The organism is Undibacterium sp. 5I1 (assembly GCF_034314085.1).
Taxonomy (GTDB): Bacteria; Pseudomonadota; Gammaproteobacteria; order Burkholderiales; family Burkholderiaceae_D; genus Undibacterium.
Window position 1 is genome coordinate 4,613,549 of record NZ_JAVIWI010000001.1, and the last position, 95,489, is coordinate 4,709,037.

The 95,489-nt window shown below is 46.9% G+C and carries 75 protein-coding genes, 2 tRNA genes and 1 pseudogene (1 of these 78 cut by a window edge); 50 read left to right on the top strand and 28 right to left on the bottom strand.

Translation table 11 applies throughout. The annotated features are described in order from the left end of the window. The 16 genes from RGU72_RS20155 to RGU72_RS20230 form a co-directional block, all read left to right on the top strand. Positions 1 to 818 carry the 3' portion of a voltage-gated chloride channel family protein gene (locus RGU72_RS20155; RefSeq protein ID WP_322121702.1) on the top strand. 490 nt of this gene lie to the left of the window's left edge, so 818 of the gene's 1,308 nt are visible here — the last part of the coding sequence; the start codon falls outside the window, past its left edge; its stop codon occupies positions 816 to 818. 220 nt (positions 819 to 1,038) lie between these two features. Beyond that, a complete protein-coding gene (locus RGU72_RS20160) occupies positions 1,039 to 2,016 on the top strand; it encodes an ABC transporter substrate-binding protein (protein ID WP_322121447.1) in 978 nt (325 codons plus the stop codon). Positions 2,017 to 2,133: 117 nt separating this feature from the next. Further along, positions 2,134 to 2,949, top strand: coding sequence for an ABC transporter permease (locus RGU72_RS20165; protein WP_322121448.1), 816 nt, complete (start codon positions 2,134 to 2,136; stop codon positions 2,947 to 2,949). A 1-nt stretch (position 2,950) separates the two neighbouring features. Beyond that, positions 2,951 to 3,757 (top strand): ABC transporter ATP-binding protein, encoded by an 807-nt coding sequence (locus RGU72_RS20170; protein WP_322121449.1) that lies wholly within the window; start codon positions 2,951 to 2,953, stop codon positions 3,755 to 3,757. Between the two features lie 60 nt (positions 3,758 to 3,817). Continuing rightward, complete coding sequence (locus RGU72_RS20175; RefSeq protein WP_322121450.1) at positions 3,818 to 5,878, top strand: ATP-binding protein; 2,061 nt, start codon at positions 3,818 to 3,820, stop codon at positions 5,876 to 5,878. Positions 5,879 to 6,061: 183 nt separating this feature from the next. Next, the gene (locus RGU72_RS20180; RefSeq protein ID WP_322121703.1) at positions 6,062 to 7,465 is read left to right on the top strand and encodes a sigma-54 dependent transcriptional regulator; all 1,404 of its coding nucleotides are present in this window, start codon (positions 6,062 to 6,064) and stop codon (positions 7,463 to 7,465) included. Between the two features lie 117 nt (positions 7,466 to 7,582). Next, positions 7,583 to 7,912, top strand: coding sequence for an antibiotic biosynthesis monooxygenase (locus tag RGU72_RS20185; RefSeq protein ID WP_322121451.1), 330 nt, complete (start codon positions 7,583 to 7,585; stop codon positions 7,910 to 7,912). Between the two features lie 266 nt (positions 7,913 to 8,178). After that, entirely contained in the window at positions 8,179 to 8,988 is an 810-nt protein-coding gene (locus tag RGU72_RS20190; RefSeq protein WP_322121452.1) for a cytochrome C assembly family protein, read from the top strand. Further along, positions 8,985 to 9,245, top strand: coding sequence for a PP0621 family protein (locus RGU72_RS20195; RefSeq protein ID WP_322121453.1), 261 nt, complete (start codon positions 8,985 to 8,987; stop codon positions 9,243 to 9,245). The genes RGU72_RS20190 and RGU72_RS20195 overlap by 4 nt, the downstream gene beginning before the upstream one ends. 13 nt (positions 9,246 to 9,258) lie before the next feature. After that, positions 9,259 to 11,013: a two-component system sensor histidine kinase NtrB gene (locus RGU72_RS20200; RefSeq protein WP_322121454.1), complete on the top strand. Its 1,755-nt coding sequence runs from the start codon at positions 9,259 to 9,261 to the stop codon at positions 11,011 to 11,013. Between the two features lie 80 nt (positions 11,014 to 11,093). After that, a complete protein-coding gene (locus RGU72_RS20205) occupies positions 11,094 to 12,683 on the top strand; it encodes a sigma-54 dependent transcriptional regulator (protein ID WP_322121455.1) in 1,590 nt (529 codons plus the stop codon). Between the two features lie 16 nt (positions 12,684 to 12,699). Next, the gene (ampD, locus tag RGU72_RS20210) at positions 12,700 to 13,356 is read left to right on the top strand and encodes a 1,6-anhydro-N-acetylmuramyl-L-alanine amidase AmpD (RefSeq protein ID WP_322121456.1); all 657 of its coding nucleotides are present in this window, start codon (positions 12,700 to 12,702) and stop codon (positions 13,354 to 13,356) included. A gap of 455 nt (positions 13,357 to 13,811) precedes the next feature. Beyond that, the gene (locus RGU72_RS20215) at positions 13,812 to 16,733 is read left to right on the top strand and encodes a ribonucleoside-diphosphate reductase subunit alpha (protein WP_322121457.1); all 2,922 of its coding nucleotides are present in this window, start codon (positions 13,812 to 13,814) and stop codon (positions 16,731 to 16,733) included. A gap of 159 nt (positions 16,734 to 16,892) precedes the next feature. Next, on the top strand, positions 16,893 to 18,062 hold the full coding sequence (locus RGU72_RS20220) for a ribonucleotide-diphosphate reductase subunit beta (protein WP_322121458.1): 1,170 nt from the start codon (positions 16,893 to 16,895) through the stop codon (positions 18,060 to 18,062). 507 nt (positions 18,063 to 18,569) lie between these two features. Then, on the top strand, positions 18,570 to 19,316 hold the full coding sequence (locus RGU72_RS20225; protein WP_322121459.1) for a histone: 747 nt from the start codon (positions 18,570 to 18,572) through the stop codon (positions 19,314 to 19,316). Positions 19,317 to 19,400: 84 nt separating this feature from the next. Next, complete coding sequence (locus RGU72_RS20230) at positions 19,401 to 19,949, top strand: YggT family protein (RefSeq protein WP_322121460.1); 549 nt, start codon at positions 19,401 to 19,403, stop codon at positions 19,947 to 19,949. Positions 19,950 to 19,967: 18 nt separating this feature from the next. On the opposite strand, the gene RGU72_RS20235 is transcribed toward RGU72_RS20230, so the two are convergent. The 3 genes from RGU72_RS20235 to RGU72_RS20245 form a co-directional block, all read right to left on the bottom strand. Beyond that, positions 19,968 to 20,972: a LacI family DNA-binding transcriptional regulator gene (locus tag RGU72_RS20235; protein WP_322121461.1), complete on the bottom strand. Its 1,005-nt coding sequence runs from the start codon at positions 20,970 to 20,972 to the stop codon at positions 19,968 to 19,970. Between the two features lie 583 nt (positions 20,973 to 21,555). Continuing rightward, positions 21,556 to 22,245: a TetR/AcrR family transcriptional regulator gene (locus RGU72_RS20240; protein ID WP_322121462.1), complete on the bottom strand. Its 690-nt coding sequence runs from the start codon at positions 22,243 to 22,245 to the stop codon at positions 21,556 to 21,558. Continuing rightward, positions 22,226 to 23,716, bottom strand: a complete 1,491-nt coding sequence (locus RGU72_RS20245) for a PLP-dependent aminotransferase family protein (RefSeq protein WP_322121463.1) — start codon at positions 23,714 to 23,716, stop codon at positions 22,226 to 22,228. The genes RGU72_RS20240 and RGU72_RS20245 overlap by 20 nt, the downstream gene beginning before the upstream one ends. 203 nt (positions 23,717 to 23,919) lie before the next feature. On the opposite strand from RGU72_RS20245, the gene RGU72_RS20250 reads away from it, so the two are divergent. From RGU72_RS20250 to RGU72_RS20320, 15 genes are all read left to right on the top strand, one after another. Continuing rightward, positions 23,920 to 25,236, top strand: coding sequence for an aspartate aminotransferase family protein (locus RGU72_RS20250; protein WP_322121464.1), 1,317 nt, complete (start codon positions 23,920 to 23,922; stop codon positions 25,234 to 25,236). A gap of 72 nt (positions 25,237 to 25,308) precedes the next feature. Continuing rightward, on the top strand, positions 25,309 to 26,814 hold the full coding sequence (locus tag RGU72_RS20255; RefSeq protein WP_322121704.1) for a CoA-acylating methylmalonate-semialdehyde dehydrogenase: 1,506 nt from the start codon (positions 25,309 to 25,311) through the stop codon (positions 26,812 to 26,814). Between the two features lie 545 nt (positions 26,815 to 27,359). Further along, a complete protein-coding gene (locus RGU72_RS20260; protein ID WP_322121465.1) occupies positions 27,360 to 28,757 on the top strand; it encodes an NAD(P)-dependent oxidoreductase in 1,398 nt (465 codons plus the stop codon). After that, positions 28,757 to 30,040: an NAD-dependent dihydropyrimidine dehydrogenase subunit PreA gene (gene preA / locus RGU72_RS20265; RefSeq protein WP_322121466.1), complete on the top strand. Its 1,284-nt coding sequence runs from the start codon at positions 28,757 to 28,759 to the stop codon at positions 30,038 to 30,040. Before RGU72_RS20260 ends, preA begins: the two co-directional genes overlap by 1 nt. 187 nt (positions 30,041 to 30,227) lie before the next feature. Then, positions 30,228 to 31,712: an NCS1 family nucleobase:cation symporter-1 gene (locus RGU72_RS20270; RefSeq protein WP_322121467.1), complete on the top strand. Its 1,485-nt coding sequence runs from the start codon at positions 30,228 to 30,230 to the stop codon at positions 31,710 to 31,712. 13 nt (positions 31,713 to 31,725) lie between these two features. Next, positions 31,726 to 33,165: a dihydropyrimidinase gene (gene hydA / locus RGU72_RS20275; protein ID WP_322121468.1), complete on the top strand. Its 1,440-nt coding sequence runs from the start codon at positions 31,726 to 31,728 to the stop codon at positions 33,163 to 33,165. A 58-nt stretch (positions 33,166 to 33,223) separates the two neighbouring features. Next, a complete protein-coding gene (locus RGU72_RS20280) occupies positions 33,224 to 34,486 on the top strand; it encodes a Zn-dependent hydrolase (protein ID WP_322121469.1) in 1,263 nt (420 codons plus the stop codon). An 849-nt stretch (positions 34,487 to 35,335) separates the two neighbouring features. Beyond that, positions 35,336 to 38,149: a M16 family metallopeptidase gene (locus RGU72_RS20285; protein ID WP_322121470.1), complete on the top strand. Its 2,814-nt coding sequence runs from the start codon at positions 35,336 to 35,338 to the stop codon at positions 38,147 to 38,149. Positions 38,150 to 38,735: 586 nt separating this feature from the next. Further along, positions 38,736 to 40,007: an amidohydrolase family protein gene (locus tag RGU72_RS20290; RefSeq protein WP_322121471.1), complete on the top strand. Its 1,272-nt coding sequence runs from the start codon at positions 38,736 to 38,738 to the stop codon at positions 40,005 to 40,007. 327 nt (positions 40,008 to 40,334) lie between these two features. Beyond that, entirely contained in the window at positions 40,335 to 41,783 is a 1,449-nt protein-coding gene (locus RGU72_RS20295) for a DUF4139 domain-containing protein (RefSeq protein ID WP_322121472.1), read from the top strand. A gap of 665 nt (positions 41,784 to 42,448) precedes the next feature. Continuing rightward, entirely contained in the window at positions 42,449 to 42,883 is a 435-nt protein-coding gene (locus tag RGU72_RS20300) for a response regulator (RefSeq protein WP_322121473.1), read from the top strand. A gap of 130 nt (positions 42,884 to 43,013) precedes the next feature. Next, positions 43,014 to 45,032, top strand: coding sequence for a methyl-accepting chemotaxis protein (locus RGU72_RS20305; protein WP_322121474.1), 2,019 nt, complete (start codon positions 43,014 to 43,016; stop codon positions 45,030 to 45,032). A 499-nt stretch (positions 45,033 to 45,531) separates the two neighbouring features. Continuing rightward, a complete protein-coding gene (locus RGU72_RS20310; RefSeq protein ID WP_322121475.1) occupies positions 45,532 to 45,945 on the top strand; it encodes a hypothetical protein in 414 nt (137 codons plus the stop codon). Further along, entirely contained in the window at positions 45,942 to 46,133 is a 192-nt protein-coding gene (locus tag RGU72_RS20315; protein ID WP_322121476.1) for a helix-turn-helix transcriptional regulator, read from the top strand. The genes RGU72_RS20310 and RGU72_RS20315 overlap by 4 nt, the downstream gene beginning before the upstream one ends. Positions 46,134 to 46,231: 98 nt before the next feature. Continuing rightward, positions 46,232 to 46,420, top strand: coding sequence for a hypothetical protein (locus tag RGU72_RS20320; protein WP_322121477.1), 189 nt, complete (start codon positions 46,232 to 46,234; stop codon positions 46,418 to 46,420). A gap of 139 nt (positions 46,421 to 46,559) precedes the next feature. Here the strand turns inward: RGU72_RS20320 and RGU72_RS20325 are convergent, their stop codons facing one another. The 14 genes and pseudogenes from RGU72_RS20325 to urtA all read right to left on the bottom strand — a co-directional run bounded on the left by RGU72_RS20325 (position 46,560) and on the right by urtA (position 59,273). Further along, positions 46,560 to 47,000: a hypothetical protein gene (locus tag RGU72_RS20325; protein ID WP_322121478.1), complete on the bottom strand. Its 441-nt coding sequence runs from the start codon at positions 46,998 to 47,000 to the stop codon at positions 46,560 to 46,562. Positions 47,001 to 47,062: 62 nt separating this feature from the next. Beyond that, positions 47,063 to 47,326: a hypothetical protein gene (locus RGU72_RS20330; RefSeq protein ID WP_322121479.1), complete on the bottom strand. Its 264-nt coding sequence runs from the start codon at positions 47,324 to 47,326 to the stop codon at positions 47,063 to 47,065. Between the two features lie 86 nt (positions 47,327 to 47,412). Further along, positions 47,413 to 47,985 (bottom strand): annotated as a pseudogene (locus RGU72_RS20335) (rhomboid family intramembrane serine protease). Positions 47,986 to 47,996: 11 nt separating this feature from the next. Then, a complete protein-coding gene (locus RGU72_RS20340; RefSeq protein WP_322121480.1) occupies positions 47,997 to 48,350 on the bottom strand; it encodes a hypothetical protein in 354 nt (117 codons plus the stop codon). Positions 48,351 to 48,457: 107 nt separating this feature from the next. After that, positions 48,458 to 49,873: a hypothetical protein gene (locus RGU72_RS20345; protein WP_322121481.1), complete on the bottom strand. Its 1,416-nt coding sequence runs from the start codon at positions 49,871 to 49,873 to the stop codon at positions 48,458 to 48,460. 162 nt (positions 49,874 to 50,035) lie between these two features. Beyond that, positions 50,036 to 51,736: an urease subunit alpha gene (gene ureC / locus RGU72_RS20350; RefSeq protein WP_322121705.1), complete on the bottom strand. Its 1,701-nt coding sequence runs from the start codon at positions 51,734 to 51,736 to the stop codon at positions 50,036 to 50,038. Next, on the bottom strand, positions 51,730 to 52,035 hold the full coding sequence (locus RGU72_RS20355) for an urease subunit beta (protein ID WP_322121482.1): 306 nt from the start codon (positions 52,033 to 52,035) through the stop codon (positions 51,730 to 51,732). The genes ureC and RGU72_RS20355 overlap by 7 nt, the downstream gene beginning before the upstream one ends. Before the next feature lie 9 nt (positions 52,036 to 52,044). Next, a complete protein-coding gene (locus tag RGU72_RS20360) occupies positions 52,045 to 52,347 on the bottom strand; it encodes an urease subunit gamma (RefSeq protein ID WP_322121483.1) in 303 nt (100 codons plus the stop codon). 67 nt (positions 52,348 to 52,414) lie between these two features. After that, positions 52,415 to 53,308: an urease accessory protein UreD gene (locus RGU72_RS20365; protein WP_322121484.1), complete on the bottom strand. Its 894-nt coding sequence runs from the start codon at positions 53,306 to 53,308 to the stop codon at positions 52,415 to 52,417. A gap of 7 nt (positions 53,309 to 53,315) precedes the next feature. Next, positions 53,316 to 54,014, bottom strand: a complete 699-nt coding sequence (urtE, locus tag RGU72_RS20370; protein ID WP_322121485.1) for an urea ABC transporter ATP-binding subunit UrtE — start codon at positions 54,012 to 54,014, stop codon at positions 53,316 to 53,318. A 55-nt stretch (positions 54,015 to 54,069) separates the two neighbouring features. Beyond that, complete coding sequence (gene urtD / locus RGU72_RS20375; RefSeq protein WP_322121486.1) at positions 54,070 to 54,921, bottom strand: urea ABC transporter ATP-binding protein UrtD; 852 nt, start codon at positions 54,919 to 54,921, stop codon at positions 54,070 to 54,072. Continuing rightward, entirely contained in the window at positions 54,918 to 56,042 is a 1,125-nt protein-coding gene (urtC, locus tag RGU72_RS20380) for an urea ABC transporter permease subunit UrtC (protein WP_322121487.1), read from the bottom strand. Before urtC ends, urtD begins: the two co-directional genes overlap by 4 nt. Beyond that, on the bottom strand, positions 56,039 to 57,640 hold the full coding sequence (urtB, locus tag RGU72_RS20385; RefSeq protein ID WP_322121488.1) for an urea ABC transporter permease subunit UrtB: 1,602 nt from the start codon (positions 57,638 to 57,640) through the stop codon (positions 56,039 to 56,041). Before urtB ends, urtC begins: the two co-directional genes overlap by 4 nt. Positions 57,641 to 58,019: 379 nt before the next feature. Continuing rightward, positions 58,020 to 59,273 (bottom strand): urea ABC transporter substrate-binding protein, encoded by a 1,254-nt coding sequence (gene urtA, locus RGU72_RS20390; protein ID WP_322121489.1) that lies wholly within the window; start codon positions 59,271 to 59,273, stop codon positions 58,020 to 58,022. A gap of 562 nt (positions 59,274 to 59,835) precedes the next feature. On the opposite strand from urtA, the gene RGU72_RS20395 reads away from it, so the two are divergent. The 4 genes from RGU72_RS20395 to maiA all read left to right on the top strand — a co-directional run bounded on the left by RGU72_RS20395 (position 59,836) and on the right by maiA (position 63,994). Then, positions 59,836 to 61,104, top strand: coding sequence for a hypothetical protein (locus tag RGU72_RS20395; RefSeq protein ID WP_322121490.1), 1,269 nt, complete (start codon positions 59,836 to 59,838; stop codon positions 61,102 to 61,104). Then, entirely contained in the window at positions 61,101 to 62,447 is a 1,347-nt protein-coding gene (locus tag RGU72_RS20400) for a DUF349 domain-containing protein (protein ID WP_322121491.1), read from the top strand. Before RGU72_RS20395 ends, RGU72_RS20400 begins: the two co-directional genes overlap by 4 nt. A 47-nt stretch (positions 62,448 to 62,494) precedes the next feature. Then, a complete protein-coding gene (locus tag RGU72_RS20405; protein WP_322121492.1) occupies positions 62,495 to 63,196 on the top strand; it encodes a fumarylacetoacetate hydrolase family protein in 702 nt (233 codons plus the stop codon). Between the two features lie 114 nt (positions 63,197 to 63,310). Next, on the top strand, positions 63,311 to 63,994 hold the full coding sequence (maiA, locus tag RGU72_RS20410) for a maleylacetoacetate isomerase (protein ID WP_322121493.1): 684 nt from the start codon (positions 63,311 to 63,313) through the stop codon (positions 63,992 to 63,994). A gap of 111 nt (positions 63,995 to 64,105) precedes the next feature. Here maiA and RGU72_RS20415 read toward each other — a convergent pair whose 3' ends face one another. After that, on the bottom strand, positions 64,106 to 64,774 hold the full coding sequence (locus RGU72_RS20415) for a hypothetical protein (protein ID WP_322121494.1): 669 nt from the start codon (positions 64,772 to 64,774) through the stop codon (positions 64,106 to 64,108). Positions 64,775 to 65,260: 486 nt separating this feature from the next. Between RGU72_RS20415 and RGU72_RS20420 the strand changes: the two genes are divergently transcribed. Beyond that, complete coding sequence (locus RGU72_RS20420; protein ID WP_322121495.1) at positions 65,261 to 67,693, top strand: PAS domain-containing sensor histidine kinase; 2,433 nt, start codon at positions 65,261 to 65,263, stop codon at positions 67,691 to 67,693. A 374-nt stretch (positions 67,694 to 68,067) separates the two neighbouring features. Continuing rightward, entirely contained in the window at positions 68,068 to 69,903 is a 1,836-nt protein-coding gene (locus tag RGU72_RS20425; protein WP_322121496.1) for a DUF885 domain-containing protein, read from the top strand. A gap of 246 nt (positions 69,904 to 70,149) precedes the next feature. On the opposite strand, the gene RGU72_RS20430 is transcribed toward RGU72_RS20425, so the two are convergent. From RGU72_RS20430 to RGU72_RS20440, 3 genes are read right to left on the bottom strand one after another with little or no spacing between them, the layout of a single operon-like run. Beyond that, the gene (locus tag RGU72_RS20430) at positions 70,150 to 71,274 is read right to left on the bottom strand and encodes an acyltransferase (RefSeq protein ID WP_322121497.1); all 1,125 of its coding nucleotides are present in this window, start codon (positions 71,272 to 71,274) and stop codon (positions 70,150 to 70,152) included. Beyond that, the gene (rlmF, locus tag RGU72_RS20435; protein WP_322121498.1) at positions 71,271 to 72,335 is read right to left on the bottom strand and encodes a 23S rRNA (adenine(1618)-N(6))-methyltransferase RlmF; all 1,065 of its coding nucleotides are present in this window, start codon (positions 72,333 to 72,335) and stop codon (positions 71,271 to 71,273) included. The genes RGU72_RS20430 and rlmF overlap by 4 nt, the downstream gene beginning before the upstream one ends. A 51-nt stretch (positions 72,336 to 72,386) precedes the next feature. Beyond that, entirely contained in the window at positions 72,387 to 73,154 is a 768-nt protein-coding gene (locus tag RGU72_RS20440; RefSeq protein ID WP_322121499.1) for a transporter substrate-binding domain-containing protein, read from the bottom strand. A gap of 485 nt (positions 73,155 to 73,639) precedes the next feature. Between RGU72_RS20440 and RGU72_RS20445 the strand changes: the two genes are divergently transcribed. The 3 genes from RGU72_RS20445 to RGU72_RS20455 are packed head-to-tail and all read left to right on the top strand — an operon-like array spanning position 73,640 to position 75,495. Beyond that, on the top strand, positions 73,640 to 74,632 hold the full coding sequence (locus RGU72_RS20445; protein ID WP_322121500.1) for a ParA family protein: 993 nt from the start codon (positions 73,640 to 73,642) through the stop codon (positions 74,630 to 74,632). Beyond that, positions 74,629 to 74,907 carry a hypothetical protein gene (locus tag RGU72_RS20450; RefSeq protein WP_322121501.1) on the top strand — a complete coding sequence of 93 codons (279 nt, stop codon included), beginning with the start codon at positions 74,629 to 74,631 and terminating at the stop codon, positions 74,905 to 74,907. The genes RGU72_RS20445 and RGU72_RS20450 overlap by 4 nt, the downstream gene beginning before the upstream one ends. Positions 74,908 to 74,961: 54 nt before the next feature. Then, positions 74,962 to 75,495, top strand: a complete 534-nt coding sequence (locus tag RGU72_RS20455; protein WP_322121502.1) for an SIR2 family protein — start codon at positions 74,962 to 74,964, stop codon at positions 75,493 to 75,495. A 133-nt stretch (positions 75,496 to 75,628) separates the two neighbouring features. Here RGU72_RS20455 and RGU72_RS20460 read toward each other — a convergent pair. Continuing rightward, positions 75,629 to 75,719: transfer RNA gene (locus tag RGU72_RS20460), tRNA-Ser, on the bottom strand. Positions 75,720 to 75,938: 219 nt separating this feature from the next. Between RGU72_RS20460 and murJ the strand changes: the two genes are divergently transcribed. After that, positions 75,939 to 77,489, top strand: a complete 1,551-nt coding sequence (murJ, locus tag RGU72_RS20465; RefSeq protein WP_322121503.1) for a murein biosynthesis integral membrane protein MurJ — start codon at positions 75,939 to 75,941, stop codon at positions 77,487 to 77,489. Positions 77,490 to 77,710: 221 nt separating this feature from the next. Here the strand turns inward: murJ and RGU72_RS20470 are convergent, their stop codons facing one another. Then, entirely contained in the window at positions 77,711 to 79,603 is a 1,893-nt protein-coding gene (locus tag RGU72_RS20470; RefSeq protein WP_322121504.1) for an ATP-binding cassette domain-containing protein, read from the bottom strand. A gap of 243 nt (positions 79,604 to 79,846) precedes the next feature. Here RGU72_RS20470 and RGU72_RS20475 point away from each other — a divergent pair. After that, positions 79,847 to 79,921, top strand: a tRNA-Arg gene (locus tag RGU72_RS20475). Between the two features lie 495 nt (positions 79,922 to 80,416). Beyond that, complete coding sequence (locus RGU72_RS20480; RefSeq protein ID WP_322121505.1) at positions 80,417 to 81,592, top strand: acyl-CoA dehydrogenase; 1,176 nt, start codon at positions 80,417 to 80,419, stop codon at positions 81,590 to 81,592. 347 nt (positions 81,593 to 81,939) lie between these two features. On the opposite strand, the gene kynA is transcribed toward RGU72_RS20480, so the two are convergent. From kynA to kynB, 3 genes are all read right to left on the bottom strand, one after another. Beyond that, positions 81,940 to 82,737: a tryptophan 2,3-dioxygenase gene (kynA, locus tag RGU72_RS20485; RefSeq protein ID WP_322121706.1), complete on the bottom strand. Its 798-nt coding sequence runs from the start codon at positions 82,735 to 82,737 to the stop codon at positions 81,940 to 81,942. A 150-nt stretch (positions 82,738 to 82,887) separates the two neighbouring features. Then, the gene (gene kynU, locus RGU72_RS20490; RefSeq protein WP_322121506.1) at positions 82,888 to 84,144 is read right to left on the bottom strand and encodes a kynureninase; all 1,257 of its coding nucleotides are present in this window, start codon (positions 84,142 to 84,144) and stop codon (positions 82,888 to 82,890) included. Between the two features lie 72 nt (positions 84,145 to 84,216). Beyond that, entirely contained in the window at positions 84,217 to 84,876 is a 660-nt protein-coding gene (gene kynB / locus RGU72_RS20495; protein ID WP_322121507.1) for an arylformamidase, read from the bottom strand. Positions 84,877 to 85,024: 148 nt separating this feature from the next. Here kynB and RGU72_RS20500 point away from each other — a divergent pair, with 148 nt between their 5' ends. Continuing rightward, a complete protein-coding gene (locus RGU72_RS20500) occupies positions 85,025 to 85,504 on the top strand; it encodes an Lrp/AsnC family transcriptional regulator (RefSeq protein WP_322121508.1) in 480 nt (159 codons plus the stop codon). Positions 85,505 to 85,576: 72 nt separating this feature from the next. On the opposite strand, the gene RGU72_RS20505 is transcribed toward RGU72_RS20500, so the two are convergent. Continuing rightward, entirely contained in the window at positions 85,577 to 86,047 is a 471-nt protein-coding gene (locus RGU72_RS20505; protein ID WP_322121509.1) for a rhodanese-like domain-containing protein, read from the bottom strand. 665 nt (positions 86,048 to 86,712) lie between these two features. On the opposite strand from RGU72_RS20505, the gene glnA reads away from it, so the two are divergent. The 6 genes from glnA (at position 86,713) to RGU72_RS20535 (ending at position 93,596) form a co-directional block, all read left to right on the top strand. After that, positions 86,713 to 88,128, top strand: a complete 1,416-nt coding sequence (gene glnA, locus RGU72_RS20510; RefSeq protein WP_322121510.1) for a type I glutamate--ammonia ligase — start codon at positions 86,713 to 86,715, stop codon at positions 88,126 to 88,128. A 348-nt stretch (positions 88,129 to 88,476) separates the two neighbouring features. Further along, on the top strand, positions 88,477 to 88,965 hold the full coding sequence (locus RGU72_RS20515; RefSeq protein ID WP_322121511.1) for a DUF4124 domain-containing protein: 489 nt from the start codon (positions 88,477 to 88,479) through the stop codon (positions 88,963 to 88,965). A gap of 98 nt (positions 88,966 to 89,063) precedes the next feature. Further along, a complete protein-coding gene (glnL, locus tag RGU72_RS20520) occupies positions 89,064 to 90,125 on the top strand; it encodes a nitrogen regulation protein NR(II) (protein WP_416200141.1) in 1,062 nt (353 codons plus the stop codon). An 82-nt stretch (positions 90,126 to 90,207) separates the two neighbouring features. Then, positions 90,208 to 91,731, top strand: coding sequence for a nitrogen regulation protein NR(I) (gene ntrC / locus RGU72_RS20525; RefSeq protein ID WP_322121513.1), 1,524 nt, complete (start codon positions 90,208 to 90,210; stop codon positions 91,729 to 91,731). Between the two features lie 247 nt (positions 91,732 to 91,978). After that, the gene (locus RGU72_RS20530; protein WP_322121514.1) at positions 91,979 to 92,485 is read left to right on the top strand and encodes an arsinothricin resistance N-acetyltransferase ArsN1 family B; all 507 of its coding nucleotides are present in this window, start codon (positions 91,979 to 91,981) and stop codon (positions 92,483 to 92,485) included. A gap of 283 nt (positions 92,486 to 92,768) precedes the next feature. Further along, the gene (locus RGU72_RS20535; RefSeq protein ID WP_322121515.1) at positions 92,769 to 93,596 is read left to right on the top strand and encodes an HDOD domain-containing protein; all 828 of its coding nucleotides are present in this window, start codon (positions 92,769 to 92,771) and stop codon (positions 93,594 to 93,596) included. Positions 93,597 to 93,728: 132 nt separating this feature from the next. Here the strand turns inward: RGU72_RS20535 and RGU72_RS20540 are convergent, their stop codons facing one another. Next, positions 93,729 to 95,357, bottom strand: a complete 1,629-nt coding sequence (locus RGU72_RS20540; protein WP_322121516.1) for an NAD(P)/FAD-dependent oxidoreductase — start codon at positions 95,355 to 95,357, stop codon at positions 93,729 to 93,731. Between the last annotated feature and the right edge of the window lie 132 nt (positions 95,358 to 95,489).

Genomic DNA, 95,489 nt, shown 5'->3' on the forward strand with positions numbered 1-95,489 from the left:
TGCGTTACGACGCGATTTTGCCTTGTCTGGTGGCGGCTATCGTGGCTGACCAGGTAGGTTTGCTTTGGGGGCCAATTTTGGACATACACCATACGTATTATGCGATTCCTTTTATCCCCGCTATATCCGCCTGGGGATTGGTCGCGATGCTAATCGCAGGAATACTGTTTGGATTGGCCGGGAAAATATTTGCAGATGCAACCCATAGTCTAAGTGCCTTGATGAAGCGGCTGATTCACTACGCGCCGCTGCGACCTTTTATTGGTGGTGTAGTGATCGCTGCTGCGTTCTGGTTGTTGGGTAGCGATAGCCGGGTAGATCGTTATATAGGCTTGGGTATTCCCACTATCGTAGAGGCTTTTCAGCATCCTTTAGCGTCTTATGATTTTGCTGCCAAGATGCTATTTACCATTGTGTCGCTGGGAACTGGCTTTAAGGGTGGCGAGGTTACACCACTGTTTTATATCGGTGCTACGTTGGGAAATGCGCTTGCGCCACTACTGAATATGCCTTTCCCTTTATTGGCAGGCGTTGGTTTTGTCGCGGTATTTGCCGGTGCTGCGAATACGCCGATTGCTTCTACTTTAATGGCGATGGAGCTATTTGGTGCCGAGGTTGGCGTGTATGCGGGGATTGCCTGTGTGGTCAGTTATTTGTTCTCAGGACACACCGGCATTTATCGCTCGCAACGCGTGGGACAGGCAAAACATTTGCATGCTAACCTGGATGCAGCTGCGGGAGCGAGGCCGGTGAAACTTAGTGAGTTTCACAATCAGGCCAAGGATCTCGTCACAACATCAAAAAAGAATAAGCCCTGATAAGCTATCTCGCGTTTGTGTTCTAAATTGAATTCAATTTGTGTCTGTGCGAAAAACGGCAAACTTTTTCGTTTTAGCTCCAGATTATTCTGGTTCGTCAGAATAATCCGGGTAACTAGCCCGACCAAGATGATAAAAATCAATGACTTGCAAAATAATCGAAGCTGGCACAAAGTCTGCTATACCCGTTGTACAAATCAATAATAGTCAGGAGACCATCATGTTTAAAAAAGCTATCGTCACGTCCCTCGTTTTATCCATTTCTGCTGCATTCGCCGGCGCCGCTCAGGCAGAAGATGTTGTGCGATTGGGTAATCTCAAATTTGCTCATTACGGTGCAGTGTCTTATATCAAAGAGATCGCGCCAAAATGCGGTATCAAAGTCGATGAAAAAGTATTCCCCAAAGGCCTCGATGCGATGCAAGCAGTGATCGCTGGCGAACTGGATGTGGCCGCTGTGTCGTCTGAAGCTGTGATCTCTGCCAGAGCCAGCGGTGCACCTATCTATATCGTTGCTGGATTTGCCAAAGGTGGTGCACGTTTGGTGACACGTCCTGACTTGGGAATTAAAACCGTTAAAGAATTAAAAGGTAAAAAAGTCGGCGTTACCCGTGGTGGTATTCAGGATATTTTGCTGGCGGCAGAGTTGTCGCAAAATGGCTTAAGTTATTCTGATCAACCGGGCAAAGATGTGCAGATTATTTATCTTGGCTTTCCTGATTTGAATCAAGCTTTGCTTGGTAAAAATGTCGATGCCATCATGCAATCTGAACCATATTCGGCGCAAGCAATTAACAAAGGTTTTGGTGCAGAACTGATCAAACCTTACGACACACCAATTGGTGAGCCAGTACGCACGATGGTCATGACAGAAAAATTCTATAAAGAGAACCGCCCACTCGCAGAAAAATTTATGCGCTGTTTTGTAGAGGCGACTAAAACCTTTATCGATAACAAAGACCTGGCCGAAAAATATGTCCGCGAAACGATTTTCAAAGGACAAATCACAAAAGAAGATTTTGTCAACGCGATTGGCAATTCTCCTTATTCCTACGATGTCACGCCAGAGCATATCCAGATCACTACGGATCTGATGCAAAAATATGGCGTCGGCAAAATGGCAAAGCCACCCGTCGCCAAAGATTGGGTCAAGACCGATTTGCTCGACGCTGCAAAAAAATCGCTTAATATCAAATAGGCTGACATAGTTACGGCTAAGGTAACCGGAGTAATGCCCGTATCTCTTAGCCGTCAATGATCGTCTCCGATGGATGCTTGCCATTCATCGACAGCATTTTCTCTATAAGGAAGCAATATGAAGAAATGGCGTGAAATCGGCGCGGGCTTAGTGGTGCCTGCGGTCTTAATTTTGTTCTGGCATGTGGTCACGACGATGGGTTGGGTTAATCCACAAGTCCTGCCATCACCTTGGGCTGTGGTAAAAAAGTGGTGTGAGTATGCCTCACCTATGGAAGCCTTTGATCCGGCGACGATGTCGCGCCTGGGTTGGCTGGTATCGGGTGAATTGATACGCGATACGATTGGCAGTATGTACCGCGTGGTAGTCGGTTTTGTGGTCGGCGCTGGTTTGGCCTTGCCGTTAGGTTTGGCGATGGGTGCTAGTCAGCGCGCCTATGCCTGGATGAATCCCTTAATGCAAGTACTGCGACCTATCCCTCCGATTGCGTATATTCCTTTGTCGATTTTATGGTTTGGACTGGGTAATCCACCAGCGATATTTTTGATCGCGATCGGCGCATTTTTCCCTGTTTTGATGAATACGATTGCTGGCGTACGTCATGTTGACGGTATTTATATCCGTGCAGCGCGCAATCTGGGGGCGAGCCAAACAACCTTGTTCTTACGAGTCATGTTGCCTGCCGCTGTGCCGTATATTTTGTCGGGTGTGCGTATCGGCATCGGTACCGCTTTTATCGTTGTGATCGTGTCAGAAATGATCGCGGTTAATAATGGCCTGGGCTTTAGAATTTTAGAGGCGCGTGAGTATTTCTGGTCGGACAAAATTATTGCCGGCATGATCAGTATCGGTATGCTGGGCCTGGCAATTGACCTGGCGATGAACAAACTGAATAACCATTTGCTGCGCTGGCACCGTGGTCTGGAGAATTAATATGACAAGCCCAAATCCTGTACAGATCAAAGTCAATGCGGTGAATAAAATTTTCACCACTAGTGACCGTGAGGTGGTCGCCCTCAAAGATATTCAATTAGAGATTCCAGAGGGCCAATTTGTGTGTTTGCTGGGGCCATCGGGTTGCGGCAAATCGACTTTATTGAATGCGGTAGCGGGTTTCTCTTTGCCGACCAGCGGGACGATTACAGCGGAAGGGAAGTTAGTCACTGCGCCGGGGCCAGATCGTGGCATGGTATTCCAGGAGTACGCGCTTTTTCCTTGGATGACGGTAGAGAAAAACATCGCATTTGGACTAGAAATAAAAGGCGTCAGTAAGTCAGAAATCCAGAAAAAAGTCTCAGATTTATTAGCGATGCTGGGCTTAAGTGATTTTAAAAGCCGTTTCCCCAAAGACCTGTCTGGCGGTATGCGTCAGCGGGTAGCGATTGCCCGCGTACTGGCATTAGATTCGCCCATCATGTTGATGGATGAGCCATTCGGTGCGCTGGATGCCTTGACCCGCCGTAATTTGCAAGATGAGTTGTTACGCATCTGGTCTGAGCTAAAAAAGACGATTATTTTTGTCACGCATAGCATAGAAGAAGCGATTTATCTGGCGGATCGGATTGTCGTCATGACCTATCGTCCCGGTACGGTCAAACGCGACCTGATGGTGGAGTTACCACGTTTGCGTGATCCGTCTTCTGCCGAGTTCAATCTGCTTAAACGTGAGTTAGGCCAACTGGTGATGGAAGAGCAGCAACGCCATCACACGGATGAGCTGAAAATGGCGGTAGTCGATTAAACTTTTAAAGTTAATCTCTTAAAACTATATCGTCACATTTCATCAGGCGAACTCATCCCAATGCGACGTACATCTGACTCGCATCAACCAGCTACGCTGCTATCTGGCAGTGTAGTTGTCGCCTTTGCCTTATTAATATGTGCCGTGCTGTTTATCCTTGGTGCATATTGGTGGGCATCTGGCAAAGCACGGGAAGAAATCCGCTCCGCCGGAGACCGGCATTTGCAGATCATCTCCCTCGATCTGGAATCGGTGCTTGAGCGTTACGAAACCTTGCCGTACGCATTAGCGTATCTGCCTTTGGCCGCGCAAATCCTGGCGACGCCCGGCGATGCGCAGAAGCTGGCACAATTTCATGCAGCGCTGAAAGACATTCAACAGCAATCCAAGCTCGCAGCGATTTATCTGATGGATAAAAACGGTAACACCATTGCTGCTAGCAATTGGGATACGCCGCAAAGTTTTATGGGGCAGAATTTTAGTTTTCGTCCGTATTTTAAAGAGGCAATACAGGGCGGTACCGGACATTTTTATGCGATCGGCAATACCACCAGCGTCCCCGGATATTTTATCTCCCAACCGGTATTTGGAGATGGTAGTGGGGATGACAATGTGGGTGAAAGCACGGATAAAAACGCGGATGAAAATACCCATCAACTGGCCGGCAAAAAGCTGGACCGTATCCGCTCTGCTGTTCACAATCTCGATAGTTCGCCTAAACACACTCCCATTGGTGTCATCGCCGTCAAGATTAGTCTTACCGAATTTGAAAAAGCCTGGCGTAGCAGTGAAGAGCCGATTGCCTTGAGCGACCAGCATGGCGTGATTTTTTTAAGCAATCGTCCAGCTTGGCAATACCATAGTTTGCAAACGCTGAATGACGATGTGCAGAGATTGATTGCGCAGACCCTGCAATATGGCGGCAAGCCAATTGCCTCACTTGCCAGTTTGCCCAAGTCCGAGCGGGCTGATATTGGTCAGCTTGGTGAGTCTTCTCGTGATGAACTGAGTGACGTGAAAAGTAAGGTGCAAAGTAAGGTGCAAAGTAACTACGTCACTCGCCCTATAGGTCGTTTGTCCTGGCAATTGATGCTGTTTCCGTCGGAGTCTACCATCCGCCGTGCCGGTATTCAGGCCGCGCTGGTGGCTTTTCTTTTGCTGATTTTGCTCGCAACTGCGGCAGCGGTGTTTCATCAGCGGCGACGACGTCTGGATGAAAGACACCTAGCGCGGCAAGAGTTGCAGAGCGCTTTACAGCAAGCGGCCGATGATCTGGAGCAGCGCATCGCGCTACGCACGCAAGAACTGACCCATGCCAATGCGCAGTTGGCGACCAAGTACAGCAAGTTGCAAGATGCCGAAAATCTGCTGCGATCCACCCAAGACGAGATGGTACAAACCGGTAAGCTGGCGATGCTAGGGCAGATGGCCGCCGGCATGACGCATGAGCTGAATCAACCGCTGACGGCTATCCGCGCCTTCGCTGATAATGCAATGACCTTCCTGGCGCGTGGCAAAGTACCGCAGGCCAACGAGAATCTTCAACATATCAGCGATGCCAGTGCCAGAATGGGCGCGATTATCAGCCAGCTAAAAGGTTTCGCCAGAAAAAGTCCCGAGGCCGTTGCTGAGGTTGACCTTGCCGTGTCATTAAAAGCAGCGGCGCTATTAATGCAAAGTGAGTTTGAGCGACAAAACGTCGCTTTACTCTTATCGTCGCAAACCGGTTTGCTGGTATTGGGTGACGCAGTCAGAATCGAGCAAGTACTGATTAATCTGATGCGCAATGCCTTGGATTCTGTCGTGCAAAAAATGCAGCGGCAGCAGGAGATTGAATATAGTCAGCATGGGCCAACACAAGTCAGCGTCTTGCTGGAAGCTGATGAGCAGGACGCGATTATCCGTATTATTGATACTGGGACGGGTTTGCCAGAGCAGGTGATACAGCATTTGTTTGAGCCGTTTTTTACCACCAAAGCATCAGAGCAGGGCTTGGGTCTGGGGCTGGCGATTTCATCCTCGATAGTGCAGGCGATGAACGGGAGTCTTTGTGCTGAAAACCGCTTGCAAGGCGGGGCAGAATTTACGGTCAAAATCCCGCGCTGGATGGGGCGGGTCTAGACCTTCCCCAGAGCATAGATATAGATACATTAATAAAGATGTAAATTAATACTCCTACTATGTATATTTAAAGTGTCCAATAATAATATGGACAATCAGAATTATTTCCGTAAAAAATAGGGGAGTATATGGTTTTCCTCAAGGTTTTTAGTTTGGGAGTCAGGTGTGATAAACGTCGATAGCATGTTAAAAGCCATCTTGATTGAAGACGAGCAAGCGGTTCGTCTGGCAACTGCACAGACCTTGGAGTTGGGCGGGTTTCAAGTACATGCATGCGCTAGTGCCGAGGCGGCACAGATTTATTTGCAGCCAGAATTTAGCGGGATTGTTGTGACGGATGTGCGCTTGCCTGGTCAATCAGGTTTAGACGTACTGGCACAAGTGGCGGCACTGGATGCTGATTTGCCTGTGATTTTGATTACGGGTCACGGCGATGTCAGTATGGCGGTGGCGGCAATGCGCAATGGTGCGTATGACTTTATCGAAAAACCGTTTGCGGCTGATCGCTTATTAAACACCTGTTTGCGCGCGCAAGAGAAGCGCCGCCTGGTCATGGACAATCGCAAGCTCAAGCAACAAGTTGTTAGCCAGTCTGTGGTACCAGAGTTGATCGGGCAAACCGCCGCGATTGAGCAGGTGCGCAAATTTATCCGAACGATAGGCCCGACTCAGGCCGATGTATTGATCAACGGCGCGACGGGTACCGGCAAAGAAGTCGTCGCCCAGCAATTGCATCTGGCCAGCGGACGTACGGGCGAATTTGTCGCCATCAATTGCGGTGCATTGCCCGAGTCGATGTTTGAGAGTGAAATGTTCGGTCATGAGGCGGGTGCTTTCACCAGCGCCCAAAAGCGTCGCATCGGTAAGCTGGAATATGCTAACGGCGGCACTATTTTTCTGGATGAAATCGAAAGTATGCCGCTGGCTTTGCAGGTCAAACTCTTGCGTGTGCTACAAGAGCGCAAGCTGGAGCGACTGGGTGGTAATGCACAAATTACGTTGGATTGCCGCATCATCGCCGCCAGCAAATTAGATTTGTTGCAATTGAGCGCAGAATCTAAGTTCCGCGAAGATTTGTATTACCGCATCAGTGTCGTCAGTCTGGAGCTGCCACGTCTGAATGAACGCCGCGAGGATATTCCCTTACTGCTGGCGCATTTCCTAAAGTTGGCAGCGATCCGGTACCAGCAAGCTGCACCGCTGATTCCTACTGCGCAGATGCTGCAATGGCAGCAGCGCGACTGGCCCGGTAATGTGCGTGAGCTGCGCAACTTTGCGGATAAATTAGTGCTGGGAGTCGCTGATATAAACCTGATGCACGTCAATCAGGATAATCTGAACGCTAGCGATGCGCCATTGACCAAAATTTCTACTGCAAATTCGAACATAAATTTGAACGCGAATTTGAATATAAGTGATGCTCTGCCAAAACGCATAGAGGAGTTTGAGGCGACGCTGATCCAGCAAGCCTTGCAACAGCAAGACGGCAATGTCGCTTCGGCGGCGGAGCAGTTAGGGATTCCGAAAAAAACGCTGTATGACAAACTGAAAAAATATCAGTTGTCGTTTAAGCCTGCTGCTGATTGATATAGCTGTAATGCCCATCCATAGCGGTAAAAAATTACCTCACTCTAAATAAATATCCTACAATCCTCGCTCGCTAAGGTTCGACCCTTCCTATACTTTGTCCGCCAGAGGATTCAGATGTATTCAGCTACATTTATCTTTAATAAAAAGCAGTACGACGCAGAGTTTTATGCGCTGGATCAAGCGATTGCCGAAGTCGCCAAACAAACTACGGGCTATATAGGGGAAGAGGCTTGGGAGAATGTAGCGACCGGACAAATTTCTAATGTCTATTATTGGGAGACCATGGACGGCTTACATGCATTGATGCAGCATCCCAAACATCTGGAGGCAAAAGCCGCGCAAGCCAGCTGGCTGGACGGTTATCAAGTGGTTATTGCTCAAGTCTTGCGTGCTTATGGCGACGGATTAATTCCACATCCAACTGCTGGATTTGTGAATCATTAAGGTGGTGCTAAAACAGTGCTTCATTCATGACTGACTCAAAATGAAATTAGGCTAGGCTCCTTCAATGCTATTCCCGCCTGCGCAGAAGCCACGAACAAATAGTTTTGCAGCCTGCGCTCCGCCTTCCTTCAAGAGTTTTTAGAGGATATTATTGGACGGCTTGCAACAAGCTTACGGTCTAAACTCAATTCAGGTCTTGATCCGACTAGCAATTCTCATACTAAATCCCAAGCTAAATCTGAGCCTACATGGTGTAAACTTAAACCATGCAAACTTACCTCCCTTTTCTTGCCGCTGCACTATATATCGCTTGCAGCTTTATCCCCGGCCAGCGCCGCTTGCTGGATTCTATGACGACGATTGCTGGCTGGCTGGTGCATGCAGCGGCTTTGTATCTGACTATTTTTATGCCGAACGAGTTGCGGGTAGGGTTTGCCGTGATGTTGTCAGCCGCATTGTGGGTATCTGTATTTGTTTACTGGTTGGAGAGTCGTAATTTATCCTTAGATGGTTTGAAAGTATTGTTACTGCCTAATGCGGCAATCATGGCGATCTTGCCTGTGTTCTTCCCTGGTAGTTTGGTCGCAATGGCAGGCAAGCCTGCGATGTTTCCCTGGCATATTGCGATTGCCTTGCTGTCTTACAGTACATTAACGATCGCTGCTTTCCATGCCGTTGTAATGACTTTGCAAGATGCGCATCTGCACAAGCAAGCTAGCAAAGCGACACCGCCTTGGCTTAGCAAGGCGATAGAGCGCTTGCCTGCTTTGCTGATGATGGAAAAAATTCTGTTCCGGCTGGTGGCGATGGGATTTGTTTTATTGACCCTGACTGTTTTGTCCGGCATCGTATTTTCAGAGGAAATCTTGGGCGTGGCGTTCAAATGGGATCACAAAACCATTTTGTCGCTATTCTCCTGGATGTTATTTGGTATTTTGCTGATCGGTCGCCATTGGCGCGGTTGGCGTGGGAAAACGGTATTGAGTTTTACCCTAAGCGGTTTTTTAACCTTGTTACTTGCCTACGTCGGTAGCCGGTTTGTCTTAGAAGTGATATTGCACAGGAGCCTGTCATGAAGTTCTTAATGTGGCTGGTGCTTGCCGTGTTGGTGGTGTTGGCTTTGCGTAAAAAAAGTTCAACGATCTCATCGGCTCAGCAACAAGCACCTTTGGATGGTGGGTCAACTGGCTCAAGTCCTAATCCCAATCCGGCAAATCAACATGCCGAGACTATGGTTTGTTGTGAGCATTGCCAGGTGTATGTGCCCTCGTCCGAGGCAGTGTACCGGCAGCAGCAAGTGTTTTGTAGCGTCGCCCATGCAGACTTGCATTAGACCGCTGCATTAAATGTCCAGCTCCGCTAGCTCCTCCTCTTTACCTAGCGCCACTTTCTGGCGTTCCCTTCAGACCCTGAATGTGTCACGGGTGGTCGTTGCCATCGTGTTGTTTGGTTACATGAGCCTGAAGGGTGGTAAAGAAATATGGTTGACGGAGTACAACGTATTCACCCTGGCTTGTACCGCCTACCTGATCATCGCCATTTTCTTTGTCCTGATTAAAATTAATTATCAGCGACGGTTCATGCTGCAATTAGCTAGCCAGATAACGCTTGATATCATTGTTATTTCTATTATTTATCTGGCGTCTGGCGGTAATAAAAATGGCTTGACAATTCTGTATTTATTTCCCTTGGCGGGCGTCGGTATTCTGGCTCCCTTATTGTGGGGCTTGTTTTTTGCCGCCTTTGTTACTTTATTTTTATTAGTAGAAAGTATTTATCGGGTCTTACAGCAAGAAGATCCTGGCCTGACATCACAAGCGGGCTTGTATGGCGCCGCTTATTTTGCCGTGGTGTTTGTACTCAACCGCTTAGCAAAAAACCTGATCCAGCAAGAGGCTTTGGCAGTGCAGCGAGGCAAAGCACTGGCGATACAACAGGCGATTAATCGCCTGGTAATTGCGGATATGGGTGATGGTATTTTGGTTATCGATCAGGCGGAACATTTAGTTGAAATGAATCCAGCAGCAGAGCGCATATTGGGCGCACGTCTTATACAGCAAGCCAGCCGCGCCCGTTTGCGCGATATTCCGGCCTTGCGATCGATTGCCGAAGTTTTGTCCAGCAGAAATGACTCTACATTTAATGCCAAGACTATTCATACGGGCATTATGCCGTGGACGGTCGGCGAAGATATTTCCTTCATCTCTATCCGGCAAGTAAACGATGCCACCATTGATGCCAGTTCACCAGAAAACTTGAATCGGTCTGATTTAGTGACGCATTTAAAATTGCGCTTTGTAGATGTCGATAGTGCGGATATTGCGGGGTTTAGCCATGAGCAGGGTACTTACACGATTATCTTTATGCAGGATGTGTCGGATATCGAGAATCAGGCGCAGCAATTAAAGCTAGCGTCAATGGGACGTTTGACGGCGAGCATTGCGCATGAGGTCAGAAATCCTTTGTCGTCGATTTCTTATGCCGCCTCGTTGTTGGGTGAGGATATGTCTAACCCGGTACAAGCGCGGCGCCTGCTAAAAATTGTGGATGATAATGTCGGACGCTTGAACCAGTTGATCGAGGATATTCTTAAGTTATCACGCAAGGCGCAGGCAGATACGAAGCCGTTTTCTTTGTTACCTTTTATCACTGAGATTGTGCAAGACTTTGTGGAGACACGTGGCTTGGATCCACATTTGATTTATACGGACAGGTCAGTTACTTTTCATATTGTGTTTGATCCCGGCCATTTGCGAGAAATTGTGGTTAACCTGCTGTCGAATGCTGTTCGTTATGCCAGTGGCAAGCCAGGCAGCATACGGATTTATGCGCAAATGAGTGCGATCAACCGGCAAGAGTTGCATATTCAGGATGATGGCCCTGGTATCGGTGCTGAAGTGCGCTCACATTTATTTGAGCCTTTTTATACGACATCCAGTAAAGGTACCGGTTTAGGTTTGTATATGGCGCGTGAACTATGTTTGAATAATCATGCTTTGCTTGATTATGAATACCATACGGATGATCCTTACTCATTATTTGGTGAATCAAAAGGCCGTTTTGTGGTTAACTTCACTTTAATCGACTCTTATCCTTCTTAAGTTGCGATAACTAAGCAGGGTGAACTAAGTTGCAAGAACTAACTTGCATGCACTAAGGCGCATAAAAGATACGAGTAAATATGAATAATAAAGAGTTGAACTCTAAAGATTTGCCAGGCAGTCCACGCATTCTTGTTGTGGATGATGAGGCGCATCTGCGCGAGTTGCTGGAAATTACTCTGATCAAGATGGGATTGGACGTAGATAGCGCCGAGACACTCGCGGTAGCACGCAATTATTTATCCAAATCCAGTTATGCCTTAATTCTGACGGATATGCGCTTACCAGATGGTTCTGGTATGGAGTTAGTTCAGGACGTTAACAGTCATTATAAAAATACGCCGATTGCTGTCATTACCGCTTTTGGCAGTGCTGATAACGCGGTAGTTGCCCTTAAGGCAGGTGCGTTTGATTATGTGTCTAAGCCGGTGGCACTGGATCAGTTGCGTAAGCTGGTCAGATCAGCTTTACAATTGGGCGAAATCCGTACAGCACACGACATTCAAGATGGCAACGATAGCAAGCAAGCAGAGCGCATCCTACCCTCTGGTTTGATCGGACGTTCTGAGGCGCTACAGCATGTTCGCTCCCAAATCAGTAGACTGGCGCGCAGCATGGCACCAGTCATCATCACCGGAGAATCAGGTAGCGGTAAAGAGCTGGCAGCGCGTGAGATACATAATAATAGTGCGCGTGCGGACAAATCATTTATTGCAGTTAATTGTGGTGCCATCCCAGAGGCCTTGATGGAGGCGGAATTTTTCGGCTATCGCAAAGGCGCGTTCACTGGCGCTAGCGATGACCGTGATGGGTTTTTTCAGGCGGCGAGCGGCGGTACGCTGATGTTGGATGAGGTTGCTGATTTGCCGCTGGCGATGCAGGTCAAGCTGTTGCGTGCGATACAAGAGAGGCGAGTCCGCAAGGTCGGCGCTACTAACGAAGAGCCTGTCGATGTCCGTATTATTAGCGCGACTCACCAAAACCTCGCTAATTGCGTGACGGCAGGTAAATTTCGCCAAGATTTATATTACCGCCTGAATGTCATTGAGTTGCATTTGCCTCCGCTACGCGAGCGTTTAGAGGATGTGGCAGAATTGGCGCAAGGTATTTTGCGACGTCTTTCTACCCCAGAACTTTCTAATTCTGGCGCTGCTACCTTACTATCTGATGAGGCGCTGCAAGCTTTGGCCGCCTATGATTTTCCGGGTAATGTGCGCGAACTGGAGAATATTCTGGAGCGTGCGCTGGCATTTGCGAATGATGGCTGTATTGAAGTCAGTGATCTGGCTTTGCGTCCTGCGACAAAAGCATTGCCAGTACTTTCACCAGCAATGACGAGCCTGCCTGACACGCCTGAAACATCGACCCCTGCAGAGGTGCTAAACCCAAGCCATGCGATTGAAACTAGCTCTGCCGCTTTGTCTCGGGATCAGAATGCGCATCATGTAGAGCCTGTTGTTAGCGTCACGGACAGCGGAAAAAATATTTTCATCGAGCCTGATTTACCATGTTCTCTGCCTGATTATCTGGAGCGGATAGAGAAGGAAGTTATTCGCCGTGCGCTAGTTAAAACGCGCAATAACCGCACACAAGCGGCAGAATTGTTGGGAGTAAGTTTCCGGCAATTGCGTTACCAGATACAAAAACTGAAAATTCATGACCCGGAGTAAATCGGGTCATTTGGCTATGTCAAATCCATTAAAACCATCAAACTCAGCAAGTCAGACTAGCTCGGTTTCTTCAAGAGCCACCGACGCATTGGATGAAGATGGTTGGTACTCATTAGCAACGCGGCTGCCGTCTTCTAATTTTGATGCTCGCTCCGAGCATGCTGAAGTTTCGCTGCTGATAATTCACAACATCAGCTTGCCTGCCGGTCAATTTGGCGGCTCTGCAATTTCCGATTTATTCTTAAATCAGCTTGATTACTCAATGCATCCTAGTTTTGAGTCTCTGCGCGGCATACGCGTGTCTAGCCATTTTTTGATACGCCGTGACGGAAGCTTATTGCAGTTCGTCTCAACCTTGGCGCGTGCCTGGCACGCGGGTGTGTCGCAGTTCAATGGAGAATCTGGCTGTAACGATTTTTCTGTAGGTATAGAGCTTGAGGGGACTGATACTCAGGAGTTTGAAGCTGGGCAATATAAGACCTTGGCATCGCTCAGTTGCGCCCTGTGCCAAAAACTACCTATCCGTCACATCGTTGGACATCAAGATATTGCTCCCGGAAGGAAGACTGACCCCGGCCCCTATTTTGACTGGAAACAATATAAAAAATTATTGGATCAAGAATTTAGGTTAGTGCTTACTCACGCTGCACCAAGCTTTCCATTCATGCTTTGAGATTGTCAATCAACAAACCTAGCTGTCGTAAAAAAATAATTCTCTTTTTAACAAAAAAAGCGATTGCACATCTCCCTCTCTGGCACTAGAATTAGTGCAAATCAAATCTTCTGCACTACATCTAGTGGTTTGGTTTAAATAATGCTGCTGTTAATCCTGTTTCACTTGATCTTTTTTTTATCCCGGTTTTATTGTCATAAATGATTTATAAAACAGAGACTTGGATCAGATTTTGAATCCACGCTGAATTTATCTTGCTTGACTCAAATGGAGTAAAAACCTAATTCAAGACAGTAGGCAATTCCAGTAAATACAAACCAAACGCAGTAAATCAAACGTAGTTGAGCAACTTAGTTCGGTAACTTAGTTGAAAAAATAAGCATTGCGATCGATATCATCGGTCTCAAAACACGAAGTACGACGTAAACACAATTCACGCTGACCCCGGAGGCCAAATGCACTCTTCAATAGAAACATCAACACCAATCACATCTGATCTGTCGGCTTTGCAGTCGCATGCAGTTAACCATGCGCCAGTTTCGCAAGCTACCAGTTACAGTGACTACCGCATCATTCGCCGGAATGGTGCTGTGGTTGGTTTTGAGCCTTCCAAAATCGCAATCGCTGTGACCAAAGCCTTTTTGGCAGTTAACGGCGGCCAGGGTGCGGCGTCTGCCCGTATCCGTGAATTGGTAGAGCAATTAACTGCGAGTGTCGTGTCTGCTTTGGTACGCAGGCAGCCAACTGGCGGTACGTTTCATATTGAAGATATCCAGGATCAAGTTGAATTAGCACTGATGCGTTCTGGCGAACATGATGTGGCACGTGCCTATGTTTTGTATCGTGCCAAGCGTCAAGATGAGCGCCGCCAGCAATTAGAATCGCAACAGGCATCCAAGACCGATATCGCAGTACCGCAAATTCATGTGATCGTTGATGGTCAACCTACGGTGCTGGATATCGCACAAGTTCGTAACTTGATTACAGCTGCGTGCGTTGGTTTGGACAAGTTGGCCGATCCAGAAGCAATTCTGGCAGAAACCTTAAAGAATTTGTACGATGGCGTGCCAGTTGAAGAACTGCATAAATCGGCTATTTTGGCTGCCCGCGCTTTGATGGAAAAAGAGCCTGCCTATAGTCAGGTTACGGCACGCCTCTTGTTGCACACGGTACGTAAAGAGGTATTTGGTAAAGAAGTTGCGCAACAAGCAGCGGCGGCAGAATACGTTGACTATTTCCCTAAATTTATCAAAAAAGGTATTGAAGCAGAGCTGTTGGATGCAAAATTAGGTCAGTTCGATTTGAAAAAGCTTGCAAACGCGCTGGTTGCTGATCGTGATTTGCAATTTGGTTACATCGGTCTACAAACTTTGTATGACCGTTATTTTTTGCATGTACGTGGAACACGTATTGAGATGCCGCAAGCTTTTTACATGCGTGTTGCGATGGGTCTTGCTATTAGCGAGATTGATCGTGAAGCTCGTGCAATTGAGTTTTATAACTTATTGTCTAGCTTTGATTTTATGAGCTCGACTCCGACTTTGTTCAACTCAGGTACACAACGCTCACAACTGTCGTCTTGCTACCTGACGACAGTCGCGGATGATCTCGATGGTATTTACGAAGCGATCAAAGAAAACGCTCTGCTGGCGAAATATGCAGGTGGTCTGGGCAATGACTGGACGCCAGTCCGCTCACTCGGCGCACATATTAAAGGAACTAACGGTAAATCCCAAGGCGTCGTGCCTTTCCTGAAAGTCGTCAACGATACTGCCGTTGCGGTCAACCAAGGTGGTAAGCGTAAAGGTGCAGTCTGCGCTTACCTGGAAACCTGGCATATGGATATTGAGGAGTTTCTTGATCTGCGTAAAAACACTGGCGATGATCGTCGTCGTACGCATGACATGAATACCGCTAACTGGATTCCTGACTTGTTTATGAAGCGTGTCATGGAAAAAGGCGACTGGACTTTATTCTCGCCGTCCGATGTACCTGACTTGCATGAGAAGTTTGGCAAAGCTTTCGAGCAGGCTTACGTTGCTTATGAAGCTAAAGCGGCGAGCGGTGAGCTGGAACTATCCAAGAAAATCCCTGCGCTAGACTTGTGGCGCAAGATGTTATCCATGCTGTTTGAAACTGGTCATCCATGGATTACATTTAAAGACCCATGCAATATTCGCTCGCCACAACAACATGCGGGCGTAGTTCACTCATCTAATTTGTGCACCGAAATCACACTCAACACAAACGATAGCGAGATCGCAGTATGTAATTTAGGTTCGGTCAATATGCCAGCGCACATGAAGGACGGCAAACTCGATCACATCAAGTTACAAAAAACTATCCGCACAGCGATGCGCATGCTGGATAACGTGATCGACATCAACTATTATGCAGTCAAGAAAGCGCGTGACTCCAACTTACGTCATCGTCCGGTTGGCCTCGGCATTATGGGTTTTCAGGATTGCTTGCACATGATGCGCATACCTTATGCCTCAATGGATGCAGTGCAATTTGCTGATAACTCGATGGAAGCAGTTTGCTATTACGCTTATCTGGCATCGTCTGAGTTGGCAGAAGAGCGCGGCGCTTACAGCTCGTATCGTGGTTCTTTGTGGGATCGTGGCATTCTCCCGCAAGATTCTCTGAAGCTGTTAGCAGAAGAGCGCGGTGGTTATCTGGAGGTCGATTATTCTGAAACGATGGATTGGTCTGTTATCCGTAATCGTATTAAGCAGTTCGGTATGCGCAACTCCAACTGTGTAGCGATTGCGCCTACAGCGACGATTTCTAACATTATTGGTGTATCGGCTTGTATCGAACCGACTTATCAAAACTTGTATGTAAAATCGAATTTGTCTGGCGAGTTTACTGAGATTAATGAATCCTTGGTGCGTGATCTGAAAGCACGTGGTTTATGGGACGAAGTCATGATCGCTGATCTGAAATACTTCGACGGTAGCCTGGCAAAGATTGATCGTATCCCGCAAGACCTGCGTGAATTATATGCAACTGCATTTGAAGTTAGTCCATCTTGGTTGGTAGAAGCTGCGTCACGTCGCCAGAAATGGATAGATCAAGCGCAGTCACTGAATATCTACATGTCAGGTGCTTCAGGTAAAAAACTGGACGAGACTTATAAGTTAGCTTGGTTGCGTGGTCTGAAAACCACTTATTACCTGCGTACGATAGGTGCGACTCATACTGAAAAGTCCACAAGCAAAACCGGTGCACTGAATGCAGTTGCCGTTGATGGTAGTGGCGGATATTCTGCTGGCGCAGAAGTGCCTGTAGCTGCTGCATCAGAAGCCGATGGTGCTGCTTGCTACTTGCGTCCTGGCGATGCTGGTTTCGAAGAGTGCGAAGCTTGTCAGTAATTGCAGGAAGTGAATTAGCCGCTCATCAGTAAATAAGCGGGTAAATAACAGAACTACTGCAACTACAGCAAGTGATCAAGGATGAGGGGTAGAGCGATAGTGCTCGCTCCCTCTGAAAACGATAGAATTATTTAGTAAGTGAATTTAAGGAATATACCAATGCTTTCTTGGGATGAAGAAGTCGCTCCAGCAGCGCCGATGGCTCCAGCGACACCAGCGATGCCAACGATCAATACCCGTATGCCATTACCAGAGCTTGCTGCAATAGTTGCGCCGATAAAATCTGTTGAAGCTGCACCCGCAGAGGTTGCACGTCGCGTCAATGCTGCGGACAAGCGGATTATCAATGGTCAAACTGATGTCAATCAGCTCGTACCGTTTAAATATAAATGGGCATGGGATAAATATCTGGCTGGTTGTGCTAACCACTGGATGCCGCAAGAAATCAATATGCAGCGTGATATTGAACTTTGGAAAAGTCCAAATGGTTTGACAGAAGACGAACGTCGTTTAGTCAAACGTAATCTGGGTTTCTTTGTGACCGCTGATTCCCTGGCCGCGAATAATATTGTGCTGGGTACTTACCGCCACATCACCGCACCAGAATGCCGTCAGTATTTGTTACGTCAAGCCTTTGAAGAGGCGATTCATACTCATGCTTATCAGTATATCGTTGAGTCGTTGGGTTTGGACGAGGCAGAAATCTTCAATGCTTACAATGAAGTTGAGTCGATTCGTGATAAAGATCAGTTCCTGATCCCGTTCATCAACGCATTGACCGATCCGGAATTTAAGACCGGTACGATGGAGACAGATCAGACTTTGTTAAAGTCCTTAATCGTCTTTGCATGTCTGATGGAAGGTCTGTTTTTCTACGTCGGCTTTACACAAATTTTGGCGCTCGGTCGTCAAAATAAAATGATGGGCGCAGCAGAACAATATCAATATATTTTGCGTGATGAATCGATGCACTGCAATTTCGGAATTGATTTGATCAACACGATCAAGATGGAAAATCCGCATTTGTGGACAGCGACATTTCGTGATGAAATTAAATCGTTGTTTTTGCGTGCGGTGGAGTTGGAATATCGCTACGCAGAGGATACAATGCCGCGTGGAGTGCTTGGTTTGAATGCGCCGATGTTCAAAGGATATTTACGGTTCATCGCAAATCGCCGCGCACAACAAATTGGTCTTGATACTTTGTTTCCGCAGGAAGAGAATCCGTTTCCGTGGATGAGCGAAATGATAGACCTGAAAAAAGAACGCAACTTTTTTGAAACACGTGTGATTGAGTATCAAACTGGCGGAGCGCTCAACTGGGAATAACAGTTGAAAAACAGTGAAAATAATTTCCGCTAAAATTCAGATTAGTCTGGATGCCTTACTCAAATTCGCATGACGTGTAAAACGCGAGAGGCCTCACCAAACTGAATGGACAGTCATAGACCGAATCGATCTACTCTGTTTGTGCCGCGACACCACGAAAGTGTCGCGGCTTTTGGTTTTGGAAAAACTCCTGCAATACAAAATACCGACGCCGGCATTGATTAATGCGGGCGTTTTTTTTGGCTGTTTGTTTTGCTTGATTCTGATATTGGTATCTGCAACTGTGCTGGCAAGCGCTGGATTGTGATACCCGGGATACGGAATCGCCTTCAAAAGCCATATGGCTGAAGTGCTGCATCAATAGAGGAGATGCAGCAGTTCAGCCGGTGCCGCATTCATTAGCGCAAACAACAGTTTGTTTGTGCCCATGAATAATCCGCTCGCCTTATTGTTTTAATGAGCGGATTTAATTGATCAATTTTTTCCATCTCATGAAGGAGAAACAAAATGGCAACAGGACCAAAACCACCAGAGGCAAAGAAAGCCTCTGCAAAAAAAGCAGCAGCTAAGCCAGTGGTAAAAGCCGCAGCGAAACCTGCAGCAAAAGCAACAGCTAAGCCAGCAGCTAAAAAAGTTGTAGCTAAGCCAGCAGCAAAAGCAGCAGCTAAGCCAGTCGCCAAAAAAGCGGTAGCAAAGCCAGCAGCGAAAGCAGCAGCGAAGCCAGTCGCTAAAAAAGCGGTAGCAAAGCCAGCAGCGAAAGCAGCAGCGAAGCCAGTCGCTAAAAAAGCGGTAGCAAAGCCAGCAGCGAAAGCAGCAGCGAAGCCAGTCGCCAAAAAAGCGGTAGCAAAGCCAGCAGCGAAAGCAGCAGCGAAGCCAGTCGCTAAAAAAGCGGTAGCAAAGCCAGCAGCGAAAGCAGCAGCGAAGCCAGTCGCTAAAAAAGCGGTAGCAAAGCCAGCAGCAAAAGCAGCAGCGAAGCCAGTCGCTAAAAAAGCGGTAGCAAAGCCAGCAGCGAAAGCAGCAGCGAAGCCAGTCGCTAAAAAAGCGGTAGCAAAGCCAGCAGCAAAAGCAGCAGCGAAGCCAGCGGCAAAAGTTGCGGCCAAGCCAGCTGCTAAAGTTGTAGCTAAGCCTGCAGTAAAAAAAGCAGCGGCCAAGCCAGCAGCGAAAGCAGCAGCTAAGCCAGCAACGCCAGATGCTAAAACGGTCGTAAGCCCGACAGCAGCATGGCCATTCCCTACAGGCACACGTCCAGCGTAATCGGATCGCTTGTACGCCTGAATTTCAGGCACAATACCCACTGCGTGATATCCACCCAGTGGGTTTTTTTTAGGGGTTAGAACAGTGTTGTATGGAATAGTAAGTTTTGTCGTTGATACGATTGCTGGTTTGTTCGCAGGTTTTCTATTACTGCGGTTCTGGATGCAGGCACAGCGAGTCAGGCCGCCTATGGGGTTGGCACAATCCATTTTTCAACTGACAGATTGGCTGGTGCATCCGATTCGCCGCGTGATCCCAGGGTTTGCAGGTTACGACTGGGCTAGCGTGATTGCGACTTTTTTAGTCGCCTTGGTATCGGTATTAATCGATGTTCTGCCAGCGTTTCAGCTCTCTTTGCCAGCACTGGGTTTGCTGGCCTTGTTCAGAATGCTGCAATGGATATTGTATGGTTTGATGGCCTTACTGGTGCTGGAAGCGGTCTTTAGCTGGGTCAATCCCAACGCACCGTTTGCACCGTTTATTCGAGCGCTGAATACACCGATATTATCGCCCATACGAAAATTATTGCCCCCTTTGGGAGGCATTGATTTTTCACCCATGGTTGCGCTGATCTTGTTGCAGGTGCTGAATCGATTATTGAGCGAATTATTGCCAAGAATCTTATTGCTTTAATCCAAAGATATTTGCAACTCAAGCCGGCGCTTGTCCGGTTGACTGGCGCATGATTAGTTCTGTTTGCAGCATTTCTCTTCGGAATGGTAACTCTGCATTCAGAATCCGGTTGACTAACACCCGTGCTGTCAAAACACCGATTTCATATTTGGGCTGCGCGATGGTGGTCAATGGCGGTGTGCTAAACGAGGCCAGCGCAATATCATCATAACCAACCACCGATAATTCATCGGGAATACGCATTCCAGCTTGCTGCGCCGCACATAAGCCGCCAATCGCCATTAAATCATTACTGGCAAAAATCGCGGTGGGACGATTAGGCAGCGCCAGCAATTGCTGAAACGCGCTAAAGCCGCCCTGGCTGGTGAAGTCACTATGCGCAAGGTAATCGCTGTTGTAATCAACTCCCGCCTCTTTCAAGGCGCGCAGATAGCCCGATACCCGATCACCACTTGGCAACAAAGTCTTAGGGCCAGACACGCAGGCAATGCGGCGATGGCCCAGATCGAGCAAATATTTCGTTGCCAGATAACCGCCTTGCTCATGATCTGCTTCAATAAAGTCTGCGGCAACACCGGGTACTTCTCTATCGACTAATACTTTGGGGATGGCTTCATCTGCGAGTAATTGCGTCAGTTCCAGGTCAATGCCTGAAGAGACCAGAATCAATCCGTCTATTCGTTTTTCCATCAGCACGCGGGTGTAGGCGGCTTGCTTTTTCGGATCATCGTAAGAGTTGCACAGGATGATGTTGTAGCCCAGGCGAAAAGACTCGTCCTCTATGCCTTGGATGACCTCGGCGAAGTAGGGATTGGAATTGTTGGGGATCATCATTCCCAGGGTTTGCGTCTTATCGTTCTTAAGACTGCGTGCCACAGCACTGGGAATATAACGTAGCTCCTGGATTACCGAAAGCACGCGTTCGCGCGCATCTTCACTGACGACCCGGGTGTTGTTGATGACGTGAGAAACCGTAGTGGTGGAGACTCTGGCTTTCTCTGCGACCTGCTTCATTGTTGCCATAAAATTAGATCCTTTCTCTATATGAATTATGACGCATGAATTACAGAAAAGGGTACTTTTAAAAAAATGGCAATTTTATTTTAATCTAGGACTTAGGCAGAATTGTCCCAGCAAGGCTTAGCGACGACGATAGTAATTTTATACAGCTAGGAGCTACAACGCAGCTCGGGCGGTTTTGCGTTAGTCTTATAATCAACAATAAGTGCATTGCAGATGTGTTAGTGGAAGAGTGGAAATTTGATCTCATCACTACGCCAATATTGCCGATGTCGTTCGGCATGTGTTACTGGATCTGGTACGCAAATGATGGCAAGCAGCTTGATTTTTTACCTGAGCTAATTTGATTTAACTTAGTCTTGCAAGGATGATTAAAATATACTCCCCATAAAAATATTAGAAAATGCCGTATTGTCCAATCATTCTCTGGACAACTAATATATACAGTAAGGGAGTATATTTATGCGCCATAAGTTATCTGCACTTTGTACTCGTTGATTTCAGCTAAGAATTGCCATGCAAAATCGGACAGCAAAGACCAGGTTATGTGACGAGCATCGATAACACCTTCTCCAACTTTCTGGAATTATTTGGTCGCGGGAGTAATCGCCAACCCCGCCAGCACCATATCAACGATCAGTTTTTCTGCATCATCAAAATCCTTGCGACTGAGCTGCTTGCGATTCATGACCAGGTTCATTTGAGTCGCAAAGTCTGCATAGGATTGCGTCATGGCCCAGATGGCGAAGAGTAAATGGGTAGGATTGACCGCGGCAATTTTGCCTTGCGCTATCCACTTCTCAAAAATCTCTATGTCTTTACGCAGCAGCGGCACGACTTTTTTACGGATATCTGCGCCGTATATTTTTGCTCCGCCTATCACTTCCATGGCATACACGCGCGAACCCCAGGGCTGCTCGCGTGAAAATTGCAGCTTGGCGACGATGTAACTACGCAGCAATTCTTCTGGCTCGCGGCTATCATGGGCCAGGCTATTCATGCGCTCTAACCATACATTCAAAACATCATCCAGTACCCGCTGATACAACACAGGCTTGCTTGGAAAGTAGTACAGCAGATTTTGTTTGGAGAGGCCAACTTGTTCGGCAATGGTCGCAATTGAGGTGCCTTCGTAGCCGCACTCAGCGAATAGCCGTACGGCCTGTTCCAGGATTTCTGTTTCTAATTTGTCCCGGTTGATCAGGCGCCGGTTGACTTTAGTCGTGGCGGTTTTGGATTTTCCGGCGATAGATTTTTCAGTGTCCAAGAGTGTCATGGCAATTAGTTAGAAAAGTACTGAGTTGTTCGGATTGGGTATAAGCCACGTTGAAGCGAAACCAGATCGTATTGCACGCATCTAGCGTAAAAAATTCACCGGGCGACAACAGGATTCCCGCTTTGAGTGCCTGATCGGCAATCAGTTTGCCATTGAAGCTGAGTGTGGGTGTCGTCTCCCAGCCGGCACTAATAAACATCCCGCCGCGAGGTTTAGCCAACACCGTCATGCCGGCTTTTTGTAAGTTGCTAATGCTGCTTTCGCGTGCGGTATCCAGTTGGCTGATCAGCTTTTCCAGCATGCGCCGGTAGGGACGCGCAGTGATGGCGTGCAGCACAGCGCGCTCATTGATCTCTGATGTGGTCAAACCCGTCAACATCTTGACGCGGACCAATTCAGAAATGAGTGATGCCGAGGCTGCAATCGAGCCAACCCGCAAGGTCGGTGACAGTGTTTTAGAAAAACTACCAACGCGGATAACCCGCCGTAAGCCATCCATCGCTGCCAGAGAAGGATCGCTGCGCGCACTTAGGTCGCGGTATATATCATCTTCCACCACCCAAAAATCAAAACGCTCTGCCAGTCCCAGCAGACGATGCGCCTGCGCATGACTGAGAGAAGTCCCGAGGGGATTTTGTAGCACGGTATTGACGAACATCAGTTTGGGCTGATGGCGGGTCGCTTTCTCTTGCAGTACATCAAAATCCAAACCGTGTTCGCCACGCGGAACACCAACGGGGATGCATCCATGATGACGTATCAGTGACAATAAATTGCTATAGCCGGGATCTTCAACAAAGACGCAGTCACCCGGTTTGGTCAGGGTGCGCAAGATCAGATCAAAACCATGGGTCGCACCATGCGTCAGCACAATCTGATCGGGCTCGACGGCGAATAGTTCATCCGCCAGGGTGCTTGCCAGATGTTGTCGCAGGCTGGGAAATCCTAGAGGATTGCCATAGCCACGTAAGCGCGAAGCAGGAATACGCATCGCGTGACGAATTGCGTCCAGAATCGTCGATTCGCCATACCATTCTGGCGGCAGCCAGCCAGAACCGGCAGGTAGGGCATCCGACACACCGGTATATAAATCGGGACTGAGCGCGTCAATATTCAGTAGCAGTGGTGCTGGCAAGATTGACCGTGCTGCAGGGATTTCACTGCGCGCTACAAAATAACCAGAACCGCGACGCGACGACAATAGGCCCGTTGTCAGCAAACGATCATAGGATTCCACAACCGTAAAAGTGCTGATGCTATTGGATTTAGCAAATTGCCGGACAGAAGGCATTTTGGTCCCAACACGCAGCTCGCCGCTGTTCACCAACTGCGTAATCGACTCCACAATTTGATCCACCAAATTGCCGCGCCTGGTCCGGTCCAGAGTCAGGATGGGCCAGGCTGATGCACTACTGCGGATGGTACATGGCGTAGACAGGTTGTCTGACTTTGCCGATCCTGCATTTTCCATCTTTCGCCTCCATTTTGGTCTAATCAGTTACCAGCGCACTGCAATACGTCGTGATATCTGAACTTAACTGTAGTGCTACGTCAACCTGTACGGTTGCTGATTTTTGAGCAAGCTGTATCTGTCGGGATTCTCATCCTGCCGCCTACTATTGCACCATAGTTTTACCACATGGTAAATAGTTTTTCCAAATTCAGGAGTGTCTTATGTATGAATCCCGCCCTAATGATATGCATCCATTTTGGATGCCGTTCACAGCCAACCGCGATTTTAAAAGTAATCCTAGGTTGATGGTGTCAGCTAAAGGCATGCACTACCGTGATGTCGATGGCAATACGATACTAGATGGTACGGCGGGTTTGTGGTGCGTACCGTTGGGACATGCACAGCCTAAACTGGTCAAAGCGGTACAAAATATGGTCGCTCAACTCGATTTTGCACCGACCTTCCAGATGGGGCATCCCTCCGCATTTGAGCTGGCAGAGCGCTTGATGACTTATACCAATCATCGCTTTGGGCAGGTGTTTTATACCAATTCCGGTTCCGAGGCAGTGGACAGTGCCTTGAAGATGGCACTGGCTTATCACCGGGCTCGTGGCGATAGCACCCGCACCCGCTTGATCGGACGTGAGCGTGGTTATCACGGGGTCGGATTTGGCGGTATGTCGGTGGGCGGCATTGCGAATAACCGCAAAACTTTCGGCAGCCTGTTGCCTGGGGTAGATCACTTACCACACACCCACAATCTGGAAAAAAATGCCTTCACTCGCGGTGAACCTGAATATGGTGCGCACTTGGCAGATGAGTTGGAGCGCATTGTCGCTTTGCATGATGCCTCCACTATTGCCGCTGTGATTGTTGAGCCGCTTGCCGGTTCGACAGGTGTCTTGGTTCCACCCAAAGGCTATCTCAAACGCTTGCGCGAACTCTGTACCAAGCACGGCATTTTACTGATTTTTGATGAAGTGATTACCGGCTTTGGTCGTCTGACGACGCCGTTTGCATTTGATTATTTTGATGTCGAACCAGATCTGCTGACAGTCGCCAAGGGATTAACCAATGGCGTCGTACCGATGGGGGCGGTATTTTCTAAAAAATATATCTACGACACTATGATGCAAGGGCCGGATGGCATCGAGCTATTCCATGGCTATACCTATTCTGGCCATCCTCTGGCATGTGCTGCCGCACTAGCAACACTAGATATTTTTGAAGAGCAAAAAGTGCTGGAGCATGCCAGCAGCCTGACTGACTACTGGGCTGATGCAGTGCATTCCCTCAAAGGTTTGCCGCATGTGATTGACCTGCGCAATCTGGGTTTGATTGCTGGCATTGAGCTAGCGTCTATCCCTGGCAAGCCCGGCGCACGTGCTTTTAATGCTTTTAAGCGGGCATTTGCCGATGGCATTTTGATCCGCACCACCGGTGACATTATCGCTTTATCACCACCACTAGTATTAGAGAAATCCCATATCGATGAGTTGTTTGGCAAGCTTGCCGCTATTTTAAAAACCTTAGATTAATGAAGCGAGTGTCTGATTGTGAACCCATTATTGAGTCCTGAATTGCGTCCTGAATTGAATCCTGAATTAAGTATTGAAACCATTCCCCATTTCATCGCAGGTGCACGTGTGGATACTGATAGCGGTCGTTATGCCGATGTGTACAACCCGGCTTTGGGATTACCCATCGCGCGCGTGGCGATGGCATCTTCCGCCGATGTGGATAAAGCCGTTGCCGCAGCAGCGAAGGCTTTTCCCGCATGGGCAAATACACCACCGCTGACCCGTGCCCGCGTCTTGTTCCGTTTTTTACACTTGATGCAAGAAAATGCAGACCGCTTTGCCGGGATACTCACTCGTGAGCATGGCAAAACCTTTGCTGACGCGCAGGGCGAGGTGGCTCGCGGTATTGAAGTGGTCGAATTTGCCTGCGGCATTCCACATATGTTGAAGGGGGAATTCAGCGATCAGATTGCACGTGGGATCGATGCTTGTTCATTCCGTCAACCATTGGGTGTTGTAGCTGGAATTACGCCGTTTAATTTTCCGGCCATGGTGCCTATGTGGATGTTTCCTATCGCGCTAGCCTGCGGAAATACATTTGTTCTAAAACCCTCTGAGCGCGATCCTTCTGCATCCATTTTGCAGGCAGAACTATTGAAACAAGCCGGTTTGCCCGATGGCGTATTCAATGTTGTACAAGGCGACAAGCTGGCGGTAGATGCTTTGCTGGATCACCCGCAAGTGCAAGCGATTAGCTTCGTTGGATCGACTCTTATTGCGGAATATATTTATACGCGGGGTAGCGCTGAAGGCAAACGCGTACAGGCGTTGGGAGGCGCAAAAAATCATATGGTCGTCATGCCTGATGCAGATATAGACATGGCAGTCGATGCTCTAATCGGTGCCGCCTATGGCTCCGCGGGCGAGCGCTGCATGGCGATTTCTGTCGCGGTTGCGGTTGGTAATGCTGCCGACCAGTTGGTCGCTGCCCTAGCCGAGCGCACTCGAGCCTTAAAGATTAACGACGGTATGGCAGAGGGGGCGGAAATGGGGCCGGTCGTCAGTCTTGCCGCCAAGCAGCGGATAGAAAAACTGATCGGACAAGGTGTGGAGGAGGGTGCCACGCTAGTGGTGGATGGCCGTGGTTACCAAGTCAGCGGGCGTGAAAATGGCTTTTTCGTCGGCGGCACGCTGTTTGATCATGTGACTTCCACGATGACTATCTATCAGGAAGAAATTTTTGGGCCGGTTTTATGCGTTTTGCGGTTGCCAGATATAGCCAGTGCCATCGATCTGATTAATCGGCATGAGTATGGCAACGGTGTCGCCATTTTTACGCGTGATGGTGGCGTGGCGCGCGAGTTTGTGCGTCAAATTCAAGTAGGTATGGTTGGCGTGAATGTCCCTTTGCCGGTACCGATGGCTTTTCACAGTTTTGGCGGTTGGAAGCGCAGTCTTTTTGGCGATCATCATGTGTATGGCCCAGAAGGTGTGCGTTTTTATACACGCTCTAAAGCCGTTATGCAGCGCTGGCCGGATGCAAACAAAGGTATTGCGACTGCCGGTGCCGAATTTGCATTTCCGCAAATGAAGTGATCATCCTGCGGCGCAGCAATATCTTAGGTAACTGGAAGTTCAGTAGCAGACAAGTAGCTGGTAAGCAGCAAGGGGTTCATAGATGAGCGGTGCAGCAATAGTGCAAAAGAAGTGTGCTCAGTTGGTGCAAGAAAAAACGTTTATGTATCAAAATAAAGCAAAAAACCAGCAAAAAACTAGTAAGAATGAGGAAAAACGATAGAGTATTTGTTTTTACCAAGTGGTAAATATTGGCACGAGGTTTGCTAGTAATCTGATATAAATCGGGATACGTGAACAGATTTTGTATGTACCTTACTTGCACTTTGTCTAACACTGTAAAAAACATCATTGGCAAAACTGGACCATAACACTGCCTTGTATGTAGTTGCTTGATTCTAGAGTTTTGCTGCGATGGGTAACGTTCCTTGTTCGTCGTTACCAAAGAGTATGAGGAGCGGGTTGATGGATGCGACGATCTGCTCTTTTGCAGTAAAAATGGCGTGTGAAAACACCGAGTACAGACCTAAGTGAAAGCCTAGGTACAAACAATTAGGAATGCAATCATGATTGAAGTCTTAAGCAGGTTGACTAAGCTAGAACATCTTGGACATCCAAGTGCGAGCAAAGAAGAGTTAGCAGGCCGGTTCACCGATCTGGTGCCAGCACTAACAGCGCGCCAGGCACTGATAGAAAGCCAGCGTTGCTTGTATTGTTATGACGCCCCTTGTACGCGTATCTGCCCGTCAGACATTGATGTCGCTAGCTTTATCCGCAATATTGCTAATGAAAATATCAATGGCGCGGCAAAAACTATTTTGCAAGAGAATATCTTTGGTGGTAGCTGTTCGCGTGTTTGCCCTACCGAGATTTTGTGCGAGCAATCCTGTGTGCGTAATCATGATGCGGAAGGGCAGCCAGTCAAAATTGGTCTTTTACAACGTCATGCCATCGACAACATGCAGTTTGGCGAACATCCTTTTGAACGTGCAACCGCAACGGGACGCACGGTTGCTGTCGTGGGCGCCGGACCGGCGGGTCTGTCCTGTGCGCACAGACTAGCAATGTTGGGTAACGATGTTGTGGTGTTCGAGTCACGTGCCAAGGCCGGTGGTTTGAACGAATACGGTATTGCTAAATACAAGTTGCCAGAGGATTTTGCTCAGCGCGAAGTCGAATTTTTATTGGAAATCGGCGGTATCACGATTCAATACGGACAAACTCTGGGCGGTAATTTAAAGCTCTCTGATTTACGCCAACAATATGATGCTGTATTTTTAGCGCTAGGACTTGGTGCAAGCCGAGAGCTTGGTTTGACAGGCGAAGATGCCGCAGGCTTACTCTCCGCAGTGGACTATATCGCTGAACTCCGTCAAGTCGATGATTTGAGTAAATTGCCACTGGCCTCCCGTTGCCTGGTGATTGGAGCAGGTAATACCGCAATTGATATGGCGGTGCAGATGGCGCGGCTAGGTGCCGATGACGTGACCGTAGTTTATCGACGCGGTGCGGAGTCCATGTCCGCTACCGGACATGAGCAAGATATCGCCAAGGCACATCAAGTGCGTTTGAAGACATGGGCTCAGCCGCAACAAATCTTATTGGATGAAACGGGTCGCGTACGCGGTGTGCGGTTTGAAAAAACCCGTATGGATGGTGCTCGCCTGGTCGGTACAGGAGAAAGCTTTGATATCGCTGCCGATGCGATTTTTAAAGCGATTGGACAAGCATTAGATGCAGTATCGATCAATGATGCCCTGGCTGTGGAATTAGAAAAGCGAGGCGATAAAGTTCAGGTGGACGATCGCTTCCGCACCTCAGTTTCGGGCGTCTATGCAGGGGGTGATTGTGTCGCGCCGGGACAAGACTTGACGGTGCAGGCGGTACAGCACGGTAAGCTCGCCGCAGCTGCAATTCATCAAGACTTATTGTCCAACTCACTTTCTAAAAAAGAGGCTACATAATGGCCGATCTCAGCATTAATTTCGCCGGTATTAAATCTCCCAACCCATTTTGGCTCGCATCTGCGCCACCTACTGACAAAGCATATAACGTGATCCGTGCTTTTGAAGCAGGTTGGGGCGGAGTCGTCTGGAAAACTTTGGGTGAAGATCCGGCGCCAGTGAATGTCTCCTCACGTTATTCCGCCCACTTTGGTAAAAATCGCGAAGTCATTGGCTTCAATAATATTGAACTGATTACTGATCGTAGTCTGGACATCAACCTGCGTGAAATTACCCAAGTCAAAAAAGACTGGCCGGATCGCGCAATGATTGTTTCCATGATGTATCCATGCGAAGAGGCGATCTGGAAAGCAGTTTTGCCATTAGTCGAGGCGACTGGTGCCGATGCAATTGAACTCAATTTTGGCTGTCCACATGGCATGCCAGAACGCGGCATGGGCGCTGCCGTCGGTCAAGTACCGGAGTATGTCGAAATGGTCACGCGCTGGTGCAAGCAATATTGTTCTTTGCCTGTTATCGTCAAGCTCACCCCGAATATCACTGATGTCCGCATGCCTGCGCGCGCTGCACACAACGGTGGTGCCGATGCTGTGTCTTTGATCAATACGATCAATTCCATTACTTCAATTGATCTGGACAATATGGTGGCACGTCCGATTGTGGGTGGTAAAAGTACACACGGCGGTTACTGTGGATCAGCTGTCAAACCAATTGCACTCAATATGGTCGCAGAAATCGCACGTGATCCTGCTACTCAGGGTTTGCCGATTTCTGGTATCGGCGGCATCGGTAACTGGCGTGATGCGGCAGAATTTATAGCCCTCGGCGCTGGTTCTGTACAAGTCTGTACTGCCGCAATGCTGCATGGCTTTCGTATTGTTGAAGACATGAAAGATGGCCTGTCTCGCTGGATGGATGAAAAAGGTTATGCCACGATAGAAGATTTTCGCGGTAAAGCTGTTGCCAATACGACGGATTGGAAATATCTGAACATGAACTTCAAGAGCATTGCTCAGATCGACCAGGATAGTTGTATCCAATGCGGTCGCTGTTATATCGCTTGCGAAGACACTTCACATCAATCCATTTCACAACTGATTGCAGACAACGGACAGCGTAAATACGAAGTCATCAAAGACGAGTGTGTTGGCTGTAACTTATGTCAGATTACTTGCCCCGTTGAGAATTGCATTACGATGGTCGCGGAAGAGACAGGCAAACCCTATATGAACTGGATGCAGGACCCGCGCAATCCTAGAGCGGAGAATCTGGTCAAGGCATAAATCAAGCTGTTCTCACTTATTGATTTTAAATATAGCTCTTAGATGTAGCTCTTAGATACAGCTTTTTAATACAGCGTTTAAATACACAGGTCTTAACATATGGATTGCGCTCTTTAAAGGCGCAATCCTTTTGCATTAACAGGCATCCTCAAGATTTTAAGTAAGTCCAACTGAAGGAGAGGTAAACGTGAACAAGACCACCGCAAGCAGCGCACTCTGGAACGAAGATTTGGCACCGACGAGCGAGAGCCAGCGCACCTGGCGCTGGTATCACTTTGCCGCACTCTGGGTTGGCATGGTCATGTGCATACCCGCCTATACGTTGGCGGCTAGTTTGATTGAAGGTGGTATGTCTGCATCGCAAGCGGTGGTAACGGTTTTTCTTGCTAATGCCATTGTGCTGGTGCCTATGCTGCTGATCGGACATGCTGGTACCAAGTACGGTATTCCTTATGCGGTGCTGGCTCGTTCTTCGTTCGGTACCAAAGGTGCACGCTTGCCAGCATTGATGCGCGCGATTGTGGCATGTGGCTGGTACGGGATTCAAACCTGGTTTGGTGGCATGATGATTTACACCTTGGCAGGTGTCTTGCTCGGTCATCCGCTGGGTGGCGATAAGATCGCTGGCCTTGGTATTAATGCGGCGCAGTTCGCGTGCTTTTTAGCGTTTTGGGCGATCCAGTTCTGGTACATTTTTCACGGTATGGATTCGATTCGTAAATTAGAAACTTATACCGCGCCTTTGAAGATCGTCATTTGTTTTGTCCTGCTCGGTTGGGTATATAACAAAGCGGGTGGCTTTGGGCCGATTCTGGATCAACCTTCGCAATTTATTGAGGGAGGCAAAAAGGCCGGACAATTCTGGACTACGTTCTGGCCTTCGCTGACTGCGATGATAGGGTTTTGGGCGACGCTGGCATTGAATATTCCCGACTTCACCCGTTTTGCTAAAACTCAGCGCGATCAGCTTATCGGTCAAAGCGTGGGTTTGCCAGTGCCGATGGCATTGTTAGCTATGCTGGCGGTGATTGTGACTTCTGCCACAGTAGTTTTGTACGGTAAAGCGATTTGGGATCCGGTTGATCTTGCTAGTCGTATGACAGGTGTTGCGGTATTGATCGCTCTGTTGATTTTGTTGATTGATACTGTCAGCGTTAATTTAGCCGCCAATCTGGTTGGTCCCGCATATGATTTTTCAGCACTCAACCCTAAACTGATTTCTTATAAAACGGGTGGCTACATCACAGCGTTTATCGCGATTGCCATGATGCCATGGAAGATTTTAGAATCAACCCAAGGTTATATTTTTACCTGGTTGATCGGCTACTCGGCGTTGTTAGGACCAATCGCAGGTATATTAATAATCGACTATTACTTTATTCGTAAAACCAATCTGGATGTAGCTCAGCTCTATCAAGAAAACGGTAAATATTCTTACGGCAACGGCTGGAACATGGCAGCGATTGTCGCCTTTGTCATCGGTGTTGTGCCCAATATTCCCGGATTTTTAAATGCAGCATTTCCCACATCCTTCCCTGATGTTCCGGGCATATTGAAAACAATTTATACCTACGCTTGGTTTATCGGTCTGGTGTTATCAGGCTTAGTCTATTTAGTCATGATGCAGGGTAAATCGGATCAGGTAGTGGGTGTGCTGCAACCTACTAAATAATCAGGAGACAAATATGAGCATATTAATACGCGGCGGTACTGTCGTTAATGCAGACCGTGAATTCCGTGCTGACGTTCTGTGCCAGGATGGCAAAATCATTGCAGTAGGTGAGCATTTATCCGTTCCTGCGGATGCTGAAATTATTGACGCCAGCGGTCAATATGTCATGCCCGGTGGGATTGATCCACACACACATATGAACCTGCCTTTTATGGGCACAGTGACCGCAGACGATTTTTTTACCGGCACTGCCGCAGGTCTGGCCGGCGGAACCACTACCATTATTGATTTCGTTATTCCGGACTCTAAACAGCCTTTAATGGATGCCTATAAAACCTGGCGTGGCTGGGCAGAGAAGTCAGCCGGTGATTATAGTTTTCACGTCGCAGTAACCTGGTGGGACGATACCGTACATGCTGATATGGGCACACTGGTGCGCGACTATGGCGTGAATAGCTTCAAACATTTTATGGCCTATAAAAATGCCATCATGGCCGATGATGAAATTTTAGTAAAAAGCTTCTCACGTGCGCTGGAGCTGGGAGCTATGCCTACTGTGCATGCAGAAAATGGCGAGCTGGTTTTCTTACTCCAACAAGAGTTATTAAAAAAAGGCATTACCGGACCAGAGGCACATCCTTTATCACGTCCGCCGATGGTAGAAGGTGAGGCTGCCAACCGGGCGATTGCAATTGCCAATGTACTCAATACACCGGTTTATATCGTGCATGTCTCCTGTATAGAATCGTTGGAGGCAATTACCCGCGCCAGAAGTAAAGGCCAAAGGGTATTTGGTGAAGTGCTTGCCGGGCATCTGACGATAGACGACAGTGTATATCGCCATCCTGATTTTGATTTTGCGGCAGGTCATGTCATGAGTCCCCCATTCCGTTCAAAAGAGCATCAGGCTGCGTTATGGCAAGGCCTGCAAGGAGGCAATCTGCACACAACGGCAACCGATCATTGCACCTTTTGCGATACGCAAAAAGCTGCAGGAAAAAGCGACTTTACCAAAATCCCTAACGGTTGCGGCGGCGTTGAAGATCGTATGGCAGTGATCTGGGATGCCGGTGTCAACAGCGGTAAATTGACGCCATCAGAATTTGTCAAAGTGACTTCCACTAACGCCGCACAAATTTTTAATATCTATCCACGTAAAGGAGCGGTTGTGGTTGGCGCAGATGCCGATGTCGTGGTGTGGGACCCGCAAGGCACGCGTGCGATTTCCGCTAAAACCCAATTTGCTAAAGGTGGCTTCAACGTATTTGAGGGTCGCACCGTACGCGGTATTCCTAGCCATACCATCAGCGCAGGCAAGCTAGTATTTAAACAGGGTGAATTACGTGCGGTTCAGGGGGCAGGACAGCATATCGACAGACCCGCATTTTCTCCAATTTATGATGCATTAGGCCGTATGGCGAGTCAAACTGCTCCTAAAGCAATGCAGCGATGATGGTCATCATTTGCGTCTGGTAGCAGGTACATCAATAGATTAAAAAAAGGACAAAACAATGGGTGCAGATATCACTAGCGTAAGAATCAACGGCGACCGTCTATGGAAATCCTTAATGGAACTGGCGCAAATCGGCGCAACCCCTAAAGGTGGCGTCAAACGTCTGGCATTGACCGATCTTGATAAGCAAGGCCGCGATTTAGTGACAGGCTGGGCGAAGCAAGCTGGTATGTCGGTCACCATCGACAAAATCGGCAATGTCTTTATGCGCCGGGATGGCACTAATAATAGCTTGCCACCGATTGTATCCGGCAGTCATATCGATACCCAGCCAACCGGCGGTAAGTTTGATGGCAATTATGGCGTGCTAGCAGCGCTAGAAGTTGTACGCACGCTCAACGACAATAATATCAAGACCGAGGCACCGATTGAAGTTGCGTTCTGGACGAACGAAGAAGGTTCTCGCTTCGTTCCCGTGATGATGGGCTCAGGTGTTTTTTGTGGTGCATTTACTCTCGAGCATGCGTTTGCGGCAAAAGATGTAGATGGAAAAACGGTGAGGGATGAGCTGGAGCGCATCGGTTATCTCGGTACGCAAACTCCCGGTGATCATCCGATTGGCGCCTATTTCGAAACCCACATCGAACAAGGTCCTGTACTAGAGGATGCCGACAAAGTAATCGGCGTTGTACCAGCTGTCATGGGCTTATCCTGGTACGACTGCGTTGTCACAGGGATGGAAGCGCATGCGGGCCCAACCCCCATGCATCTGCGTAAGGATGCTCTGCAAATCGCAACAAAAATTATGCAAGAGGTAGTCAATATTGGTAACCGCTATCCGCCATATGGACGCGGCACTGTCGGTATGGTGCAAGTATTCCCGAACAGTCGTAACGTCATTCCAGGCGAGGTCAAATTCAGTATTGATTTACGCAATGTGAACGATGAATTGCTCAACACCATGCATCAGGAAATTCTGGCGTTTGTCGATAAAACGGCGAGTGACAGTGGTTTGAAAATCAGTATCGAACGCGTCTCCTACTACCCGCCTTGTCCTTTCCATCCGGATTGCGTTGATGCGGTGCGCAGCGCAACCGCCAAGCTGGGTTATTCCACCATGGACGTGGTATCCGGTGCGGGACATGATGCAATTTACACGGCTCGCCTGGCACCGTCTGGGATGATTTTTGTACCCTGTAAGGATGGGATTAGTCATAACGAAATTGAGGACGCTAAATCGGAGCATCTGGAGGCGGGTTGTAATGTGTTGTTGCTGGCGATGTTAGAGCGGGCAAAAATCGTAGCCGATGTGTCGACTTAAAAGTTCGGTAGGGCTAGTACATTACTAGTACGAGTTTTTACTTTCTTTCCCGCATTCGGAAGAGGATTGGGTCGAGGGTATCCGCATATCGAAATATCTGAGCCTAATATTGCTTTGTTGTTGACTTTGATCTTAAACCTCTTTGGACGCTGCAATTTGTATATGACAGAAAAATGGATAAGAAAGCTTCTTTATTTGAGGTGTAGCAGGGATTTCGAGATGTATGCATCTCGCCTGCGTAACGGCATCCGCTTGTAAGCGGATGTTCCTTAGCCAGTTTCGAAGTTTTCCCATTTTTTGTCATGCACAAATTGTGCTGAAGCGTAGCGTAAGCACCCGAAGGGCAAGTCTGCGGTTGCTTTTTTTCCCTTACATTTTCTTTGGCGAAGCAAAGAAACCTAAGTGGCTGCCGGGTCACTCCCGGCTAGTATCCACGGAGTTTAGGCAAGTCAATTCGGATACTTTTTCATTATTAGCGTTTGTTATTTTGATGTTGCAGGCCGGTGGTAGATCGGCGACTCCCCTCTTTCTTTGCTTCGCCAAAGAAAGAGGTCAAAGAAAGGCGACCGCGAAGTCACCGCACGTTCGGGGATCCCGTTTGTGCAGGATGAAAAATGGGAAATGTCCGAAACTCGCCTGCGGCTCAAACAACAGATACTTCTTTTTCCATTTTTTATCCCGCACAAACGGCAGTGCCAAAGCGGAATTCTAAAGTCAAAACCAAAACTAAAACTTACCTTATCACGCGCTGTTCCTTTATATTTAAAGATGCCATCAAATGTAAATAAATCATGTTTACATCGCTATCATTGTATTATTGCAATCCCTATTTATTACGAGTAAACCACAATGATCAAGTTGATGGGACGCACAGTCGCCAGTGTATTTTTTCTCACTCTCTCCTGGTCAGCACATGCCACGATTAATCTGACTGATCCAATTCCGGTAGGGCCACAAGTTAAAGTAGGCAAACTCCCTAATGGACTGACTTACTACATCCAAAAAAATGCTAAGCCTGAAAAACGAGTTGAATTACGTTTAGTCGTTAAAGCAGGTTCGATTCTGGAAGACGATGATCAACAAGGGCTCGCCCATTTTACCGAGCATATGGCATTTAACGGTTCACGCCATTTTAAAAAGCATGAATTGATTTCCTACTTGCAGTCTATTGGCGTGAAATTTGGCGCTGATCTGAATGCCTATACCAGCTTTGATGAAACCGTCTATATCCTGCAAATTCCAACCGATAAAAAAGAAAACTTAGAGACTGGATTCCAGGTCTTAGAGGATTGGGCGCAAGGCGTGCAGATGAATGACGCTGATATAGATAAAGAGCGCGATATTATCCTGGAAGAAGCGCGCTTAGGGAAAGGCGCTAACGACCGCATGAACAAGGTATTGTTGCCCGGGATTTTTAACGGATCAAAATATGCAGATCGCTTGCCCATCGGCAAAGAAGACATTATAAAAAACTTTAAGTACGATGCGGTCAAGCGATTTTATGCTGATTGGTATCGTCCTGATTTGATGGCGGTAGTTGTGGTCGGTGATATAGAGCCAGAGCAGGCAGAGAAAATGGTGCTAGCACATTTCGCACAACTGAAAAATCCTGCCAAAGAACGCCCGCGCGATTACGCCAAGATTCCGGATCGGGCAGAATCCAAAGCCTTGGTCATTACTGATAAAGAGGCGACTAGCAATATCGTGCTAATACGTTATCCAGTTCGCGTTGCTAGGCCTAACGTGATAATTTCTGATTATCGCCAGAGCATGATCAAAAGATTAGCAGCATCAATGCTCGGTCAACGTATGCAAGAATTGACTCAGCAAGCAACGCCGCCATTTTTAGGCGCGTCCAGCTCGATGGGGCAATTAGTCCATGGTTACGAATCATTCTCTTCTGTTGCCGCTCTTGGAAGTGGCGGAGTTGAGCCAGCGATCAATGCAGTAGTACAAGAAAATGAACGCGCTCGTCAATTTGGTTTCAGCGCTGATGAGTTAGATCGTGCCAAAAAAACGCAACTTCGTAATTTAGAAAATAGCTATAACGAGCGCGATAAATCTAATTCCGGCATGTATGCAGCAGAGTACATCCGTAATTTTTTAGATCAAGAAACTATCCCGGGAATCGTTAACGAATATGCCTACAATACAGAATTGATGCCAGGGATTACCCTGTCTGAGGTAAATATGTACGTCAGCAAATCCATACCAGCAGCAACCCAAAAACTGGTGGCCTATATGGGTTCCAGCAAAACAGATGTGCCGGCACCTTTAGAGTCGGCATTGCTGCAAATGGTGATCACAGCTGAGAAAATGCCTGTCGTTGCTAACGAGCAGAAAAAAGTCGCTTCAAATTTAATGGAGCGCCCACAAAAATCTGGCAGCATCATTTCTGAAAAATATAATAAGGAACTGGATTTAACCGAATTGACGCTGTCAAACGGTGTCAAAGTCGTTCTCAAATCGACTGATTTTAAAAATGATCAGGTATTGATCAGTACCACACGTTTTGGTGGGCAATCCCTATATGAGAATAAAGATAATTTCAATGCCCGCTATGCCAGTAGCATAGTCTCAAGCATGGGTCTAAAGACTTTTTCATCTACCGATATTCCAAAAATTTTAGCTGGAAAATCGGCTAACTTACAAACCAGTAGTGGTTTTTATACTGAGGGTTTTAGCGGTTCTGCAGGCAGCGCGGATGTTGAAACTTTATTTCAACTGCTATCTTTGCGAATGACTAGCCCACGCAAAGACGAAGAGCTATTTAAGTCGTATATTAAAAAAGGACAGGATGCGACAAAAAATACGATGGCAAGTCCTGAATCTATATTCAACGATGCGCTGATCACGACGCTGTATAACAATCACCCGCGCTCAGTTCGCTCCGCAAAGCCAGAAGATTTTAGTCAGATTGATCTGGATCGTAGCATGGCGATTTTTAACGACCGTTTTAGTAGCGCTAAAGGGCTGACTTTTATCATTGTAGGTAGTTTTGAGATCGATAAAATAAAACCGCTGATTACGGCTTATCTAGCAAATTTACCCACGTCCGAGATTGTCACTACTTACAAAGATTTAGGGATGCATATTGTTACTGGCGTAGTAAAAAAAGAAGTGCGAGTTGGTACAGAGCAGAACAGCAGAGTCGTCCTTAATTTCTCTGGCGCTGCTACTTATTCTAAAGAAGAAAATATGCGTTTTCACGCCATGCTCGATGTACTGAATCTTCGTATTACGGATATTTTGCGTGAGAAATTGACCTTGATCTACGGTGGAGGCATGGGTGGCTCTATCAATCGTATCCCTGATCAAAATTATCGTATCGGCGTCACTCTGCCATGCGGCCCAGAAAATGTGGATAAAGTGATCGCTGCTATGTTTGCGGAAATACAGCAAATAAAAACGGACGGACCATTATTGGCGGATCTGAATAAAGTAAAACAGAACTGGCTTAAAGAACGACAAATACAGATGCGTACGAATACTTATTGGCTTGGTAATCTACAAGACTCTATCTTGTATGGCACTGATATGGCAGAGATGTTAGGTTATGAGGCGCGCGTCAATGCAGTGACATTGGATGATATAAAACAAGCTGCTAACCGGTATTTTAATTTGAATAATTATGTACAGTTTGTGATGTATCCAGAGAAGTAATTTGTCTGCTATGTCACGCATAGAGATTGCTAGTCTTTGTCCTTTGCCGAACTCTAGTGAAAGATTGATTGCTGTTACTTTTGTCTTTGGCGAAGCAAAGAAAAGTAAGTGGCTGCCGGGTCACTCCCGGCTGGTATCCACGGAGCTTATACAAGTCAATTCGTCTATTATCAGGTCGTAATTTTTGTGACTGACATTTGGTATTTTGAGATTGCCGACCGGTGGTAGACCGGCGGCTACCCTCTTTCTTTGCTTCGCCAAAGAAAGAAGGCAAAGAAAGGCGACCGCGAAGTCACTGCCCCTTCGGGGTTCCCGTTTTTATCCGTCAAAAATGGGAAAAGTTCGAAACTCGCTTTGCTCAGACAACGAACCTTTCTTATCCATTTTTAACGGATAAAAACGGCAGTGCCACAGCGGAATTCCAACTTCAAAAGCTAGTTCAAAACCAACGTCAAAAACTACGCCTCGGCCAATTTATCTTGCTTCTCAAATTCCTGATTTGAATCCATAGTTTCCTCACAATGATCAAGCGCATCGGGCATAATAATCTCTATCTAACTCTCCACTCCAAACCGCAAGGACGCTCATGGATCTGATTATTCGTAACGCCAATTTACCTGATGGTCGTACCAATATCGATATAGCGATTGAGTCCGGTCGTATCGTCGCGATAGATCACAAGTTGCCAGCACGAGCGGTGCAAGAAATAGATGCCGGTGGCAATCTGGTATCGCCACCGTTTGTCGATGCGCACTTCCATATGGACGCAACGCTTAGCTATGGTCTGCCGCGAGTCAATCAGTCAGGTACTTTGCTAGAAGGGATTGCATTATGGGGCGAGCTGAAGCCGATGCTGACGCAAGATGCGTTAGTGCAAAGAGCGATGCAGTATTGTGATTGGGCGGTCGGGCGTGGCTTGCTGGCGATACGGTCGCATGTTGATATTTGCGATGACCGTTTGCTGGCAGTTGAGGCTTTACTGGAGGTCAAAAAGCGGGTCGCAGCTTATATCGATTTGCAATTGGTCGCTTTCCCGCAAGATGGCATATTGCGCAGCGCGACGGCGCTGACTAATTTAAAGCGGGCGATGGCGATGGGCGTTGATGTGGTCGGTGGTATTCCACATTTTGAACGCACCATGGCCGATGGTACGGAGTCCGTCAAAATCCTGTGCGAATACGCTGCTGACAACGGATATCGTGTGGACATGCATTGTGATGAATCCGACGATCCTTTGTCGCGCCATATCGAAACATTGGCCTATCACAGTCATCGGCTGGGTATGCAAGGCAGAGTGACTGGCTCCCACTTAACCTCGATGCATTCCATGGATAACTACTATGTCAGCAAGTTGCTGCCGTTGATACGCGAGGCCGGTGTCGCAGCGATTGCTAATCCGCTCATTAATATCACCCTGCAAGGTCGTCACGACGCGTATCCAAAAAGACGTGGCATGACGCGGGTGCCAGAAATGTTGGCTGCCGGGATTGATGTCGCATTTGGTCAGGATTGCGCGATGGACCCGTGGTATAGCCTGGGTTCTGGCGACATGTTAGAAGTCGCACACATGGGATTGCATGTAGCGCAGATGACCGGGCAAGAGGCAATGCGCGCGTGCTACCGCGCCGTCACAGAGACGCCAGCCACCATCTTGGGTTTAGAAGGCTACGGTATCCAAGTCGGATGTCATGCTGATCTCGTGATACTTGACGCCGCCAATACGATAGAAGCAATACGCCTGCGTGCCGCCAGATTAACCGTCATACGACGCGGCAAAGTCATCAGCCAGATGCCTGCTGCCAAAGCCAGTTTGCAACTTGACGGCCGGCCATCACAGATTAATTTCAGGTTGTCTTAAGACACCTGTTATTTTTTTCTAAATATATACTCCCTGTATGTATATATTAAGTGTCCATGTATTATTTGGTTAATAGGACATTTTTTAAATAAATTATGAGGAGTATATTAATTCTGTATATCTATGTGTGTGCCTGTCTCTGTCTCTGTATCTTTGTGTGAAGCCCTGTTTTAGCACACGAAAATCTTCCCGGTTAATGACAGCGTGACAGCGTGCAGATTTCAGCTTTGAACTTCACGGCCTTGCGCAAGTCATACTCATTGCATCACATTTGCCCTTGGCATACAGTGACTACCGTATTTCCTATTGATCAAAAAGAGGACTCCTATGCGACCACCACTCTCCGCGACACTGCTTCTGTTGACGCTAATTGGCAGCACCAACCTTAGCGCCAACGCACAGACAGAAGAACAGCGCAGCACGCTTAACGATCAGCAAGAAGTTGCCGTCACGATTTATAACAATAATCTGGCCTTAATTAAAGATCAGCGCAAAATTCAACTCAAGAGTGGTGTCTCTTCGCTCGCCTTCCGTGATGTCAGTGCCAATATGCGGCCAGAAACCGCTTTGCTGCGCAGCATTACCTCGCCAGGCAGCTTGTCGGTGCAAGAGCAGAATTTTGATTTTGATTTGCTGACGCCGCAAAAATTATTAGAGAAATATGTCGGACGTAATGTCACTGTGATCCGCACCAATACCGCGACCGGTGCCGAAACGACAGAGTCCGCTTTGGTTCTCTCCGCGAAAAATGGCGTCGTACTCAAAATTGGTGACCGGATAGAAACCGGTGTGCCGGGCCGTATTGTGTATAACGATGTGCCGTCTAATCTGCGCGACCGGCCAACTCTGGTCATGGCATTGGATAACAAAGGTGCGCAGCAACAAGCAGTAGAGTTAAGTTATCTTACGAGTGGACTGGCATGGAAAGCAGACTATGTGGTTGAACTCAATCCGGCGGAAGATAAGCTGGACATTTCTGGCTGGGTCACACTGACCAATACCAGCGGTGCCTCCTATCGCAACGCTAAATTGCAACTGGTCGCTGGCGATGTGCATCAGGTTCCAGATCAATCTCCTAGAGTACAAATTACTGGCAATGCAGTTGCTGCCGCGCCGTTGATGAGGAAGGCGATGGTAGAGGAATCTCTGTTTGAATATCATCTCTACACCTTAGACCACCCGACGACCATTGCCGAAAATCAAACCAAGCAAGTCGCTCTGTTATCCGGCAGTGCCGTGCCAGCGCGCAAAGAGTTGTTGCTGAGCGGCAGCGATTATTATTACCAAAGCAGTTACGGTGATATTGGTCAAAAAATCAAAGTCGCCGCTTTTGTCGAGTTTGATAATAAAGAGAGTTCGCATCTCGGCATGCCAATTCCTAAAGGCACGATTCGCGTCTACAAAAAAGACAGCTCAGGTAATACCCAGTTCATCGGCGAAGACAATATTGATCACACGCCGAAAAACGAAAAAGTCCGCATTAAATTGGGTGATTCCTTCGACGTCACTGCGGATAAAAAGCAGACTGACTTCAAGAAAATTTCTGGAACTGGTAAATACAATTCCAACTTCGAGAGTGCGTTTGAAATTGTATTGAAAAATGCCAAAAAAGAAGCAGTCGTTGTTACCGTTCAAGAGCCGATGCCGGGCGATTGGAAAATCATGAGCGAGAGTCATCCTCACTCCAAAGATGCTAGCAATACCGCAGTCTGGAAAATCAGTGTGCCGGCAGAAGGTAGCACCAAGTTGGTCTATCGTGCCCAGGTTCGCTATTAAGCCGTCACATCCGTGTTCGTCGTGCATTGGTTGCGTTGAAAGGCAAGATTGACGCTGTAGCCCGATGATGATTTCGGGCTGCAGCGACGAAGACCGTTCCGATCAAAAAAATATACTCTACGTGAGTATATTTTTTTGCCCAGAGAATAATTGGACGATCGCCCCTATTTTACTTAATTAAGGGGGGAGTATCGACATTTAGGGCGATTTGATTGCTCGTTCCTGTTCGCGTACTCATCCCACATCTCTCTTCCCGTCGTGGAAGATTTTCTACATTCCTAGAACCTATACAAAATTGTCATGGTAACGTGTAACAACGACGACATTACTTCAGTACGGCAATGTGCTGCAACGCAGTTGGCGCGATTGTCGTAAATCCGAATTCATTTAGCTCGCATCAATACGAATGAATTCGATACGTTCGCGTGCGACTTTGACGGCAGCATTTTTTTTGCTCCGTTATTCATCAATTGAGTGGTTGACAAAAGCCAGCTACAGATCAACACTGAATTGTCCAACCCTCTTCCAACATGTTTATTTCCAAGACCGAAAGGTGATGCTGTCATCTGAATTTTTTTGATTGCATTCTACCAACTGCGTTCATTCTGATCTGGCAACAACCAATAGATTTAAGCCAGTTTTTCATGGATTGCGATTGATTTTTCATGCGGTTTCATAGCGATCGTTTAACCATGATACGACCTCGTCCTTATCGTGCCGGTGACCCACTTAGCGTCCTTGTGGTGGACGATGATTATTTTATGCAGCGCATGGCGATCATGGTGCTCGATAGCTTGGGGCACTCTGGCGTCGTGGTTGATGACGGACAAAAAGCACTGAGCTGTCTGGCGAAGAGACAGTTTGATCTGGTGCTCATGGATGTCATGATGCCGGTGATGGATGGCTTGCAGGCACTCGCGGCGATCCGTGCAGCAGAACAACAGTTTGGCACCAGGCAAGCAATTATTATGGTGACAAGTCATGCAGAGCCTAGAGACAAGATTCGCCTGCAGAAAGCAGGGGCGGATGGCTATGTCAGCAAGCCTATAGATGTAGAGCAGTTGTGCTCAGAACTACAGCGGGTCATGCTAAAAATTTAAGCATATCTTTGACTATGTTTTGCAATCTTTTTTGGTAATGCCGCTTAATATTTTGCTCTAAGGAAATTTTTTCTAATCGTCGCGGTTCAAGTTACAGCGCCCAGAACTACATTAATAAACGGAGTCAACCATGACGAAAGTTGTAAGAGCCAGTCCCGAGATGCAGAAATTTCTCGCCGCACCAGACAGCGAACCAGTTTCCGGAAGTGCATTTGATGTACACGGATTCTGGACACTGGGTGTAGTGCTGATGCGCAATCTGCGATTTAAAGCGAAAGCGCTACTCATTTGTTTGATGTTTCTGGTGCCAATGATCGTACTGGGCTGGGTTTATTATTCCAGCACCATGGAGAGTATTCAGTTTTCCGCCAAAGAACGTCTGGGCGTGGAATACAACCGCGAGATATTTCCCGTCTTAGAGCTTGCTCAGCAGCTACGTCGCGACGCGACCAATGCCGCCATCTCCGGCACTGCGCCAACCACGATGGCCGACGTGAAAGACAAACTGCAAGCAGCACAAACCAAATTAGCGGAAGTTGAAAAACGGTTGGGTGGCGATCTGGATACAGCCAAGGCCTATGCTGACGTACAGACCGCATTTGCACAAGCCAATGCGGCGACGGCGACAGATGCTGTTTTTAAAGCCCATACGGCGCATGTGGATTCGCTGATTGCTTTGTTGAACTTAGTGACAGACAACTCCAATCTGACGCTCGATCCTGACATTGCCAGTTTCTACGTGATGGATGCGGCGTTTGCCCGAGTCCCCGATATTATTGAGTCCTCTGCAAAACTGCGAGGCCTGGGTCTGGCAGTCTTAAAAGTAGGCAGCATTACTCCCGCGCAGCAAAAGACCTTGAGTGAGCTGATTCCGATTGCAGAATTTCAATCGAATAATATGCGCACTGGGCTTGCCAAGGCGTTCGTTGCGGATAAAACTTTGTCTGATAAATTGAATGTTGCGCCGACCTTGGATGCCACTACCGCATTCTTCGCACTGGCGCGAAAAAGCGTGATCGATAGCCAGGACTATGCGCCTGAAGTGCAAGCCACGTATCTTGATGCTGCCAATAAGACCGTTCATGGGCAGTATGAGCTGGTGCAACGCCTGATGAATGAGCTGGACGGTTTGCTAGCGACGCGCGTATCAGGAATGAAGTCGACTCTTTACATAGTCTCTGCCATTTTATGCGTCGGTATCTTGCTCGCATTTTATTTCTTCTATACGTTTTATTTGGTCACCAGTGGGGGCTTACGCTTGATCAGTAAGCATCTGCAAGAAATGGCTGACGGTGATTTACGTCGCGCGCCAGCCAAACCTTGGGGTAAAGATGAACCGGCGCAAGTGATCGGCGATCTGCGTCATGCCTATGATTCTTTGCATGGACTAATTCGCACGGTTCGGCATTCTGCCCGCTCATTGCATGCCACCAGCGCCGAGATTGCCTCAGCAAGTTTTGATCTCTCGTCCAGAACAGAATCTGCTGCCGCGTCATTGGAGGAACAATCAGCGGCCATGGAAGAGATCGGTTCGACCGTTGATAACACAGCAGAACTGGCCAGCCTTGCTGCCAAATTTGCCGCCGATAATGCCAAGGTTGCAGAAGCTGGTGGTAAGGTGATCGCAACCGTAGTTACGACGATGCAAGAGATCTACACTTCGTCTTCCAAGATCAATGACATCATCGGCGTCATCAACGGCATCGCTTTTCAGACGAATATTCTGGCGCTGAACGCGGCGGTAGAAGCCGCCAGAGCAGGTGAGGCCGGACGTGGCTTTGCGGTCGTTGCCAGCGAGGTTCGCAATCTGGCACAGCGCAGCGCCGCCGCCGCGACCGAGATCAAAACATTGATCTCCAATAGCGTGGATCAAATTGCCAGCGGTACCAAAGTGGTTGAGCAAGCGGGCACCACAATGACCACGATGGTGACCAATGCCAAACAAATTAATGTCTATCTCAGCGATATTTCTTCTGCCTCCCGTGAGCAAGCTCTGGGCGTGACGCAGGTAGCGGCAGCGGTGCATGCCTTAGACGAGGATACGCAACAAAATGCAGCGCTGGTAGAGCAAACGACAGCCGCATCTGGCGCATTGACTCAACAGGCGGAGACATTGCAACATGAGATTGCTAATTTTAAGGTTGCTTAAGCCACATTGAAAATGATGCATAAAGAATGAAAAGCCAGGCAACGAATGCGTGCCTGGCTTTTTTCTTGGGGTTCATTCGAGGTATGCAAATAGGCTCAAGTGCAGCTCGGGACAGTACTGGGCAGACGCAGTGAGACCATTTGACTTTGATTTTTCTAAAAACACACATCGACAAAATATTTTGTAAAGCAAGCTTGACATCTGCTTTTTTGAGATCTAATATGTAAAACATGCTTTACATCAAAAAGAGATGTAAAAAAGTTAAGCAGCGGCAAATATGACCAATCGCTGCTTATTTTTTACCGGTGTATGTCAAGTTTCCTTGACTGGATAATCAAAGATGTAAGCAGGTATGAATCGGTAACAAAAGTAGTAAAAACGGAATTACAGTTTAGAGCAACATCGCAGTAAGAAATAAGGTCAGCAAGGTGAACATTCACCCTGCTTTTTTTAACGATATCTGTGTCAAGTAGGCTTTACATTAATCGGGGAGATCAATATGAACGAAGCAACATATTCAAAACGAGACAAGGAAATCGCAAAGAAATACCGCAAGGAATTAAGTCTGTCTTTCGTGCTGTACGTGATTGTTTTACTCGTTTCAATCACTTATGCAAAACCGATGGCGGACAGTCTGCTCCGCACTTTGATTGTCATGACGCCAGTGATTCCTGCGTTTGGGGCACTCTGGGCGATTGTACGTAATTTCAAGCGGATGGATGATTATGTTCGCGTCTGGTTGCTTGAAGTGGTGGCGATCTCCGGTGCAATCACAGCGTTCTTTAGCTTCAGTTACGGGTTCCTGGAGGGTATTGGTTTTCCAAAGTTGAGCGGATTTGTTACCTACGGCATTTTTATGGGGAGCTGGTGTCTGATTATTGGAATCCGCAAAATTCTGGAGCGTGAAAAATGAAAAACATCGTCAAAGAATTACGCACGCAGAGAGACTTGAGTCAGGCTGCACTAGCTGATTTATTGGACGTATCGAGACAGACAGTGAACGCCATCGAAACCGGACGCTACGATCCCAGCTTGCCACTGGCTTTTACGATCAGTAAATTATTTGGACAGCCGATTGAAAAAATTTTCTTCGTTGACTAAGTTTACGAAGGACTTCAAGCAGAGACAAATTCGATTGATTTAAATAGGTAGTCCGCGCCACACATAAGTAACAACTTATTTTTGATAGGAGAATTACCATGAACTTGCCATCATTTTGCAGAAATAAAGCATCTTATATAGCGATCATCGTCGCAATCGTGACGGCCATCTCGTCCAGTAATAGTAAAGCTGCTGAGGTACCAAGTGCCTCTATAAACAAGGCGACGCCGATGATGGCGACGGGCTTTCACCACCTTAGTATTCATTTGAATAGTTTCTCGACATGAATGAAAAAGGGGCGTCTGTATTGACGCCTCTTTTGGACACTACTCAGACTGTGGTAGAGCCGATTTATCAATCTAGGATCGCTTTTGGACGGTCCGTACAGTGGCATCTGTACGGATTGTTGTGAACGGGATTTAAAACTTAACAGCCCCAGGAATGCAAGCTCGCCGTGGGAGCACTTTTTCCCGGCTTTGCCGTTGAGGACAGTAAAATAATCTTCACGGAGCTATTAGATCCGTCAATTTCAATGATGAAATCGGGGAATCCGTCGCCATCCATATCGGTGATCCCAATGATGCGTGATGCCCAGCCATAATAGCCAAGCGCATATTCAAACTGCTTGCCGTCGTATTCAATAAAGTATGTCGCGCCTTCGCCATACGGCGCGCCGTTTTTTCCCTTTAGTCCATTTTGAACCCGCATGCCAAAAGCGACATCGTCGAGTTTTAAACGATATTGATAGTCAAGCTCCGGGTTAAGAGTATGACCGCCGTTTTTAAATACGTATAAAGGATGTTTGCCTTCTTTGATCGGCGAATCCGGTACACGCAGGTGCAAGATATCATCAGTTTCTTGCTCCACCAGATTTAGCGATGAGCTCGCCTCTGGCGCATTTTCTTCTGGAATCTGACTAATAATTTTTTTTAGCCATTCTGATTTTTATCATGCGGAGATTGCGATTCAACCAATAAGTCATTTTCTTTAATGACTAGGCTATACCACCGGTCTTTAGGCCATTTGGCAGGAGCCAGATGCTCAAATGGTTTTGGTACACCATAACTGCCCATCGCTTGACCCCACTCGCCAGATTTGAGTAGGACGCCGGGTTCTTTGTCCGCTGCCTGGCAGACCGATGTTAGTAGGATTGCCGCGAGCAAGGCCATCGAAGACGGAATGGTTTTCATCATGAGAGTACGTGTTAAATCGACGATCAGAAATTAACTCAAGCGGCACATCGTGGGATATGACGCATCATTGAAGCACTATCTCACTGCTATCGTTTATCTAAAAAACCCCAGACAACGCCAATAACTAATCCGCCAGTGTGTGCCCAGTTCGCAATCGGACCAAGTAATCCAATCCAGCAAAGGGCAAACCAGCCCAACATCATCACGATCGTTTGTTGCGTCAAAATAATCCCAAAGCGTGGGTTAGTCCGACCTTGCATTCAGATGTACCCAAATAAGCCATACAACACGCCCGACATCCCGCCAAAGAACGGTGATTGAGTCAGCAAGAACTGCACGAGATTCGACCCGATTCCCAGCACCACAAGAAAGAGCAGATAAAACCCGCTACTCCGTCGAGACTCGATCAATCTTCCCAGATCCCACATTGCTAACATATTAAATAGCAGATGCATCCAGCCAAAATGAATAAAGATCGGAGTGATCAGGCGCCAGACTTCACCCTGCAAGATACTATTAATACCATCACTGCCCGGGGCGGCGATCCATAGCGGAGACAACACCGCACGAGATGCACCCAGTCGCGACAGCAAAGCAACCAGCAGACTTATCGCGATCAACGTATTGGATACGTTGAGATATTTTCTTAATGCATACATAAAATTGTTTGTTACTCCTCGTCGTTAAATTCATCTGCCAGATTTTTCCAGCCATGACGCGCGGCAAATGCACAGAATTCTTCCGGCGCTTCCAGTGCGATCACAGTTCTTTCTTGCAGACCCAAATCGCCATGACCAAAATCAGGGCCGACATAACCTAGCTCACGCAACTTAGCCATGATCTGGCTGAGCAGCGCTTTATCGTTATAGAGACCGTTTTCTATCGGTGCAGCAAAGTCGATGTAGACATCGATGATGCCGTAGCCTTCATCAAAAATACGAATTGCTTTGATCTCGTGATTGGTGCCGCTGGAGTCCGTGGCTTTGAACGAACCACTTAAATGGATGTCTGTATCAGTTGTCATTTTGGGGATTGAATTTGATTTGATTGATGAGGGAAGTATCTGTTAAACAAGATTACGTTTAACAATTTTCTGTTCCATATTGCTTTTAATTTTTTGATATTAACTTATTAGCCATCGCAAACATAAAATTCATCGATATCGAGTAAGCGCCACTCACCAGCTATATTGCTAAAGTACATTCTAAACCCAGGTTCTGGCTTGTTGGTATCAGACATAATGACGTAATGCCAGGCCTCCCAAATGGCGAAATCAGGAATGCCATCTTGATCGATGTCGATGGTGTGTAGTGCACCGCGTGTAAATTGCTCATGCTTTTGTATTTTGCTTGCTACGTATTGCAAATCTTGTGCGGGCAGATTAGTAATTTTTACTTTGCCTGACGGAATAGGATCACGTGTGAAAAAATTTAGAATAGCTTCAGGTTGAAGGTGCTTTTCAGAGATACTCAGAATCGGGAAATTTTGTGTTTTATCTCCACTAAAACGAAAACCATCATTACAGTTCCCGCTCCAAAAAGACCGTTGTTCTATTGTGGCTATAGACACAAGTTTGCCATCGCTATAAATTGTATTTTTCCCGATTTTTTTTTGCAGAGCAATATCGACATTCCCGATATCCCACCAACCCGCTAGTTGTATACCGGCAGCTTCCGATTTCCTCCAAAACGGCACACCACGATATCGTAAAAAATAAGGAACTTGGAAGTGTGCGCTGAGCTCTTCTGCCTCGGCTTGAGGGCGCAATAGCTGCTTAGTATTTTTGAAATACGATGTTTTAATTTCTGGCAGATTTATTTGCTTTACCATTTTTAAAGCGCCAGGATAAAAGAGACGATTATTAATTGCAGAGGCGTATTTTAAAGTCTTATCCGACGCCGTGGCATCAGCATCTGCAAGCGCTTTTAACTCTTTCCACGAGCCGAGTTTATTCTTGTGTAATTTCTGCGGTTCGACAACTCCCTTTTCCATCACTTGTTTCATAGCTTCAAACTCAGGAATAGCAAAGCGACGTAATGACGGACGTTTTTCCCAAACAAAATTCTGATCTACATTTTCTAAAGACTTTTCTTTTTCACTAAGCATAGTATTGTTAAAAAACATTCCTGCGTTGCGTAATCGCAAAAAACTAGGCTGCAACCAAAACGCTTGCGTAGCTGAATAGCGCGGGTTTTCAATGAGTCGAGAAGCAGATGAGGGCACGTTCGTCAAATACAGCTCACCTATATCGTCAATCTGTAGCGCTTGGTCTCCCAGTAAATTGCATACGATAAAGCCATGTTGATCTTTCGCCCAGTGTATTGGGCAGAATTCATTGCCCCAGGTATTATGATTTTGTGTAACTTCCATTTGCACCAGCGTATTCGCCGGTAGATGGGAAATCACTGTCGTATCCGCACTAGAACCTGAGTGCACATTTACCCATGATCCATGTACCCATTTGGTTTGATAATCAATTTGGGCAAGGCAAGGTATAGCTATACCTAGGTATAAGCTTGAAAGAGTCAATAGCAAAAGTGATTTCATAACAATAAGAAATAGGTCGCACTAGTTGTATTACATCTTCTACAGCGGATGGCATAATCGTGTTTTTGAAATTTTATAGTTGTTAGGCTGGTAAGGCGCAGTCCAACCTAGGCTATCAAACGCTAAACCAAACTCAAATTAAAACTAAAACCAAAACCAAACCTAAAACAAGAAATACCGCTGCGCCATTGGCAAAATTTTTGCCGGTTCGCAGACCAACAATTCTCCATTGGCACGGACTTCATAAGTTTCTGAATCGACTTCCATTTTGGGTGTTAAGCCATTGTGGATCATGTCTTTTTTGCGGATATTGCGGGTGTTTTTAACCGGAATTAAGGTCTTGTTGAGCTTGAGTTGCTCTGCCAGACCTGCATCAAATCCTGCTTGTGACACAAAGGTGAAGGATTTTTTTAAGCCGCCACCAAACGCACCAAACATCATGCGGTAATGCACCGGTTGTGGTGTCGGGATAGACGCGTTGGGGTCACCCATCTGTGCTGCTGCGATCATGCCACCCTTGACGATCATCGATGGTTTGACGCCAAAGAAGGCGGGTTTCCAGAGTACGATATCGGCGATTTTTCCGACTTCCAGCGAACCAACTACATGCGCAATCCCGTGGGTGATGGCGGGATTGATCGTGTATTTGGCGATATAGCGCTTGGCGCGGAAGTTGTCATTGCGCTCGTTATCTTCTGGCAGAGAACCACGTTGCTGCTTCATCTTGTCGGCGGTTTGCCAGGTACGCATAATGACTTCGCCAACACGCCCCATGGCTTGCGAGTCGGATGACATCATAGAGATCGCGCCGATATCATGCAAAATGTCCTCAGCGGCAATGGTCTCGCGCCGGATGCGAGATTCGGCGAAGGCGATATCTTCTGCAATTGCAGGGTCGAGATGATGGCAGACCATCAGCATATCTAAATGTTCGTCCAGCGTGTTGACCGTGTAAGGACGCGTCGGGTTGGTGGAGGAGGGGAGCACGTTGCTTTCACCCACTGCTGCAATGATGTCGGGCGCGTGACCACCGCCTGCACCCTCTGTGTGAAAGGTGTGAATAGTCCGGTCTTTAAACGCCGCCAGCGTGTGTTCCAAAAAGCCACCTTCATTCAAAGTGTCGCTATGGATCGCTACTTGTACATCCATGCGGTCTGCCACGCTCAGACAGTTATCGATTGCCGCGGGCGTAGTTCCCCAGTCTTCATGTAACTTCAGACCGATTGCACCTGCCAGGATTTGTTCTTCCAGAGGCAAGGGGAGGCTGACATTACCTTTCCCCAAAAAACCGAGGTTCATCGGGAAGGCATCTGCTGCCATCAGCATCGAATGTAAATGCCACGGTCCTGGCGTACAGGTTGTAGCTGCGGTGCCGACTGCTGGGCCAGTACCGCCGCCCAGCATCGTGGTCACGCCGCTCATCAATGCTTCTTCAATTTGTTGCGGACAAATGAAATGGATATGCGAATCGATTCCGCCTGCGGTGACGATCATACCTTCGCCCGCAATGATTTCAGTCGCACCACCGATGGCCATATCAACACCAGACTGGATATCCGGATTGCCTGCTTTACCGATCTTGGCGATCAGGCCGTTTTTTAAACCGATGTCCGCTTTGACGATACCCCAGTGATCCAGAATCACTGCGTTGGTGATGACGGTGTCCATGACCTCTGCATGCGGGCGCTGCGATTGCCCCATGCCGTCGCGGATCACTTTGCCGCCGCCAAATTTGACTTCCTCACCATAGATGGCGAAGTCTTTTTCGATTTCAATAAACAGACCGGTATCTGCCAGGCGTATACGGTCGCCAGTCGTGGGGCCAAACATTTCTGCATAGGCTTGTCTGGAAATTTTCATAATGCCCCCATCACTTTACCGTTGAAGCCATACACCTTGCGGTCCCCCGCCAGCGCGACCAGTTCAACAGTGCGTTGCTGACCTGGTTCAAACCGGACTGCAGTACCTGCGGCAATGTTCAGTCGCATACCGTAAGCCGTCTGACGTTCAAACTGCAACGCTGGATTGGTTTCAAAAAAATGAAAATGGGAGCCGACCTGTATCGGCCTGTCACCGCTGTTCGAAACGACCAGCGTGGCAGTTGCCCGTCCGACGTTGAGTTCGATCTCGCCGGGTTCTATCAGCATTTCGCCTGGGTTCATGTCGGGCTCCTATGGAATTGGGTGATGCACGGTAACCAGTTTGGTACCGTCAGGGAAGGTCGCTTCTACCTGAATATCGGGGATCATCTCGGGGATGCCGTCCATGACGTCGGCTCGGGTCAGGATTTGCGTGCCATAAGACATCAGTTGCGCAACGGTTTTTCCATCGCGCGCACCTTCCATGATGGCGGCAGTGATCAGTGCAACAGCCTCTGGATAATTAAGTTTGAGGCCGCGTGCCTGGCGACGTTCTGCTAACAATGCAGCGGTAAAGATGAGCAGCTTATCTTTTTCGCGGGGAGTGAGATCCATGTATTTTCCTTTCGGTTGCTGCTTGAGTAGTTCGCGCTAATTTTTTAGCGAATTCTCTATTGATTTTTCATGTGTTCCAGATACGCGGCACGATGGCGTCTTCTTGCATCAGAGAAGGGCGTAAATGTTGCCAGACCATGGTCATCCATTGTTTGGCAGTTTCACTCGAATTGCCGAGGTAGCGTGCCACCAATAAAGATTTTAATTGTGACACGCCACATTGTGCACCTGCTTCGGTTTGTTGCAACCACTGGTGAGTTTGATCCCGCAATGCTTGCAATCCTGCCGCATGAAGAGGTACCGGGCTGGCTATCACTGTGGCGCAGACGGTGTTGCCTGCTAAGCCCATTCGGCTGGACATCGCTGCGCTACCGCCTCGTATGCTGCCTTGTTCATTCCAGATCAGTTTGCCTGCGCGTTCTATCCGAGTGTGTTGTTTTATTTTTCCGCTACGATAGCTTTCGCCCGATGCGGTGCGGCCAAAGCACAGGATGTCGCTACCGATATAGCAGGCGTCTTGCGCCAGTTGAATTGTCTGATGCAAATCGACTTGTGCGTCGTCAAAAAATATCGTCTCTTGTGGCAACCATTCTAGCTTGCTACCTGCCTCTGCCAACAAATGAATATGCTGCTGCGATGTGTAGCCGTTGCTGCGATACCATTTTGCCGCACCGGGTGTGGTAATGAGCGCGTGGCTGGCTGTCCCCAGTTTTGCCGTAATGCTTAGCTCATCGCCACCCACAACGCCGCCGGGCGGATGGATGATGATGGCGTGGCAAATTTTTTGGCCTTCGGGATACAGGGGCTTTTGTACTCGCAATGGACCGGTATGGTCGCGCTCGGTCAGTCGGGTAACGCCTTGATCATCACTAAAAGCAATTTGCAATTTGGCTTGCCAATGTTGCTTTTTAGCAGGGGCATGATCGTGAATAATGGAGGGAGATATGTCAGTAAGTATCATGCCTTTACTATACCGCTAAGTGCCGCTTGACATCATCCCCATCCATTAAATTTTTATCACCAGAGGCGACTACTTCGCCACGATTTAAAATCACAAAATGATCGGCCAGTTCGCGGGCAAAATCAAAATATTGCTCACATAATAAAATCCCGATATCGCCACGTTCGCGAAGCAGGCGGATGACGCGGCCGATGTCTTTGATGATGGAGGGTTGAATGCCTTCGGTCGGTTCGTCCAGAATGATCAATTTTGGTTCTGCTAGCAAGGCCCGCGCTATCGCTAACTGTTGTTGTTGGCCGCCCGATAAATCACCACCACGACGTTGCAGCATTTCTTTTAAAACGGGGAAAAGCTCGTAGACCTCACCTTTGATCATCGATGCTTTTTTACTCGATAGTGTTGCCATGCCCATCAATAAATTTTCTTCGACGGTGAGCCGGGCAAAGATTTCACGGCCTTGCGGCACGTAGGCGATGCCTAGTTTTGCCCTTTCGTGCGGAGATAATTTACTGATATTTTTGCCGTCCAGTTTTACGCTGCCTTGGGACAATGGAAGTACACCCATCAGACATTTTAATAGCGTCGTTTTACCAACCCCATTGCGTCCGAGTAGCGACAAACATTCCCCTTTTTTGACGCTGAGAGAAATGCCCCGCAAGGTATGGGATGAGCCATAGTGTTGATGTACTTGTTCGACTTGTAGCATGTCTGATTCCGGTATTAATACACTTGAAATTGAGCGGATATATAGGGCCTTAGACTTAACGTCCCAAGTACACTTCAATCACTTTTTCGTCCGCCTGTACTTGTTGCATGGTTCCCTGCGCCAGTACCGATCCCTCGTGCAGTACGGTGACTTTGCCTTGTTGTGCAATCTCAGTGACGAAGCCCATATCGTGTTCGACCACCATAATTGAATGCTTACCACGTAACTCGTTTAGCAGCTCCGCGGTGCGGGCTGTTTCAGCGTCAGACATCCCAGCGACGGGTTCATCGAGCAGAATCAATTGTGGCTCTTGAATCAATAGCATGCCGATTTCTAGCCATTGTTTTTGGCCGTGAGACAGCAGGCCTGCCAGTCTGTTTTCTTGTCCGTTCAGGCGTATCAATTGCAAGATGCTGTCAATCTTGTCGCGCTGCTCGCTATTTAATTTAGCGAATAGCGTGGTCTTGACCCGCTTGTCCATCTTCATCGCTAGTTCCAGATTGTCGAAGACGGTGTGTTGCTCAAAAACGGTGGGGCGCTGAAATTTACGACCGATACCCGCATGGGCGATTTCGACCTCAGTCATTTTGGTCAGATCCATCGTCTGACCAAAAAAAACTTTGCCTGATGTCGGTTTGGTTTTTCCTGTGATGATATCCATCATCGTAGTTTTTCCCGCGCCATTGGGGCCGATAATGCAGCGTAATTCACCGACTGAAATATCGAGATTGAGATTGTTGATTGCCTTAAAGCCGTCAAACGATACGGTGATATCTTCCAGATACAATATTGCACCATGGCTGGTATCAACCTGATTAGATTTAACACGTCCGAATGATGCGGCAGCGTCACCAGTTGCACCATCATAAGTTTGGCCTGGCTGCAGCACACTACTACGCTCGCTCATGCTGCCTCCTTATGATGATTCAATTTAGTGCGTACCTGTTTTGCTAAACCTAAGATTCCTTGTTGCATAAACAGAGTGACAAGAATAAAGATGAGTCCCAGTGCAAATAGCCATAGGTCGGGGAAGGCACCGGTGAACCAGCTCTTTAAGCCATTCACTGTGAAGGCGCCAATGATCGGTCCCAGCAACGTTCCCCGTCCTCCGACGGCGGCCCAGATCACCATTTCTATTGAATTGCCAGGAGACATTTCGGATGGATTGATGATGCCCACCTGCGGTACATATAAGGCCCCGGCAATGCCGCACAACACGGCTGATAAGGTCCAGACAAACAGTTTGAACCACAACGGGTTATAACCTATAAACATTAGACGGGATTCTGAATCTCTTACCGCCTGAAGCACACGACCCAATTTCGAGGTCACGATCCAGCGACATAACATCAGTGCCCCAAACAACGCGGCCAACGTAATCAGGTATAAAGCAGCCTTGGTACCTGGCGCAGTGACGTTAAAACCGAGAATGCGTTTGAAATCGGTGAAGCCATTGTTGCCACCAAACCCGGTGTTATTGCGGAAGAACAGCAGCATAAAAGCAAAGGTCATGGCTTGGGTAATGATGGAGAAATACACTCCCTTTATTCGTGACCGGAAAGCAAAAAAACCAAACACAAATGCCAACGTTCCCGGCACCAGAACCACCAATGCCATGCAATACCAAAAATTGTCGGTCATCGACCAGTACCACGGGTAGGTCTTCCAGTCTAGAAACACCATAAAGTCTGGCAAGTTACTTTGATAGACACCGTCACGACCAATCGCTCGCATCAGATACATGCCGTGCGCATATCCGCCCAATGCAAAAAAGACGCCGTGCCCCAGCGATAAAATACCGGTGTACCCCCAGACCAGATCCAGAGCCAACGCTGCCATTGCGTAGCACATGAACTTACCAACGAGAGTGATGGTAAAGCTCGAAATATGTAGAGGATGACTCGCAGGAAAACTTAAATTAAGTATTGGTAACAAGGCAGCGATGATGACGCATACGATGATGCCGACCCAGGCTGGACGTGAGAAGAAAGAGGGGGTGTGATAGCTCATTGTTGGGGCGCTGATCATTCGACACTCCTACCTTTCAGCGCGAATAAGCCTTGTGGCCGGCGTTGGATGAAAACAATGATGAATACGAGTATGACGATTTTTGCCATCACAGCTCCGGCAAAAGGTTCTAAAAACTTATTCACTTCGCCCAAGCCAATGGCCGCAATGACGGTACCTGCCAGTTGGCCAACGCCGCCAAGCACCACCACCATAAATGAATCTACGATATAGCTTTGGCCTAAGTCTGGGCCAACATTGCCCAATTGCGACAAGGCGACACCTCCGAGACCAGCAATGCCGGAGCCCAATCCAAAAGTCAGCATATCAATTTTGCCGGTTGCGACACCCACACAATCTGCCATACGTCGATTTTGGGTTACAGCCCTAACGAATAAACCCATTCTGGTTTTATTTAAAATCAGCCAGACCGCAAATACCAAAATGAAGGCGAAGGCAATGATGAATATCCGGTTGTAGGATAAGACCAGCGATCCTAATACCGTCACGCCGCCAGACATCCAGGACGGATTGGCGACTTCGACATTTTGTGCACCAAAAATGGTGCGTACTGTTTGCATCAGCATCAGACTAATGCCCCAGGTGCAGAGCAAAGTTTCTAATGGGCGACCGTATAACCAACGGATGACGGTACGCTCTAAAAATATCCCCACGGCACCTGCGACAATAAAAGCGGCAGGTAGTGCGATGATCAGATAGGCGTCTAGCGCACCAGGGATGAATTTGCGAAATAGCATTTGCACTACGTAAGTAGTATAAGCACCGATCATCAATAACTCGCCATGCGCCATATTGATGATTCCCATTAAACCAAAGGTAATCGCCAATCCCAGCGCTGTTAGCAGCAAGACGCTGCCTAACGATACGCCATAGAACAAATTGCCGATAAATTCGGTACGTGCCAGCCGGGAGTCAATGGCTTTGAGCGTTGCACGGACCTCTGTCCGGATGCTGGCGTCGGCTTCGATAAAGCTCCCATCGAGATTCTTATCCAGCATCTTTTGCAACAGCGGATTGAGTTTGGCATTGCTGCTGCCAACTAAGGAAGTGACAGCCGCTTTGCGCTGCGCTGCATCTGGGGATTGCAGATTAGCAGTGGCAATCACCAGTTGTAAAAGTGATTTCACCTCGGGGTCTGATTCTTTTGCATAGGCTTTGCTGATCAATGGTAGTTGCTCCAGACTGGCGTCGGTTTGCAAGGTGGTGGCAGCTGCCAGACGCACAGATTTGTCCGTGGAAAATAACTTTAGGGCTGAGAGAGCATTATCGATAGCGCCGCGCAAGCGATTGTTGATACTGATCACATCGCTACCGTCGGGCAACTTGCTAGATTTCTCGGTGGCGGGATTGTAGGCATTGTCGCCATCGACGATTAAAACTAAGCCATCGGTTGTGGTGTATAGCGATTCGCTTTTTAGCGCATTTAAGACTTTGCTGCTATCGTCATTTGCCAGTGCTGCTATCTCTGTGACTGCAGCGATGCGGGCGTCCGGATCGTCGCTAGTTAAGCCTTGTAAAAGTTTGGCGTCAATCGCAGCCTGCGCCGTGCAACTCATACAAAACAGGACAGTCAAAATACTGAATTTGAATATTTTCATAGGATATTTTGAGGTCGATTTTGCCTACTACAAAACTTCCAGAGACATATGATGTGATCTGAAGGTACAAAAGTGCAAAAGGGGATTTGTAGAAGTTACCAAAGAAGAATGTCCATTATTTGTGAGGCTCCCAGGCCAATTATGGTCTGGGAGCCCAATAATCATTGGACGTTGAAAAATTGGTAGCTTCTAAAAACCTTTTAATTAAGAACCCGACACAATAATTAAAAAAGACTTAAAACGATGCACGTCATTCATGCGTGCTTTTAGCAGGAATCCAGAGACGTACGTGAATCACAACACGTCTCTGAGTTCTGCCTAGCAGGAGCGACGGACAAGCAGATAGTTTTTTTGAAGCCCCGCTATCACTATCGCGCTATTACATTTTTTGCTTTGCCTCATTACCAGGGATGTACGGACTCCAAGGTTGTGCGCGAATGGTTTCTTTCGTTTTATAAACGACATTGAACTGACCATCCGCTTTGATTTCACCAATCATCACTGGCTTATGCAAGTGGTGATTGGTTGCATCCATGCTTAAGACAAAGCCGGACGGTGCTTTAAAGGTTTGTCCGCCCATGGCTGCAATTACTTTGTCGGTGTCGGTGGATTTGGCTTTTTCTACTGCTTGCTTCCACATATAGATACCGACATACGTTGCTTCCATCGGATCGTTGGTCACAGCGGTAGCTGCATTCGGTAATTTTTTGGCGACTGCGTAGTCTTTCCATTTTTTAATGAACTCGGTGTTGACCGGATTTTTTACCGACTCAAAATAATTCCAGGCTGCCAGATGGCCGACTAAGGGCTTGGTATCAACACCGCGTAGTTCTTCCTCGCCGACTGAGAAGGCGACGACTGGGACGTCAGTTGCTTTCAGACCTGCATTACCCAACTCTTTATAAAACGGTACGTTGGAGTCGCCATTGATCGTGGAGATGACGGCTGTTTTGCCACCGGCGGAGAATTTCTTGATATTGGCAACAATCGTCTGATAATCAGAGTGACCAAACGGAGTGTAGGCCTCATCGATGTCAGTATCCTTCACGCCCTTGCTGTGCAAAAAGGACCGCAGGATTTTGTTGGTAGTGCGTGGATAAACATAGTCAGTGCCTAGCAGAACAAAGCGCTTGGCTCCGCCGCCTTCTTTTGACATCAGATATTCCACCGCTGGTATCGCTTGTTGATTTGGAGCGGCACCAGTGTAAAACACGTTTTTCTCTAGTTCTTCACCCTCGTACTGCACAGGGTAGAACAGCAGGCTATTAAGTTCTTTAAATACCGGTAAGACCGATTTGCGGGATACCGATGTCCAGCAACCAAATACGACAGATACCTTATCCTGAGAAATCAGTTGTCGTGCTTTTTCCGCAAACAGTGGCCAGTTGGAAGCAGGATCGACAATCACCGGCTCCAGCTTTTTACCCATCACACCACCTTTAGCATTGATCTCGTCGATTGTCATTAATGCCACGTCTTTGAGGGAAGTCTCGGAAATTGCCATCGTGCCCGACAGCGAATGTAAAATTCCGACTTTAATCGTATCTGCTGCCAATGCCTGTGCCATCCAGGTTGATGCAGTCAAAGCCATAGCGCCGAGTGCGGTCGCTTTTAGTACGGTACGACGTGACATAATTTCTCCTTGGTGTTGAAGTAATAGACGTGTAGTAATGAGCGTAGTTGAGAGCCTGATGACTAATTTATTTGGGTATGTATAAGTGTGTGACTAATTCCTATTTGGTTGAGAGACAATCGCAGCAAAACATCATCGTACTGAGCCACGACATTGCAAATACTTGCTGCGATAATTACTTTGCCATTTTTATGTAGCAGTATCACGGTGACGGACTTCCTAAAAGTAGGAATTATTTGTACGCAATGAAAATAAATAGCAGTTTATGTGCCAGCTTGTGCGCTACGTTCACTACTAGCTACTCAACACCATATAGACCAAAAGCTTGGATTTGTTTGCTACAAATATGTGCAGAGAAATGGTTTAAATCCCTTCTTTCGTGCGTGGTGAGAATATCTACAACAACTGACAGATGTTGGTGCAAGCTTAATTGCTGAAAATACTGAATTGGCAGAGTGAGTGCTTCATCTAGCCTAACCCCAAGCCCCCCAGTCGAATCCAGCCGAATTCGGCCGAATCTTGCTATCATGCAGTTTTTGCCCACCTACCAATCCAAACACTCATGTTCGATTTCCTTTTTAAGCGCAAACCTAAAGCAACATCTTCCTCTGCCAATAGCAATTTAGCCGCCGCTAACGCTGCCAGCCTGGCGAGCGTTGCCAAAGCAGATCAACAGCAACAAATTGTCCAGGCGCGTGCCGCTACCTTGGCTAAGATAGAGAGCCTGGCAAGCAATCCCGGTGCAGAAGACGCAATCGTTAGCTTGTTATTAGCATGTGATTTTGCTGACGGTCGTTTTAAAGCGGCTAATTACGTACACAGCGCAGCCGCGCTGCAAAAAGTACTGAGCGCAATGCGCAATACAGATAAGCGTGTTGCCAAACTGATGCAGGCACGTTTGGATGTGCTGGCGCAAGCAGATCAGCAGCAACAGTTAGCTTTGCGCTGTATCAATCAAGCGCAGCAGTTGGGTTTGCAAGCTAGTTTGATTCCGCAGCAAATTGCTGATCTGGATAAGTTGGTGGCAGGCCTCAAACATTTTCCCGATGCTTTAAAAGCAGAATTTGATGCCCACTACACGATATTGCAAACACGCTTGCAGGCACAGACGACGCTGCAAAGACAGGTGCTGGATCTGGTACAGCATTTGACCATATCCCAAGGGATTGCTGACGACGCCCATGGCGCTCAGTTGGATGTATGGCAGCAAGCCTTTGATTTATGCTTGCAACAGCCAGAAGCTGTGGCTTTACCTAAAAATTTGCTGGCAGACTTCACGTATAAAATGCAGGCCGCACGTGAGCAATGGACGCAACTGCAAAAGCAAAAAGTAGCAGAGGCTAAAACCACCATATCAGCACCAGTGTCAGCACCTGTGGCTACGACGATTGAAGCAAGCACAGAATTTGTCGCTGCTGAAACTTCAGACAGCGTTGAGGTAGCGTCTGCTAATGCAATGCATACTGATCCAACATCGACCGAAAAACCTGGGCAAATTACGATGCCTTCATCAAAGACTAAACCTGTCAAGCTGGTGCAGGTCAGTACGGAGAAAATTTTGGCAGCAATCCAAGATATGGAGGCAGCCTTAGAGCAGGGTAGTGCATTGCTGGCGCAAAAATTGGAGCGTGAGGTGTTGCGAGGCGTTGATCTCAAACACACTGGCTTAAATTCAGAGCAAAAAGAGCGTTTATTCAAAGTCCAGAGCGAGCTTGGACGATTACTGTCATGGGCCAAATGGGGGGGCAGTATCTCCCGCGATGAATTGATCAAAGCGGCAGAAGAATTGCCATCAAAAGAATTGGAACCTGATGATCTGGCAAAAAAGTGAGCGGCTTACGTGAGCGCTGGAAGTCTTTAGAAGCTAGCACTGGCGGTGCGGCTAGAGAAATCTGGGATCGCTTTGATACCGCCTGCAATCTGGCCTATGCACCGGCTGCTGCTTATTTTCAGCAATTAGCAGAAGAGCGCAAAGTTAATTTGGAAAAGGCTGAACTGCAACTAAGCGAGTGGCGCATTACTGCTGATGCCTTATTGCAGACAATACAGACAGCACCAGATTGGAAAGTCATCTCGCAAACTGCGATGCAGATGAAGCAAACCTGGCAAACATTATCTGCGGTTGATCGCAAAAATAAAGCTCGGGTTGATGGACAATTTTATGCAATTTATCAGTCCTTATCACAGCCCTTGGAGCAGCAAAGAAAAGCGGAAATCGCATCGCGTGAGCAATTAATTGCGCAAGTCGCCGCCCTCGATCCGCAGCAGCGTGAATCGGTTGATCAGTTGCGTGCCTTACAAGTGCGCTGGCAAGAGCAGGCGCAAGCTTTGCCTTTGCGTCGTAAAGATGAGCAAGCATTATGGGAGAAATTCCGCGCAGCCTGCGATGGCTTGTTTGCGCAACGCAAAGCGGTGTCTGACAGTGCAGATGCGGAACGTAAGGCTAATCTACAAGCCAAACAAACTTTGTGTACGAGCTTAGAGCAAGCGCCGTCGGCAGACGCTTTGTCCGAATCAGCAATCAAACAATTATTGCAAGAGGCGGCAAATACCTGGCGCTCAATCGGGTATGTGCCGCGTGGTGAAGAGAATGAAATTGACCGCCGTTATGAGAACGCCGTCGCGCAACTAAAACGACTTTTACAGCAAGCACATGATGAAAAAAGTCAAGCTGGTAAAAAGCTGCTACAAGTGAAGCTTCGTTTGTGTCAGCAGCTAGAGGCAGCTTTTGTAGAGGATACGAGTAAGGCACAAACGCTGATGTCACAACTCTCGGCGGAATGGCAGCAATTATCATCTCAGGCAACACTGACAGCAAAGCCATCAACTAAGTTACCAGGTAAATTAGATTCAGAATTAGATAAGCGGTTTGCGGCGATTAGTCAGGCAGTACAACATAGTGACGCCTCCTATGCCAATCTGCTGCAAAAAAATGCGGACTCGGCAGCACAAAGTATTTTGCAATTAGAGATTTTAAATAGTATTGATAGCCCACCAGAACTGGCGAGAACACGCCTGCAAATTCAAGTAGATGTATTGCAAGCAGCGCTCAGGTCTGGCAATAACGCAGATGCTGCCAAAGAGCAGTTGCACCGTTTGTGTAGTTTGCCGGTACTGTTAGACCAAACCCAACGGCAGCGCCTGGATAAGCTGTTGATGCTTAACCTTACTTGAGATTACCTAATTTAAGATTGCCTGATTAATTATTAGTGAGAAAAATCATGTCTTATTTATTTCCACCTAAAGTTGTGAGCGTACCTGTCGCTAATTCTGAGCTGCTTTTTCCTGTTCATAGAATTTACTGTGTTGGCCGTAACTATGTTGAGCATGCCAAAGAAATGGGCTGGACTGGTCGCGAAGCACCATTCTTTTTTATGAAACCAGCCGATGCCGTGCTGCCAGTCGCCTATGGACAAACCGGCGAGATGCCTTATCCCGGCATGACCAATAATTTGCATTATGAAGTTGAGCTGGTGGTCGCTATTGGTAAAGGCGGTAAAAATATTACAGTCGAAGCCGCTGCCGGACATGTCTGGGGTTACGCCGTTGGTTTGGATATGACCAGACGCGATTTGCAAGCAGAATCCAAAGACCAAGGGCGCCCTTGGGATACCGCAAAAGGATTTGATTTCTCTGCACCAATCTCACCGTTGCATCCGATTGCCGACACTGGCTGGATTGAGCAGGGCAATATCCATCTGGATGTAAATGGCGTACAAAAGCAAGACAGCGATATCAAAAAACTCATCTGGAATGTCGCTGAAGTGATTTCGACACTGTCTACGTTTTATGAGTTGCAAGAGGGTGACTTGATCTACTCTGGCACACCTGAAGGCGTCGGTCCGGTCAAGATTGGAGATTTGATGGAGGCAAGTATTGAGGGTCTGGGCGACCTCAAAGTACGCATGGCTAAAGCTGATTAGGGTGAGTAAGCTGCCTAAGCGAACATCGATCTCAATATCAACCTTGATATTCAACCTTCATATCAACCTTAATATCAACCTTAATATCAAACTGATTATCCAATCCGATATCTCATGAAACTATATGGCTACTTTCGCAGTTCTGCATCTTATCGGGTGCGGATTGCATTGAATCTCAAGGGACTCGATTACCAATCGATACCTGTGCATTTGGTAAAAAACGGTGGTGAACAATTTTCTGAACAATTTCGTTCGCTGAATCCCGATGCCTTAGTACCCGCTTTTTTGCCAGATCAATCGACTGACGACAGCGGGGACACTGCATCCTCGCTGACAAACTCGCTTACACAGTCATTGGCGATCATAGAATATCTGGAAGAGGTTTATCCCGCGATTCCGCTATTACCAAAAGAGGCTATAGCCCGTGCCCATATACGTGCATTCGCGCTGGCAATCGCATGTGAAATCCACCCCGTAAATAATTTGCGGGTACTAAAATATTTGAGTGCAAACTTAGGCGTGAGCGATGAGCAAAAGACGGCTTGGTACAAACATTGGTGCGAGCCTGGATTGATGGTCTTAGAAAAAAAATTAGCAGGCGATCCGCGTACCGGGTTGTTCTGTTTTGGTGATACGCCAACGCTGGCAGATTGTTGTCTGATACCGCAGATTTTTAATGCACAGCGTTTCAATTGCGATCTTAGTCAAATGCCTACTTTGACAAAAATCAATCAGCATTGCCTCAGTATCCCCGCTTTTATCGATGCATCACCAGCGATGCAGCCAGACGCTGAATAGTTTTATTAAATAGCATGGCTGTCTGGGTTGGCTCGTTATTGGTCGGGAAATAAAAAAAGACTGCTGATTTACTCAGCAGTCTTTTTTTATTGAGGCCGTTATCTATACAGCTTAATTTGGCAGGTCTTGCTTGGGGAAGGCTACTCCCAAGGTATCTGTCAGAACCGAAATCAAAATAGAGCGGGTCAGTTTTGATTTGGTGGTATAGCCATCAATTGCCAATTCATGATTGACTACTTTTTCTGGCGCATAACCTGGTTGCCCGGTTCGCAGCACAATGCGCAGATTATCTCTTCCCAGCTCATTACGGATAACGCTCACCAGCTTCAGACCCGCATCCACGGTCTCCATTACGACATCAAGCAACACTAGCGCGATATCGCCGTGATCAACAATTACTTGTCTTGCTTCTCTTGCCGAATACGCGTGTAAAAATTCTAGCGGTCTACCATGTATTTGCACTCCGCTCAGCGCGAGCAAGGTTGTGTCATGCACGTTGCTGTCATCATCGGCGATTAGAATTTTCCAGGGAATCGCTCCCAATTTGGGGTCTTCGACGTCGCTATCTTCATCAAGGAAGTCTATCAAGTCATCATCGCTTTTGCTCACAGAGCAGCTAGATATCAAATCATCCAACAAGTAAGCGCCGACATCTGTTTTTTTTACTTCTTCTAATCCAATACCAGAGACCAGCCACTGATAAGGTATTGGCGTTTGCATGTGGGGTTGAACATGCATTTGAGCCAACAAGCCGGGCATCTTACTGTGTTGAGACTTCATCAGTTTTCTCCCTGTTGCTTGGGTTAAATTTTTTTCTTACTTCATCTTATGTGAAGCAATGACGATAATCAAGAGTAAGTACATTTTTTTTAAAATGACAACTAAATTTCGCGTTTAGCATCAAATTTTTAGCATTGATTCAACATTATCAATGGAGCTGCGAGGAGCGGCGATAGGGTAACGAACATGGTACTGACATAGCTGAGGTACTTAAACCAGCTGTGACGCAGGTGTAAAAATATGATTTATCTTATTAAAGCGTCAGTCGTGATAATTCAGCTGAAGATTGATCGATAGGATCCGAACATATGTTGTCGCCAGCGACTGTTGCATTGCGGTGCGACTTGCTTCTACCTCTTCACCCGTTTAGACTCAGTTAAGTTTGCTACTAGAAGGCGCCGTACTTGTTCGATCAATATCTGACTATCAATCTTAATTGATGGCATTCATTTTTTTCTGGTTAATATTTCTCTTCGCAGAATTTTTATGCCACTCTCTCTTTTAACAGTTACTAGCTTTCTATCAGTCAGTATCAGTGCATTGATGGTGCTGGTACTGATGTACTTGCAGCATATTGGAGTTTGTAAGCGTGCGACTCGTTTTTGGATGATTGCTTATGCATGTGTCGGCGTTAGATATTTTCTCGGACTGATTGCGGTATTTCAACCTGCTGTATTTAAGCTCTCTTTGTTTCAGGACTCTTTATTCCAGCCCACAGTAATTCAAACTTATATCAGCGCGACCGGTGTCGATTTTTTCTTTATCGGGTTCGCTAGTTTTTTCTGGATGGGCACCCGTCTGTTTATTGATCTGCCCATATTTAGTAAGCGGATTATCGTTTGTTCTGGCGTTGTTTCGATCTGGAGTATTGGTACCCAATTAGTTTTTCCTGAATTGATCTGGCCTGACTTTTTGACGCATTTGTATTGCGGTGGATTACTTTTTGCGTCCGCACTTAGTTTTTTGCGTATGCATCAGATTAGGTCTAATTTGGGTCACCTTATTCTCTTTTTGCTGATCTTGATAAGAGGTACTCTATTTATTGGTTTTCCTGTTTTTTCGATGGAAGATATTTTTATCTTTTGGGATCTTGCTGCGACCAGTTTGATCGATCTCAGTATTGGGATGATGTTGCTGATCGCCGCAATTGTCGATCAGCAAAAAAATACTGAAGCAGCCCTGCACGCGATGCAAATAGAAATGGATGTGCGCAAGCATGCAGAAAGTGTTTTGCAAGAACGCAAGGCGCTGTTTGAGAAAGTATTCCAACTGGTACCTGTGACCTTGACCGTGACTAGGATGAGAGATGGTTATTACATTGACGTCAATCGTAATTGGAAGTCGCTTTCCGGCTGGTCCAGAGATGAAGTCATCGGTGTAACGTCTGCCGATATCAATTTATGGGCAGAGATTGAGCAAAGGAATAAATTAGTAGAGCTGATTAATCGAGATGGTGAAGTAAGGAATATGCACATATCCTTTCGTCATCAGGATGGGCACATTTTTCAATGCCGCGTTTCTGGTGCTAAATTTGAATCTGAAAATGAAACCTATTTATTAATAGCCTCACAAAATATTGAGCAGGAACTCGCAACCGAACATGCACGAGCTGATGCCGAACGCTTATTACGTGAAAACGAACATAAATATTCGACGATTTTTCAGTTGTCACCAATCCCTCTTGGCTTGGTCGATGTTGAGGCTAAGACAGTGATTGAGGTGAATGATATCTGGCTCAAGCAGTTTGGGTTCCCGCGCGATTTGGTGATCGGACGCACTGCAGTTGAATTATCATTTTGGGATAAGCCTGAGCAACGTACTGTAATGATGCAGCTTTTGTTAAATGAGGGTCGGGTAGATAGTTTTGAGATGTTGCACCGGCGTTACGATGGTCGAGTGTTGACTTGCCTGTTATCTGCGCGCTTGTTTGATATGGCGGGTAATAAAGTCTTCATCTTTAGTTTACTGGACGTTACCAGACAGTATCAGGCAGAGCAAGAGATACGTGACATGACCGTGCAGTTAGAGGCCCGCGTCCGGTTGCGAACCTTGAAGCTTGAGCAAGCCAATATCGAATTGGCGGAAGCTATGGAATCATTACGATATGCGCAAGATGAATTGATACGCTCTGAGAAAATGGCCGCCCTGGGTTCTCTAGTTGCCGGTGTCGCGCATGAACTCAACACGCCTATCGGTAATAGCGTCACTGTCGCCAGCACCTTACAGGATAAAACTAAAGAACTATTGAATGAGGTAGTGGCAGGAAAATTGCGGCGCTCTGGTTTGGACGAGTATTTGCAAAGCGCAACCACGGGCACTGCACTGCTAATGAAAACCCTTGGTATCGCGCGCGAACTTATACGCAGCTTTAAGCAAGTCGCAGTTGATCAGGCGAGTAATCAGCGACGGTTATTTGATCTAAAAACTTCTTTGGATGAAGTCATCACAACCCTGGCACCGATGTTTAATAAGCAGGAGCTGAGTCTGCTGACTGAGTTTAGTCCGGGCATTGTTATGGATAGTTTTCCCGGACCACTAGGACAGATATTAACTAATTTTATGAGCAATGCGCTCAACCATGGCTTTGATGGAATAGATAAAGGTGAAATTAAGGGTGAAATACAGATTACCAGCCGGCTGGTAGACGATCAGCATGTTGAAATTGTTTTTGCTGATAACGGCGTTGGTATTCCGGAGCTAGATCAAAAGCGCGTTTTCGATCCGTTTTTTACCACTAAATTAGGGCAGGGCGGATCAGGACTTGGTATGCATATTGTGTACAACCTGGTGACAGGTGTCCTGGGTGGCTCTATCCACCTCGATAGCAAAGTCGGTGAAGGAACTAGCTTTACTATCTTGCTGCCATTGTCCGCACCAGCGATGTCCTCTGATGTAGAGCCGGAAGTGATTGATCTTTAAGTCACACATCTCGTACCTCTTTCACACATTTTTCAGGCAGCTTATTCGTCTATTTTATTTGCTTAGCTAATTCGGCTATATTCTGCTTATATTAATATACTCATGGTAAGTATATTTATTTGTCCAAGTAATTACTGGTCAATTCAGGTATTTTCCATAAAACGCGGGGGAGTATATGATATTTGATGATGCTAAATCTGGTGCAAGTTTAGAAAAAGACCTTACCTCAGAGGTGTAGATATCTGGGGATGTAAGAACACACAGACACACAGATGCTGAGTATGTTTTCTTCCCCTCTCTATTTTTCCGCAACCCTGTTTTATTTTGATATTGCCGGGCGCTAATTCTCGGTAGCACCTTTTTTGAGAGAAATAATGAACCGTTTTTCAGTTGCATTTTTTTATCTGGTATCGACTTCACTATTATCAGCGACATCACTACCATCGTTTGCCGCAGATCAGTTGACCACGCTCAACCTCAAGCCTCACTTCAAGCCTGACCTTAAGCCCGACTCTAAAATCGCACAGCAATTCAAAGCAATCTACACAAAAGAAGCTGCGTGGCGGCAGGCGCAGACTGGTGAGTTTGACGAAGATAACGATCGTGGTGTCAGTTCAGGTTTACCCAAGGTCGGTGCTGTGGTACAGCACGCAAAGTTGGTGTATTGGTCGGATGTTATACGCCAGTTAGACAAGATCAATCCTCTAGCCTTATCGACGGAAGATCAGATCAATTACGCCGTATATCGCGCCCAGATCAAAGCCTTGCTGAATGACCAGATATTGATGGAATATCAAAAACCCTTGAACGCCGATTCTGCCTTTTGGTCCGACCTGACCTACGCCGCCAGAAAACCTTTATTCAGCTTGCTTGACTATCGTAATTACATCGCCCAGTTAAAAGATGTGCCCCGCTATTTTTCAGAAAATATTAGCAATATGCGGGCAGGATTGCAGCGTGGCTTTACGCCACCTAAAGTGACTTTGCTGGGACGCGATGCTTCGGTTGCGTCCGTGATCGACGCCAAGACGGTACAAGACACGGTGTTCTACACGCCGTTCAAGAACATGCCTGCGACACTTAGCGCGGATCAGCAAAATCAGCTACGTGCTGAAGGTATAAAGGTGATTCAGGATTTGGTGATTCCTGCCCATAAAGAGCTACTGGTTTTTTTGCAGACAGAATATTTCCCCAAAGCGCGTAATGAGCTGAGTGCCGAGAGCCTGCCAGATGGCAAGGCGTATTACCAAGCAAAGATACAAGAGTTCACCACACTGGATTTATCACCAGACCAGATACATCAAATCGGACTGACCGAGATGGCAAAAATTCGCCAGGAAATGTCAGCCGTCATTCAACAAACAGGATTTAAAGGTGACTTGCCTGCGTTCCTTACTTTTTTACGTACCGACCCTCAGTTTTATGCAAAGACGCCGCAAGACTTATTAATGCGCGCTGCCTATATCGCTAAAAAGTTTGACGGCAAAGCGGCTAATTTTTTCGGTTATTTGCCGCGTATGCGTTTTGCAATTACTCCCGTACCAGATGATCAGGCACCGTTTTATACATCGGGTCGTGGTGGCCCTGGCATTTATCTGGTGAATACCTACGACTTGCCGTCGCGGGCTTTGTATAGTTTGCCGGCGCTGACCTTGCATGAATCCGCTCCGGGCCACGCCTTCCAAATGCCGATCGCGATGGAGCAAAAGCATCGTCCAAAGTTTCGGCAAGGCTATATCTCAGCCTATGGCGAGGGCTGGGCTTTATATGCCGAGCGTTTAGGTACAGAGATGGGCATGTATGAAACTGCTTACGAAAGCTTTGGCATGCTCAGCTACCAAGCCTGGCGCGCCGCGCGTTTGGTGGTGGACACGGGTATCCATGCCAAAGCCTGGACTCGGGCGCAGGCACAAAGCTATTTGCATGAGAACACCGCCTTATCCGAACATGAAATAGAAACCGAAGTTGATCGTTATATCTCATGGCCAGCACAGGCGCTGTCATATTATTTGGGAGAGATGGCGATCTGGAAAGCTCGCCACAAAGCAGAGGCGGCCTTAAAAGATAAGTTTGATCTGCGTGCTTTTCACGACACGGTATTACAACTTGGCTCGGTGCCGTTGCCGGTATTGGAAGCACGGATTGATCGCTTTATTGCAGAAGGTGGGAAAAGTCCGTATGCCGTTAATGTGGATCATCCCGACGGCTAATAAAGCCAAGTTTAAAGCTGAAGTTTAAAGGTGATGTTTGCAGATGAGGCAGAATATACTCCCCATTAATTTTATTAAAAATAGCCGCCAGACCAGTAATTGTATGGACGATCTAAATATACTTAATAGGAGTATATATTTGTGCGAGTTGCGTTGTTAATGCTGAAGTTTAATAAATCGCTAGATGCTTGATCATGTTTGCGATCAGATTGATCGCTGAATCTAGTTCTGAATTAGCTTTCTAATCTAGTCTCTCGTCAGAAATTGCCCCAGCCATCGCCGCATCGCCTGGTCATACACTCGATCCGCGATCCGGGCAAAACAGACCAACACCAGTAACAACAGCACACCAGAGAATGGCGCAAAGTCGGCAAGATCATGTAGCCCCATTTTTTTACTAGCGATGGTGACTAAAATAAATATCGGCACATGCAAAACATATATCGCGTAACTGATTGCCCCGAGAAAAACGCAGATTTTTTTCAGACCAAGAGAGCGAGGTTCGGATCTGGCGGCGAGCACAACAATCAAGGGAAATAAAATGAGCACCGCACCCAAGTCATACCAGGGACGGATGGCGTCAGTCGGTGTCACGGACAGAGTCAGCAGCGTCAATAAAAGTAGTATGGATGATGGAAGTTTAAAGTCCGCCAATACACGCCTTGATGCATCGCGCAAAGGAGCATCGTTACCCTGCGCACCACCTTGCACACCGCCTTGTACACCACTCAGCCGCGCAATCAATAGACCCATACAAAATGAATACAGTACTCGGGGTATTCCGCCCACCGCATGGGTCCACTTGTAACCTACATCGAGGCTGCCAAAATGTACCGTGCAAGCTAGCAAAGCGATGGCAGAAATGGCGATCGTTAATAGCAAGATGCTCGTGTTCAAAAAACGGTGCAAGACCGCATACAAAGCATTGGCGATAAGTTCAAAAAATAGCGACCAGGATGGCGCATTGATCGCATATAACTGGGGTGTAAAAGGTGAGGGCAGCAGCAATATCGCCAACCCCGAGTTAATCACTAAATCGCTGGTACTCCACTGTGCGGCATTCTTCCCTGCCAACACACTAGCCGCGAACGACACAATTCCCAGCACAGTGGCTAACGCGTACAAAGGGTAAAGCCGGATCAGTCGCAATCGCATAAACCCGCCGGCGGATAAACCATCGGCCAGCCGTTGCGAATAGGCTTTAGCGATGACAAAACCGCTTAAGACAAAAAATAAATCTACCGCCAGATAGCTCTCAGGGAAGTACACCTGACCAAAATAATCCGCAGTATGAAATAACACAATCAGCAAGGCGGCAACACCGCGTATGCCATCAAGCGTCTGGTATTTGTGGAGAGAAAAATCAGTCACGCTTTTGACCAACGTAATTTGCGCCAGGCCGTCTGTTGGCTAGTGTTAAGAAAAGTCCATGCAACAAAGCGACTTTGTTTTTGCCCCTGAACCATCGCGATGGTTTTACTGTCATGTACGCCAGCTTGTTTTAGTGCTGCATAAATACCCGGCAGGTTGGCTGATTTGGACACCAAACTACTAAACCAAAAGCAGCGCGTTGGTATCTGAGCGCTTTCTTTAATCATACGCTGTATGAATACCAGTTCTCCACCTGGGCACCAGAGCTCGGCATCGTGCCCACCAAAATTGAGTAATGGCGATGTTGTAGATGCTAGCGAGTTTGCTATGTTTACTGAGGTTATAGTGGGCGTACTTGCAGCTTCTTTACCAAGATTTTCCCATTTACGTTGCGTCCCGGCGCTAGCTTCTTTGACGGAGCTATGAAAAGGTGGGTTACATAAGCTCAGATCAAACCAATCATCATTGCTAACGACGCCTTTAAAAATCGTATTGGCCGAGGTTTGCAAGCGCAATTGTATTGTTGATTTCATCGCAGGATTTGCCTCTAAAATCGTCTGCGCATTGGTGATTGATTCCGAGTTGATATCAGTACCGACAAAATGCCAGCCATATTCCTTATTGCCGATCAGCGGATAAATACAGCTAGCGCCCACACCAATATCTAACACTTGTACCGCTGACCCTTTTGGTATTTTTCCAGCGTTGCCAGATGCCAGCAGATCGGCAAGATAATGCAGATAATCCGCGCGCCCTGGTATAGGTGGACATAAATTATGTGCCGGAATATCCCAGCCCTGAATACCGTAATAATCCTTAAGCAACGCTCGGTTGAGGGCTTTTACTGCGACAGGATTAGTAAAGTCTATGGTGGTTTGTTGATGTGTTTGCTGTTGCGGTTGTTGCGGTGTTTTTTGATGCGCGTTGGTGCTCACCAGCATTGCCAGCTCAGCATCCAATGGCGTCAATCTGGCAAAGTCATAGTGACCTTGATGTCGATTCCGTGGGTGCAAGTGATGGCTGCTATTGGCCGTGCCTGATGGTGGCGTAATTTTTATCATTGTAGGAGGAGTTTTTTAACCGGAATTTAATCCCAGTTAAGATTTTTCTTATTAATGTTCTGGTCGGTAGCGTGCTAACAGCTTAGCAAATTCCCCGTTCTTCACAATCGCATCAATCGCTTTATTAAGCTCACTCAGTTTGACCCGACCGTTTTTAGAGACAGCACATTTTGTGTTGAACTGCTTAATGATTAAAGGGGGATTGAGCGTAACAGAAAGATCGCCCAGCCTGAGATGTTCATTTAAATTTGACATGGTCGTCGTCATATAATCAAAGCGACCAGCCATTAACTTGCGCAAAGATGAGTCAATCGACGGGGCATCATCACGTAAAAAATTTTTACCTAATTCATTTTCTAGTTCGGGGTAAGTAAAGCCTAATACCGTACCTATACGCTTATTTTTTAAATCTTGGATAGAAGCAGGTTTAGGCACACTACTGACAGATATGACGATGTCCGCCACGGGAATAAATGACTGACTCCAATCAAAATCACCCGGCATCCAAGGCGGAATAAAGCCGCAAAGAATATCACCACTACCTGATTTTAACGCAGGAGAAAATCGCTTACGAGGCAGATCAAGAACTATGAGAGTACGCCCCATTTGCTCTGCCAATAGCTTCCCAAGATCGGTCTGAAAGCGTCCGACAAATGCACCATCGGCTGTTTTTTTGGTGATCTCTTCTTTTTCAATGACCACCAACTCGCCACCAAAGGCAGGCGCGGCAAATTTAGCAAAGAGAAGGAACAGGGTGAGCAGTGATATTCGGGAAAGAGCCATTTGATATCCGGAGTGACAATTGATCGTCTTACTCAAAATAGTTTAACTATGTCCCGATTACTATGTCACATCGCAATGCGCGACGCAACTTTGGATTTGCGTTGGAAGACCGACTTTTACCCGGGTGCTGGGCTTAATCAAAGTAATCGAACTATTTACGGAACATGATTTATGCTCCTAAATGTGCCAATGACGCAAAAACTTTGGAGCATACTGCAACTCTTTTATTTCATATTGACAGCAAAATTACTGGGAGTGTCTGTAGGCAAAAATCAGAATTTGTTGAACCACTGGAATAAAAATATGATTGTTGAGATTTTTATTGCGGTTTAAGAAATATGTATTGGTAAGCTCATAGCTGAGATTTGCCAAAAAGGATCTACTGGCGAAATCAAAATCATTGCTATAATTTCATGAAATATATTTATCTCAATTCTTTTTTTCGCGATTTCTACTGAGTTTTTCGTAGGTGATTCTGAAAATAGAAACCAAATCAATCAGAACGTTTTTGAAGGATCGTCATGAAAAGTATTGGATTTTTTAATAACAAAGGTGGAGTTGGTAAAACTACTTTGATATGTAATTTGGCGGCATCATTGTCAAAGGTAAAAAATCAGAAGGTATTAATTATTGATGCAGATCCACAATGTAATGCTTCGGCGTATTTGCTTAATGATGATGAATTGGAGGGGATTTTATTAGACGATACCCACTATAGTTTAGATTCGTTTTATGAACCCGTCCGTCGTGGGCAAGGATATCCAACAGAACTGCCTACAATTGTTAGAAGTACTAGATTCTGCGTTGATTTAATCGTTGGCGATCCTAAGTTGTCAATTCGTGAGGATTTATTAGCTACCGATTGGGCGTCAACAAAAAATGGAGATCCTAGAGGATTTCAAACTACATACGCGATCAAAGAATTAATTAGTCGCTTGGGAAACTATGATCTCGTGCTTGTTGATATGGGACCATCTTTAGGTGCATTGAACAGGTCAGTATTGTTAGCCGTAGACTATTTCGTCATGCCGCTTTCAGTTGATATTTTTAGTCTGATGGCAGTAGAAAATATAATTAAATCATTTCAAAATTGGATGACTGGTTTAAACGATGCAATTGAACGGCATCAAAAGCAAGAAGGTTGTGCATTTCAAATTCAAAATCATGATGTCAGTTGGAGTTTAAAATTTTTAGGATTTGTAATGCAGCAATATCAGGCGAAAAGCAAAGGTGGAACTCGCCAACCCGTCATGGCATTCGAGCGAATAATCGAAAAGCAGACAAAAGAAATTAATAATCTTTGCTTATTTTTCAATGTGAATCCAGAAATGGTTGATTTAGGTGTGATACCAACATTAAGTAGTGTAGTCCCGTTATCGCAACAAGCGCATGCACCGATTTTTGATCTTGGATCTAAAGACGGAATTGTTGGTTCTCAATATTCACGGGTTACAGAGGCAGGTGAATTTTTTCATAGTATTTCCCAAAAATTCTATGAAAGAATTTCTCAATGATTCATTGGCCAATTGAATTAGTGCAAGCAATAGGTAGAAGACGTTGCGTAATAGTCATTGGTGCAGGTGTTTCGAGAAATTCACAAAACATAGCTGGAAAAAGACCCGCAACGTGGGAGCAATTTTTAAAAGGATGCTCTCAAACTCTTGACAATACAGAGCATATCGATGAATTAATCAATAGGAAAGACTTCCTAACGGCTTGTGAACTAATCAAAAAAAGGCTTAAGCCAGACCAATTTATTGACCTAGTGCAAAAAGAATATCAAGGTTAAGGATACGGCCACGCAGCTATCCATGAACATATATTCAATTTAGACGCGTCAATAGTGGCGAGTCCAAATTTTGACAATATTTATGATACTTATGCCTCAAACACATCCAAGAGCACAATCATAATAAAAGATCACACTAGTCAGGACATTGCGAATTATTTGTTGGGGGGCGACGTACGATTGCTTCTTAAAACCCATGGATCTGCGAACACTCCCCAGGAGATAATTTTTACAAGAAATGATTATGCGAAAGCTCGTACAAAATACGTACTTTTTTATGAAATTCTTAAATCATTAGTGTTAACACATACTTTTTTGTTTGTTGGCTGTGGTACTGACGATCCAGATATACGTCTTTTGTTTGAAGATGTTCAGTTTGCTCATGGGCGCATGCCATTCCATTACATGACTTTACCGAGAGACGAAGTTCATCCCGCCGTGCTAGAAGTTGCGTCGGAATCTATGCGGTTAAAATTTATGGAATACTCCTCAGATAATGGTCATGAGGAATTAACAAATTCTCTCAAGGATTTAGTCAAATTGGTTGAAGACTTCAGAGGTCAAAAGGCAACTGACCTAAGGTGGTAGGTAAGCTGTTGATCACTCAATTTACTCTAAAAGTAAAATTTAGTGCGGACTGTGGAAATTGAATTGAATAGCACATTCAGTTTGAACGGCAAAAAATAAGGCTCTCACGAGGAGAGCCTTATTTTATCTATGCTGGCGGAGAAACGGGGATTCGAACCCCGGGTAGGCTATGAACCTACGCACGCTTTCCAGGCGTGTGACTTAAACCACTCATCCATCTCTCCGGATTTCGCATTGTTGCTCATTTGCGAAGCTCGCAATTATAGCAGATAAAGTTTTGGCAGCAAATGTTTTGTTCTGGCGCCCTCTGTCATAGGGAGGCAACTTTAGCTGGCGTGCTCCACGCTTGTTTTTTTATGATTATTGTCAGATTCCGATTGCTAAATTATTTCTATGCCAAGTAGATGCGCCTCTTGCTGAGGCTACCGTTATAATGCCGCTCCATGAACTTACTCAAAACGCTCGCCACTATTAGTGGCATAACCATGCTATCGCGGATCACTGGCTTGCTTCGTGAGGTACTGATTAATAGTGCTTTTGGTGCAGATGCTTTGACTGACGCTTACAACGCTGCGTTTCGTATTCCTAATTTTTTCAGGCGCTTATTTGCTGAGGGTGCGTTCTCGCAAGCCTTTGTGCCAATTCTGGCCGAATATAAGAATCAAAAAGGGGATGAGGCGACTAAAGAGTTGGTGGATGATGTCGCTACTGTCTTGACGTGGGCATTGCTTTTGACTTGCATCATTGGCGTGGTCGGAGCGCCAGTTTTAGTCTATTTGTTTGCCTCGGGATTTGCTGACAATCCTGTTAAATTTAATGTCACGGTGATGATGACGCGCATCATGTTCCCTTACATTGGGTTTATGTCCTTAGTGGCATTAGCGAGCGGGATTTTAAATACGTGGCGCGAATTTAAAATCCCAGCTTTTACTCCAGTGCTATTGAACGTCTCATCGATTCTAGGTTCATTGTATCTGGCACCTTTATTAGCGCAGCCGATTTATGCTTTAGCAATTGCGGTATTTGTCGGCGGTGTAATGCAACTGGCGATACAAGTACCGTCCCTGGTGCGGATCGGGATGTTGCCACGTTTTCATTTAAATCCTTTGTTTGGTTTGCGCGACCCTGGTGTGCGTCGTATCTTGCGGCAAATGGGACCGGCCGTATTGGCGGTTTCTGTCTCTCAGATCAGTGTATTGATTAATTCGACCTGGGCATCGCATTTGCGGGATGGCAGCATGTCTTGGTTGGCATCGGCGGATCGGTTGATGGAGTTTCCGACTGCTTTACTTGGCGTTGCACTAGGTACGGTTTTATTGCCTAGTTTGTCGAAGGCGAATTTTGATGCGGATACACATGAATATTCTTCTTTGCTAGATTGGGGTTTGCGCCTGACCTGTTTGCTGGCGATGCCTGCCGCAGTTGCGTTGGCGACGTTACCGGTTCCCCTCACAGCGACTTTGTTTAACCATGGCAAATTTGGTGCCGAAGCCGTGCATATGACCGCGCAGGCGGTAGCGGCATATGGCATAGGATTGACGGGATTGATCGTGGTTAAAATTTTGGCGCCGGGATTTTATGCGAAACAAAATATTCGCACGCCGATGAAAATTGCGGTGATCGTGATGATTTCTACCCAGCTGATGAACTTGCTATTTGTGCCCTACATACAGCACGCTGGCTTGGCGTTATCAATAGGCTTGGGTGCCTGGATGAATGCGACCTTGTTGTATATGGGCTTGCGGCGTCGGGGTATTTATGTGCCAGAAAAAGGATGGCTACTTTTTTTGGTGAAATTACTCGTGGCACTGGTGTTAATGGGTATCGTTGCAGTTTTGTCCGCAAATCAGTTTGACTGGATTGCTTTGCGTAGCAACGGGTGGATCCGTTTTGCTATTTTGCTGGGTATTATTTTGACCTGCATGGTGACGTACTTTGCTTCTTTGTTTGTAATGGGATTTCGCCTGAAAGATTTTCGTAAAAGCGAGCGCTGAAGCATAAACATGTGCATGTGTTAGCAGATGTATTGACGCATGTATTAGCGTATATCAAAGCGCATGTAAAAACGTCGCTCCAGTTTTTTCTGGAACGACGTTAGGTGAGACTGGTTAAGCGAGAATTGTTAAGTGACATTTACTAAGTGACCGCTAGTAAGTAATATCTACCAAGCGGTAGTCACTAATTGATCTGATGTAATTCAGATCAATCCAGCGGATTAGCTACCCAATCTATCCCACTTATCAATTGCGACTAGCAAGATTTCATCAATCTCGGCAAAACGATCGTTCAGCTTTTTGACTTCATCTGACGAATTATTTTTGTAGAAATCGCTATCAGCCAAAGTTTCAGTAATCGCTTCTTGTTCTGCTTCAAGCTTGGCGATGTAGGCTGGCAATTCATCTAATTCTTTTTGCTCTTTGTAGCTGAGTTTCTTTTTGGCTGCCAGTGCTACTTTCGGTTCTACTTTAACTTCTGATGGCGATGCATTCTTCACTTTTTTTGTGACGGGGACGCTATTGCGATAACGCTCCCAATCACTGTAACCACCAATAAATTCGCCCCATTGTCCATCGCCTTCTGCCACGATGACTTGTGTGACGACATTGTCCAAAAAGGTTCTATCATGGCTGACCAAGAAGACCGTACCATCGTAGTCTTCCAGCAGTTCTTCCAGTAATTCTAAGGTATCAATATCCAGATCATTGGTTGGCTCATCCAACACCAAAACGTTGGCTGGTTTGGCAAACAAACGGGCTAGCAGCAGGCGATTACGTTCACCACCAGACAATGACTTCACCGGAGAACGAGCGCGTTCTGGGGCGAACAAAAAGTCGCCCAAGTAAGACATCACGTGTTTGCGCTGGCCATTGATTTCGACAAAATCACTACCCGGAGAAATAGTCTCTGCCAAGCTCATTTCATCATCTAACTGAGCACGCATTTGATCAAAATAGGCGATTTGTAATTTGCTACCTTGTTTGATGGTGCCGCTGTCCGGCTCATCTTGCCCGAGAATTAATTTCAGCAGGCTTGTTTTACCCGCACCATTTGGACCAATCAAACCAATCTTATCGCCGCGCATGATGATGCTGGAGAAATCGGTAACGATGACTTTTTCGCCAAATGATTTGCAGACGTTTTCCAGTTCCGCGACGATCTTGCCTGAACGTTCGCCAGTAGTGACATCCAGTTTGACCTGACCTTGCTGATCCCGGCGCACGCTACGTTGCGCACGCAGATTTTCCAAACGTTTGACACGACCCTCGTCACGTACGCGGCGCGCTTTGACGCCTTTACGTATCCAGACTTCTTCTTGTGCTAAAAATTTGTCGAACTTGGCATTCTCAACTTCCTCATTTTCCAACTGTTCTTCTTTGCGCGTTTGATACGTCGTGAAGTTGCCGGGGTAAGAGGTAATTTTGCCGCGGTCTAACTCAATAATTCGTGTCGTGACATTATCCAGGAAGCTACGGTCATGGGTAATAAACAGCACGCTACCTTTGAAGTCGCGCAATAAAGCTTCTAACCATTGAATAGACGAGAAATCCAAATGGTTAGTCGGTTCATCCAGAAGCAACACATCGGGCGCACTGACCAAGGCACATGCTAGCGCGACACGTTTTTTCATCCCGCCAGAGAGCGTACTCATGATCGCATCTGCGCTCAGATTTAGCTTGTCTAAGGTAGTCTCAACCTTATTAGTCAGACTCCATGCATCTGCCGCATCCAGTTTGATCTGGATGTCATGCATACGCTCCATCAAAGCGTCATCATTGTCGCCACCAAACTGACCGGTCAGCTCTTCATATTCTTGCAAAAGCGCAGCCATCTCGCCCATACCGGATGCCACCGCATCAAAGACTCTGATGTCAGGCGAAAATTGTGGCTCTTGTTCGACATACGCGATCTTGATGCCTTGCTGCATGACGAGTAAGCCATCATCCAATTTGGACGTGCCCGCAATAATTTTGAGCAAAGAAGATTTGCCTGTACCGTTGCGACCGATCAGACCGACGCGTTCTGCGGTCTCAATAGAAAATTCTGCATGATCGAGCAGGGCGACGTGACCGAATGCCAATTGGGCATTGCTGAGAGAAATGACTGCCATAATTACCTGGTGAACAAAAAGATGAACTGATTAGAGCGTTTGCAGATGAGACAATTTTCTTAAATACGACCGAAATTGACGGTAATCTGCTGCAATTGGATGAATAAAGGCAGTATTGTACTTGAGTGCGTGACCTCATAGAGAAAGCGCACCTCTAAAAACAGCCGAATTGATTGTTCAGCCCCGCTCAGGTAAGATGCGGCTTCTTCCAAAGAGCAAGTAATACTCCAGCTCGATTAGCGTCTCTCCGTAGCACAATGGATAGTGCACATGCCTCCTAAGCGTGGGATACTGGTTCGATTCCAGTCGGAGGGACCAAAGCCATGCTGCATTATTCTCAAATCAAAAAATATCTGGTTGTAGTGGCGCAAACAATCACGCGTTGTCTATCATTCACCTATTTGCCATCCAAGCTCATTGGCATACTGTAATAAACTCAAATTCCGAGATATTATTTTTTATCTCAGAAATACAGTAAATAGTTTGGGATGATTGATTGCCGTCGCGTTGATGCATCGGCATAGAATTGGGCTCGGTGCTGACCTTGTCCTAATCGGGCAAGGCGCACCTGGCTGCCATCGGGCATATCGGTTGCACGTACAGCAGATATAGCTATCTTACGGCTGAAGTATTACGGCGTTATGACTAGGATCAAACTAGCTTCAAACTCAAAAGCCCGGCGTAATCACTATCGGATTAAACTTGTCGTAAGAAATTGGCAAAATAGAAATTTCTGCACGAAATAAATACAGGTATAACTAAAGTATTAAAATACTCGCCTGACATTTTTATATTAATTACAGAGAGAGACAAATGGCAAAAGCATCATTTCATTGGGACGATCCTTTATTGTTGTCATCGCAGTTGACTGATGACGAGCGCATGGTGCAAGAGGCTGCACGTGTGTATTGTCAGGAGAAGCTGGCACCTCGGGTATTGGATGCCTTCCGTAATGAGAAAACGGATCCGGCAATTTTTCGTGAAATGGGTGAACTGGGTTTGCTCGGTTCGACCATCCCTACAGAATACGGCGGTGCTGGTCTTAACTATGTTTGTTATGGTCTGGTGGCCCGCGAGGTAGAGCGGATTGACTCTGGTTATCGCTCAATGATGAGTGTGCAAAGCTCGCTGGTGATGGTGCCGATCAATGAATTTGGTAGTGAGGCGCAGAAGCAAAAATATCTGCCTAAGTTAGCTACCGGTGAATGGATTGGTTGTTTTGGTTTGACTGAACCTGATCACGGCTCTGACCCCGGCAGTATGGTAACGCGGGCGAAAACTGTCCCCGGCGGATACGCGCTGAGCGGTGCCAAAATGTGGATCAGCAATAGCCCGATCGCCGATGTATTTGTAGTGTGGGCGAAGACCGATGATGGTCGTATCCGCGGCTTTATTTTGGAAAAAGGCTGGAAGGGTTTATCCGCACCGGCGATCCACGGTAAGGTGGGTTTGCGTGCCTCGATTACCGGTGAAATCGTGATGGACAATGTATTTGTCCCTGAAGAAAATCTGATGCCGAATGTCGAGGGTTTAAAGGGCCCATTCACTTGCCTGAATTCTGCGCGCTATGGTATTGCCTGGGGTGCTTTGGGTGCGGCAGAATTTTGCTGGCACACCGCGCGTCAATACACGATGGATCGTATGCAATTTGGTCGTCCACTCGCTGCGAATCAATTGATTCAGAAAAAACTGGCTGACATGCAAACTGAAATCACGATGGCCTTGCAAGGTTGCTTACGTTTGGGACGTATGAAAGATGAGGGCATTGCTTCGGTGGAAATTACCTCGATCATGAAGCGTAATTCTTGCGGAAAATCATTAGATATCGCTCGTATGGCACGTGATATGTTGGGTGGCAACGGTATCTCGGATGAGTTTGGCGTGGCACGCCATCTGGTGAATCTGGAAGTGGTGAATACTTATGAAGGTACACACGATATTCATGCTTTGATTTTGGGTCGTGCCCAGACTGGTATTGCGGCGTTTTAAATTTCTTAGGTAGTTTTAGCGGAATGACGTTTGTGCTTAAATCTAGTTGAAGAAATCAGTAGTTGATATCAAAACCCGAGATCAAAACCCGAGATCAAAATCGAAAGCAGGTAACTAGCTTGTTGCCTGGTTTTTCTATTGTCTGTCCCGACAATTTTAGATGATGGATTGTTCTGAAACACCCCTTTATTTTTTCGTCAATTGTTGTCGTGAGTTTTTGGGTTAGGTGTGTGTAGCGCATATTCGGCAACTTTCGACTGGTTGGTCAAAAGGCAGAATGCTATCGCATCTGACCCTTTGACCTTTTATTCAATGTTGCTCTTCGTACTTGAATCCGTCGGGTGATTTTATAAGGCCGTGCGGAGCGCAAATAGTTCTGGGAACAACACGACATCCAACATTTTGCGCAGATAGCTGACGCCTGCTGTGCCGCCGGTGCCGACTTTGAAACCGATAATCCGCTCCACCGTAGTCACGTGGCGGAAGCGCCAGATGCGGAAAGCGGTTTCCATATCGACTAATTTTTCTGCTAGTTCGTATAGCACCCAATGTTGCTCTGGCTGCTGGTACACCTGTAACCAGGCGGTTTTGACGGACTCGTTTGGCTCGACATTAAGCGTCCAGTCTTGCGCTAAACGTGCTGCATCAATGGCAAATCCCTGGCGTGCCATGAGCATGATGGCTTCGTCATAGATCGAGGGCGCATGCAACGCATCGGACAAGCTGGTATGTGCTTCAGTATTGGTTTCATGCACGCTCAGTAGGCTAGCGTTTTTATTCCCGAGTAAAAATTCCAGCTCACGGTATTGATGTGACTGAAAGCCAGATGAGTTGCCCAGATACGGCCGGATGGCGGTGTATTCGCTTGGCGTCATGGTTGCAAGGACATCCCATGCATGCACCAGTTGGTCCATGATGCGGGCAACCCGCGAGAGCATTTTAAATGCCGGTGGTAAATCGCCAGCGCGCAATTGCGCGCGCACCGCGTGTAGTTCATGCAGCATTAGCTTGATCCAGAGTTCGCTGGTTTGATGCTGGATGATGAACAGCATTTCATTATGGTTGGGCGAGCGTGGATGTTGTGCAGACAGGATTTGATTCAGGCCTAGATAGTCGCCATAGCTCATGTCATTTTTAAAATCCATTTTGGCGCCATGCCAAGAGACGGGGCATTTGCCTTCAGTTGCGCTGGTCGTGCCGGGAGCTTGTTCTGTGCTGTCGTTATTGATATCGCTAGTCATAATGAGTGTTTTATTTAGTAATCGAGGAGGCGTTTTAGCTTGATATCGGATTGCTCAAGTTACTGCATGACGCTCTGCATTTAACTCATAAGCTTGCGATTCCAGAATATCGCGCAAGCCTTCAACTGCATCCCATACATCGACAAAACTGGTGTAGAGCGGGGTAAAACCAAAGCGCATGATGGCAGGCTCGCGATAATCACCAATAATGCCGCGGGCGATCAGCGCTTGCATTACCGCATAGCCGTGCGGATGGGTAAAACTGACATGGCTGCCGCGCCGCGCCTGATCGCGCGGCGTAACCAACTCCAAGGATTGATTGGCGCAACGTGATTCGACCAATTGAATAAACAGTTCGGTCAGCGCTAAGGATTTTGCACGGATCGCAGCCATCGAGGTTTTACTAAATACTGCCAGACCTGATTCCACCATCGCCAAAGAGACAATCGGCTGTGTGCCACACAGCGCTCTGCGGATACCCGGTGTGCCAACAAACGACGGTGCCATTTCAAATGGTGTTGTATGACCCCACCACCCAGACAGAGGATGAGAAAACGCTGCCTGGTGGCGCGCTGCCACCCAGATAAATGCCGGAGCACCTGGCCCGCCGTTTAAATATTTATAAGTACATCCCACGGCAAAATCCGCTTGTGCCTGATTTAATTCCACTTGCACCGCACCGGCTGAATGTGCCAGATCCCATAGCATTAGAGCTCCTTGTGCATGCGCGTGCGCAGTCACTGCGACCATGTCATGTAAATAGCCACTGCGGTAATTCGCATGAGTCAGCATCACGACCGCGGTAGTCTGGTCGATCGCCGCCGCCAATTGGTCTGGTGTGTCTACCAGTTTGATTTGATAACCACGATCCAGCCAGCGGGTAATGCCCTCCGCCATATAGATATCAGTCGGGAAGTTACTGCGTTCGGTGACGATGACTTTACGATCGGCTGTAACAGGATTGCTGGCCTGAAGATGCAAAGCCGCCGCCAGCGCTTTAAATAAATTGATCGAGGTCGAATCCGTCACCACCACTTCATCCGGCGCGGCGCCAATCAGTGGCGCCAGCATGTCGCCCAGACGAGATGGCAAATCAAACCAACCTGCTTTATTCCAACTCTTGATCAGATCATTACCCCATTCCTGACGGATCACTTCTTGCGCTCTGGTCAGCGACGCTTTTGGCATTGCGCCGAGTGAGTTACCGTCGAGATAAATCACGTCCTTGGGCAAATCAAATTCTTCGCGCAAAGTGGCAAGAGGATCTTGTACATCGAGGTCGAGGCAATGCTGGCGGTGTAGTGTGGTCATGGCGATTTAAAATGAGTATGGTTAAAAATTGAGCGAACGATGATTTTGACGAGAGCTTATTTTTGTAGCTATTTAAAGCGAACGAAGAATTGCACGAACTGGACTCGCATCCAGTCCCGCCAGTTTGAGTGGCAGAGCAATCAGCTCATAATCGCCCGCGCTGACCGCATCCAGCACGATGCCTTCTAAGATCGCCATCTGATGCTTTTTTACGGCCAAGTGGCAATCCATCGTTTTTGAATCCTGTGGATCGAGCGAGGGCGTATCAATCCCAATCAGACGCACGCCGTGGCTTGCCAACAGGTCTATAGTGGCAGGTGCAATATAAGGAAAATGATCATCCCATTCAGTCTGCGGTGCGGCAAAGTAAGTACGTAATAAAACCCGCGGCGGAGTACCCGCCAGTTGCGCCGCGATATGTTCAGGCTCTACTCGCTGACGGCCAATGCAATGGATGACGCGACAAGCACCGATATACGTCGTCAAATCAACTTGATCAATCGCTTTGCCAGCGGCATCGTAATGCGAAGGTGCATCGCAATGCGCACCCGTGTGAGTGGACATGCTGATCTTACTGACTTTGACCGGACAGCCGGCTTCAATTTGCCAAGTGGCCTCTGCCTTGTAAGCGGTGTCCCCTGGCCATACGGGCATACCGCTTTGCAGTGCAGGGGAGATATCCCAAATTTGTGGATTTTTTTGTTGCGGTTTTTGGTGATCAGAAGCTGACATCGATGTCTCCATCAGAGAAAAATATGCCAGTAAGTTTATTCCCAAATGAAAAAATTGTTCTTGCAAATTGAGGTGGTTAAACCCGCTTATGTAGAATAAACTGCGAAAAAATACTCAATTAATGATGGAATGTACGGAGATAGTCAAAATGCAGCTAGATGCAACGGATATTAAAATTTTGCACTACCTGCAAACCGACGGACGCATCAGCAATCAGGAGCTGGCTGACAAGGTGTTTTTATCGCCATCTTCTTGCCTGCGTCGGGTACGACTGCTGGAAGAAAGCGGCATCATCCAACATTACAGCGCCGTCCTCAATCCGACCGCGCTTGGTCTGGAGGTGGACGCCTTTGTGCAAGTCACCATGCGCCGCGATGTGGAGCAATGGCATGAAAATTTCACGCTTGCTTTACAAAGCTGGCCCGAAGTCGTCGGCTCTTACATCATCACGGGCGATGCTAATTATCTATTGCGGGTAAAAGCCCGTAATCTCAAACACTATTCCTCGTTTGTGCTGGAGCGACTGTATAAGACTACGGGCGTATTAGATATTCGCTCAAATATTGTGCTGCAAACTTTGAAGGACACCAGCGAGATTGCGGTTGATCTGCTGCAGTCAGAGAAGTAGCGAATTTGATGGCGCCATATGGTGATTTACAGATCGTGACCTACAGATTGTGATCGATCTAGGGCTAAATACTCAGGCACCCAACCAAGGCAAGCCTTTCTGGCACCAGCCGCCCAGCGTTTTGCGATGACCTTCGCTGTCTTTATCGCCTTCAAATCCTTCCAAGATATCAAAGCATGCGACGTAGCCGTTTTCAGTGGCGAGTTTTGCGGCATGGCGTGAGCGTACGCCGGACCTGCATAGGAAAAGGATAGTGGTATTTTTGTCTGCCGTTACCTTGGTTAATTCAGTCAAAAAGTCAGGATTGGGATTGCCGCCCGGATAGGTACTCCATTGCACGGTATGGTGTTGAGCATCGGGTAGTTTGACGCGACCAATCCAGTCTCTTTCTGCATTGGTGCGGACATCAACCAGTAAGACGTTGATATCGCTTGCTAACAGCGCAAAAGCCTCTTCCGGAGTGACCGCTCCTGCGTACGGCAGACTTTGTTCTTGTCCGCGTTGGCGGGCTGACGTGAGTAATGTAAGAGTTGTGCTTGTCATGATATTGAGCCTTGGTGTAAATCGTTCAACTTCAACAATGGATGTACTAAACCAGATTATGTACCGCTGGTTTGAGAACGAACGCTATGTTAACTGAGCAGAGTAATAAATTTTGATCATGCTTCATGCGGGTGCAATTTTAAGTATTTTTTATAAAAAAGCGTTAATTTGGTGCGCTTATGATTTTATGTTTTAATTTGGTGCAAAATTTGTTAGATGAATATGTCTTGTTTGATCATGTTGTCAGAAAATTTTTAGAAAAAACAAAGATTTAGCATCTTCAGTCACCGCAATTTCTTTCCCTAAATGGTGGCACGGATTCTGCTATTATCGATTGCGAGTTGCATTATTGACTTGGTGCAGAAGGTTTTTATCTGTTGTAGCGTGTTTTAGTGTGTTTAGGCTGCTGTCGTTTTTCTGGCGCGGCTTCTTATAGAATAACAACGCAATGATAGACGCAAAGAAGAATGCACCATTTCAAGGTGTCAGTTAAGAATTGGCTTAGTTGATTGATAGTTAATCGGTAGGAATTTAGCGGTAAGAATTTAGCGGTAGTAAGTTAGCCGAACTAAGTTAACCGTTATTCAGTCGATGGTTGGTCGATAGTTGGCAAGATAGCTCAGCATTTTCCGAATTTATTTTTAGCTTTATTTGAGGAGTTTCACATGGCAATGACAGCCGCAGAAGTCTTGAAAATGGCGAAAGACAACGAAGTTAAATTTGTTGATTTTCGCTTTGCAGATACAAGAGGCAAAGAACAGCACGTCACGGTTCCAGTTTCCCAGTTCAGTATGGATAAATTCGAATCCGGTCACGCGTTCGACGGTTCGTCAATCGCAGGCTGGAAAGGGATTGAAGCATCCGATATGTTGTTGATGCCGGACCCTGCTACTGCCAACATTGATCCGTTCATGGAAGAAACAACATTGTTTATGCAATGTGACGTGATCGAGCCGACAGATGGCAAAGGTTATGACCGTGATCCACGCTCCATCGCCAAGCGCGCTGAAGCCTATTTGAAATCCTCCGGTATTGGCGATGCCGCCTACTTTGGTCCAGAACCAGAATTTTTCATCTTTGACAGCGTACGCTGGAAAATCGATATGTCCGGCTGCTTCGTGAAGATTGATTCCGAGGAAGCATCATGGACTACAGGCGAAAAACTCGAAGGTGGCAATACTGGCCATCGTCCGACAGTTAAAGGCGGTTACTTCCCAGTGCCACCAGTCGACAGCTTCCAGGACATGCGTTCTGAAATGTGCTTGATCCTGGAGTCTCTGGGCATTCCAGTTGAAGTGCATCACCACGAAGTTGCTGGCGCTGGTCAAAACGAAATTGGTACTAAATTCTCTACTCTGGTAGAGCGCGCTGACTGGACACAAAACCTGAAATACGTTGTATGGAACGTGGCGCACACCTACGGTAAGACAGCGACTTTCATGCCAAAACCTATCGTTGGCGATAACGGATCTGGTATGCACGTCCACCAATCCGTATGGAAAGAAGGTACCAACCTGTTTGCTGGTGACGGCTATGCTGGTTTGTCTGACTTTGCTCTGTACTACATCGGCGGCATTATCAAGCATGCACGCGCTTTGAATGCGATTACTAACCCAGGTACTAACTCCTACAAGCGTTTGGTTCCAGGTTACGAAGCACCTGTAAAACTGGCTTACTCTGCTAAAAACCGTTCTGCTTCTATCCGTATTCCTTACGTATCGAATCCAAAAGGTCGTCGTGTTGAAGCACGTTTCCCAGATCCACTGGCTAACCCATACCTGGCATTCTCTGCCTTGTTGATGGCTGGTTTGGACGGCGTTCAAAACAAGATACATCCAGGTGAAGCAGCATCTAAAGATCTGTACCATTTGCCACCAGAAGAAGACGCGTTGATCCCAACAGTCTGCCATTCATTGGAACAAGCATTAGAAGCGCTGGACAAAGACCGTGAGTTCTTAACACGCGGTGGCGTATTCAGCGACAGTATGATTGATGCTTACATTGAACTGAAAATGCAAGATGTACAGCGCATGCGTATGACCACGCATCCTGCTGAGTTTGATATGTACTACTCTTTGTAATCGGGTACATGCCAATTCAAGCTAATTAAAGCAATTAGCAACGAAGCCAAAAGCGGAGAAATTTCTCCGCTTTTTTTATGTCTTTTTAGCTTAAGTAGGACGAAATTTCTCTTACTTCAAAAATATACTCACTATGGGTATATTTTTATTGTCCATATAAAGTATGGACAATCGACTATAAATTAAGAAAATAAGAGGGAGTATTTAAAAAATACCTCTTTATCGATATGCTGATAACTTAAATGTCATGTTTATTAAGTAATTTATTGTAAGCATTTACAGATGGTAATTGTGCTGGGCGCTTGCTTGGAATACACTAAAGACGTTATTGACTGACCTATAGATAAAATGAATCGACTATTGAGTGGCCTAGCTTTACTGGCAGTTTTTTTTGCACCGTCCGCACATGCAGATGCGGATGTGTTTTTGTGCGTCGATGCTAATGGCAATAAAGAGTACAAAAACACTGGCGAAACTAAAGGTTGCAAGCGAGTTGAGTTGCCCGGCATTACAGTCGTCCCTGCGCCAGCATTTATGGGGACAAAAAAAACAGCGTCAAAATCAGCATCCTCACCTTCGGATTTCCCCAAGGTAGATGAGAGTACTCAGAAAGCACGTGACTCTGATCGAAAACAAATTCTGCAAGATGAGTTAAAAACGGAAGAGCAAAAATTAGCTGCATTGAAAAAAGATTATAACAACGGTGAGCCAGAACGACGTGGTGATGAGCGAAATTATGCCAAGTATCAAGAGCGCACTAATATGATGAAAGACGATATTAGCCGCACCGAAAAAAACATCGAAGCACTGAAACGAGAGCTCAGTAATTTAAAATAAAGAGCCGGTGTCTGAATAAAAAGACATTTCAGGCATGATGCTTGCGTAACAAGGTCGCACTAGGCGGCCTTTTTTTATGGACTATCTTGAAAACACCAATGACCTCTTTTGCTGGACTCGATTTGCTGACCTCGGCCGTCATTGTGCTGGATGCAGATAGTTATATTTTATATGCCAATGCGTCGGCAGAGAGTTTGCTAGAGAATTCACTCAAGGCCTTAAATCAACAAAAATTAAGTGATTTGTTTTTAAACGGTAATGAGCTGTTAGAAGTATTTGATCAGGCAGTCGCACATCAGTTCGGGGACAAGCGCCAAGATTTAACTCTGGTGCGGGCGGGCAAAGATCCATTGCATGTACACAGTATTGTCACTGCATTGGACAATCCCGATAATCCGGTATTAATCGAGTTGCGCGAGAACGTACAACAGCTCAAGCTGGATCGCGAAGAACGTATGCAAGACCAGAACCGAGCGAATAAAGAATTGATTCGCAATCTGGCCCATGAGATCAAAAATCCCCTCGGCGGCATACGTGGCGCCGCGCAATTACTAGAACTTGAATTGCCCGAGCGTCAGCTAAAAGAGTTGCGCGAATATACCCAGGTCATTATCAAAGAAGCCGATCGTCTGCAGACGTTGGTTGATCGTTTGCTGGCACCGCATCGTTTGCCGCACATCGTTGGCGATGTGAATATTCACGAAGTTTGTGAGCGAGTACGCAGTTTGATTTTTGCTGAATTTCCGCAAGGCTTGAGTATTAAGCGTGATTATGATTTGTCGATTCCTGAGTTCCGCGGCGATCAGGAACAACTGATTCAAACCGTACTCAACATTGCCCACAACGCAGCGCAGGCTTTAAGCGAGCGCATCAAGCGTGGCGATGCCGAGCTGACATTTAAGTCGCGTGTGGTGCGCCAGATTACTATTTCCAAGATACGGTACAGGCTGGCATTAGATTTGCATATCATCGATAACGGACCAGGTATTCCAGCCGAAATCATCGATCGCATTTTTTACCCCTTGGTATCGGGACGTGACGGTGGTAGTGGATTGGGACTGACACTAGCGCAAACTTTTATCGAGCAACACATGGGCGTGATCGATTGTGAAAGTCGGCCTGGGTGCACGGATTTCCGGATTTTGATTCCACTACCTTGATAGAGGATCGTGGAACGTTGGTGGTGCCACAAGCGCCGCTACCTAATTTGCTTTAATTTTTAATGCGGGACAAAACGATTATATGAAACCAATCTGGATAGTTGACGATGACGATTCAATTCGCTGGGTGCTTGAAAAAGCCTTAGCACGCGAAAATCTCACGACAAAAAGCTTTACTAATGCGCGTGATGCGATGGCTGCATTGCAAAGCGATACGCCACAGGTTTTGGTCTCCGATATCCGTATGCATGGCGCTTCTGGCTTAGAGTTATTGCAAGTCGTTAAAGCAAAATTCCCTGGTCTACCGGTGATTATCATGACCGCGTTTTCGGATCTGGATTCGGCCGTAGCGGCGTTCCAAGGTGGTGCGTTTGAATATCTTGCCAAGCCATTTGATCTGGACAAAGCGGTTGAATTAATTCGTCGCGCCTTGGATGAAAGTTTGCGCGAATCGAATGTAGAGCAAACCATTTCGGAGACGCCAGAAATCTTGGGACAAGCGCCCGCGATGCAAGATGTTTTCAGAGCGATTGGCCGCTTATCCCAATCGAATGTCACAGTCTTGATCACTGGCGAATCAGGTAGTGGAAAAGAATTGGTCGCTCGGGCTTTGCATAAACACAGCCCCAGATCAGCACAGCCTTTTATTGCGCTGAACACCGCCGCGATCCCTAAAGATTTATTGGAGTCCGAATTATTCGGACACGAGCGCGGCGCATTTACCGGTGCGCAAGCGACCCGACGCGGACGCTTTGAACAAGCCGAAGGCGGCACCTTATTTTTAGATGAAATTGGTGATATGCCCTTTGATTTGCAAACACGGTTACTGCGGGTTTTGTCAGATGGTCATTTTTATCGTGTCGGCGGACATCAACCGATGAAAGCGAATGTTCGTGTGATTGCGGCAACGCATCAAAACTTAGAATTCCGCGTCAAGGATGGCTTGTTTCGCGAGGATTTATATCACCGTTTAAACGTGATTCGCTTACGCTTACCCAGCTTGCGCGAACGACGCGAAGATATTCCGCTACTGACTAAATTTTTCTTAGCGCAAAGCGCCAAGCAACTTGGCGTAGAAGTAAAGCGGATGTCAGAACCAGCATTGCAATTTTTGTCTGGATTAGAGTTTCCGGGTAATGTGCGGCAGTTAGAAAATTTGTGCAATTGGATTACGGTGATGGCACCGGGGCAAACGGTAGAGGTGCCAGACTTACCTCAGGATTTATTGCCAGTTCCTGTACCTGCTGCGGCACCGACACAGCATGCCATAAGTGCCATATATCCCAACAGCGAATTGTCGCGTCAAGGTGATGCCAGCAGTGTTTTAAATGGAAGTGGTTTGGTTGGCAGCAGTGCAGAATCGCAGCAACACAAGGCAGATAATTGGATGAGTTTGTTAGAAGCCGAGGCGACAGCAATGCTGACGCAAGGCAAATCCGATGTGATCGATAAGTTGGGTCGTAGTTTTGAATCCGTTGTGATTAAGGCGGCACTAAAACATACACATGGTAGAAAAAATGACGCGGCAATTCGGTTGGGAATAGGGCGCAACACGATTACAAGGAAGATTCAAGAACTTGGCATTGATGGTGCTAAAGACGAATAAAAGTTTGAGCAATCTTCCAGTCTTTACGTATCGAGTTGGAAGCAGTTAATTAATATACTCCTAGTAAGTATTTTTAGTTGTCCTAGTAAAACCTGGTCGATTGAAGGTTTTTGATGAAAAATAGGGGGAGTATATTGAGGTTGCCTAGATGTTGACTTGTACAAATGCTCTGTGAAGTGATGGAAATCTTTCTGATCTGGAGTCAATAAATACGTCTCTCTGTGATGCTACAGGTAGGCGTTTTTTTATGAGTGAGAATATGATGATGTCCGACGTGCGCCCTGTAAGTCTTGACGACGCTGAAGCAATTTCTAGGATTTACAACCATTATGTTGTGACGACAGAGATTTCTTTTGAAGAGAGTGAGGTCGGTTCGGCTGAAATGTCGGATCGCATTGTTGAGGTAACGCAGAATTTTCCGTGGTTAATCCTTGAGCGTGATGGCGTTATGCTTGGTTATGCATACGCAACAAAATGGAGGGCGCGCTCAGCATATCGATTTTCAGCAGAGGTTTCTGTCTACCTGTCACCGGAGGCGCGTGGTCAAGGGGCGGGTACGATTTTGTATGAAGCCTTGTTGAGTCAACTAGCTAAGCAGGGTGTGCATACGGCAATTGGTGGTATCGCTTTACCCAACGAGGCGAGCGTGCATTTGCATAAAAAATGTGGATTTAAGCAAGTGGCACAATTTGCACAGGTCGGTTTTAAGCATGGGCGATGGATCGATGTTGCGTATTGGCAGAAGCAGCTTTGATTTTAGGACTCTTACAAAATCCCGCAAGCTACCTTGTAAATCCTGGCAGAGCTAAATTTTTATTGTTCGCCTTTGTTTGAATGTACGTTCGTGCAATGGCAGCGTGCTTTTTTGATCTCGCAGAAAATTTAATGTCTTTCGGTATCTTATCGGAGTATGATTTTCGATAGTGAGAGCAAAATAAAATCCTCACATCAAATGAAGGCGGCAATCGCTTTTCTTGTGCATATAAATTCAATAATGAGCTGTAACAGTTCCATACTGTCGTTAAAGGAGATGCTATATGAATTTCGACGCACTATTCCAGCAACAAAATGCGCTGCCTACGATTCCTAAAGTCGTTCAAGAAGTCATTGATAGTTTTAATAATGAAGACGTATCAATTGATGAGATTGCAAAAAAATTAGCCGCTGACCAAGTCTTGAGTGCAAAGTTATTACGACTGGCAAACTCTTCTTATTATCACTCATCAAGAACCATAGGTACCGTGGATGATGCTGTCTTGATGCTGGGTTTTATGGCAGTACGTACACTGGTTGTCAGTAGCGGTTTGACCGGTGGTTTTAAGGCGATGCCAGGTGTGGATTTAAAGCAATTCTGGCGTTATAGCTTGCATACCGCCGTGATCGCAAAGTGGCTTGCAAAACAAATTCGGGGTAATTCGGATTTTGCATTTACCGTCGGGATGATGCATGCGATTGGTCAACTGGTAATGCATGCAGCAATGCCGGAGCAAATGCTGCAAGTTGATAAAATCGCCGGGACTTTAGATTCTCGCAGATTGAGTGTTGAGCACTCTTCGTTTGGATATGATTTTTCTGACGTAGGTGCAGAGCTGGCAAAGCGCTGGCGCTTTCCGGATAATTTTGCGACTGTGATTAAGGCTTTCCCAGAGCCGCTAGAACATGTACCTTTTGAGCCAATGGCAGCAATCATCCACATTGCGGCCTGGCGTTCACGTGCGCAGGAAAATAATTACTCGCAAGAAGAGTTAGACGCCACTTTCCCAGCCGAGGTGGCGAAAAAACTCGGCATTTCGTCTAACGCCATATGGAATGACATGCCGACTTTGACTGAGCTAAGCGAGGGGATGGAAGACTTAATTGCTTAGTAAATTGCTTAGTAGTTAGATCATAAAATCAGATTGTAAAATCAGATCACAAATCAAAAGCAAATTTTTGAAAAAAACGGACAGATTGAATCTTCGATCTGCCTGTTTTTATACGTAATGATGATTGCGTGATTAGTTTGAGGTAATCCGTTTTTGCATGTGTTTTTGCATATCTAGGGCTAGCGCTTCAGCGACTCTGATGCCATCAATTGCCGCTGATAATATGCCACCAGCATAACCCGCGCCTTCTCCTGCGGGATATAAACCTTTTGTATTAATGCTCTGCAAACTCTCATCATCGCGTTTTATCCGGATCGGTGATGACGTTCTTGTCTCGACGCCCGTGATGATTGCGTCCTTCATCGCAAAGCCGCTAATTTGCTTGTCGAATGCCGGGATCGCTTCTCTTATAGCCTCTATGGCAAATTCAGGTAAGGCTGCGGCCAGATCACATAAGGTAATGCCCGGTTTATAGGATGGCTCTACGCTGCCTAATTCTGTTGAGGGCTTGTTAGCTAAAAAATCGCCGACCAACTGTCCTGGAGCATTGTAATTTTCGCCCCCTAAATGGAATGCCAGAGATTCTAGTTTTCTCTGGAAATCAATACCGGCTAATGGATGTTCCGGGTAATCGGTTGGAGTAATCCCCACAACAATGGCGCTATTGGCGTTGCGTTCATTGCGAGAGTATTGACTCATGCCGTTGGTCACGACATGACCCGGTTCGGATGCTGCTGCTACCACAGTGCCGCCAGGGCACATACAGAAACTATAAACGGAGCGTCCGTTGCTTGCATGATGTACCAATTTATAGTCGGCAGCCCCCAGAATTTTATTGCCTGCATTCGGCCCGAAGCGGGCTTTGTCAATAATGGATTGCGGATGTTCAATGCGAAAGCCAACGGAGAATGGCTTCGCCTCAACATAAATTCCACGCTGATGTACCATTTTGAAAGTGTCTCTTGCGCTATGTCCTACAGCCAAGACGACATGATTCGTCGCTATATATGAGCCATCGGCCAGATGCACGCCGTTGATCTGACCATCTGTAATTTCAATGTCGCTGACTTTTTGTTCAAAGCGAATTTCGCCACCTAGAGATTCGATATTGGCGCGCATTTCTTCAATCATCTTTACTAATCGAAAAGTCCCGATATGTGGCTTGCTGACATACATGATTTCTGGCGGCGCGCCGGCAGTAACAAATTCAGTTAATACCTTACGTCCGTAATGCTTGGGATCTTTGACTTGGCTCCAGAGTTTTCCATCAGAAAAAGTGCCGGCACCACCTTCGCCAAATTGCACATTCGATTCTGGTTGCAGCTCACGCTTGCGCCATAGACCCCAGGTATCTTTGGTACGTTCACGAACATTTTTTCCACGCTCTAATACGATGGGGCGAAATCCCATCTGCGCCAAAATTAAAGCAACGAACAAGCCGCAAGGGCCAAATCCAATCACAACAGGGCGTACTTCCGGGGCGGTCTTCGCTTGAGTGACAAAGTGATAGCTGGTGTCTGGCGTGATGCCGATATTGGGCTTGTTCTTTAACAGGGACAATAATTGCGCGTCTTTAGTCGTTTCGACGTCTATGGTGTAAATCAAGACAATGGCAGATTTCTTGCGGGCATCGTAGCTTCTGCGAAAGACAGTGAAGCTGACTAGATCACTTTCAGTAATATCTAAACGCTGCAAAATAGCTATCTTAATAGCGGACTCAGGATGATCGAGTGGGAGTTGTATATCAGTCAAACGTAGCATTTACGGCATTCCAGGTAAATAAAGAGCCTTCTGTATAGCAAAGACCAAACCAACATTTTACTCTCCGCATCAGGGTTAAAACCAGTTGCAATGACTTTGTATTTGAAAGTCCTTGCCAAAGGGAGGATAGGT

What these genes read in the sequence shown, in the direction of transcription:
- rlmF (WP_322121498.1), bottom strand. Translation starts at nt 72,335, where the DNA reads ATGATAAAAATTACGCCACCATCAGGCACGGCCAATAGCAGCCATCAC.
- maiA (WP_322121493.1), top strand. Translation starts at nt 63,311, where the DNA reads ATGAAACTATATGGCTACTTTCGCAGTTCTGCATCTTATCGGGTGCGG.
- RGU72_RS20220 (WP_322121458.1), top strand. Translation starts at nt 16,893, where the DNA reads ATGCTTTCTTGGGATGAAGAAGTCGCTCCAGCAGCGCCGATGGCTCCA.
- RGU72_RS20425 (WP_322121496.1), top strand. Translation starts at nt 68,068, where the DNA reads ATGAACCGTTTTTCAGTTGCATTTTTTTATCTGGTATCGACTTCACTA.
- RGU72_RS20215 (WP_322121457.1), top strand. Translation starts at nt 13,812, where the DNA reads ATGCACTCTTCAATAGAAACATCAACACCAATCACATCTGATCTGTCG.
- murJ (WP_322121503.1), top strand. Translation starts at nt 75,939, where the DNA reads ATGAACTTACTCAAAACGCTCGCCACTATTAGTGGCATAACCATGCTA.
- ntrC (WP_322121513.1), top strand. Translation starts at nt 90,208, where the DNA reads ATGAAACCAATCTGGATAGTTGACGATGACGATTCAATTCGCTGGGTG.
- RGU72_RS20415 (WP_322121494.1), bottom strand. Translation starts at nt 64,774, where the DNA reads ATGAAGTCTCAACACAGTAAGATGCCCGGCTTGTTGGCTCAAATGCAT.
- ampD (WP_322121456.1), top strand. Translation starts at nt 12,700, where the DNA reads ATGTCAAATCCATTAAAACCATCAAACTCAGCAAGTCAGACTAGCTCG.
- RGU72_RS20190 (WP_322121452.1), top strand. Translation starts at nt 8,179, where the DNA reads ATGCAAACTTACCTCCCTTTTCTTGCCGCTGCACTATATATCGCTTGC.
- RGU72_RS20245 (WP_322121463.1), bottom strand. Translation starts at nt 23,716, where the DNA reads ATGGAAAATGCAGGATCGGCAAAGTCAGACAACCTGTCTACGCCATGT.
- RGU72_RS20355 (WP_322121482.1), bottom strand. Translation starts at nt 52,035, where the DNA reads ATGAACCCAGGCGAAATGCTGATAGAACCCGGCGAGATCGAACTCAAC.
- RGU72_RS20535 (WP_322121515.1), top strand. Translation starts at nt 92,769, where the DNA reads ATGAATTTCGACGCACTATTCCAGCAACAAAATGCGCTGCCTACGATT.
- RGU72_RS20470 (WP_322121504.1), bottom strand. Translation starts at nt 79,603, where the DNA reads ATGGCAGTCATTTCTCTCAGCAATGCCCAATTGGCATTCGGTCACGTC.
- RGU72_RS20290 (WP_322121471.1), top strand. Translation starts at nt 38,736, where the DNA reads ATGGATCTGATTATTCGTAACGCCAATTTACCTGATGGTCGTACCAAT.
- RGU72_RS20340 (WP_322121480.1), bottom strand. Translation starts at nt 48,350, where the DNA reads ATGACAACTGATACAGACATCCATTTAAGTGGTTCGTTCAAAGCCACG.
- RGU72_RS20295 (WP_322121472.1), top strand. Translation starts at nt 40,335, where the DNA reads ATGCGACCACCACTCTCCGCGACACTGCTTCTGTTGACGCTAATTGGC.
- RGU72_RS20345 (WP_322121481.1), bottom strand. Translation starts at nt 49,873, where the DNA reads ATGAAATCACTTTTGCTATTGACTCTTTCAAGCTTATACCTAGGTATA.
- RGU72_RS20480 (WP_322121505.1), top strand. Translation starts at nt 80,417, where the DNA reads ATGGCAAAAGCATCATTTCATTGGGACGATCCTTTATTGTTGTCATCG.
- RGU72_RS20205 (WP_322121455.1), top strand. Translation starts at nt 11,094, where the DNA reads ATGAATAATAAAGAGTTGAACTCTAAAGATTTGCCAGGCAGTCCACGC.
- RGU72_RS20405 (WP_322121492.1), top strand. Translation starts at nt 62,495, where the DNA reads ATGTCTTATTTATTTCCACCTAAAGTTGTGAGCGTACCTGTCGCTAAT.
- RGU72_RS20285 (WP_322121470.1), top strand. Translation starts at nt 35,336, where the DNA reads ATGATCAAGTTGATGGGACGCACAGTCGCCAGTGTATTTTTTCTCACT.
- RGU72_RS20360 (WP_322121483.1), bottom strand. Translation starts at nt 52,347, where the DNA reads ATGGATCTCACTCCCCGCGAAAAAGATAAGCTGCTCATCTTTACCGCT.
- RGU72_RS20320 (WP_322121477.1), top strand. Translation starts at nt 46,232, where the DNA reads ATGAACTTGCCATCATTTTGCAGAAATAAAGCATCTTATATAGCGATC.
- RGU72_RS20175 (WP_322121450.1), top strand. Translation starts at nt 3,818, where the DNA reads ATGCGACGTACATCTGACTCGCATCAACCAGCTACGCTGCTATCTGGC.
- RGU72_RS20200 (WP_322121454.1), top strand. Translation starts at nt 9,259, where the DNA reads ATGTCCAGCTCCGCTAGCTCCTCCTCTTTACCTAGCGCCACTTTCTGG.
- RGU72_RS20195 (WP_322121453.1), top strand. Translation starts at nt 8,985, where the DNA reads ATGAAGTTCTTAATGTGGCTGGTGCTTGCCGTGTTGGTGGTGTTGGCT.
- RGU72_RS20500 (WP_322121508.1), top strand. Translation starts at nt 85,025, where the DNA reads ATGCAGCTAGATGCAACGGATATTAAAATTTTGCACTACCTGCAAACC.
- urtB (WP_322121488.1), bottom strand. Translation starts at nt 57,640, where the DNA reads ATGAAAATATTCAAATTCAGTATTTTGACTGTCCTGTTTTGTATGAGT.
- urtE (WP_322121485.1), bottom strand. Translation starts at nt 54,014, where the DNA reads ATGCTACAAGTCGAACAAGTACATCAACACTATGGCTCATCCCATACC.
- RGU72_RS20445 (WP_322121500.1), top strand. Translation starts at nt 73,640, where the DNA reads ATGAAAAGTATTGGATTTTTTAATAACAAAGGTGGAGTTGGTAAAACT.
- RGU72_RS20250 (WP_322121464.1), top strand. Translation starts at nt 23,920, where the DNA reads ATGTATGAATCCCGCCCTAATGATATGCATCCATTTTGGATGCCGTTC.
- RGU72_RS20310 (WP_322121475.1), top strand. Translation starts at nt 45,532, where the DNA reads ATGAACGAAGCAACATATTCAAAACGAGACAAGGAAATCGCAAAGAAA.
- RGU72_RS20515 (WP_322121511.1), top strand. Translation starts at nt 88,477, where the DNA reads ATGAATCGACTATTGAGTGGCCTAGCTTTACTGGCAGTTTTTTTTGCA.
- RGU72_RS20450 (WP_322121501.1), top strand. Translation starts at nt 74,629, where the DNA reads ATGATTCATTGGCCAATTGAATTAGTGCAAGCAATAGGTAGAAGACGT.
- RGU72_RS20305 (WP_322121474.1), top strand. Translation starts at nt 43,014, where the DNA reads ATGACGAAAGTTGTAAGAGCCAGTCCCGAGATGCAGAAATTTCTCGCC.
- RGU72_RS20180 (WP_322121703.1), top strand. Translation starts at nt 6,062, where the DNA reads ATGTTAAAAGCCATCTTGATTGAAGACGAGCAAGCGGTTCGTCTGGCA.
- RGU72_RS20260 (WP_322121465.1), top strand. Translation starts at nt 27,360, where the DNA reads ATGATTGAAGTCTTAAGCAGGTTGACTAAGCTAGAACATCTTGGACAT.
- RGU72_RS20420 (WP_322121495.1), top strand. Translation starts at nt 65,261, where the DNA reads ATGCCACTCTCTCTTTTAACAGTTACTAGCTTTCTATCAGTCAGTATC.
- glnA (WP_322121510.1), top strand. Translation starts at nt 86,713, where the DNA reads ATGGCAATGACAGCCGCAGAAGTCTTGAAAATGGCGAAAGACAACGAA.
- RGU72_RS20505 (WP_322121509.1), bottom strand. Translation starts at nt 86,047, where the DNA reads ATGACAAGCACAACTCTTACATTACTCACGTCAGCCCGCCAACGCGGA.
- RGU72_RS20235 (WP_322121461.1), bottom strand. Translation starts at nt 20,972, where the DNA reads ATGGCAACAATGAAGCAGGTCGCAGAGAAAGCCAGAGTCTCCACCACT.
- hydA (WP_322121468.1), top strand. Translation starts at nt 31,726, where the DNA reads ATGAGCATATTAATACGCGGCGGTACTGTCGTTAATGCAGACCGTGAA.
- RGU72_RS20185 (WP_322121451.1), top strand. Translation starts at nt 7,583, where the DNA reads ATGTATTCAGCTACATTTATCTTTAATAAAAAGCAGTACGACGCAGAG.
- urtC (WP_322121487.1), bottom strand. Translation starts at nt 56,042, where the DNA reads ATGATCAGCGCCCCAACAATGAGCTATCACACCCCCTCTTTCTTCTCA.
- RGU72_RS20165 (WP_322121448.1), top strand. Translation starts at nt 2,134, where the DNA reads ATGAAGAAATGGCGTGAAATCGGCGCGGGCTTAGTGGTGCCTGCGGTC.
- RGU72_RS20225 (WP_322121459.1), top strand. Translation starts at nt 18,570, where the DNA reads ATGGCAACAGGACCAAAACCACCAGAGGCAAAGAAAGCCTCTGCAAAA.
- urtA (WP_322121489.1), bottom strand. Translation starts at nt 59,273, where the DNA reads ATGTCACGTCGTACCGTACTAAAAGCGACCGCACTCGGCGCTATGGCT.
- kynA (WP_322121706.1), bottom strand. Translation starts at nt 82,737, where the DNA reads ATGGATTTTAAAAATGACATGAGCTATGGCGACTATCTAGGCCTGAAT.
- RGU72_RS20365 (WP_322121484.1), bottom strand. Translation starts at nt 53,308, where the DNA reads ATGATACTTACTGACATATCTCCCTCCATTATTCACGATCATGCCCCT.
- kynU (WP_322121506.1), bottom strand. Translation starts at nt 84,144, where the DNA reads ATGACCACACTACACCGCCAGCATTGCCTCGACCTCGATGTACAAGAT.
- RGU72_RS20300 (WP_322121473.1), top strand. Translation starts at nt 42,449, where the DNA reads ATGCGGTTTCATAGCGATCGTTTAACCATGATACGACCTCGTCCTTAT.
- RGU72_RS20315 (WP_322121476.1), top strand. Translation starts at nt 45,942, where the DNA reads ATGAAAAACATCGTCAAAGAATTACGCACGCAGAGAGACTTGAGTCAG.
- glnL (WP_416200141.1), top strand. Translation starts at nt 89,064, where the DNA reads ATGACCTCTTTTGCTGGACTCGATTTGCTGACCTCGGCCGTCATTGTG.
- RGU72_RS20330 (WP_322121479.1), bottom strand. Translation starts at nt 47,326, where the DNA reads ATGATGAAAACCATTCCGTCTTCGATGGCCTTGCTCGCGGCAATCCTA.
- preA (WP_322121466.1), top strand. Translation starts at nt 28,757, where the DNA reads ATGGCCGATCTCAGCATTAATTTCGCCGGTATTAAATCTCCCAACCCA.
- RGU72_RS20395 (WP_322121490.1), top strand. Translation starts at nt 59,836, where the DNA reads ATGTTCGATTTCCTTTTTAAGCGCAAACCTAAAGCAACATCTTCCTCT.
- urtD (WP_322121486.1), bottom strand. Translation starts at nt 54,921, where the DNA reads ATGAGCGAGCGTAGTAGTGTGCTGCAGCCAGGCCAAACTTATGATGGT.
- RGU72_RS20160 (WP_322121447.1), top strand. Translation starts at nt 1,039, where the DNA reads ATGTTTAAAAAAGCTATCGTCACGTCCCTCGTTTTATCCATTTCTGCT.
- RGU72_RS20240 (WP_322121462.1), bottom strand. Translation starts at nt 22,245, where the DNA reads ATGACACTCTTGGACACTGAAAAATCTATCGCCGGAAAATCCAAAACC.
- RGU72_RS20540 (WP_322121516.1), bottom strand. Translation starts at nt 95,357, where the DNA reads ATGCTACGTTTGACTGATATACAACTCCCACTCGATCATCCTGAGTCC.
- kynB (WP_322121507.1), bottom strand. Translation starts at nt 84,876, where the DNA reads ATGTCAGCTTCTGATCACCAAAAACCGCAACAAAAAAATCCACAAATT.
- RGU72_RS20530 (WP_322121514.1), top strand. Translation starts at nt 91,979, where the DNA reads ATGAGTGAGAATATGATGATGTCCGACGTGCGCCCTGTAAGTCTTGAC.
- RGU72_RS20170 (WP_322121449.1), top strand. Translation starts at nt 2,951, where the DNA reads ATGACAAGCCCAAATCCTGTACAGATCAAAGTCAATGCGGTGAATAAA.
- RGU72_RS20280 (WP_322121469.1), top strand. Translation starts at nt 33,224, where the DNA reads ATGGGTGCAGATATCACTAGCGTAAGAATCAACGGCGACCGTCTATGG.